This is a genomic window from Nostoc sp. CmiVER01, from assembly GCF_034531135.2.
GTDB lineage: Bacteria > Cyanobacteriota > Cyanobacteriia > Cyanobacteriales > Nostocaceae > Nostoc.
Genome location: NZ_JAVRBU020000003.1, coordinates 115,343 through 230,685, shown reverse-complemented (window position 1 = coordinate 230,685; position 115,343 = coordinate 115,343). Strand labels below are relative to the sequence as shown.

The following is a 115,343-nucleotide window of genomic DNA, read 5'->3' as shown; positions in this document are numbered from 1 at the left end:
GCACGATCTGAATTCTTCTCGATGTCTGGCAGTTTTCACCAGAGATTCCTATACAGCTTCTGATCTTCAACGGCAAGGTATAGCTAAAGCTCGATTTGGTGGGATTCCGGCCTTAGATCGCCTTGTTCCTGCTGGTAAAGACTTGCACCTGAAACAAGATATTCCGATGATCGCTCTTTTGCCAGGGTCACGGATGCCAGAAGCAGCGCGAAATTTCTGTTTGCAGTTACAACTGGTGGTAGAAATTGCCAAGGTGATGCCTGAGTCAGGATTCCAATTTCGCGCCGCCTTAGTACCAAATTTGATGGAGCAACTAGACTACATTGCTAAAAGTCAAGGTTGGCAACTGAGTGAAGGCGTACTCACATATTCTCCTCCAGGAAGTTCTGCTGAGAAATCACCGCTTGTAGAAGTCAGATGTTACTCAGATGCTTTCAATGATATTGTATATTACTCTAACCTCGTTATTGGCATGGCGGGGTTGGCAGTGGATTTAGCGGTAGCGATTGGTAAACCAATTATCCAAATTCCCGGAGAAGGGCCTCAATTTACTTATCAATTCGCAGAGGCGCAAACGCGGTTATTGGGCATTTCTGCCCAAACTATTGGAACTGGGCCAGCAACCCCAGAGACTCTGAAACAAGCTGCCCCACGCGTGGTCGAGACTTTACAAGATGCAGACTATCTCGCTAAGTGCCAACAAAATGGCCCTGAGCGATTTGGGCCGCCCGGTGCATCTGAGAGAATAGCCCACTTTCTGCTAACCTCTTTAGGAGAAACTTAGTACAGCATTGGGCATGGGAAAGAGGACTTGGGGACAAGGAGAATTGGGGACAAGGGGAAAGACTTGTTGGAAGTTCTAAACTTTTGTCACCTTGTCCCCTCTGCTCCCCTGCCTCCCCTGCTCCCCCTGCCTTTTTTCGGTAAGGATAATAATAAATAATTGAACTATGAAAGTCCGCTCTGGCTACTGGCAACTGTTACCTTATCTATGGCCTCAATGGCCTCTGTTAGTTCGGGGATTCGCTTGTATCTTAGGATTTGTGTTGCTCACTTTAGCAATACCCTACCTAGCAGGTCAGGTCGCTTTTTTTCTTGGTCAGGGAAATGTTAATCAAATTGCCTACTGGCTTGGAGTAGCTACTTTAGTATTTTTAGTTCGAGGGCTTTGTCAATACGGGCAGAATGTCTTTATGATCGCTGCCGCTCTGAATATGGTTTTAAATTTGCGTAAGCGGGTTTATGCTCACCTACACAAACTCGGATTGGATTACTTTGAAACCACACAGACGGGTGATCTCACTTATAGACTGACTGAAGATATCGATCGCGTAGGCGAGATTGTAGACAAGTTATCCCATCAGTTTCTTTCCAATCTCTTGCAGTTAATTGCGATTCCCATTTACATGCTCTATCTGAATTGGCCACTTACCCTTGCGGGTTTAATTTTGGCTCCTTTAATGGCTTGGTTGATCGGGGTATTTGGTCAGCGATTACTTTTGCTATCTCGCCAGAGTCAAAATCAAGTTTCCAATTTGTCGGCTCTGTTAACTGAAGTATTTAGTGGAATTCGCGTCGTTCAAGCTTTTGCAGCACAAGGGTATGAGGTCAAGCGATTCAATCAGGAAGCAGAACATAATCGCCAAACGAAGTATCGCGCTCAACAACTCAAATCTCTTCAATTTCCCGTTGTTGGTTTTTTGGAAGCAGTTAGCATTATGCTGCTGTTTCTTTTGGGAGGATGGCAGATTTCTCAGAATCAGCTGACATCTCAAGGCTTTATCAGTTTCTTAGCTGCTGTGGCATTACTGATTCAGCCAATCGACTTGATGATTAGCAATTACAACGAGTATAAACAGACCGAAGCTTCCGTCGAACGCATCTTTGAATTGATGGCAAAGCAGCCTAGTTTAATTGAAAAATCGAATGCTAAGGAACTGCCACGAATTGCTGGCAAGGTAGAATATCGTCATGTCAATTTCGCTTACAATCCTGGCGAGCCAGTCCTCAAGGATCTTTGTCTACACGCTTCTCCTGGTAGTGTCATTGCCTTGGTTGGTTCTTCTGGAGCGGGCAAATCAACTTTAATTAACCTTTTACTTCGTTTCTACGATCCCCAAGTTGGTGAAATTCTAATTGATGATATTGATATCCGCGATGTCACACTTACAAGTTTGCGCCATCAAATTGGCATTGTTCCTCAAGATATTACTCTTTTTTCGGGAACGATCGCCCAAAATATTGGTTATGGTCAAGAAGAATTAAACTTACCAGCAATTGAGGCAGCAGCAAAGATTGCCAACGCTCACTCGTTCATTACCCAGTTTTCCCAAGGTTATCATAGCTGGGTTGGCGAACGCGGAGTTAACCTATCTGGAGGACAGCGCCAAAGATTAGCCATTGCTAGAGCGATCGTCAACGATCCGCGAATTCTGATCTTGGATGAAGCTACTTCTGCTTTAGATTCGGAGTCAGAAGCACTAGTTCAAGAAGCGATCAAGCGAGTGATGCAAAACCGTACCGTGTTTATTATCGCTCATCGCTTAAGCACCGTTCGTAGGGCTGACTGCATTCTCGTACTAGAACAAGGACAATTGGTTGAAGCTGGTACTCATACCTCCCTCCTGTCTCAGGAAGGACGCTATGCCCGTTTTTATGCCCAACAGTTTTACTCTACAGATGAGGATTAAGCTTACGAATTAACCTTACTTTTAATTAAACGGTGGAAAAGGCGGCAAGGCCACCAAAAAGCTCCACATATACTTACCGAGGCGATCGCAGCCACAACTCGCCAAGTCGAACTGGATTCAGTGGCAGAATCTGAAGGATGAGCTTGTGTGTTTTTAGCTAATTCTGGCACTGAATGAGATAGCTGACTGGCTGTAGTCACCCCTTCAATCGCTGCTCCAATTAGATAAGCTACTAGGGCAATTACTAGCCAGTTATTCATAATATTCAACTGTTTGAACTCTGAGCGTATGCTTGGCTGTGAGGAATCAAATGATTTCTCGTATTAATGATTGCCACCTTGCCCGAAGGATAATCGACCTTCAGCTGTATCACGAATCAGGGGCAGTTTAGATGTTATGTAAGTATTAAGGCTGCTATCTGCCTGAGGATCAATAGCCTGCTTCGCTTTTAATTGTTGCAGAAGTACTTGTACTAAAGCAGCATCGTCAAACTGGAGCAGGGTGCTGACCTGGGTAGACTCAATTACAGCCCAAAGCTGTTGCATCATTTTTGCTGTCACCATGAGTCTGTAACCTCTTAAGCTTTTCTTTATATTTACACAGATTTGGAATTTGTAGTTAGTTTTTATCTGAAGATTTATAAAGTTATAGGCTAAAAATGCCTGAGTCGGTTAATTGGTTGAGTCATAGCGTTTTTCCAATTGATTGAACTACAGTAGTGCTTAAGCCTTAGCGTAACCTTGCTTTATAAAGAAAGAAAACTGCCCAAAGAGTTAGATATTCTCTAACCCAATACGGTCAGTTAAGAAATTTATCCGTTGAGGCAGGCAGGGGGAGCAGGGGGATGTAAGTGAAGCAGGGGGGAGAAAAAAGTTTATCTGAACTGTATTGGAACCCAATCCACGCAATTTATGGTTTTTGAGGCTAACCCAAGCATATTGCTCTAATTCCTTCCTTATTTATAAAAACGAAGGGAATTAGAGCAAGCCTTTTAAAAAGCCACAATGCAGACATACTTAAGCTTCAGCGTTTTTTGTGGAGAGAAACTTCAGTTGTCTTCGCTGTCGGGTGATTTTGCTAAAAATTTATTGTGGAACTCTAGCACAAGCTCCTTCTTGACCAGAAGGATCGGCAAAAACTGCTAAAGTGTGATATTCAGGGTTATCTGTTTTATACATCACTTTAAAAGTATATAACTTATTTCTACCTTGTCCTTCGGTAACAACTGTTAAAAGTGTATTGCTAGTGGGAGGAAGCCCAGGAATATCCAGTTTTTGAATTCGTCTGAGTTGAATTACATTCGCTGAGGAGTTTTTACAATCTCCTCCACCACTATTAGAGTCTTGACCAAACTGCATACATACTGGGCCATCAAAGTCTATAGTTACTTGTGATGGATCGTTTAACCAAACTTTTTTAATTACTTCTCCAGCCTGAATAAAACTTAAGTTTGTTCCTTGTTGATACCAAACGTCGATCGTAGGTATTGCTCCCCCTAAACCCTGTGCTTGACAGGAAAATATGGAACGCAGAACAGCGTTATTAGCAACAGCGCGGCCTACCAACAAGAACATAGCAACCGAGAAAATTAAGGAAGCTATAGGTAGGAAATAAGAATGATTTGGGGTATTTCCTGACAAGTTAATATTATTTTTCATGGTTGCAAATGGGAAGATTGGTAGATAGAACAAGAGAATATAGAAAAGATAAAAAGAAAACTAATTACCAATTACCATTACTCAATCCAAAATCTAAAATTGGTATAAATCCTATCTCCTAAAACTAGATTGGTTGATTAACGTATAGTTCAACATTTGTACCGGCTTTCATAAACCAAACATTAGTTGGTTGCGACATTTGGGCGATCGCTTGTTGATTACGTTGGGCTATTTGGGGTACTACAGAGTTCATACCACCTTCCAGAACCGCAGCTGCAAGGTTGCGTCTGTTCTCCGTGACAGTAGTAATGCCAGTACTAGTGGTGTTGTTGCCGTTCGTCGTCGGTTCGCCGTTCTCACCTGTGGTGCTAGATGTTATAGTATATGGCACGAGTTTAGTATCAGGGCGATTTACTAATTCTGCTGCTTTGCCAATTCCGCCCAAAACGAATAGTCCTGCATCCATTGATGCTACGGACGAACTTTGACCGGGATATTTATTTGCTATTAAAGGTTTACCTTGAGTACCACGAATAATAATTGCATTGCTGGGTAAGCTTTGCTCAGTAGGGTTGCCATCATTTTGTGAGATAAATTTAGTTACGTTCATCTGCATAAGACCTTGTTCGTTGATGGAACTAATTTCAGCTAGAAATTCGGTGTTTGCAGGTATGACAGTACTACCATCCTTAGATTTTAGTGCTTCTCGCGATTTGATCACGAATACATTTTTCGCTGCGCCTCCTTCATCACCACCGCCTGATCTAGTAGTGGTTTCCCCAAATATCGCTGTTGCTAACACAGCTTTGGCACTAGTCCCTATTGCTAAGGATTTCTGTCCCACGGGTTGCGCTTGACTCACCTCAGGGGCAGGAGTTTCGGGTTGTGCTGTCTGTTGTTGCTGCTGCGGCTGCGGATTGTTTGCAGGTTCAGGAGCTGCTGCTATGTTATTAGATTGATTCGTACCATCTAGTTGACCGTAGCTACCTAACTTTGCTAACCTTTTCCACTCTTGTAATGGGCTTGGTGGAGATGGTGGATTTATATTAACTACAGTCTGAGGTTGAGTGCTTGGCTTCACAACTGGGAGTTGGGGCGATCGCACAGGTTGAGATGCAGGTACTCTAACAATGCGCTCAACTGTCACTGTCCGAGGGACGTAAGCTGTTGGTGGGGGTGTTGGGATCACTCTTTCTGTACCTCTAGAAGAAACTGACGGTTGTTGTAAAGCTACTGTAGGCGTTGATTTGGCAGTTCTGAGCTGTTGTTGGGCGGCTTTCACCATCTCTGCTTGTTCAGTCAGGGCTAATTTCGTTTTTAGAGTATCTACTTCGCCTGCTAGCTGTTGAGAGGTAGATTCATCAGTTGGCTGCTCAGGTACTTGTGGAGCAACAATAGTTTTTGGCTTGGGATTACTACTCATTAACTGCGACAAAAACACACCACCCACCAAAACGATCGCAAAGGTAGCGGCTCCTACCAAGCCTAACTTTGCAAAGGGATTAGATGAGAGGGGTTGCTTTGTCTGAACTTCTTGTGGTTGAGAGAGCGATTCTTGTGGAGTTGCAGAGTCTTCTGAACCTTGGGTATCGAAAGATTCTTCTTCAAAGCCGACTAATCTTGACATCCGCGATTCCCAATCAAAAGATTCTACATCTTGTTGTTGAGCATCGGGAGGTAGAGTAAATTCATTTTGAGCAGGTGTTTCCGCAGGAGTTGAGTATTTAGTCATGGTAAAACTTGGTTAGGATTTCCAGAACAATTTTTATCTTTGATATCACATACATTATAAATTTCTAGTCTGGCTTCACCAAGGCGGTAAGCTGCGAACTGCAATGGTAGTGCTGCATTTGGCAGGGAAGTTGCGGGTTCATCTATTGCTCTAACTAAAATTTGTTTATTAAACGAAGTTGATTTTCCCAACCTATCATAACCGCTAAATACCAGTTGATTAGCAAACATCTCCACTTTCCACTGTCCATTACCTATTTCTGTAGGTTGAGAGATTTTTTGGATTACTAATACATTCTCTGTTCCTCTATTAACATTTTCAAATTGGCTATCTGGATTTAAATTAGTAATTTCTGACTGAAGTTTTTGTTTAAAATTATCAGCTACCAATTGGGAAGTTATTTCCCAGACTTGCGTTGGCGGCTGTTGATCTGACCAAGTAAGCATTAAGCTCATAGTTTCACCCACAAACCGCCGAATCGCCTCTGGCTGTCGCTGTAAATTTGGTTCGGGGTCTACGGTTATAGCGCGACCATCAACAAGCTGCACTAAGCTTTGAGGTGTGAGCTGACGACCTAACTGCTGTAACATCGACCCGTGAAATAGTAATAAAAGCAAGGTCAATACATGTAACCCAAATGTTCCTACTGCTAACAGTGGCAATGGGTTATTTTTTCTATTTTCTGGTTTGAGTAATTGCATTTATTTATATTTATATAAAGTTACTGAATTAGAAATCTATAGGTCTTATTTGATTTTTAAAAAAAGCCCTCAACTCAAAAAAGCTGATTCCCTACTCCCCAGTACAGACGCGATTAATCGCGTCTCTCCTTAATCATCTAATAAAACTATCAGATGTTTGTCCAGCCCCGCATTGGGTTAATTTATCATTGTTAAGGGTGTTGTTGCCATCAAGCAAACATAAGTTACGAACTTCATAAATTTCTAATCTATCAGCGCGGACACTATAAATTGCTTTTTGCAGGTCTGTGCCATTGTCGCCTTGGGGATTACCAAAATAATCTGCTGCACGTACAAGTAAATCTTTGTTAAAAGGAGTTATGAGTCTTGCACCACCAACTCGGTTTTTTTGAATTAAGTCGGCTACCATACCCACTCGCCACTTGCCTGGTGCAATTTGTCTTGGCGGATAAACCCGCTTAATAACTAATTGTGATGTCATAGCTAGGCTGGGATTTTCAGAGAAAACTTCTGCTGGTGTCATTTCTGCAACTGTGCTTAAGAAACCTTTGCGAAAGTCTTCGGATAAGGCAAAACTAGCTATCCAACTGCTGGTACTAACTTTTTGGCTACCCCCTTGAGGTGTTTGAATAAGAACTCCTAAATCTGGTTTGGGGTTTGCAACTTCTTCGATATTTTGTACTGGTAAAGTTCCAGACCAGCTAAACATTGATATCATCGTTTTGCTGACGAATTGGCGAATTGCTTCGGGATCTCTTGCTAAATCATCAATATTACCTACTGGTTTACCGTCTATTAATTGCACAAAGTTGGGAGGTTTTCTCACACTGAGTTGGCGAATATTTAGCCCTTGTAATAAGAATAAAAATAAAACTAATATATGTAAACTGAAGGTTGCGATCGCAAAAATTGTCAAAACACTTGCCGTCGTTCTTTGTCTTTTTTCTAGTAAACGCACCATTTACTCACCTTCTCCTGCAAAAAAATTCAGCTATTCTATAACTCTCAAATAGTTTACTCACCTGTTTTTTCGCGTCAGTTTTACCCCACCCTAACCCTCCCCTTATAAAGGGGAGGGAACTAGATTCCGATTCCTATTTCCCCCCTTTATAAGGGGGGATTAAGGGGGGTAATTCGACTTGTGTGTACAGCGAGGGGTGCTAGGGACTTTTGCAACAGGTCTTATATTAATTACGATTTGCATATATAATTCAGCAGTTACAATACTTATCAAAATTTTATTCATTTTTAATTTTTAATTGTTATATCCTCTCCCTTACTAAAGAAGCTGTATTACTGATACCACTGAAGAGTGCAAAACCGCCAGCAGCAGCCACAAGTAGGGATAAAATTGGTGCTAAAATTCCCAGAAAAATTATGAACCACATTAAGTCTGGATCAGCATTAAAATTTTGACCTGGGCCATTTACAATAACTGCGGCAGTCAGCACAGCAATAATATTAAATGAAATCTTGGCAATTCCAATAGATAAAAATCCGGTAAGCCATGCAAAGATTGGTTTCCCAGCTACAGGTAGTAAAGAGCCACCTACAGCTATTGGCCCTAAAAGTGCTATCAGCAACATAGTAGCTTCTATCAGATTTTGAAACGCATATTGTAAGGAAACTAAAAAGCTTTTAATGCTTGTTTGCACTGTAGAACCTAATAAAGAATTAAATGATGTTTCTGAGACAATGCCACGGACAGAACTAACATTATTTATCTCATTGACTTTATCTTGTAGTCTAATTATCCAGCCTTGATTATTGTATGTATTTCTATATTCCTGTAAGAGAATATTAATTCTATCGGTAGCTCTTTTAAAGCATTCACTTTGTTGTTCACCAGTTAGCGATTGGCAAGGCCGCAGAAAAGAACCAGTTACTTCTTCAGCAACACTCATATTCAGTGCTTGTTGGTACATTTTATTCGCATCTGCTGATACCACTACTTGGTGATTCACAGTGTTTAAAAAACCTCGTAATCCCAGTGTCAGACTAGAAAGTATACTTCCTTTACCTGAATTACTCAAGAGGATCACCACCACAAAAGGCCAAATTAAAGCTGATATTGGACGGCTATATTCGTAGGATATTAAGTCTTTGAGGAATTGTATCATAAAAAATAACAGTGTTCCTACCGCAAAAAAAATACCCAGATTTGTTAGCGCTCCATACAAGTTATTACTAGTATTATTTTGTAATAAATCTAGCCATTGACTATTCCAACCGTCGGCAATACTTTGGGAAGTTACAGCACCCTTAGTGAGAACCTCATCAATGCCTAATTGGGGTTCTAATTGGGCAAAAATTAGTTGAATAGCAAGTTGCATTTTGAGTTAATTGACTGTTTTTTTTAATTTCGTAGAGTGCGTTAAGAACGTAACGCATCATTCCGGATGCTTTCGGTGCATTAGCAATAGCGTAACGCAACCTACCAAACTTTTTTTTAGACTTATTGTTGGCTTGTAAGAAGTTTAAGTATTTTAAAAATTTATTTTTGTACGGATAGTTATACTTTTTTTTGTCCTAATATCCTCATTTCCAACTTTTTCTCTGCCAAACAAATCTAGTTGAGATGTAGCTCGTAAAAGTCGCGCAGCTTCTGTAGATGTATCTACTCTTCGAGCGCGATTTGCCTCTTCTGCCTGCTGAGAAATGTTTGCTAAATTTAAATTAGAATATTGTAAAGACTGATTCGTTTGTATTGACTGGGCAAATGTTTCAGCTACGATTCTTGATTGTAATTTTTGGAGTTGAATAATTTCAGTGTTGGGATTTAGCAATTGAGTTACCAATTGTTCTATAAGCTGACAAGTTCTGGCTTGTACGTCTGTCCCACCAGGAGGACAACTAACATTTGGCCCTGAGGGAGTTCCCCCAGAACTAGAATTGTCAAAAAGTTCCTGCTGAATATTTTCTAACTTTCCTTTTAGCCGACTTTGTGCATTTTTACCAAGAACACCTACCGTTATTCCACGGGTAATTAAACGATTGACTTCATTACTAGCTAAATTTCCTCGTACTGCTGCATTATTTTCAAAACGGCTTGCTCTAGACTGTGAACGATAAGAGTAGTAATTCACATTATCACGAACCTTTTGTCCCGCAGCGACGGGGTTAGGTATTTTCAGTTCTCCCTCGTTACTAGTAGCACTAATAGCATTTTGACCATCTGACTCAGGGTTTAAGTTTTCGTTCACATTCTTATATTGAAAGTAATCTTGCAAATCTCTGGAATATGATTGAAAATCACTCCAAACCTGGCCTACTAGCGTTTGATCTTGTTGTGCCATTACTGGTAGGATTGCCAGCGATAGCAACGTCAAAGTAAAAATGGTAGTTTTTCGCATACATTTGTGCCTGAAAAAGGTAATTTAGCTTTTTAACTATGATTTATAACTTTTTGAATCACTGTTAACTGCTTACAGAACCCAATTAACTACTACGCAGATTAGCCACTAACTGACGTGCAAATGCAGAAATTGCTTCATATTTATCGGTATGAACTTGCATCATTTTGCTACGTGCAGATTGTTCAGCAGGGTTATTAGCAACTGCTGCCAATTGTTCGTAACCTGGATAATAACGACAGAATGTATAAATACCGTTATCATCTAACAGCCATTGGCTATAAACGCTTTCTTTGCGGGGAAAAAAGCTTTCTGAGGCATTACGAGCAATAATGTTGCGGGGATATTTTAAGATATCTGCAAAACTATCGACTGCAACCGGCTGAATGCGTCCAATCAATCGTGTTGTCAAGTTTTGTAAAATCTTAGATGCAGCTTTAGACTTGGCAATTGTATCAGGATCTTGTCCTGATAAGATGACTCTGATCCCGGCTTTAGCACCGTTTGCACAAACTCTGCCAACTAAGTCAGATATTTGCTCGAATTCAAATAGAATTGGTGCTTCGTCAATGAAGAATATAGAAGCTGGACTACTTAATGCGCGTCGTAATGCTGCTGAATAGGCGCTCAGAGATAGTACGGCTGCATCTTCACTATCTGATAGGTTTCTCAGAGCAAAAACTAATAGTTGTGCATCGGTAGGAAAGCTCGATGGTGAAGAAATGGCTTGTCCTACGCGACTAGAAAGCCAAAATCGCAAGCGCAGCTGAATTTGACTCAGAGCGTCTTCTACTCTGCCGGTTAAAGTATTTAGCTGCAAGTGTTCTGATGAACAGAAATAGAGAAAATCTTTTAAAGTAGGAGTTTTCAGCCAAGCCTGAGTGCCAAATCCTCCCGCCATCGCCTGTATATATCGCTGTTTTATACCCTCATCAGCAAAGAAGGCTTCTAAAGCTAAGTTGAGGAGCGATCGCACGGTTTGCGATAAAATTTGACTTTCAGTGGATGATCCTAAAACCATTGTCATTAAAGCTGATTCTAGGAAGGCGGTATAATCGTTAAAGCGATCGCGCTGTTGTTCTGGATCTAGCGATCGTAAGTCTGGCTGTTCAAATAAGTTATTTGATTGTTTGGAGATATCAAAGTACGCTCCATTCACCCCCATAAACTCTGTGTAATCAGTGAAAGTAGATGTCCCATCAGGTTTAGGGAAATCTAACGCCACAACCGGAATACCATGCGCCAAAGCCTGAGTTAAAATCCCTGATACCAACACCGATTTACCAGCACGAGTTGTCGCAAACAAAGCTAAATTTTTGTGTTGATTAAACAAATCTAAATGTATAGGTGTTCCACCTTCTTCAGCAATCAACTCAAAGCCTTGTTTATCACCCTGTTTAGTTAAAACTAAAGGCATTAACCCGGGAACTTCACTGGTTAAATATAGTTGGCGACGATTGAAAGGTGTTGCTAATAAACCTTCCCAAACTATTGGGAGAGTTTGCAGCCAAATTTTCCAGGCGTATTCAGTTTCCCTAATTAATTTTGCTGGACGTTGAAAACAGTTTTCAATATATCTTGTTGCCTCATCTAATTTATCGACAGTTGGACGATGTACCAAAATAACGATACTCGTATAAATCGGGACTGCACCTTCAAATAATTGTTCTTGTGCTGCTACCGATTTCTTCAACTTTAATTGCGCGTTGACATCAATAGTTTTACTTTTTTCTTGAGCCATGATTGTCGTCATGTTTGACTGCTTCAAAACTCGTTGCAATGTAGTTTTCACCATTGCTGGATTTGCCGCAGTCAACTCACAAAAAATCTCTGTATCTACTACTGTTTCTCTAGCCAACAGTTCCCATAAATATCGCAGTTGAGTAGATTTATTTGCCCAACCTCCGGGTTTTTCCAGAAATGACAGTGCGCCAATATAACGATTGTTAACATTAACCCAACGGCGATCAGCACAAGGTACGCTAGACTCCATCAGCAAAGTTGTGCCGTGGATATTATCTAGAAGCAATTTAGTACTAGCTAAATCTGAATTAACTTGCTCGTGAAGCCCTTGTTCATCTAAAGTCATCAATTGGGGAATCGGTATTGGCTGCGTATCATTAAACCTTTTCCAGATGCCCTCCCAGAGTTCATCAGCTTTCAAAGGTTTGACATCCAATCCCATTTGGTTAGATAAAATTTGTTCCCAGCGTAGAAAACCCTGCTTATAAGCGTTTGTTATCAGCGTTTCTATGCGCTGGTTTTCTACATCTGAGAGATCCCCTTTAAATTTTAACCACCATGATTCAGCTCTAACTAAAAGCTTCTCTATCCAATCATCTGCATTTCTGGAGTTGGATTCAATGGTGTAAGTGACATAAATTCGCAAAAATTTCGGCTTACGAACACCAGAAATAGTCAATTCTTTGATTCTGGCTCTTTCTGCCATCAACAAATATTTGATATCTCGTGATGGCGCATTTCTGATTAGCGATACTAATTCTTTTTGACGCTCTTTATCGGAACTAAAAGATCCTAAATGCAGTGTCATTCTTTCACCGCTAGGAATATCTTTTAATCCGGCTTCAATGTTATTAAAGAGTGTATCGATTTGTTCGGCTCTTAAAGTAGTATGAATTCCCTTACAGTCAAAACCAAAAACAAAGCAAAACCGATCTCTTTGAGTGCCTTTTGTCAAAAGGTAAGCGCCAATATCACGTCCATTGATTGCGACACGTAGCATTGTCGCCAAGTGCAAGGCATCTTCAAATGGTGTTAATCTACCTTCATTTCCGGCGACGCCGACGCTTTGTTTTCCGATTTTTTGCTTCATGATTAACTTCCAATAAGCTTTGATAACGAGCAAAGCCTCTTGTCCAAGCGGGAACGCCTATAAATTTACTTAAAAAACTCCAACTCCTACCACCAGTTAAAATCCACCAAGTTCCAATTCCCCAACCTGTCATTAGTACTGTCCACAACCACTTTTGAAACTCTTCTTGGAAAAGACCGCCAAAAATTCCATTGATAATAAAGTAGGAGGCTAAAGCAATTACCGTCCAAGGAAGAATTTGATCGGCAGGGATTGGCCCTAATGAGGGTTGGCTTCCTAAAACCTGATTGACTGGACGAAAATCTTGTTCCCGCTCTTGAGACATTTGAAATATGAAATATCTAAATTATTTACTACCCTTGTGGGCCAATTACAAAGCGTGTGAGTACATCAGCAATGGTAACAGCAACAACGACTAATAGGGGAGTTCTGGCAATACTTTGCCAATCTTCATCCTTACGTACTGCGTTAATCACACCAACTAGAGAAATTGCAATATAGAGTAAGTAAATCGCCCGCAACACACTAAATATCAAAGTTATTGGGACGTTAGCATCACTATTTCCTGTTGAACCACCTAATCTAGTTTTGAAGAACTTTTCAGCTTCTCCAAAAAACTGTGCTTGTGCAGGGGCTGCAAACCAGTCTAACCAATACAAACTCAGAATTACGGCTGCTGCTAAAATTTGTAATATTATTAGCGATCGCCTTGGTAAATTCACCTGTTGCCCAATTTGCTGGGTGATGACTGCAATTAAACTACCAACTAGTAAACAAAAAAGCAAAATAGGACTATTTAGGCTGATAACGCTTACAAGTACAGCACAAGCAATCAAAAAGGGTACAGATTCCCCCAGAATAATCAAGCTAGATTTTAGTCCCAGTCTTAACTTCTGAGATCCTTTGAGTGCGCTACCAGTTAAAGCTTTGAAAAAGTTTCTCTTGTGAGAACTTTGTCTAGACATTGCTAATTTTCCTATGGTGTACTTGAGTGTTTATTGTCTAAAAATTTACAATATTTCAGTTAATTTAACATGAATTAACATTTATTTTTAATAAAATTATAAATTTCTCATTAGAATGTTACGTTGGATACAAATTATTATTCATTTAAGTTAATTAAATATTAATTTTGCTTTAAAAGGGAAGTATGCATGGTTTGAGAAACTAGGTTTCGAGCTTTAAACCAGAACTGCTACAGTCCACCTAAGCTCTTTCTATGCCAACGTTGCCTTAACCAGAGGTTGGTAAAGTCGGTAGAAACACATAACAATACTTGGGAGCATAGTTATAAGTTCTATAGTAAACATTTTATTACTTCAAACTACTGTTTTGTTTTGTATGGATCAGACCTTACAAAATATACTACATTAATGGCTACAAGTTTGGGGGAGTTCACAGCGTTGTAGCTAAAGTCTCCCATCTGCAAAGCCCTTTAGGAATAATTCTGGAGATTTATTATCTTAACATTACCATTCGGATGTAGTTAATTTCAGTCTACCGTCACTAGCAGTAAATAGATCACGCTTTATTTTTTTCCTAAATTTTATCGCAAGCCTAATTGATTTATGAAAAAGCACTTAAAAATATAAGTTCTGTTTGCGACTAAGTAGCATAGAGTCATGTGGATAGAATTAATAAGGTGAATTCTAGTAATAAAATTACCATAGCCGTTAGTTTAGACTTACTCGGTTTACTTCGACTAAGCGGTTCCTAAGCCTAGTCGAAGGGCAGTACAAGTTGCTAGCTACGCAAATAGACTTAACCCTTAATCCCCAACTCGTCGCGGTAAGTGAGGTCAAAATTGTATGTCACGCTTGTCGATAACCACTACACAAAGCGAAAGCTTCTGATTTTTCTCTGGCGAAAATTAATAAAAACGCTACAAAAACCACTTTTAAAACATCTCTGAATTCCAGGAATATCTTTAATTTTCTTAATCATTTCATAATGGAATCATGACTTGGAGTTTACCTTAACACTATACTGTTGATTTTGTTGGCACAATTTAAAAGCTATTAGCTAATAAGAATCCTAAAAGATTCGTACAACAATTACTTTCTTTACTTAGCACCTTAGTAGTAGCTTATAGCAAGCTGCTGTGCATCTACATTAAAGAAAGTAATTTTCGGAATTCAGATAAAATTGCCATCCTAAATTAAGTAAGTGGGTAAAATTAAACATGGCTTTTTCACAAGGGAATAAGAGACTGATAATGTGAATTTGATCATGATTCATATTACATAGTAATCACTCCTTTAATGCAAAAGCAATGAATGTTTATTTATACAAACTTACTTGAAGTGTAGAGCTTTTGACTAGCAAAGAATATGTAATAAAGTCGATTAGCAATAGCTAAATGAACTTTATACATTTAAGTATTTGCTTTTTAATTGTTCTGCATGTGTTAATTGTTTGTGCAAGCTTTTTATTTATAAATAACCTTTTTAATGACAATTGTTTCTGCTTCAAGAAGGTTATTTATAATTGCCAGTTTGACACTTGATTTGGATTTGTTGGTGTGTTGAACCCTAAAATTAACTTGAAGGAAATGTAACATGGTTTTCTACAGCGATCGCAAATTGACCCAGTTGGCAAGTTCAGTTTCTCTATTTGCCATCACAATTGGTTTAGTAGTAAGTCAATCTGCTACTCATAAATCTCTAGCTCAGACCTCTAAAAATATAGGTAATGGTGCAGGTGCAAGTACTGTAAATACCTTATTTACAGGTCTTAAAGGCTTCACATTCACATATTCTCCAGTTGGTAGTGGCGCAGGGTTAACAGCTTTTTTCACTCAAAAACCACCAGCTGGTACTCCTAGCCCAATCACTTTTGCAGCTAGTGACGACCCCGTAGCAGGAACAGAAACAGTTACTGGTGGTCGTGGTTACGTCCAAGTGCCTGTGACCGGTGTCGGAATCACATTAACTTATAACGCTAGTGGTCTGACTGTACCAGCAGGACTTAAGCTTTCACAAGCTAGTTACTGTGGTATTTTGAACGGTAGCATCACAAATTGGAACGATAAGAGCATTAGTGCAGATAACGGTGGCCAAATAGCAGTCAATGTACCCATCAAAGTTGTACGTCGTGCTGACTCAAGTGGTTCCACTTTCATTTTAAGCAGTCATCTCAATACTGTATGTAAGACTCCAAATGTTCCAGCAGCTAATGTATGGAAAAATGGAGCCGGTACAACTGTTAATTGGCCAAACACTTTCCTTAGCGCTACTGGTGGCGGAAAGCTAGCCGATACGGTCGCAAGTACTAAAGGTGCAATTGGTTATGTGGATAATGCTACCCGTGTAAGTAAAACTCTACCTGCCGCAATCTTACGTAACAAAGCAGGTAATTATGTTCCTGTCTCACCAGCTGCAATTACAGCAGCTATTAAAGACGGTACTGTTGTAACATACGGTACTGGTAAGAAGCTGACTAGAATTGATAATTTGACCAATCCCAGCAGTGCAAGTGCTTATCCCATTTCCGGAGTAACTTATTTGTTGTATTACTCAGATGAAACCGGATTTCAAGACTTCATTAAGGCTGCAAATGCTTTAGCTCCATCTCTCGGATATGGTTCTCTACCATAGGTTTATAAATTAACCTAGTAGACTACCAGAGAATAGCTGTTAATTCTGTTGAGAGACTTTAACAGCTACCAAGGGCGTTGCTGAATTTAAGTATGAAATTTCAAAGTTAAACGCTTGGAACCTTTGTTTTTGCTCCTGTGGGCGAAACAAAATTCACACACTTAATCAGCAACGCTCTATTTTAGAGTTTGCTAAAAGATGTTGCCAAGGATAGCCGGAAAAATTTTGGCTCTGGTACTGAAGGCCAATTAACGTCTCTACTTGATGAGATGATGCGATCGCAATGACTATTTATCCTTTAGCTATGAGTCTGCTTAGTAAAAATTAAAATTACTTAAATATATTTCCTAATTTAAAAAATCGCAATTTAATATAACCCTACCGTTCTTGGATACCGAATATGTATCGGTCAAAGTTAAAAAAAGTTCAACGGTCAACTATGTTATGATTATATATGTTGAGAAATATTTTCGGTCATGTGACTGAGTATAGGGACGCCTCTCCGAATCTAAATCTCTACACCATTTGATTCTAGAGGTGTTTTATGTCAGTTTATATTGCTGTATTGGAATACATTGGGTGAAAGTAGTACATCTAACTGTCAAAAAATGACTTAAAAAGAAAAGACAGTAAACTGGAATCCTAATTACTTAAGCTAGATTTATATCTCCGACTTATTGAAGAAGTCGGGAATGTGGGTAGCAACTTTTGCCTAAGTAAGTGGGATTGTACAGTAAAATGTGTCACAAACCCAGACAACATACGGATACTACTTGAACTTATGCCAACGGATATAATTACCCGTCCTGAATCCCTCACAGAAGATTGTTTCTTTACTTACGCCCTTGGGACTGATTTGCACGATACAAATTCTACTGCTCAATATTTACGCAGAATCAGGAAAGAAGATAAACCCTATATCGATATAGCTGTTTCTCCCAGACCTGGCTATCGATTTGAAGTCTGCCTTATCCCTGTTGAAGGGTTCGCTCAAGAAACAATATTGACAAAAGATGGGTTCGCCAAAGCTTTAGCGATTATTTGTGCTGTATCTAACAAAGCCAGGAAGCGGTTCCCGTCAGGAAATGGACAAGAAATTGTCCGGTGTCAATTTAGCAACTTAGCTGATGCAGTCGTTGTAGCGAACAGATTGTCTGCATTACCATCTAATATGTATGAAACTCTCGGCAAGGTATCAAATGCCTTGTGAGATCGCGTCCGTTTGAAGATTTATTATTAGGACTGATGCGAAGGCATTTTAATGGTAAGTAATTAGACGGACAAGAGAATAAAAAACTCAATGGTTCATATTTCGTCTTTTGAAAAAAGACTTGTAATACAAGGCTTTTAACCCTATTAAACGATTTTCCTGTTTTTACACACTGACCCATAATTCAAAGTAAGTTTTTTTATGCCTACAAGTCCTTTGCGTGAAGAACCTCGTAATCAGCGAGCGCCTGTAATTCGTACAAGTAATGAATTTATTCTTTTAGAATGGTTAAAATCAACTGGTCGTCTGATCGAACGGGAACATCAAGAGTCTGAGTATTTAAATGAAGTAGAAGAAATTTCAGAAATGATCGATCTTGACGATATCCCTTACGATCATGACGATGATGATGGTGATATGGACATAGAAGCGTAATTCGTAATTCGTACTGCTTATAAATCCCGACTTTTTAAAGAAGTCGGGATTTTTAGTATTAAACTGTGAGTGTATTCAATTTTTGGACTTGAGTAATAGATAAAATAATTGTCCATTGCTGACTGTGACACCAGCGCGATCGCCTGCTAATTTCCCAGTACCTAAAAAGTAATCTACCCTACCTGCACCTTTAATTGCACCTCCGGTATCTTGGTCAAGAACATAGCGGCTAACGATGCGCTCCTCCATTTTTCCGGTAGGATTGGCAAAAGGAATGGAAGCACGAATCAACGCTAAAGCACCAGGAGGCATGAGGGATTTATCTGTAGCGATCGAACGCTCTGCTGTTAGTGGTACGTTGATAGAACCTTGAGCTGGTTCACCGTGATTTTCTTGAAAAAAAACAAAACTGCGATCGCGCGGAATATAAATATTTAATTCTTGGGGATGCTTTTGGAAATAGTCGAGAATAATTGGTAGGGTTATACCTTCTAGAGGTAATTTGTGATCATTCACTAATTCTCGCCCAATGCTTTTGTAATTATAAGCAGTATGACCAGCATAACCTATTGTTGTTTGAGTACCATCAGGAAGTTGAAGTCTCGCTGAACCTTCAATTTGAGCTAAATATGGTTCGAGGCGTGAGCGAAACCAAAACAACTCTAATCCTCGTAATTTTCCTTTTGCAGCCTGTAAACCATCTACTCCTTCTAAGTCTTCGCGGGTAGGATGAGGCTTAGGCCAAGAGTTTAAATCAGCAGGTAATCGATAAACAGGATAACGATATTCTGCTGTGGGGACACGACTGGCTGCGTAAAGCGGTTCATAATAGGCGGTGAACAAAACGGAACCTTTGGTGTCTTTACCGACTGACTGGTAAAGAACAAATTCTCGCTCTATGGCTTGATGTAATTCTGTTGCAGAATTAGTTGTTAGTAGGAGTTCGCGGAATCTTTTCAAGCTTTTGATAACGCGATCGCGCCTAATCTGTGCCACCGGATAGTTTTGATAAGCAGCCGCAGCATTAGCTGTTTGCAGGTATTGAAGACTGCGAGCGATCGCACTCAACAGCGCCTTTTTGCCTGGTATTTCTCCATAGAGAACTTCATCAAAACAAGAGGTATCACCTTGACAACAAGTTATTGGTAGCCTCTGAATTAATGGTGATTTTTGATTTTCAGCAGTCAAGGAAACTGGTATATCCCACTTTTTCACCTGACATTCAGGTGGAATAAGTTCCTGATACGTTAAAGATTGCATCCGTACCAGGAACATTGACAAAATTACAGGGAAGCTGATGGTGATAACTTTGTTAAACTTTCCTAACCCAGTAAGTATTTTTTTCATCAAAATTCAAATCTCTGAGATTATCCCACTTACCTCAAATTCAAAAATAATCTAATTATTTAACAACACCAAAATCTTCCCCCACTCCCCATTCGCTATTCCCTACTCCCCACTTCTTATTCATTCATATTCCGGTAAGTTGCAACTGCTGAAGGTGATATCCGATTCAAATATCGGAATATCCAATATTTGAAAATGGTATCTAAAATCACTGGAAATGTAGCAATAAATAAGAAGATAAAATCTCGATTTGCTGGTAATCCCCAATGACGCGATACACCTTCTAGAAGTACTTCCCAACCATGAGGAGAGTGGAAACCTACAAATATATCAGTAAATAAAATGATGATAAATGCTTTAGCACTATCACTAAGTCCATAGACAATTCTATCAAAGAAATCTTTAATCACAGCAATAGAAGATTTGCTGACGAGTAAAAGCCAGATAAAAGCACCTACCGAAAAAATATCTGCAAAAACATTTTTGATAGCATTAGAGCTTTCGTGACGAAATTCTTCAGCAAGTTCAACCGCCCTCTTTTTCATTTCAACTTCTATCTGTTCAGGCAATAGTGGTGGGGCATTTTTAATGAAATTTTCAAAATGAAGTTTTTCTTCAAATCTTTGTAATTCTTCAAAGGCTTCCTCTTCCATTTCGGAATTGAGGAATATTTGCATTTGCTCCGTGTCTCTAAACTTCTCAATAGCGGGCCCAACTACAAAAGCTTTTGCTATTTGATGCGTCAAAAGTGGTACGATAATTAATAATAAAATAAACCTAATAGAGATTATTGTTCTTCTTTGAGCTTGACGAAAACTTTGGATTACTTCTTGTTCGGAATTAGGATCTAATTCAACTTGCAAACGAGTGATAGTACTTAAAATAGAGCGGGGTAAAACGCCTGTTGTATCAACTTTACCCTTTGGTCTTGCTTTTGTCTCCCAGTCTTGAGTTGGTATTTTGGGTGGTAACGTTGGATTATTGACGAGCAGCGATTTTTCGTCAGGTATCACAGGGTTAACTGCTATATTTGGAGGTTGAACTACTAAAGCTTTGGAACTTGTTTGATCGGAAAGTATTTTGTATTTAGATATAACTTGATCGATAAAGTTTAGCTTTTCCAAAACCAAAGAAGGACTGAGAAACTCTATACCTGCTTTCGCGGCAGCTTTTTGATTCTCTTCATTTAAAAACCAACGGCTTGCTTTCAACTCTGTAAGCCGCATCCTCACAGTTTTTAATAGCTTTTTTAGGTCTGACTCAAAATAATCCATCACGCTGTTACTGTACATGGCTGAGTCAATGTCTATTTTATTACCATTAAAATGCTTGTCTTCTATTTCTTTAATCTTTAATGCTGCATCGTAAGCTTGATTTAAAGAACGTTCAGGAGTTTGTAAGTACCATCGGTAAGTATCAAGTAAGAAAGAATAGATTTTTTGGCTAAAAGCAGAGTTTTTCATTGGAGACAATCATCCAGCATTATTTAGTAACTATTAACCTTAAGTTAACGCACGAGGTATACTAGCAAATCTACAAGGAGAAAGTTTGTGGTTTCTCATTCGGTTTGGATTGTTGGCACTAGCCGCAGTGGTAAGACGGCTCGCTTGGTAGAGCAATTTTGTAGTTGGGTACAACCTGAGAAACAGTATGTTGAATCATTTTATACTAAAAAACCAGGACGTAAAAAAGGCGTTTATACACCCGAATTTTTATATCTTAAACAAACAGAGCCAGGAGTTTTAGTCTTAGCTGCCAATGATGATAATCGGCGAGAATTGGGAGATAAAATTGTTACATCTACATTAGGAAAATATCCGGTGCGTGCCAAAACGCCGCTAGGTTTTTTCCAGGATGAAGTTATTTTATTTTGGCCATTGCTAATTAACTCTTTGAGCCTGAAGGCACAGTTTCCGGTAAGATTGCGCCCAGAAACGGAGCAAGAGTTAGCAACCAAACTCTGGCGTCCCCAATTAGACGAAGAAATTTTACGTGTTGCGGGAGTGAATGAATCTCGCCTAGTGCGTCGCATTCTAGACTTATTGCAATTAGCAGCTTATAGTGGTGTACCTTGCGTAGATATTGCCCAGATTTTGACAAGGGGTCTGGGGGAAAATCCTACAACTTTAGAGCCGGAATTTCTCGCCTCTTTGCTTCTAGATTGGCATAACTGGTGTTTAGAGAGGGGGTTATTAACTTATGGCATTATTACCGAACTGTATAGTCAGCATTTATTAAGCGATCGCAATTACCAGCAGCACCTAACTAAACGCTATCAGGCAGTACTGGCAGATGATGTAGATGATTATCCAAGCGTAGCGCGTCTTTTATTTGAGTTGCTATTAGATCAAGGTGCAGTCGGGGCCTTTAGCTATAATCCCGATGGTGCAGTGCGATTGGGATTGGGAGCAGATCCCAACTATCTAGAAGGGTTAGCAGAACGTTGTCGGGTAGAAATCTTGACCGGGCCGCCTCCAGAGTCCCTTGGTGAGCAAGCTAAACAGATGGTGGAATTACTTACAGAACCGATGGTACTGTTGAGTTTACCAAAAACGGTGCATTCAATTCAAACTACCTCCCGTGCCCAACTATTGCGGCAAACAGCAGAAGTAATTGCTGATGCCATTCAATCACAGCAAGTGCAACCAGAAGAAGTAGCGATTATTGCACCAGGTTTAGATGCGATCGCTCGCTATACTCTAGTAGAAATCCTGGTCAAACAAAATATCCAAGTAGAATCGCTCAATGATCAACGTCCCCTAATTAGTTCACCCGTCATTCGCGCATTACTCACCATGCTGGCACTAGTTTATCCCGGCTTAGGACGCCTAGTAGATCGGGATGCCGTTGCAGAAATGCTAGTTGTGTTGAGTAGAAAACAACCATCAGAAAACTCCCCACTCCCCACTCCCCATTCCCCATTGAACACTGATATTGATCCGGTTCGCGCTGGTTTGATTGCAGATTACTGCTTTGTACCCCATCCCGATCGCCCCAACTTGCTACCAGTGTCAGCCTTCGAGCGCTGGGATAGAATTGGTTATGCAGCGACTACAGCCTATAGTGAGATATTACAGTGGTTAGAACAACAGCGATCGCAACAAGAATTGCGGTTAATTCCTAGTCCTATTTCTCTCTTAGACAGAGCAATTCAACGTTTTTTGTGGAATGGTAGTAATCTCCCCTATGAACAACTAGCAGCACTGCGGGAATTACTAGAAACCGCCCAACACTACTGGGAAATTGACACCAGATTACGACAAATTGGCCCAGTTGAGACAACGCCTCACACAACTATTATTGAATTCATTCAACTACTGCGACGTGGTACAATCACCGCCAACCCTTACCCTGTGCGTCCCATTGGTGGAGCGAGAAAAGCTGTCACCTTAGCAACTATATTTCAATATCGGTCTAGTAGGCGATCGCACCGTTGGCATTTTTGGCTGGATGCTGGTTCACCTCTATGGGCCAAAGGTGGTGCAGCAACTTTGTTCGGTGCGCCGTTTTTCCTGCGAGACAGGTTAGGCGAACCTTGGACAGCAGAAGATGAGAAATTAGCAGAAGAACAAAGGCTGCAAAGGATTTTGACAGATTTATTGTCTCGTGTATCCAAGAGAGTTTATTTGTGTCACAGCGATTTAGCCGTGAATGGACAAGAACAATTAGGGCCGCTGTTACCCTTAGTGAATGCTTGTGTAACCGTTATTTCTGAGGCTACTGTTAATTAAAGGCTCAGATCCTCGACTTCTTTAAGAAGTTGGGGATCTTGTAATATATTTGTTTGTATTTAGTAGTAATCGTCCCCTTTTTTATATAGAAGTTTGGGGTTGATCTTTGCAAATTTCGAGACTGTGGTTGAATTTGAGAAGGAGAGCGAAGAAAAACTTTATCACGTCTTAAGAGCAAAGGAATACTGAAAAGTGCCAAAATAATTACTACTCCGGTCATTATCCAAATCATTAACCTATTTGGTCTATAATCTGCTCGTTCAATTTGCCAAAAAACTTGATTGTATCGCCACGCGGCTAAGACAACAGTTATAATTCCACAAATTACCAAAGCCAAACCCAAATTTTCCGAGTTGGATAATGGATTTACCGGAAGTTCTTGTTGAGTAATAGCAATATTCAACTGGCGCAAAAATATACCAAATCGCGCGATCGCAAAACCAAAGCTAATCAATGCAATAGAAGTGCGAAGCCAAGCCAGAAATGTGCGTTCGTTCGCTTGATGCTCCCTTTGACGATCAATTTTTGGTATTTTATCCATGAGTATCTTCTGACGCTAATTTATCCTTGAAAAGTATTTATTACATTGATAAATAGCACAGACTAGCGCCAGAACAAAAATCAAGACGTATATGTAAAAGTCAAAACAATCAGATTCAAACAAATTCAAACTCTGTTTTCTACCACCGTTTTCCCTGTTTTTCTTTGTACAAATACTCTTTTAGCTTACTTTTATGGAACTGCTGATATTCATTTAAATTATATTGATGGATGGAAATTCCAGGACTTGATAGCTTTCCTTCAAGAACTTGTGCTATTTGATTATTCACATCTGGATAGTAATGACTACCATCATAAGTATTATATGTGACTGTGGTCATCTCTGAAGGATATGAGAAATCGTATGTTATATCATAACTGTTGCTAGCTTCATAAATTGCTTGTAATTCGCAGTCTAGCAAACCACGAGCATAGCTTTCATTGAAAAGCTTCCAAACTGATATTGGTGGCACATATCCAATAATTTTAGCATTTGGGAATGTATGTCGTATTTGTTTGTAATAGGCAATGCGAGAAAAGTCGCATTTCTCTTGAGTTTTTTTATCTACAAACTCAGGTTTGTATTTAGGAGCATTATCAAAAACTTTACCTTGAAAATCTTGATCGTAAAATCTAATCTCTGTATTTAGCCTAAAAATTGTTTTTAAGGATAACTGCAAAGTGTCTAGTGAGAATAGATAAGACTGATAGGCAGGTTTTGGTTCTGCTACCTCAACTTTATTTTTAAATGCCGTTTTTTTATCAAAAGTGAAATTGTAACCGTCTATCCCCACATATATTGTTTGAGGATTAACTCCTTTATCTTTAACATATTCTGCATATTTGGTAAATTCCTCAGCTGTTCCAGCACTGAAAGAATAGTTGAAACAAACATTATTCTTCAGTGCCTTACTATTTAACAGAGTTACACGAGAGCTACCAAAAATCAGGCAATCATACTTTTGCTTATCACTATGCAACAATAGATTAGTTTTGGTCAACCTTTCATTATAGGGAATATTTACTGAATTTAACTTGTTCCCTTGAGTGTACCAGAGTGGATCAACAGCTACATTTACTACTCCAATAAACGAGATAAGTGTACTTACCATCGTCAAGTAGGTTTTCAAATAAGCAAACATCAGGTTGATTCTCCCTAAAACTGAAAATATAAAAACTCACTAACTTTAGTAAGGTGTAACAGTGCGATTACAGTTAAAACTGAAATGACTAAGGCATAGGTTTGATTCGGTTGCCACTGTAATTTAGACCAAAAAAGGCTATTAGATGAAAGTTTTTTTATTTTTTCATAATTTAATACTGGTTCATACTTGCCCATCCATTCTTGAACATTAGGTGTCAACCAAACGATCGCAAGTAAAATAGAAATATCAATGATTGCTTTTTTTAATCCTGATTCAATAATTTGAGTACTCAATAATAAGCCATTTAATCCAATCATGCCTTTGACAATTATAAATGCCGTAGCCATGTTTTCTGCTCTGAAGAAAACCCATCCGAAGACAACCGCGAGAAATGTTATAAACCAACCAAGTTTTAGACTCAGCCAGTTATTTATTTTCAAATCATACTTTTTTTGGAAAACATTCCATTCATGATTAATAGTTAGATAAGCTCCATGCAATCCACCCCAAAAGACAAATTGCCAACCTTCTCCGTGCCAAATTCCTCCCAGCAGCATGGTTATCATTAAATTCAAGCTACGTCTAATCTCACCTTTACGATTACCACCTAAAGGAATGTATAAATAATCTCGAAGAAAGTTAGAAAGAGTGATGTGCCACCTACGCCAGAAGTCGCTAATACTGGTAGCTTTATAAGGTGAGAAAAAGTTAACTGGTAACTTAATCCCGAACATCCTAGCTATCCCAATTGCCATATCAGAATAACCAGAAAAATCAAAGTACAGTTGCAACGTGTAAGCTAACGCACCAATCCAAGATTCTAAAAATGTGGGAAAGATACCAGCAGCAGCACTATTAAATACTGGGCTTGCATAAGCAGCAATATTATCTGCAAAGACAACTTTCTTAAATAATCCCAAACTGAAAATCGTAATACCTACTGCTATATTCTCTAAGTTAAACTGACACACAGTTTTGTTAGCAAACTGTGGCATGATCTCTGAATGATGAACAATAGGGCCAGAAATTAGTTTAGGAAAAAAGGTGATAAATAGGCAGTAATCTACAAATTTAGTGTCTTTCGCTTCCCCACGGAAAGAATCAACCAAGTAGGTAATTTGCTGGAAAGTAAAGAAGGATATCCCTAATGGCAAGATAATATTTTGTAAATTAAAGTTTAAATCTAATATATCGGCTGCACTTGAAACAAAAAAGTTAGCGTACTTGAAGCAACAAAGGATAATTAAATTAGCTGTTATTCCTAAAACAAGCAGTGTTTTTTTTATGACTGGTGAGTTTAATTGGTTAAGTGTATAGCCTATAAAAAAATTTAAGCCAATTGAAACTAGAAGTAATAGTAAGTATCTTGGGTTCCACCAAGCATAAAAAAATAAAGAAGCAGTCACTAACCAGGTGATTGCTAAACGGTAATAACCATATTTACCACAAAAGAAAAATATGAAAAGAGTAATTGGCAAAAAGAGAAATATAAACTCTAAGCTGTTAAATAACATACATATTTTTTTGTGACCGAAGAAAATTATATGATTACATGTATTATCGGCACACAATCTATTTATCTAGATATATTAAAATTAATAAAACTTAATATAAAAGCTACCGAACTGTTGGCCGATGAGAATGGCTGTACTAAGAATCCTGAGACAACCCCAAGCGATCGCTAGAATCTTTACAATAGTAAATAAGGTAAAGATATATATCATCAAAATCAATGGCACTATTCGGATTTGGCAAAAAGGCAGTTATGCCCACACCTGAGGAAGCTTTGCCAGGAAGGGCACAATCTATTTCAGTACCTGCGGCTCATTATGTCAACAAGAATCCCTTACAACCTCCTTATCCCGATGGATTAGAAAAGGCAATTTTTGGCTTGGGCTGTTTTTGGGGTGCAGAACGCAAATTCTGGCAACTTAAAGGAGTCTATACCACCGCAGTGGGTTACGCTGCTGGGTTCACACCCAACCCCACTTATGAAGAGGTATGTAGTGGGCGAACCGGTCACAATGAAGTGGTGTTAGTTGTGTTTGATCCCAAAGTAATTAGTTATTCTGAACTACTCAAAGTCTTTTGGGAAAGCCACAATCCCACCCAAGGGATGCGCCAAGGTAATGATACTGGCACTCAATACCGTTCGGGAATTTATGTATATTCCGAAAGTCAAAAGCAGCTAGCAGAAGCATCGCGGGAAGCTTATCAGCAAGCCCTCAACGATGCAGGTTATGGCAAGATTACTACAGAAATCTTGGATGCGCCGGAATTCTACTACGCCGAAGCTTACCATCAGCAATACTTGGCTAAAAATCCCAACGGGTATTGTGGTTTGGGAGGGACAAATGTTTCTTGTCCTGTGGGTGTAGTTGAATCGCAAGTTAGTAGTTAGAAGGAGCTAGGGGGAGTGGGGAGTAGGGAGTAGTGAGTAGGGGGGAGTGAGGACATAAGGCGGCTTTGGGCATAAGTCAATAATCAGTTCTTCTTCCCCCATTTCCCATTCCCCATTCCCCACTCCCCACTAAAATGCAGCTTGGAGTAAAGCGATCGCTCGAACCCATAACATAATACTTATCGGTCCTCCAATTACAATACCAGCGATCGCCCAGCCTCTTTGATGCGCTTTGAATTGTTCAATACTGTTCCACCGTCTACTTTTCCAAGCCCATTCGTTGCCTTTTGCACCGAATGCGATCGCCAGAAACAACGAAAATTTTGGTATAAAACAGAATACACCACACCACACTTGATTCGGCCACATCCACAACCAAGGCATGAGAAATGCGCCCCAATTCCAACCGAGAATTTCCTCTGGGACTGTTTCATTGTGATTATTTATCCCACATCCAGAATTGTTGATTATTTCTTTTAGCGGCAAAAGCTGATTCTTGTTTGCAGATTTAATAGCCAAACGAGATTTGAGAACATTCAGCGCTTCCCGGGCATTAGTAAATCGTTGTTCTGGAGCAGGTTCTATCAACTTTTGTAGCCAACTGACAAAACTGGGACTCAACTTAACTCGGTCTGCAAATTGCAACCGCAAATCCTGCTGGGGCAAATCACAGGGGGAAGTTCCTGTTAACAAATGAATCAGAGTCGCACCCAGTGCATAGAGGTCTGAAGCCGCAACAGCTCGACCACCAAATTGTTCCATTGGGGCATAACCATAAGTACCGACAACGGTAAAAGTAACGCCCTCTCTTGCTGCTTTATCCTGAACTGAACCAAAATCAACTAAATAAATCCGATTATCTTCGCCCCAGATTAAATTACTCGGTTTAATATCTCTATGCAACACCCCTGGATTTAACTCATGTAGATAGATGAGAATATTTAAAACCTCAACAGCAATTTTTCTAGCTCGCTTTTCACTAAACCTTTCGCCAATAGCAAGTTTTTCCTTGAGCGACTCACCAGGAATATATTCTTGTATTAAAGCAAACCAAAGCGTGCGATCGTCGATACAAAAATAATCTATATATCGAGGGATGCGGGGATGATTTAGCTGTTTAAGTATTTGCGCTTCCCTCTCAAAAAGTTTCAAATCATCCCACTGGACAGTACCGCCAAAGGCTAAAAGCTTGACTACAACAGTCGAATTTTCACCATCAGAGGCTTGTAAATCCAATGCTTGCCAAGTTTGACGAATTCCATTGTTGCCAAGTTGGCGTTGAATTTGATAACGGTCTTGTAATATCTGTTCTGGTTGCAGCATCTGACACCTGCTGGCAATTTACTCTGATTCCCTTACTATTCAAGGATAGTCATTATCTAGAAAACCCGCTTGGCAGAGGGTAAAAAATATATTTTCTTCCTCCTGCCCTTCGGGTTCGGCAGTCCCCCAGACGCTCGAGGACTCGCTAACGCTGCGCTATCGACGGGAACCGCCAAGACGGGGGCTGCCTTACCTCCTGCCCTCTGCCTTTCTTCAGTAAAAATAGACATAAAAAAATCCCCGGTTTTAGGATGCCGAGGAATAGTTAGCAAGGTTAATTAGGGTTTAGAGCATTCCCAGTATCTCTAGTGCTGTATCCAAATGCCATTTAACCCAATAGAGTCCAAATAACTTCTCTTGACTGTACCGTGCTGGGTACTCTAGCTTCCTTCCATCGTCACCTTAAGCAAGGCTGACTGCTCCGGTGTAGGTGTTCCCATAGCTTCTAGTGTCACTTCTAGGGCTTCTACTTGAGAGAATATAGGAGACTTTAATCCTTTATTCTCTGATACTTGCTTGCAGGCTACAACAGGGAAGGTCAGGAGCGCGTTAATGTAGGATGCTTTATCAGCAGGGTTTCCTATTGCTTGGATGCCATACTGTATCAGACATAAATCGCGTAACGCTCTCAAGCTTTTAACTTCTAATTCTGTGCGTGTAAACATAAAATAGAGTTACCTCTTGTAAAAGTGGAAATCGGTGGTGAACTAGTTTGCAAGACACAATCGCCACCGATCTAAAACTCTATTCGCTTGCTATCATGCAGTTCAAGTCTTATTCATATTTCTCAACAATGCCTAATCCTAAAGGTAATCCAGAAAATTTAAAAAACTTCACCACAGACAGAGAAAAACCACTAACCGAGCAAGTCAATCTGAGAGTTACGAAAGAAATGAAGGAAGAGATACAGAAACAAGATAACCCTCCTGAATTTTGTAGAGAAGCAATTCAAGAGAAATTAGATAGGAATAAAGAGAAATAGTGAGAGCCAGATAATTTTTAGAGCAGTTGAAAATTTAGACTTTGGGATTCCCTAAAAACCTGGTGCGAATTATTATTCGCATATGTTATGAATAACATTAAAGATTGAAGGTGTCCAAAGAAGCACAACCAAAACAGATTATCATCTATGCCAATCAAGACGGCTATGAGCCGTTTACAGAGTGAATAAATAATTTACGGGATCAACAAGGAAAACGAGGCATACTGCAACGCCTACGCCGCCTTGAACAAGGCAATTACGGCGATGTTGCGCCAATAGGAGATGGTTTAAGCGAGTTGCGAATGTTTTTTGGTTCTGGTTATCGCGTCTATTTTGGTGAAGATGCTGAAAATATTGTTGTCGTACTGTGTGGAGGCGACAAAAGCACACAGAATCAGGACATCGAAGATGCAAAAGCTTACTGGAAGGAGTACTTAAGCCGTGAGAAAATTTAGAACACTTGATGAATTTGAAGAAGAGTACTTGCGTAAGCACCCGGAAGAAATCGACGATTATTTGACCGAGATATTTCAGGAATATGCAGAAGACAACGATTCCGGCGCGTTGTTAGCATCCTTGCGCGTCGTTGCCCGTGTACGGGGAATTAGTGAGATAGCCGAGCAAACCGGCATGACACGCCGGGGATTACAAAAAGCCTTATCCAGCAATGGCAACCCGCGCCTTGAAAACGTCAATTCCATCATGAAGGCGCTGGGATATTCTCTCACGCCGCAAAAAATCATGCCTCCAGCCGCAGAGTGAATCACATCAGTAGTTATCGATTGTGACACTATTGTGTGCAGATTACGAACACTAACTAGCAACTTACGTTAAAAAAATATAACTCATTGATTTATGCAAATAAAAGTAGATGCAAAGACTTTAAATTATAGATGAAATTTCATAAGATTGAAGTGTGATTAGACAATATACAGCTTTTGATTTAGTATTGGCTCTATACCTATTCTTTAATTACGAATCACAAATTAGTAATTATTTCGTCAACCATTATTTGCAGATTGTAGATAATTTTTGCGATAGTAAGCTTGATATTCCGCAGACAGCAGAGGTTCCCACCAATCACGATGATTGAGATACCACTCAACTGTTAAACGTAAACCCTCAGCAATTGTTACTGAAGGTGTCCAACCAAGCTGAGTTTTAATCTTGTTCGCATTAATTGCATATCTCCGATCATGCCCAGGTCTATCCTTGACAAAAGTAATCAACTGCTTTGCTGGACGTACTGGTAAATCAGGTGCTAATTCATCCATCATCTGACACAAAAGTTGCACCAGGTTGAGATTTTCCACTTCATTGCTACCACCAATATTGTATGTTTCTCCTGGTTGACCATGATTGATTACCACATCCAAAGCACGACAATGATCGCCTACATAAAGCCAATCACGTACATTTTTACCATCACCATAAACAGGTAATGGTTTCCCTATCAAAGTGTTGATGCACATCAGGGGAATTAGCTTTTCAGGAAACTGATAATGGCCGTAATTATTAGAGCAATTTGTGATAATTGTCGGGAGGTTGTAAGTATGGTAATAAGCACGCACTAAGTGATCGCTACCGGCTTTTGAGGCTGAATAGGGACTATTGGGAGCGTAAGGTGTCGTTTCACAAAAAGCTGGATCATCTGGGGCTAAACTACCGTAAACTTCATCAGTAGAAACGTGTAGAAAACGATAATTAGATGGCTGTGCTTTTGCTTCCCAATGTTTCCGAAAAGCTTCTAGCAGTGTGAAAGTTCCTACCACATTAGTTTGTACAAAAGCAGCCGGCCCAAGAATCGAACGATCAACATGAGATTCAGCAGCAAAATGGGCGATGGTATCTATATTTTTGGTTGATAATAACTCATCTATGATGGTGCGATCGCAAATATCCCCCTGCACAAACCGAAAATTCTCTCTTCCCTCAACCAGCGCCAAATTCAGACGATTTCCCGCGTAGGTAAGCGCATCCAACACCACCACTCGGTCATCTGGATAAACCTGACACCAATGATGCACAAAATTCGCCCCAATAAACCCCGCACCTCCAGTAACTAATAACCGCCGACTCATTCCATTTCCTCTCTTCTCTCTGTGATCTGTGCGCCTCTGCGGTTTTTTCTATTACTGAAAATATTTTTTCCTCACCTTCCCATATATTTTCTGAGCAAGTAATTTTGCCACACGTATTCTCGTTAAACTCTTAATATTAGATGGCTGCTGTATCTTATGGTCAAAAAACTCATTTAACTCATTCAGAATAACTTGGAAACGCTTAATAATATTTTCAGTCCGATATTCAGCCAAAAACTCTTCACTCAAACTAAACGCTACTGAAGAATCAATCACCTTCAGAATACGTTGGACATCATATTCTTGAGAATATCCAGCAATTTTATAGCAATTAAATCCAGGGTCTAAGTAATCAGCCAGTCCACCGTTGACACTAGAAAATACTTGACAACCACAAGCAAGAGCTTCCATTGGTTGTAGACCAAATCCTTCGCTTACACGCTGTTGCGCCCAATACTCAGCCGAATCATATAGGTAAACCTTAGCTCGGTTGAATAATCCAGGTAAATCCTCTATGTATGAATCAAGAACTAATACTTTACAACGTTTTTGTAACGCTGGAATCAATTCTTTAATTAAATACTCAGAAGATTTCCGAGTTTGAACTAAAACATCAATATCCCGTTCCAGCCCTAAATTTTGAAACTCATCAGAAATTTGATTGGGCAAATAATAAATTAGAGAATTGGGTGATTTTTCTCCCCAATATCCCATTGTATAGCGGCTAACAGTAATGATCGGAATACTTGCGGGTAGTTTAAATGGATAACCTGCACTATGTGCATGGTAAACAACATTGTATTGCTTAAGTTTAGCCACGAGTTGAGCTATATCAAATCCCCAATTGATGACAAAAATTACATCATTTAAATTTTTCTCTTTTAGCAAATCATCAATAAAAAGCTTACCTTTTTCTCGTTGGCGGTAAGTTACGATATCAGCACTACAGAATTGCTGAACCAAATTAAGGGCTTTTAACTCAGCCCAAAGACCACCACAGGCAAATTTACCATCTGTACCAGGAAGTAAAAAGTAAAGTTTTCTCATAATTTTTTTAGGGGAGTACCGCAAGGCGGAAGTCAAAAGTCAAAAGTCAAAAGGTTTTAATTTTAGTCTTTATGGCTGTAATAAAACAGTAGGTTTATTTCCGCCGACCTGTTACTAAATGGAGAAAACTATGGAGAAAAATTGTTTTGTCTCCCTCATCCCCCTCATCTCTATTCTTGCCAGCCCACTTTAACAAAATGTGCATGACGCCCCCAAACGTCGCGTGTACGGATAATATTGTCAATTGTTAAGTTAAAAGGAATGGCTGTTGTTAGGTAACGCTGTGCCATAGAACCTAAATCAGGTGCAAGTTCGGCGGCTGTCGTTGCTGCTAACCCCAAACCGATAAGTTGCTCAATTGGTCGAAACGGTAGTAACAGATGCACACCTACAGCTAGTCCAGCAGTTAAGAGCATTGCTACAGATAAATTTGTCCCGCAACGGGGATGTACAGCCAAATCCCATTCTCCACTGGTGAGGCGATGTCGAGCAAGTATGACCGCACGCCGCAAATCACTAATATTCACCTCACCATAGAGATAGAATCCCTGTTCAGTAGACAAACCGCTTAGTAGTTCGTTATCTAGTTGAACGTTACTAGGTTCACCTTGGGCAGGATAGGCACTTTTTGATTCACTAAGAACCCAAACAGTAGCATGTTCTAAGGCGTGAACCTGCCGTATCATCAGAATTTCTTTCAAACCCGGAATAAACGATAGCTGTCTGAGTAAGTCGGCATCTTGTGTGGGTTGCGGAAACTCTGAAAATCGGTCTTCAAGACGCGGAATTTTCTCAGATACAGGTGTCGTAAAATCAAAGTTCAAAAATTTAAAGGGAGACAAGCTACCCTCAAAAGAAGCGGAAGTATTCATTGGAACACTGCTCCCAAAGCCGATGGGGCAACATAGATTTCTTTCAAATGTAACGCTTGCACCACTGAATTGTTGCTAATTTTTGTGGATGATTTTTGAGTTTGGGCATTGGGCATGGGTTATTCCCCTTGTCCCCTTGTCCCCTTGTCTCCCTCATCCCCCTGCTCCCTCATCTCCCCATTCCTACATCTGTTCCGCTTAATAAGAAATTCTGATTTTTTATAGTTTCCGAGTCCGAAGGTCAGCTGGCTCCACTAACATAAACTCCGGCTGAGTCAAGGACTCGGAACTTTTGGTAGAGTGTTCACACTGAAAACTTAGGCGTGAAGAAGGAAATAATCAGTAAACTTCAAGATTGGCTTGCAATTATACCAGACCAGAGCAATTACCTTGCTACTAAATAAATCGTTTATTCGACCTGCTTAGGCAGAGTACAGCAATTGACATCATTCAAGCAGACTTTGCCCCACTGTAAAGCCCAGCGAACAAGAGCTACTCGATTTTCTGTCTCGGTCTTGGTAAGAATATTACTGATATGGTTATCAACTGTACGCTTGCTAATCTCCAGTTTTCCTGCAATCTCTTGGTTAGTTAAGCCAGCGGCTACTAAGTCGATAATTTGCAGTTCTCTGTCTGACAGACTAACGGGGGTCTCAGACTTGCCACCAGCCATGACTATTTCTATCCTCCCTTGGTATATGTACTTAATCACTCTTTCTAATTCTAGAAGATTCTTTTGTTGGGAGGGGTTTCAAGTGTTAGCAGTAATCCGATTGTCAATATTTTCTTTGGATTTAAAATTGGCAAAAATATAAATCATCAAACAATGATGTATTTTATTATACTAAACTAGTTTAAAGATAATAGTGTAAACTCTTAGAGCAATTAGATGATACTCAGAAGCATATAGATGTTATGTAGTAATAAAAAATGCTATTTAATTCTATGAAGGGCTGGCGACAGATTAGCGAAAATTGTTGTAGATTTTATACTGTAAATTACTAATCCAAAATCGAAATCTAAAATCTAAAATAAAATGAGCAATCCCCGTGTTTTGTGCCTCGGTGAAGTTTTGTTTGATTGTTTAGCCGATCAATTAGGGCTAAAGCTAGAAGAAGTAAAATCTTGGACTCCGTATCCTGGAGGAGCGCCAGCTAACGTAGCTTGTGCTTTAGTCAAGCTGGGGACGCCAGCAGGATTTATTGGAGCCGTTGGTGAAGATGAACCAGGGAATGCACTAGTCAAGTTATTACAAGATGTAGGTGTAGAGACGACGGGGGTACAATGCCATCCTACAGCACCAACGCGGCAAGTTTATGTTACACGGGATCTAGCAGGCGATCGCACTTTCGCCGGATTTGGTGAGTATGATACCGCAGAATTTGCTGATACTCGCCTACAAGCTAAACAATTGCCAAATTCCCTGTTTGAAGACGCAGATTTTCTGGTTTTAGGTACTTTAGAATTAGCCTATCCTGAAAGTGAAGTGGCAATTCACCGCGCCCTAGAGTTAGCAGAACATTACGATTTGAAAATTGTGTTGGATGTGAACTGGCGTCCCGTATTTTGGGACGAGCCAAACATCGCTCATCAAAAAATTCCAGAATTATTTAAGCGAGTCGATTTTCTGAAACTCTCCAAAGAAGAAGCTGAATGGCTATTTGAAACCGCAGATCCCGGAGCCATCACTTACCGTCTAGCTTCAATTGAAGGAGTGCTAGTAACAGATGGCGAAAACGGTTGTAGCTACTGTTTGGGTGAGAACGAAGGCAAATTACCTTCCTTTTCCATACCTGTAGTTGACACGACTGGCGCAGGGGATAGTTTTTTAGCAGGATTCATCCACCAATTGAGTCAGCATGGCATCCACAGCTTGCGGGATGCCGAAACCGCAAAACGCATCGTCACTTATGCCAGTGCTGTTGGGGCACTAACTACCATTAAACCAGGTGCGATCGCTTCTCAACCAACAGATGCTGAAGTCCAAGCTTTTCTAGCCTCTCATCAACTTTAGGAACTAGCATAAGCCATTGGGATATCAGCCACCAAAGGCTGATACTCCCGACTAGAAAATGGACGAAAATCCTCGTCCCATTCTGCGGTCATATTGCACAATAAACGTAGTTGAAGAGGTGTCGGTGCTGGATTAACGCGCTCAACTTTTACTTTTACAAGTTCAGGATTTTTGCTCTTGAGTTTAAAAACATCATTCACAATATACCGAGGACAATAACCTACAATGTGATGATCCTCAGTACATAAAAGCAATGCACGCGGGTCATAGGGATTTTGAAATTCGTTAGCTAAATATAAGAGTTCACCCGTTTGTAATTGATTAATCCGTTCTATTGCACAAGCGGGAAAGTGCCGTACTCCGTGTACAAAAAAATGGATATGGTATAAACCATTTTTATCTGGCTCTGGGCAGGGGAAAACTTCAAAATTATCCGTAGTTTTGCGTCCACCACTACGAGCAAGAATAGTAATTGGCTCGTCCTCATGCTGAGGAATATTTAGCCACTCAATATAATTTTTATAATCTGGGCGAGAACGTCGCATCAATCGATTGGAGAACAAGGGAAACAATTCAACCGATGTGTATACTTCCTTTAAGTCTGGAAAAGAGATCAATGGTTGAAACCCGCACTTTACTTGAGCTTCTGTAGCACCATACGTGTAAACAAACTGGTATTTAATATCATCAAAGGTTAATCGGCCAATGGGAAACCAAGCACGACTTTTTGGATCTTGCCAAGCTAAAAAAAGTGTTTTCATAGTAGGGTGTCTTGCAGTTTCAGTAGCCTGCTTTGATTGAATTCTAATATTTTCTGTGCAAATTCAATTGCTGTTTGCGATATGCGTTCTGATGGGATACGCCTAAAAATATCTAACGTATCATTACTTGACACCCTTGCTAAGTTATCTAACCATACTCTAGCTGCATTTGGATGGCGCTGTTGAGCTTCACGAAACGCATCAACCGCCTTGAGAGGTCTTATATCATTAACATTAGCATAAAGTACAGAATTACATTTTTCCGCATACCCCGTGACAGATTTATTGTTAGTTTTAAGTGTCGTTTTTCATCTAGCAATTCCCTACCCATGCTAGAGGCATGGTCATAAGTTGGTGCTAAATAAATTTTCTCTTCCAAACTGATGACAGCCCAGTTTTCATGGTGTCGATCAGAGTTGCCTATCCAAGCATCTAACAATAAGTATCCAACAAAAGTATGCACGGCAGTCACAATGCCATGCGGTGGTGTCCAATTGAGAGGCAGATTTACTGAAGAATCTCCAATGGCATTAAATACAATATCGATTGTGTGTTGAGATGGGTTTTTTGAGTATCTTGGATAGTCAGACACTACTCCGATTAGAATCTCGTTGCCAAGGGTAAGCCTACTCAGGGGAACCCTTTCCTCTTCAGGTATACTTTCATCTTCAGGTAAAAATGATGGTGAAATAGTCCCTCTCTCGCTATTAAATGTAGCTAGTTCATAATTAGCATGAGGTAGCTCTAATAAATCGGATAACTCAGATGCAATCTTCTCTGACCAATCTTCTCCTGTATTTGGTCTAGCTTTCTTGTAGAGACAAAGACCTAAATCTTGATGATGGAACCAGAACTTTTCTTTTGTTCCCAAATCCTCAGTATCCTCAGGAGCATCTGGGGGAACCTCAATAATAGGAAAATGCTTTGCCATAATTTATCTTGAAATCCTCCCAACAAGTTGCCGAAATCCCTATTTAGTTAGCTTTAGCTTGCTGCCATAGAGTATCAACAGTCACAAACTTATAGCCTTGTTGTAGCAGTTTCGGAATAAGAATTTGGATTGTGGCAGCAACATCTTGTCCACCGCAAGCACCATCATGTAAAACAATCAGCGAACCATTTTTGACTTGCTGCATAATTCGCTCTACCACGGTGGTTACACCTGGTCGCACCCAGTCTTCTGGTACAACACTCCACATAACCGGACGATAATTCCACTGAGAGAACAGTTTTAAAGTGGCAGGTGTAAATAAACCATTGGGGGGGCGGACATCTCGCACTTGTTGAGGTTGCAGGTTGCAGGCATTGTAGATGGCAGCTTGGGTTTTTTCTAAACTATCCTTCAGATCATTTGGAGAAAGCATGGCAAAAGAGCGATGATCGTAGCCATGCAATCCGATCCAGTGTTCGCGATCGCTAACGGTTTTGGCAATGGCTGGTGAACGGTTGACGCAAACGCCCAACCAAAAAAAACTCGCTGTAATCTTGTAACGATCTAATACTGCCAATACTTCCGGTGTGTATTGAGGATGCGGCCCATCATCGAATGTGAGGGCGATCGCTTTAGTATGTGGATTTCCAGTCCAAAGGCAGTTGGGAAAACTCGGCTGAAGAATGCGGTAAAAAATTGGGAACAGGGGAGCTAGTTGCATAAAGTTTTTTGTTTTTTTTGCGTAATCTTGCATAAATACACTGATTACTTAATGTTGATAACTGTTAAACGTGGGAACCATAGCTTAATTCGCTTATATCTAGAACTTACTGGACAAACAGATAGTTCCAGGTATAAGCCCTCCTTATAGTTTCAACCATCGGAGCGATCGCAAGAGGGAAGGCAATCACTACTCCAAAATCATATTTTGTAAAAAATCTCTAAGAGCAATACTTTTTGACCTGATACTCGTCAAAATTCAGGAAAAATCTACGAATAAACACTGGATGAAAAGTTAATGTTGTTCAAAGATATACGAGATTATCAAATTTCATTTCTGGGCTTGTTCCTAGTCGTGGGAATCAGTACACGAGACTGGACATTGCGACCAGATTTGATTGGGGTATTGATTGCTACTTGTTTATTAACTCAATCGATATTGTCATTTGTCATTAGTCATTGGTCATTGGCAAACAACATAGACGCCCGAGCCGCTTCCCGCAAGGTAGGACAAGTTACAAATCTTCGCAGTGCTTTAATTACCTCATTGGGACTCAGTTTATTGTTGCGGGCCGATCACTGGACGACAATGGTTTTAGCTGCAACAAGTGCGATCGCTAGTAAATTTCTCTTCAAATTTGGTGATAAGCATTTTTTCAACCCTGGTAATTTTGGCATCATTTCCGCCTTAGTTCTCACCTCCGATGCTTGGGTTTCGCCGGGACAGTGGGGTGAAGAGTGGTGGTATGCGCTGTTATTTGCCGGGACTGGCGGCATGATTTTGCAGCGCATAGGTCGCTGGGACACCACAGCCGCTTTTTTGGGTAGCTATTCCTTGCTAGAAGCAATTCGTAATCTCTGGTTAGGTTGGACTTGGGATGTTTACTGGCATCGGTTGATGAGCGGCTCGTTGTTGTTATTCGCTCTATTTATGATTACAGATCCGCGATCAATTCCCAATTCAAGAATTGGACGGGTAGTTTGGGCAGCTTGCATCGCTGGATTAACTTTCATCTTGCGAAATTATTTCTTTATTCCCACCGCAGTCTTTTGGGCGCTGTTCATCCTTGCGCCGTTGAGCATTCTGCTAGATGTTCTCTGGTTAGCCCCACGATTTTCTTGGCAAGAGAGGAAAACAGGTGTAGAAACGTTGCAATGCAAAGTCTCTACAGACATTATCGATCTCAAGATTAAAAATATAGAGGTATAAAAAATGAAGATTTTTCGACTTTTAACGCCATTACTGTTGACAATTGTCGCAGTATTTTGTTTTGCACCCGCAGCTTGGGCATTTTGTGGATTTTATGTAGCTAAAGCTGATACGAAGCTGTATAACAAAGCTTCTCAGGTAGTGATAGCACGAAATGGCGATCGCACCGTTTTAACGATGGCAAATGACTACCAAGGGGAAGTCAAAGATTTTGCGATCGTAGTACCAGTGCCAACGGTATTGCAAAAAGACCAAGTTCGCGTTGCTCTACCCAGCATTATCGAGCGCCTAGATGCTTTTAGTGCGCCGCGATTGGTAGAATATTTTGACCCAGATCCTTGTGCCCCTCTACCACGATTTTTTGATAGATTATCTTTGGCAGCAGCACCAGCAGTAAGTAATGCAGAAGTTCAAAGAAGCGATCGCAGTTTGGGTGTGACGGTAGAAGCGCGTTTCAATGTGGGCGAATACGACATCGTGATCCTGAGTGCGAAAGAATCTGGCGGGCTGGAAACTTGGCTGACACAAAATGGCTACAAAATTCCTCAAGGGGCGAAACAGTTACTTCAGCCCTATATCCGTTCCTCAATGAAATTCTTTGTTGCCAAAGTTAACTTGGAGAAATTCGAGGAATCTGGTTATCAGTTCTTGCGTCCGCTACAGATTTCTTATCAATCACCCAAATTCATGCTGCCAATTCGTTTAGGCATGATTAACGCTACGACAGAGCAGGATTTAATTGTCTATATCCTCTCACCTCAAGGAGAGGCACAAATCACTAACTATCGGACGGTGAAAATCCCCTCCAACGTTAATATTCCCGTATTTATCAAAGATGAATTTGGTGAATTCTACAAATTCCTATTCCAAACCGCTTACACCAAAGAAGGCAAGAGAGTCGGCTTTTTGGAATACGCTTGGGACATGGGTAGTTGCGATCCTTGTTCAGCCGATCCCCTTACCCAAGAGGAACTCAAGGAAGCAGGTGTATTTTGGCTAAATGATAATTCTCTAACTAAGCAAACTAAGTTTACACCAATCCTCAAGTTTCCTCCTCCCGCTTTTAACAGTAACGTCTTCATCTCCCGTTTGCATGTCCGCTACACCCGCGACACATTCCCTGAAGACTTGATGTTCCTATCAACTGCTAACCGTGAATTATTCCAAGGGCGTTATGTTTTGCAATATCCATTTGAAGGAGAACTGAAGTGTGAGGCAGGTAAAAAGTACAAACAGTCTTTGCCCAAGCGTTTTGAAGAAGAAGCACAGACTCTAGCTAGATTAACCAACGGGAATATCCAAGATATTCGCAAAAAAATGAAGCTGAGTGTCGGAAATTTCACATCTTCCTTGTGGGAAACTTTCTTGTATAACATTGGATTAGATTGAGGAGAGTAGGGAGTAAGGGGAAAGTTAAAAGCTTAATGCAGTTTCTTTTTCCCCTTTTTCTCCCTGCCCCCTGCCTCCTGCCCCATGCCCCTTTTCCTCTTCCCCAATGACTAAAAATCTTGACGAAAATTTTTTAGACTGTTGTTATACGCAATACTAAGATATTCTTGCTTTCTTCGCCAAGATTCTCATGGTTCAATTTGATGAACAGCTACGCTACTTAGTTAGCGAAGCCTGTGAACACCCGTCTGGAAGTCCTCAGCGTCAAAAGCTGCTCACGCAAATTATTCGCTTGAGTGCAAGTAGACTCTGGAGAGAAAGTACCCCTTATTATCAAGATGCACTACAACAAACTTGGTTGTATTTTTGCCGCAATGTTTGTGAAGGTTTGACAGGTCAAACCTATGACCCCACTTATGGCAGTGTCATTACCTGGCTAAATGCTTACTTAAAACGGAGACTACAAGACTTTTACATTAACCAGAACCGGGAACAAGCCATAACAGTCCCTCTTTGGATTCGTCAGTCTACATCGGGTGGAACAAGTGAAACCATTGATCCTGTAGATAACCTTCCTGCTACCCCCCAACCACCTCCCATTCTGGAAGACTTGGAGATATGGGCTAAGACAGATTCTGAAGGAGAACTGTGCGATACTTACATTAAAGGGCGTCCAGATGTGAATTGTCAGGTATTAATTCTCAAACGCCTACCCCCAGAAGTTAGCTGGAAAGAATTATCTGAAGAATTTGGGCTGTCAATTCCGACATTAAGCAGTTTTTATCAGCGCCAGTGTTTACCACGTTTGCGTAAATTCGCCGAATTACAAGGATTGTTATAAAAATACGTTGTTTCAGGCTTTTCTTATTCTTTTGCGATGCCTACGGCGGTAAACTACGCAAATAGACCATGCTATAGGGGCACAGCATTGCTGCACCCTTACGAAGGATGTGGTCACTTACTTATAGACAAAACCCAATCGCCTAAAAGTTGGTTTACTTTATCGGGTATTTCATCATGGGGACAATGACCGGCTGTTAGGAAATGTTCTCTAAGTTCAGGATAATATTGACGAAACTTCTGAGAACGTTCTCTAGCATTCATCCAAGGGTCAGCTTCTCCCCACAACATCAACAATGGACAAGTTAATTGCTTTAGTAACACATCAACTTTTTCCCCTTGAGGAGTGCTAAAGACTGACACAAATACTTCCATTGCACCAGGATCGTAAGCAGGACGAGCAATTTCTTCTACTAACTGATCTGTAATTGCACTTTTGTCAAGATAAACTTTTTCTAAAGTTTGGCGAATTACCCAACCTTGGCGCACATATTGAAATAACAAAAACTGGGCTAAAGGTTGTTGAAAGATCCATTTAGTGCCGTCACCAAGAAGTTTCTGCAAAGTAGCGGGTTGTTTGGGAGGCTCAATTTCTGATTGTAAAGCTTCCGGCTCAGATGTCGGCTGGCTTTCGCTAAAAGGCCCTGCACTATTGAGCAAAACTAAACCAGCCGCACTGTCGGGACGTTGGGCTGCGACACATAAGCTAGCGTAGCCACCAAGGGAATTACCTGCTAATACTGCTTTTTGACCAATTACTTCACTGATAAAATCATGGAGTTGGTCGCGCCACAAGTCGGCACTATACTGCAATTTCGGTTTTGCCGATCGCCCGAATCCTAAAAGGTCGATCGCAAATACTTCAAAATCTTGACACAATCCTATGATATTCTTGCGCCAATGGTCTGTGGAAGCACCAAATCCATGTACTAAAAGCAAAGGCGGACGTTGCGCTTGCTTCTCTCCCGCACGCACGTAGTAAACGTTGTGCCCGCGCCACTGCCAATATTTACCAGGAATTGGGGTTGTAGAGGGGGCTGTAGTTGCCTGCATGATTCAAAGAATTGTTAAGTAGCTTTTAATAATTGTAGGCTAGTCCAAGGAGTGGGGGAGCAGGGGAGATTGGGGGGAAATCACTAATGATTAATAACTAATAACTAATGACTAAAGAAAGATTAATTACAGGCAAAACTAAGCTATTAGGGGTAATTGGATATCCGGTTGAGCATTCGCTCTCGCCGGTAATGCATAATGCTGCACTTGCTCATTTAGGATTAGATTATGTTTATCTTCCTTTTCCTATAGCACCACAGAATTTAGAAGTAGCGATCGCAGGTTTCGCAGCTATTGATATTGTCGGTTTTAATGTGACAATACCTCATAAACAGGCAATCATGCCTCTGCTTTCAGAAATTACTCCTATTGCTCAAGCTATAGGCGCAGTGAATACTGTTAGTCGCCAAAATAATCAATGGGTAGGGACAAACACAGATATAGAAGGATTTATCGCTCCTTTGCAGACTACGTATAAGCAAGATTGGAGTCAGAAAGTAGCAGTAATTTTAGGTAATGGTGGCGCAGCTAGAGCAGTTGTCGCAGGTTGTCACCAACTAGGTTTTGCGAAAATTCATGTTGTTGGACAGAATGTGCAGAGATTACAGGAATTTGGTAACAGTTGGAATAGTTCACCCATAAGTGAAAATCTACAAGTTCATCAATGGGAAGAATTGCCAAAGCTAATTCCCGAAGCTAATCTGCTGGTAAACACAACCCCCATAGGTATGTATCCCAAGGTTAATGAGTCGCCTTTGAGTGTAGAAGAAATAGCAAATTTACCAAAAGGTGCGATCGCTTACGATTTAATATATATTCCGAAACCGACGCAATTTTTAGAGCAGGCAAAAAAACAAGGCGCAATTGCGATCGATGGATTAGAAATGCTAGTTCAACAAGGAGTAGGAGCATTAAAAATTTGGTGGCAGCAGGAAAGTGTACCTGTAGAAGTGATGCGCCAAGCATTGCAAAAGCATTTAGGTTTAGGTTGATGGAGAAATAATTTGATCGCCCTGCATCGCGGCAGGGTAAACTCAATGCGCGAACACTGACGTTTACCCCATTAATATTGCTAACTAGACTTGATTGTTAGTGGATATTCTTCATGCCGCACCAGTCTAAAAACGCTCAAATCTTGCAACCTTCCCTTTGCTGTGTGATTGTTGGAGGATGCGTTGCGAATTGGGCAGAACGGCAGATGTTAGATTAGACTTACTAAAAAGTACTTTTAATATAGACAATCTAATGAATAAAGATTTTTTAATTGACCAGATAAGGAAGAGAGAAGTTTTTGAAAAAGCTTATGTATATGCCATATCGTACAGAATTACTCATGATTATTACTGTAACTTTATTGAGATAGATTACTATAGGCAAAATAAAGAGAAGTTGTTTAAAGAGATTAAATCATCTCTTGAAAATCCAAATTTATATGATGTAGAAACTGCATTTTCTTACTATCTACCAAAATCAGATATGTTCTTCAGGAGAATGATCTACACTCCATTTAAAGACTTAGTAATTAAATTTATTTTTGTATCTGTATTAGCTGAATTATTGGACTTTACGTTTGTTCAAAATTGCTTTTCATATCGGCTTGAGAGAAATATTGAAAAAAAGAAAAAATCCAAGGGACATTTATATAGGTATTACTATGAAGGTGTTAAAGAATTTATCGCTTGGCAATTAGCACAAGTTGAGAACAGCAGTTGTATGCTGAAAACAGATATATCGTCTTTTTACGATTCTATATCCCACGAATACTTGCTATTAGCGATTTCAAAACAAATTAATATAGGAAAAGACACACCTTTCTTGATTCTTTTTGCTAAAACTTTAAAGTTCAAAATTTGTTACTACTCAATTGTGGATGAGAAACTAAGTGAAACATATAATAGTCAAGGTATACCGATAGGAAATGAAGCAGAGGGATTTATAGCCAATATATTTCTGAAGGAAGCTGATGAAGCATTATTTAATTCGGGTATAAACTTTGGAAGATATGTAGATGATTTCCGTATTTTTACGAAAAGTAAAACTGATGCGGTTAAAGCCTCAATAATATTACAAGAATTTCTTTTAAAGATAGGGGTAAATTTGAACGTTTCTAAAACCAAGGTTATAGAAGCTGAAGAAGAAATAATTAATTTTATTGAAGAGTCAAAGGAAAGTGGAGTTTCTGCAATGCCATTTCAAGAAGAGGAATATGATGAAAGCAAGCAAGAAAAAAAGCTAAATAAAACAGACATAATAAAAGAAATTGATTCAGGCAAAGTAAGTATGTATAAAGAATCATACTATTTAGAACATCAAATAGGATTTTTAAAAATAGAAGATATTAATAATGAAGATAAAGCAAAACAGTTTGGTAAGTTTTTAAATGAAATTCCATTAGGTATAGAGCTAGAAACTCAAATATTTGGTGAGCATATAGAATGGCTTTACCAATTATCTAAAATATATCCAAAACATGGAAAATTATACTCTTGGTTATTTGTAAAGTTTTTATCTCAAGATTATAGTGATGATGTCCAAAGGATTAGCCTTAAATATCTTTTCGCTGTATTTGATGATCAGCTTGTCAATACATTTATCAAGACTAGAATCATTCATCATCTAGTTAAGCCACGAAAGGGGGCATTAACGTATATAGAAAGAATATCAGCAAGAAAAAATTTAAGAGAGAGGATTATTGAACATATAACTAAGTTAATGAGAATCACCTGTATTGCATTGCAATTAAATTGTATATATGCTTACTATTTGCTTTTCAAAGATCATCGATATGTGGAAGATTTTGTATCGAAAAGCTTAAAACGTCCAATACCAGAACCAATTCAAAATGCTGTTTATCAAATTGGAACTTTATGTTTCCAAGGCTCTTCAAGGTTAGTTTATTTTGAAGAAATTTTGGAAGAGAGTGAAATAGAATATGAATCTAAAAGTATTATTTTTCAGTGAAATAGACACGTTAAAAGTCAATTTCTGGATCAGGAGATTCATAAATAATAAGAAAGCTTTTTGCTCTTGTTGCTCCGATATATTTATTTGCAATATCCCACCTACTTGGAATTAATGTTTTCGCCTTCTCAAAGAATAGGATTATCACATCACTTTCTAACCCTTTATACATCCCTACATTTGACCACTGAAGAGTATTTGGCTCTTTATTAGAAAATGAATACTGCTTGAGATGAAAACGATTGATATGCGAATAATCTGAAAGTATGGACTTAGCCAGTGGATACATATCAGTTAATATAACAATTTGGCTAGGAATAAGATTCTCTTTATCAATTAAATTTAGAATATCTTCTTCTAACATCCTAAATATTTTATTCGTATCTTGGTATAGTCGTTCTATAACATTCCTTCCTTCAATAGACGAACTCTTTATTGGATGATTACAGGATACAAATGGCTTCGCATACTTGAATATTTTGTCAGTATTTCGACAGTTCTTATCCAAAACATTTGGGATTACCTCAAGTGCAAACTTATTTGCATTCTTTGAAATATTTTGATTACTGTCTTGAAAAATATAGAATATTCCATCATTTGGAATAAACTTGCTTAAGTCATTAATTTCCTGATGCTCAAAGTCTTGTCCTTCATCAACAATAATTGCTGTAAATTCAAATTTTACCTTATAATTTTTTGCCTTTACTTCTTCATAGCTATAAACTACGCAGTACCCTGATTGGATTTCATGTTGTAATGATGCTATAAGATATAGTGAAAGATTATTAGATTTACAAATTACTAGTGTTTTTATCTTATGTTGACACAACCTTCTAGCTTTTTCTATTGCTAATTGAGTCTTCCCTGAACCAGCGCATCCTAGAATTATGCATTTAGAATGATGATACAAGTGATCCAAAATATTGAATTGTTGCTCGGTTAATTGAAATATCTGTTGATGTATTTCACCAATATCATTGGCGATATATTTTTTAAACTGACTACTTGGAGATATGAGGTCAACAATTTTTTCTGTCCGATTATTTCCAATTTTTGTAACTTTTCCCTTCGCGTAGTAACTGAAAACAGACGAAATCCAGCTATTAACATTTTTTATTTGAGGACGTAAGAGTAATATTTCTTGTGGTGCTTCAGAAGGGAGTCCATTTATAACCTCATCGACATCAGGGAAAACAACACATTGTCCAATACAAAAATCTTGCAATAAAAATTCGCTGTGCTTACTAAGAAAATCCCGAAATTTGTACCTAATCTGTCTAGCTTGCTCAAAGGGAGATATTTTCATCCTATTTTCATTTTGATGCCAAGCCTTATCAACAGAATCATATCTTATCTGTCCTCCTTTAGCTTCTACTATGAGTATTCCTTTATCAGGATGAATAATTATAAAGTCAGCTTCTCTATCTTGAACAACATATTTGATATGCTGCCACCATGCTCCATGAAAAACAATATAATCATCACCAAGTTCTTTTGCAAAAATTTGAAATAGCTTCTTTTTAGCATTGCTTTTTGTTGTTGGCGATAACTTTTCAGGAATCATTCTTGCCATAATTATTCACTTACGATTTAGGAAAATTGCCTCCTTCGCTATATTAGTCTGTACATTATCATTTAGTCATTATTTGTGTTACATTACGACAACAATCTAATAGAATCCTAATCAAGCTTTATCATAGTATTGCGAGTGCAGAAAAAATAAAGTAAAAATATAAAGCTGTATGACAATGAACTGAAGGATCATCGAATGCAACCAGCAAAACTGGCGTGATCATAGTATGTTTTAACCTTATGTAGCATCCTTACAGAATAGATCATGTCATTTATTTCGTCTATGTTCTCCAAACCAAAAACATTTTTATCATGGCTTGCATTATTACTAAGTTTTACAAGCCTATTTCTTAGTTCTTGGATTCTTCTTCCGGCTCCAAATATGTTTTTACTCACCCTCGCAGTAGGAGCGCCAGAAGTCAGCCCTTGGTTATTGTTATTAAATTTACTCTCTTTATTGCTTGCTTTTTTCTACATCCGTCGCCGTAAATTACAACGTTTAGCTTGTATTTTCAGCTTAATAGGATTGCTAATTTCTGCATGGGTGCTAGTGAATATCCCACAAACTCAAATGCAGATGTCTAAAGCGATGAAGCAAGGTTTAGGAGCAAATTATCTAGAGCAAATTCCAGCCCAAGTAAGGGCAAGGATGCAAACCCATCCCTTTGATTTAGTTAATTCCTTCCGGGGTATTGCACTAGCTAAAACGCGTCATCAAAAAGATATTGTTTTTGCTTCTCCTGCGGGAGTGCCTTTAAAAATGGAAGTCTACCAACCCTCAGAGGTAGGTAAATATCCAGCAGTGGTAGTAATTTATGGTGGAGCTTGGCAATATGGCAACCCTCATGCAAACTCCGAGTTTAATCAATATATCGCTCATCAGGGATATACGGTATTTGCGATCGCTTATCGACATGCACCTAAATATCAGTTTCCATCTCAGTTAGATGATGTGCGTACAGCCTTAAATTTTATTCGCAAACATGCAGCAGAATATGAAGCTGATCCAGAACGTATGGTACTTTTAGGGCGTTCTGCGGGAGCGCACTTAGCAATGTTAGCGGCTTATCAACCAGATGCACCACCTATTCGTGGTGTGGTGAACTATTACGGGCCTGTTAATTTAACGGAGGGATACAAAACACCACCAAATCCCGATCCTATTAACACCCGCGCTGTTTTAAAAGCATTTCTCGGTGGTTCTTTAGAAGAATTGCCTAATCAATATGAAATTGCTTCACCGATAAATTATCTGACGCACCCTCTACCACCAACTTTATTAATTTACGGCAGTCGTGACCATTTAGTAGAAGCACGATTTGGTAGACAAATGTATGAACGTTTACATGATTCTGGTAATACTGCGGTTTTTCTAGAGATTCCTTGGGCAGAACACGCTTTTGATGCTGTCTTCAACGGTGTGAGCAATCAATTAGCGTTATATTATACTGAAAGATTTTTGGCTTGGGCGTTGTTTAAGCAATAAGACTTGTCGAAGTTCATCAAACGTTTTAATCACATCTCATCCTTGCAAAACTTTAGCAGCAGTTAACTGGAGATTAGCAAAAATTGAAGAGACAATCGCACTTTCTCCCTGATAAACTCGCTCATCATAAAATCCCTCTACCCATTCTAAAACCGTCACCTTCTGGGCGATAGGATCAACAATCCAATACTCAGCAATTCCCCGCGCCGCATACTCCGAACGCTTATAACGATAATCCCGATTTTCCTGATTTGGACTCACCCTTACGGGTTCGTCAGTTGCTTCAACGCGGGGAACCCGCGCAACGCACTGACTCACCACCTCAACCACCAACAACGGCGGCGGCATATCCATCAAAATTATAGATCGTGTAGCTCCTTGCATTACCTTGGCTAACTCCTCAGAATACACCACCAAATCAGGCACACGTACCCCTACCTGTCGGCTATGCACAGCTACCTCTGCCTTCATCCGCAACTGATAAGATGGAATTCCCAGTTGCAAGAAACAAGTAACTAAAAACATCGCTATCCGTTGATTAATATCACTTTCTGAAGGCATGGGTGTTAGTTCACCATTTTCTAATTCATATAAAGTATCCGTCCCATCGTCATAAGAAAGGAATTCTTCAAAGGTCATCTTTTTAGGGGCTGCAACTGTCATTGCTTTTTCTCCCATAGTTAGCTTGTATTGATTATTTTAACAATGCCTCTAATTTCTCCATCCCCTGTTAAATCTCAGCGTCGAATGCTTTAACAGTGACATGAGCAAGCAGGGGGAGAGGAATAGTTAAGTGTGTTTACGGACATTTTAATAGTAAAAAATACTAGATTTTCTCTTTACTCCTCCTGCTCCGCCTTTAGTAGCTTGACGAGAAGTGGAACGTTCGGTTGGCAACGACGTAACATAAACCTTTGAACTTTACAAGCGTGCCATTCGGCTCATTAATGGAGTTCAAAGCCTCCTAACTCCTAATTTCTAACTATTTCTGCGGCCACCGCCAGTTATAGCGATTCCATTCATAGATGCCTTGAATTTCATACTCAGAGCCGTTGAAGAACCGGACGATGCAGTTAGTAGAGGTATCATCACCGTTGCTAATTTCCTCGACCTTGATCACCATACAGGGAAACCATTCGCGCTTACAAGGGCCATCTTCTTGCACCCATTCCCATAGTGCATTGGAAACTTCAATGCGATCGCCTACTCTTAGTTTTAGTGCATCCTCAAAATAAGAATACTTATCAAAATGATATGACTCTACACGATTGAGCCACTGTAAACCATAACGTTGCCGAATAAATTGTACTGTTCCAGAGTCATTTTGCAGTAGCCAGTCGTTGAGTAATTGCACTTTCCAAGTGCGGTTGCGTTGTTCTTCATCCTTAACAAATTGTAAAAATGCTTCTAACTCCTCTGGGGTAAGTTCATCTAAGGGATTAGCAATAGCTGATGCTTTAGAGTTAGAATTTCCCTGAATTTGCTCCACGACTTGCAGTAATATCTCTTTTTGCGTGTCAGTGAGAGGACAGCTTGCTGCATCACAATCATTAAAGGCTGCGAGCATAGATGCTTCAATCTCATCTGGAGTCATAAGTTAATAGCAATTGAGGGTTATTTCCCTAATTATTACAAACCTTAAATTAAAGTCTTCAATCCCTTGTAGTGAAATTCAGGTAAGCTGAGATTATAAGTTACATATTGTAAGATTAAGCCACGGAGTCTTTTATGCGCTTGCGCTCACTCACGGTCGTTTTTATTTCCTGTTTCATCACCTTTCTATCGTGGGTGAGCATTCCCCCTGCTGTAGCATTGACACAGATTAGATTATTTGATGTTTCTTATAAAGATTGTCCACCAGAACTAGCACAAGGGGCTGTTATCAGTAGTGGTAGTGCGGCTGCTAATTGTTTCCTTGTCTTTGGCAAAGCAGAAAATGGCACTTATAAAACAGTCTACGACGCAGATATTTTTGGACGCATCTATGATGCTAACAATGACTCGGTAATGCAAAACCGCACTCGCTTAGGTTCTATTGCTGAGGTTCCACCAGGTATTAGCGATTTTGAATTGAGAATTTCTGTACCTGCGAATCAGCCTACTCCATTGAAGCTGAAGCAGTTTAAAGCAGCCGGATTTAGCGGCCAAGTGCGTAAGTAATACCAATCTTGGATTTGAGATTGACTTATTTACCATTGTGCCGAAAATCTAACTTACCCAGATTTCCACAAAGCAATCAACTAAACAACAAGCGCAGATTTCTTATCTTCCTTTGCGTACCTCTGCGCTTCCCTCCGCGTCCCTCTGCGTTAAAAAACAATCTCCTCCCTCATCCTCTCTTCCAGCACATCCAACAACCCATCCACATCCTTCCCAACTTCCTCAAAGCAAATCGGTGGCGCTGGTTCCGGTGCAAACTGAATTAACTTAATTTCCCCCTTCCCAATCCCAATCATCACAACTTCCACTTCCGGCTTGTGATTCTCCACAATTCCCAAAATTTCCTGAAGCCGATTTTCAACTCTAATATTTAAATTCTCTATCTGCTCTTTCGGACAATAAACAAAATGCGGCGTTGGTTGCAAATCAATACCAATAGTACCCTGACTGTCACCATTTGCTAACCACAATCCCCAAAACAGCGCCGCCAATTCCTGCTGATTTGCTTTCACAAATTTATCCAACTGGCGACGCCACTTAGTATCACCTGATTCTGGTTGACTATTACCAAAAAACATAAATAATTCGTAATGAAGACACAGACAATAGGCGCAACTTATCTCAAACCTGACTGTACACGCCAGAGGCCGGAATAAATACCGTCTTTCTCCAGCAGTTGCTCATGGGTTCCCGACTCTACTAATTTCCCATGTTCCATGACATAAATGCAATCGGCATTGCGGATAGTGGAAAGACGATGAGCGATCGCAATTGTAGTTCTATCTACTGTAATCCGTTCGAGCGATCGCTGGATTGCTGCTTCTGTCTCATTATCAACTGCTGAGGTAGCTTCATCTAAAATTAGAATGGGTGGATTTTTTAATACTGCACGAGCGATCGCAATCCGTTGTCTTTGTCCACCAGATAACTTTTGTCCTCTTTCCCCCACAATTGTCTCATAACCTTGGGGCAGATCAATAATAAAATCATGCGCCTCGGCTATCTTCGCCGCCGTGATAATTTCTTGCTCTGTATTCTCAAAGCTACCATAAGCAATATTCTCTGCTACAGTGCCATGAAATAGAAAGACATCTTGACTCACCAAACCAATACAACGGCGTAAATCTTTTAAATTCAAACTTTGCAAGTCAATGCCATCAAGAGTAATGCTTCCTGTTTGCACCTCGTATAACCGTAACAAAAGTTTAACTAAAGTGCTTTTACCAGAACCAGTTGAACCGACAATTGCAATGGTTTTTCCCGCCGGAATATCCAAAGACAGATTTTTAATTACTGGAAATCTATCTTTATAGGCAAAATAAACATTTTTAAATTGCACTTCACCGCGCACTTCATTTACAGGTAACGATACATTACCTGTATGAATAGCGATAGGAGTATCCAACAAATTCATGACTCGATTAGTAGAAGCCATTGCTCGTTGATATTGGTCAAATGTTTCGCCTAATCTAGTTAAAGGCCACAGCAATCGCTGGATTAAAAACACTAATACGCTGTAAGTACCTACAGACATTTTTCCAGAAACTGCTGCCATCCCGCCATATAAAAGTAATGCTGTGAAACCCACTAAAATTAGCATCCGAATTAATGGCACAAAAGCAGCAGAAAGAGTAATTGCTTTCGAGTTACTCCGGCGATAAGCTTCACTATCTAATTCCAGACGATAAGCTTCATAAGCTTCGGCGGTGAAACTTTTAATAGTAGTAATTCCGCTAATATTGTTTGACAAACGCGAATTGAGGAAACCTACTTTTTCGCGCACATCAGCGTAACGAGGTACAAGTAGTCGTTGATAAGCAAAGGAACCCCAGAGGATAAATGGCATCGGTGATAAAGCCATCCATGCTACACTAGGAGCCAAAATAAAGAAAGCAGCACCAATAATTAAAACAGTTGCAGAAACTTGGATAATATCATTCGCTCCTCCATCCAAAAACCGCTCTAATTGATTAATATCATCGCTGAGGATAGACATTAAACCGCCAGTACTGCGTTCTTCAAAATAAGCTAATTCCAACTCTTGCAAATGTTTGTATGCATCCAAACGCAAGTCATGCTGAATATTTTGAGCCAAATTCCGCCAAAGTCGAGCGTAGGCGTACTCAAAAATAGATTCTAGTATCCAAATGATGACGGTGAGGAAGGAAATAATCAAAAATTGTTGAAAGACATCGCGTACCCCTAACTGGGCAATTATGGAATCCTGCTTCTTGACTACCACATCCACTGCGACGCCAATTAAGCCGGGTGGTGCCAAGTCGAAAAATTTATTGAGGGTAGAATAAGTAGTCGCCAGCCAAATTTGTTTACGATACTGGTGTCCATACTCAAGCAAGCGCTGGAGAGGATGCGTTGAATGTTTACGCTTTCTTGATGCCCGGAGAGATTTTAATACAGTAGCCACAGGTTTTTGCGGTTTATTTTAATATAACGAGAATTACTTTCACTATTAGGACTTTCCAACAAATTAGAAGGAATTGCTCTACTATTACCAGCGAATCTACTGTAATTTATTGGTGCGATCGCTCGATTGCCGCTTCTATTTTATTATCTACCGTGAAGGTCTTTACCAATGCCCCAAGTATTCCCAAGCGTATTCATCCTACTCGCCCAAAGGTTGATGTTTATTTTATAGGATTATGAAAAGAATATGAGCATATTTTATGGCAAGGTAAATGACTCCACCAGAAAACAAACCTAGTTTACCAGAGGTTCACCGCAGTATTAGAATCCCTAATAGCAAAGGCTTTTGGCGCAAGATGATGGCTTATACAGGGCCAGGATATCTGGTTTCAGTCGGATATATTGATCCTGGAAATTGGGCAACAGACATCGCTGGGGGGTCAAAATTTGGGTACACTCTGTTAACAGTGATCCTGTTGTCGAACCTGATGGCGGTATTACTCCAATCATTATGTGTACGTTTAGGAGTTGCTACAGGACGAGATTTGGCACAGGCTTGTCGGGACTATTTTAGCCGAAGGGTAAGCTTTTGTTTATGGGTACTGTGTGAAATTGCGATCGCAGCTTGCGATTTAGCAGAACTACTAGGAAGTGCGATCGCGCTACAACTTTTATTTGGTATTCCCTTAGTGTGGGGTGTTTGCATCACAGCACTGGATGTTCTGGTATTGTTATTCTTGCAACATAAAGGCTTTCGCTATACAGAAGCCCTGGTAATAATGCTGGTAGCAACAGTAGGCATCTGTTTTACAACAGAAATTCTGTTTTCCCGCCCTGATATGGGGGGAATTTTATTAGGATATCTGCCTAAAAAAGATATTTTACAGAATTCAGAAATGCTCTACATAGCTATCGGCATTTTAGGGGCAACAGTAATGCCTCACAACTTATATTTACATTCCTCAATTGTCCAAACTCGTAATTGGCAACCTAACACTCAAAAAAGATGGGAAGCAATTAAATTTGGGACAATTGATTCAACTTTTGCTTTATCACTAGCACTGTTTATAAATTCAGCAATTTTAATTGTGTCTGCTGCCACATTTCATTTTTCTGGTAATCAGAATGTGGCAGAAATTCAAGATGCTTATAAATTACTTACACCATTGTTAGGAGTTAGTGCTGCTAGTGCTGTTTTTGGCATTGCCTTACTTGCTTCTGGGCAAAGTTCAACGCTAACTGCAACTCTAGCAGGACAAATTGTTATGGAAGGCTTTTTGCAATTTCGCTTTCCGTCTTGGTTACGCCGTTTAATAACCCGTTTGCTTGCTATTATTCCAGCGTTAATTACAATCATTGTTTTTGGTGAAAATAGTACAAGTAAGCTCATAGTTTTTAGTCAAGTTATCCTTAGCTTACAGCTACCCTTTGCAGTGATCCCATTGGTGATGTTTACGAGTAATCGCCATTTGATGGGTGAGTTTGTGAATCCTTTGTGGTTAAAATCTTTAGCCTGGTTAGTTACTATTATTATCGTTGGCTTAAATGTTTGGTTGCTATTACAAAGTATCTTGGGATCTGGAGTTTAGGTTAAGTAATGTAAAATAACCCAGCACTGCTGAGTTAATAAAAGATTGCTGAAAATATGAAAAACTTCACCTACACGGTTGCGATCGCTTGCTGTAGTATTAGCCTAAATGACTTTAAAGATCAACAAAAATGAGCATTATCGTCTTCGGCAGCATAAATATAGATTTGGTAGCAACAGCACCCCGCTTGCCAGTCGCCGGAGAAACATTGTTAGGAGAAGAATTTTTTAAGGTTTCAGGAGGCAAAGGAGCCAATCAAGCTGTAGCATTAGCAAAATTGGGAATTCCTACTCAAATGGTGGGGCGTGTAGGTGCAGACGATTTTGGTGGGGAACTTATTAACAATTTACAAGCATCTGGTGTGCAGATTGAGAATATTTTCGTGGATGAGACTGTTAGTTCTGGAGTCGCCATCATCGCCGTGAATCATGCTGGTGAAAATCAAATTATTGTAATTCCTGGCGCAAATGGTTGTATCAATCAAGAAGATGTAGAACGATTGTCTCATTTATTACCAGAAGCGACAGCACTGCTTTTACAATTAGAAATTCCGATTAATGCTGTGGTTGCAGCAGCTAAAGCCGCAAGAAAAACTAAAATAACGGTAATTCTCGACCCTGCACCCGCACAATCTAATTTGCCAGATGAACTTTACCCATTAGTGGACATTATTACACCAAATGAAGTTGAAGCAGCGCAATTAGTGGGTTTTGCTGTGGATGGAGAAGAACTTGCAGCCAAAGCAGCTGAAGTTTTATTACAACGAGGTGTGAAATGTGCGATCGTTAAACTGGGTGCTAAAGGTGTTTTTTGTGCCACTGCTGAGGAAAAGTTTTTTGTACCAGCGTTTCCAGTTCATGCAGTTGACACAGTAGCTGCTGGCGATGCTTTTAACGGCGGTTTGACGGCGGCACTTTTTGGAGGACTTTCTTTACATCAAGCAGTTGTTTGGGGTGCAGCAGCCGGTGCTTTGGCAACAACAAAACCAGGCGCACAAACTTCGTTACCCGATAGATTTACATTTGATACGTTTCTTAGGGAAACAGTTGGGAGTAGCTAAAGATAAGGGAGATGCATCTGTGAGGGATTAATAAGAAGCCCTCAATGTCAGATGAGGGCTTGGCATTTTGGAAGCATCCACTTTTAGCAAATCAGCTTTTTTAGACCAACCATATAGTAAGGTTTTTGGCATCAAACAATTATGTTTCTTCCAAAAGTGGATACTCGCAGCATTTTTTGCTATGGGACTCCGATTTGATTTTTGAAATCCATGTAAGGTGTGTTAGCGCAGAAAGTATAATACGATTTTGGGGTTTTGGCGCGTTATGCTCCACTAACACACTCTACAAGAATAGTTAAATTTATACATCGGCTCAATCCCTTCTAGCTACGAGCAAGGGTAATTTGGGCAGCGTCAAAGTCTTGTAGCCGAGTCATGTTTCCACTATTCTTATCTATGCTATATACAGCATTTGGTGTCTCATACCTCTGCGCTCCAAATGCTAGAAGTTGACCTGCTCTGGAGCAAACCAAGCTTTGTAAGCCATTATTCCATGCTCTACCATTAAGTTTCAATTGTGCCAATCGGATCGGGCTTTTTTGATTTGAGTCTAGCTGCACCAAAGTTGTATCGCCATTTAATCCAACTAAAGATGTATAGAGTTTTCCATCTGGACACTGTGCTAGATTACTGGCTCGCTCATCCTTCGGAAATTTAACCCTACTAATAGTACTGATTTCTCCTGTTTGAATGTCAATATCTACTAATATAATCGGCGGTGTACCGTTCTTTTTATTTACTAAACCGATGAGTCGCCCATCATTAGTCCCTAGCAAGCTTCCAAGCTGTTGATTTGGTTTAAGTCCTGAGATTGTCAAAGTTTTTACAGGCGTACTCAAAAATGTAATGCGAGTAGGTGTCGCCTGTTTCCTAGCAATGGTAACAGGAGTAGCGGCTACAACAAGTGTGCCATCGCTTAAAGAAGTGAAGCCACTCAATGTCTCATTAGTCTCTACTAAAGGTTTAACCTGATTGGAAGCTTGATTGGGAGACTGATTGACAACTACGCCATTCGTTAAAGAACCGAGGTTACTCAATATATCATCGACCTTTCCTAAAGCTGTATCAATCTGGGCAATTGTGCCATCGCTTAAAACAGAGAAGCTGGTCAATGTGTCATTAGACTGTACTAAAGCTGTACCGCTCTCGGCAAGTATTTGAGTAACTACTGGACTTAGAAGCTGAACCTTTCCTGTATTTAAGGCTTGCAAAATAAAGGAGTCTAAAACAAGTCCTAGCCCTAAAGGCTTAATATCTGTGGGTACAACGTTTGCGGTAATGCTATTTAATTCAGTGGTATCTACTTCTGGACTAACCGTTTGGTCTGTGCTGATGATAGAGCCAGAACCTATACCTACAATTTTGTAACTTGGTGTTTGCGCCAAGGTTTTGTTGCTTAGATAACTAAACCCCGATACTATAGTTCCACCAAGTACCAACTGGCCAAACTGCCGACGTGATAGCTTGAAGCTCATATTTCCCTTCCTAGAATTAATGACTTTTATTAAGTAGCAGTGTATTGAACGTAAACGGGTAAAGTTATGAGATTCGCGTCCAGGTTGCTACTGAGGGTGTTCCATTGTTGTCGCTAATAAAAAGCATGTACCAGCCTGGTACTGCTATGTTTCGATTAGTTGCTAGCGTGACATTTAGAGAAGTAGAGTTCCTAGAATTAATCCGCACATCCACTAACCTTTGTTCTGTATCGCAGGAATGAGTGGTTGCCATTGGTTTAATTAGACTAACCCATTTAATATTGCCAGCCTGAGGTGTTTGAATTGTAAATTGTTGTCCGTAGGTCAATTTTTCAGGAGCGCTCTGAATAATTGGGCGCGATCGCGACATATACGCAGGACTGTAGATTTCTAATCGCAGTTCATTGATCCTTCGGTTAGGATTACCTCCTGCTGTGACGACTCTACCATCTGGTAGGAGCAAGGCCACTGAGTGATATACACGAGGGACATTTTGTTTAGCTACTACTGTCCAGGTATTTGTAGCTGGATTGTAGATTTCTGCTGGCAGCATTGATTGTCTTATGTCCTCCTCCATTTTGCTACCATTGCAAACAAATACTGTGCGATCAGGTAACAAAACTGCACTCAGATGCATTCGAGCATAGTTTAGAGGTTTTGCTGCTACATAAGTTGGGTTAGTAGCTTTTAAATCTACAATATTTACCCGGTTTGTTGCCGTATTACCACTACCCCCACCGAGAATCATCACTTTTTGGTCTTGTGCAGGTGGTAAAAGCACACTAGTAGCTTGATTTCCGAAGGCTGGGTCTTGCAGCCCTGGCACCACTTTTTCTGTAATGGATTCTGTGAATGTCCCTGGCAGGGTTAGTATAGTTGGCGCTACTCCATTGTTACCGCCCATCTGGGCACCTGAATAAAAAAGCTTTCCACCATCGAGTAGAAACAGATTTGCGTATGCCGGATAGGGACGAGTTGTTGGAAAAGCGTTCCAACCATTTGGAAAGTAATATGAATAAATTTCTGGTTGTTTGTTGAGCTTGCCATCTTTATCTGGCCCAGATATTGCAAAGACCCGACCGCTACCTAGTGTTAACAAAGTAGGATACCAGCGACCATTATTCATTGGTAGTATCTTGAACCATCTCTCGTTAATAGGATCAAATATCAGAGCAGCAGGTGAACCATAAAATGGGTCATAGCGCAAAGTTCCACCCGCAACCAATAACCCACCATCAGGTCGGAAGGAATGACCAGCGCAAAAAAGATCAATAGGCTGATTATTACTATCTAATGGAGCCTTTTGACTGGTAAAGGTTCCTTCGTTCACATCCCAAACTACACTGTCATAGGGAGTATTTAACCGACTGGGATCATTACCTGAACCGCAGAAAAAGAATATTTTACCAGTACGAAGTAAAGCGGCATGTATAGGCAGGATTGGAGCACTATACGGCAATACTTGCCATTTGTCTGTGGTAGTAGCCTGAGCGATGAAAGTCCCTAAATCCGTTTCCTCTAGAAGGTTAGGGTTGTTATGAGATTGAGTCACTTTATTTACAATTCTTCCTACGTAAGTTTTATGTTTTTGTTCTTCGTCTTAGTAACTGATTCCTAAAATTATATCTATACTTTGTAGGTTTTTCTAATGTTAAGATGTTATGTTTTTTATAACAAGATTAAGTAAATACCGATTTTTTATTAGTAATTACGCTGTCAATTTTACCTGCTAATGAGTATCTAATTAAGCCTTGCACTGTGTTTTTTCGGAAAGGATGAACCACACTTTTGAATTTGATGTGGATACCTTTCAGGGCTTGGCATTGAGCATCACTAGTTCAAAAATTGTGTTTTTGACCTTCGATTTGTAACTAGTTTTGAAAACTCAGGTGTTGTACATTTAATTTGCACAACTAAAGGGACAAAATGTTTACCCTACAAGAGATTGGTTTTTTAGAGGATGCAAATAAAAAAAATTTTAGGTTATTTTGTATTCAAAGAAAAAGAATAAGATAGAATTTAAATTACAAGTATAATACAACACTTAATACATAATTAATAAAATTTAGAGGATTGCAAGCGATCGCTAGGCTTTGCCTACGCAAATTTGAGACAATTAGCTGAGAGATTTTAGCCATGAGCATGATACAAAGTACAGCCAAAGCGTAGTAAAGTAAAGTAGTAAAGCTCAAAGTGGGTTGTAAAAGTCGAAACCTACTTAGTAGAAACAGTGGTAACGTCAATCGCTCTCAAAGCAAGATTGTCGTCATGAGCAACTCAACTCCAATGAATAACGAGAAAAATCTTTCTAAGAAAAAAGGCAGGACACTACCTCCCAAGCTGATCATCTGGCTGGGAAAGTTTGTCTGGACGACTATGTGGCGGATCATGATGTCAAAGCTGGCTCCTAGCAATCAGTCGGGAGCTTATGTTCGTCCTAATAGCCAGTTTCGGAAGTTCATTGGTACAGAAGCAGGTAATCCACACCCACCAGCAGCAGGGCGCTACAAACTCTATGTTGGGCTGGGGTGTCCTTGGGCGCACCGAACCCTAGTCGTGCGATCGCTCAAAAAACTCGAAGCGGTAATATCAGTATGTATCGTCTCTCCTTCTCCTCTTGAAGGCGGTTGGATATTCAGCGAGGAAGAAGAAGGTTGTCGCACACTAGCTGAATTTTATCAGATGGCAGAACCTGGTTACAGTGGACGCTCTACAGTTCCAATATTATGGGATAACCAAACAAAAACCATCGTTAACAATGAAAGTTCAGAAATTATCGTCATGCTGAACTCTGAATTTAACGAGTTCGCCAACAATCCCACGCTTGATCTTTATCCAGAAGCACTCAAAGAAAAGATTGATTGGTGGAATGAAAAGATTTATCACGCGGTAAATAATGGTGTGTATCGCTGCGGCTTTGCCCAAAGCCAAGAAGCATACAATCAAGCCTGTAATGAACTGTTTACAACTCTCGATGAGATTGACATTGCATTACAAACTAGTCGATATCTGTGTGGGGATAATCTCACCCTAGCAGATGTTCGTTTATTTACGACGTTATTTCGGTTTGATAGTGCCTACTATGGATTGTTTAAGTGCAATAGGCAGCGAATTCGAGACTATCAGAACTTGGGAGCTTATTTGCGTGATTTATATCAGCTTCCAGGTGTTGCTGACACCTGCGATGTAGAAAGTGTGAAGCGGGACTACTACGGGAACCTATTCCCACTCAACCCGGGCGGGATAATACCCGATGGGCCTGATATGTCTTATCTTTATCAACCATCTGGGCGCGATCGCATTGGTAAAATCAATGCTCCATAAGGTAGATTGAGAACTGATACCTCGATAGCTGCATTCTGGAGTTGATGAATCGTGAACCAGATTAATCGAGTTGCAATTGTCGGTGGAACTCATGGCAATGAATTTACAGGAGCCTACCTGATCCAAAAATTTTCTCAGTTTCCCGACTTGATTACTAGACAAAGTTTTGAGACAGTGACTCTGTTAGCAAATCCTAACGCTTTTGCGGCAAGGAGGCGATATGTAGAGAAAGATTTAAATCGTTCTTTTCTCAAGCAAGATTTACAAGATCCAACTCTGAGCAGTTACGAAGAATTGCAAGCCAAATCAATCCAGCAGACTCTAGCATCAAACAAAGATAAGCAAGCAGATTTTATTTTAGACTTACACAGCAGTACAGCTAATATGGGTTTGACAATTATTTTGGTAAACAGTCATCCCTTAAACTTGAAATTGGCTGCTTACCTGAGCCAGATTAATCCTTTAGTTAGGGTTTATCGCTGCTCTTTTAAATCAATTGAAGAAAACCCATTTGTAATTTCTCTGTGTGAATTAGGCTTTGCGATCGAGGTTGGCCCTATTGCCCAAGGGCTTTTAAAAGCGACGTTATTCCAACAAACAGAAGAACTTGTTTATGCAGTTCTGGACTATCTAGAACGGTTTAACCAGGGGGAAATTCCATCAACTAACGAAACGTTGATTCTATATGACCATTTATCAGTTGTGGACTATCCAAAACAACAGGATGGCACAATCTTTGGAATGATTCATCCAGACCTTCAGGATAAGGATTATCAAGCCTTAAACCCAGGAGAACCAATTTTTATAACCTTTGACGATAAGACAATTCTTTATGAGGGAGCATCTACCGTTTGGCCAATTTTTATTAATGAGGCAGCTTATTACGAAAAGGGAATTGCAATGTGTTTCACCCAGAAGCAGCAAATAAATATCTAGATGTGCAGAGGATTTGTAGTACGCTCGCTTTTTCTTAAAAGTGATGATAAAAATTGAGCATCCAAATCATCAATTATTTATATATATAAAGCATTGCTAAAACTTACTTATATATATGTTTACATATTTCCTGGTTATGATATATTGATGACCAGCAATTATATATCAGGGTAAAAAATTGTCCGAAAGGCTGATCAAGGCGAGATTAAAGGGGCGCTGAGTCGAAGTAGAAAACTTGATCGGTAAAACCCAAATATAACATTATATTTACGCTTAAAAATAATGAATATCAAGCGGCAAGGAAACAAACCAATAGCCAGTCTTTCTTTAGACTTGGATAATGTTTGGTCTTTTCTAAAAAATCAGGGCGCTCCAGGTTGGGAGACTTTTCCATCTTACTTGGATATTGCAGTCCCTCGTTTCTTAGATATTTTTCAGCAATGGGATTTGACAATCACAGTCTTCATTGTCGGTCAAGATGCAGCGCTAGAAAAGAACACCAAGGCATTACAAGCGATCGCTACTGCCGGTCACGAAATAGGAAATCATTCATTTTACCACGATCCTTGGCTACATCTCTATTCAGAGGATGAGATTGAAGAAGAGGTGGCCTTAGCCGAACAACATATCAAACGCGTCACTCATCACCATCCTATTGGCTTCCGGGGGCCTGGATACAGTTTTTCTCCTGCGGTATTGAAAGTCTTAGCACGACGAGGATATGAGTATGATGCTTCGACTTTTCCCACATTTTTGGGGCCTATCGCCCGAGCATATTATTTGATGACTTGTAAACTGAGCAAAGAAGAACGCAAGAAACGGGAAGCCCTTTTTGGTGGTTTCAAAGAGGGTTTACAGCCTCTAAAACCTTACCAGTGGAAGATGGGTAAGGATAGACTCACAGAAATTCCTGTTACCACCATGCCAATTTTTAAGGTGCCAATTCACTTTAGTTACATAATGTATCTGAGTACATTTTCTTCGGAAGTGGCATTACTCTACCTGCGAATTGCCCTGTGGCTGTGTAAACTTACCCGTGTACAGCCTTCTTTGCTATTCCATCCTACAGACTTTGTAAGTCAAGAAGATGTGCCAGAGCTATCATTCTTCCCTGGAATGAGCCTTCCCACCTATAAAAAGCTGGCAATAGTCAACAAAAGTTTAGAACTTATATCCAGTCAGTTTAATGTTTTGACTGTTGGACAACACGCCAAATCCTTAGCCAGCGCTCGTCAACTGCCTGTATTAGTGCCTCAAAAAAGGTAAAAATATGAGCTATGGGATTGATAAGTTCAATTTGTATCCTTCATTACAAATAAAATTAACCTCGATCTATTTTTGAAAAGGAGAAAATAATGTTGGCAAAAAGATAAATTTATTTTTATAATAGTTCCCTATTCCAATGTCTTTATTAAAAACTTCTGGTGATATCCCTTCCCCAGAGGTTATTTTTTATTCGATGTTTAATCAGATTTTTTAATCGTTATCTAAGTTTGAATATCAGTAAATTATCTTAAACTAGCTGACATTTGCTAGCAAGTATGTGTAAAGTAATTGAGAGTGAATCACTATATCTAATTTTTGACACATCTATCTATGGTTAGAAAAACCCAACGTCTTTTGCTGCTAGTTGTTTGCTGTAGTATAACTGGTGTAATTTTAGGAGGTACTGCTGCTTGGGCAGAAAGCAGTCTCTGCTTGGAAGACAGTAAGCTTACAAGTGAGTGTCTAACGCAAGATCCAATCCAAAAAACTATCCAAGGAATGAGTACCGGATTGTTAGCTGGGGCTGGGGCCGCTTGCGGTGCAGCATGGCAGTTACGGCATGAAGATTGAGTTAGGAGTTAGGAATAGCTCTGTCAAGTTAGTTGTAACCATACCAAAATTCTTAATTAAGTAGTCATTGGTCATTGGTCACTTGTACTGAGCGACTAATGAGTAATGACTAATCACTCTCGCGTTGCGGTTTGATTTTTCCAAACGACCATTGGATTATCAATTGCATTGTTGATGGCTTATAGAGAATAATCAGAGATAAAGCAGCTCTGGCCTCTTCATGCGAGAGAATAAATATAAAATATGGCGATCGCAATCGATTTTGGTACTAGCAACACAGTCATTGCTCGTTGGAACCCTGTAACCCAACAGCCAGAAACCCTGGCTTTACCAGGTTTATCAATTAAACAAAGTCTTAATCCGCCACTGATTCCCAGCTTGGTTTATGTTGAAGACGCCACAAAAAATCAAGTCTTAATAGGGCAACAAGTACGCGATCGCGGTCTTGACCTCAAAGGCGAAACTCGATTTTTCCGCAGCTTCAAGCGGGGTATCGGTGCAGATATCCAAGGTTTCTTACCCGAACTAGATGGACAAATTGTCACCTTTGAGCAAGTAGGGCAATGGTTCCTCACCAAAGTAATTGAAGAACTAGCCCCCTTGGAAGGGGGGTTAGATTCTCTAGTATTAACTGTACCTGTAGACAGTTTTGAAGCTTATCGTCACTGGTTAGGGACAGTTTGTCAAGCCCTCCCTGTTGAACAAGTGCGGATGTTAGATGAACCCACAGCAGCCGCCTTGGGTTATGGCTTGGCAGATCAAGAAATTCTCTTGGTGATTGACTTTGGTGGGGGGACTTTGGATTTATCCCTTGTCCGGTTAGATCAAAGCGTGCAAGCAACCACAAAGCCGCTCGGATTTCTCCTCAAATGGGGTAATAAGTCCCTGGCTGAAGATTCAAAACAAAAAGTTAAAACTGCCCGTGTCTTAGCGAAAGCTGGGCAAAATTTGGGCGGTACTGATATTGATAATTGGTTGGTAGATTACTTTGCCAAAACTCAAGAATTGGCCATAAGTCCGTTGACAACAAGATTAGCAGAACGGGTAAAAATTCAGCTATCAACCCAAAACCAAGCTAGTGAAGTTTATTTTGATGATGAGACATTTGAAAGTTATGAACTGGAATTAAATCGCGATACTTTTGAGGATATTCTCAAAGAACATGCATTTTTTGAGTTACTAGATGAGTCGATGACAACACTGTTGCAGCAAGCAAGACGGCAAGGAATAGAACTTCCAGATATTAATGCAGTTTTGTTAGTTGGTGGGACAGTCCAATTACCAGCAGTGCAGACATGGATTAAACAGTATTTTGAGCCAGAAAAAATCCGTTGCGAACGTCCCTTTGAAGCGATCGCTCAAGGTGCATTACAGTTAGCACAAGGGATACAAATCAAAGACTTTCTGTATCATAGTTATGGTATCCGCTACTGGGATCGTCGCAATCAGCGTCACAAATGGCATTCTCTGATTAAAGCAGGACAAGCATACCCGATGAGCCAGCCAGTGGAATTAGTCTTAGGCGCTTCAGTGGAAAATCAGCCCAGCATTGAACTAATTATGGGAGAATTGGGAGCAGATACGGGTAGTACTGAAGTTTATTTTGATGGCGATCGCTTGATTACTCGCCGGATGGACAATAGTGAAACCAGTGTCAAACCTCTCAACGATCAAGAAGGCGCGAGGACAATTGCTCAACTCACACCAGCCGGATATCCTGGAAGCGATCGCATAAAAATTCTCTTTCAAGTTGATGAACAACGCTTTTTGCGAATTACCGTTGAAGACTTGTTAACGAATGATACGCTGTTGGAAAATCAACTTGTGGCACAGTTGAGTTAATTAATTAAAAGGATTTAAAAGTGGGATACCGCAACCGTCGAAATCCCGAATGTTGCGCGTTACTAAAGTCAATTGATGAATTTGAGCAGTAGCAGCAATCATCATATCTGCTTGGGTGTGTGTTTTCCCACTTAATCTTAGTTGACCTCGTAATTCCCCGGAACGCTTAGCAATTTCAATAGTGATAGGCAATACTTGACAGTTATTTTCCAAAAAGTTCTCGAACCATATTTGAATTCTAGGGTTAGGCTTGGATGTCAGTCCGTAAAATATTTCTTCAACAGTGATTGCACTCAGAACTATTGAAGAAACTCTTTCTGCCCATTTCAGTACACCAGAGTTAGGTTGCAGTCTTATTAATTCGCTGATAATGTTAGTGTCACAGAGAAAAGTCATCGATGGCATCAGCGAAAGGGTTTGGACGGTCTTGGCGGCAGGGTATTTCGAGGATATAATTTTCCTCAGTCGCTATCTGGCGTAATTCTTTGAAAGCATCAGCTAAAGAAATCTTTTCGCGTTGATTGCGCCACGTCAAAAATTCTTTAAACATCTCAGCTTCGACAACAACAGCCACCAGTTGATTGCGGTTGTAGATGAGTTGCGGTTCTTTAGTTACAGCATGAATCAGTTCGGAGAACCTCTGTTTCGCTTCTGCAATTCTCCAGTTCATTCTCCTACCTCTTTTATTCATAATCATGTCTATTATAGACATGATTTATATCTATAATTTATTTTTCGCCAGAGTAGTGATGTCTACGATGGGCTATTTCTAACCACTCATCTTTAACCATCCAAAAACTTGATTGACGGTTAATCCAAGTTGAATTTCTGGTAATACAGGCAAAAAATCTTCTCCCTGGAGTAACACTGGCTGCTGCTCTGGCAAAAATACTAAAATACTGAAATCATCAGGATCAAGAAACCATCCAAGGCGGCTACCATACTTTAGACAGTAGAGAATGTTGCCAATTACTTTGTTAGGTTTTTGTTCTGGCGAAAGAATCTCAATCGTCCAGTCTGGTGGAAGTTCAAAATTATCAGGTACTTCATTATCAACGGTGAACGGTATGCGTCCCCATTGAAATACAGCTACATCAGGTACAATTGAGCGATCGCCAAAACTACACCGTAATTCGGGAAATGCATAGGCAATTTTCTGATTCTCCGTGACTTCATTAATAACAGCACTGAGTTTGCCTTGCAAGCGGCTGTGTCTCCCTTTTGGCATTGGCTTAGGAATAATCTCACCGTTAATATATTCACTCGCAGGCTTTGTTTCTGGAAGCTTCAGAAATTCCTCCAGGGTTAGAGATTGAGTAGTTGAGTAGCTCATAGCTCCTAAATCCTAATGGAATGTGCTGTCACTTTAGCAAAACGATCGCTTTTATTGCCGCAGACGAAACTAATTCTTTTACTAGCTATTTTCCATCTTTAGCCAACTAAAAACTTGTTCTACTGTTATTTCTAGGTTAATTTCTTCTAAAACTTCTAAGCGATCGCTCTTTTGTAACAGCTTTGGTTGTTCACCCGCACGGAAAACCAAAATTGAGCGATCCGTTGGATCAATTAACCATCCTAATCGGCAACCATGCTGTAAGCAGTAAAGGATGTTGCCAATTACTCGGTTTGAACTCTGTTCTGGGGAGAGGATTTCAATTGTCCAATCTGGCCACAGCAAAAAATCGTTGGGAACTTCCCCATCAGCATCAAATGGAATTCGTGACCAGTTAAAAACCGATACATCAGGCACAATTGAGCGGATACCAAAGCTACAGCGCAACTCTGGGAATGCATAAGCAATTTTTTGGCTTTCTGCCACTTCGTTAATGGTATTGCAGAGTCTTAGCTGCAATCGACTATGCTTCCCTTTTGGCATTGGCTTAGGAATAATCTCGCCATTAATATATTCACTTGCAGGCTTTGTTTCTGGGAACTTTAGAAATTCCTCCAAGGTAAGTAGTTGAGTAGTTGAGTAGCTCATCGCTCCTAAATCCCTCGAAGATGTGTTTTTAGTCTAGCAGTATGTATAGACAGGTGCTTAACTCCGTGAACGCACCCATCCATACATTAAAGGCAGAATTGCAACTCTTAATTACAAATTATTTCCGTACTACTACTAAAGTTCCTGTTGAAGCCCATCTGTAAAGATTGCGAGCTTGCTTAACAGGTAAATTTACGCAACCGTGGCTAACTGGAGTCCCAAATCGGTTATGCCAGTAAGCACCGTGAATAGCATAACCTCTGTAGAAATACATTGTGTAAGGAACATCAGGAATATTGTAGTCCCTGCCTCGCATCCGGTGAGTACGATACTTAGAATTAATCCGAAATCTACCTATGGGTGTGGGGGTCGATCGCTTGCCTCCAGAAATGCGGTATGAATAAACAAGTCTTTTACCTTCCCATGCACGTAAGCGTTGCTCTGACAAGTCAATTTCAATCCAGCGAGGTTGGGATGTTTGCCCAATATTAGATGCAGTGATGCTGTTTTCATCCACTGACGCGGCTGTTGCTGTAGTAAAGTTGGGTGTACCTGCTAAAGGTGATGACCAAGAAAATAGAGTTGCCACCATCAGCGCCACGCCTGTACAAAAAGTTCCTGAAGAACGAATCCTATCACTGCGAATCCAAGATTGCATTATGCCTCACCTTCTAAACTACGCAAAAATTATGAAGTGAAGTAATTTTCTGGAAAACTACAAATTTCCAGATAAACTACTCGCTTACTGTTGAGGATTTACGCAATTCATCCGCTAATGCTTTTTCAAAACAAGTCCTAAGCTAATCTACATCCAATTTGCACATTTACCATTTGTCCTTAATTAAATGATGAGTTCTAATTAATGACTAATGACTAATTACAAAGGATTCCTTTACAAACAATCTGTCATTCAAATGCCTAAATACAAACTTTCCCACAATTTATATTTGCATTTTTAATTTCACACCACAATTGTCAGGATTTACGCTTATTTCCTTGGGCAAATCCTTAAATGCCCTCTTATATATTTTATTCCAAATTCAGTAATTTCGACTCCGAAGATTCCCAGCATAAAATATTGCTGGGAATCACTCAATTGTCTTGATTTGTTGTTATTAATTATTTTCTCTAAATTGCCTTTTGATTGCTTCACCTACTATTTCTGGATAACTACTGGTGTGCCTACGGATGCCCACTCAAATAACCATTTAGCATGTTTAGGTGCGACATTTACACAGCCGTGGCTGACTGGAGTGCCAAACTTTTTATGCCAGTAAGCTCCGTGAATACCGTAATTACCCTGGTAAAACATTGCATAAGGAACGTTGGGAACATCGTAGTTTTCTCCCTGCATCCGTGTTTTTTTGAACTTGGATTGAATTTTAAAAGTACCAACAAGAGTAGGAGTACCTTTTTTGCCAGAAGAAATAGCACTTCCATAAACTACTCTGTCACCTTCCCAAGCTATTAATCGTTGCTTTGAAAGATCAATTTGAATCCAACGTTTATCTGATTGTTGTAATGTCTGGATTGTTTGGGCAATCACTTGATCTTTGGTATTCGCCCAAACTTCACTCGTTCCAGTAGTAGTAAAAACACTTAAAGACAATGCTGTACCAGTAAGCAGTATTTTTAAGTGACGCACCCAGTCAGGATAAATTAGCTTTTTCATTTTAGATACACTCACACTCAAATCATGGGGTCTTGAGAAACTTATCAGTTTTCACTTTTGTCTCCCTATCTATTACTTTAATAGACGTGAATTTTTGATATTTGATTCTAAGTTAACTTAACTGTTGTATCAACTTTCTTGCCCCAGATGCGATCGCCTCCCAATTTCCCTCTGTGACAAGCTTTTTGGGAAATAATTCCCCACTTAAACCGACAGCGATCGCTCCAGCTTGCAAAAATTCTTTGGCATTTTCTAAAGTCACGCCGCCAGTAGGAATTAAGGGAATCTGACCTAGTGGCCCTTGCAAACTTTTAATATAATCTACCCCTCCCACTGCTTGTACGGGAAATACTTTTACACAACTAGCGCCCTGACTCCAAGCGGTAACAATTTCTGTAGGAGTCATAGCTCCTGGGATGATCGGCACATTTTTTTCTTGTGCTGCTTGAATCATTGCAGAGTCAACGTGGGGTGTGAAGAGGAATTGCGCCCCAGATGCGATCGCTTCTTCTAGCTGTTGCACATTGAATAGCGTACCAGTGCCAATAGTACAAGCTGGTAATTCTGAACGTAGTTGAGTGATTAATTCCCCAGCCTGTGAGCTATTCCAGGTAATCTCAATTAACTGCATTCCTCCAGACGCCACAGCTATTGCCATTTGCTGTCCCACTTCGATTTTAGGGGCGCGGATAACTGCGATCGCCCGATGTTTTTGCAATTGTGATAACCAAATTTGATTAGGCATTTTAACTGGAAATTAGGAATGGGGGATTAAGGATTATGGATTGGGCTAATACAAGCAAATTTTCCCATTCCCCAATACAAGCGTGACATAGTAACCGCGATCGGCTCTCAAACTTGCTTCTTGTATCAAGTTATGAGATATTAAAAACATCATTAAGTCTATCGAATTGCCGTAGTTTAAAATAAATACCTCAGCTTTTGGGGCTAAAGGAGTAATTAAAATGACAATTGCACGACAAAACCCAGCAGAATATTTACCAATTACCATTCATGATTCCAAAAGCATGGAAATAGTCAGCTTGTGGAAGCTTGTCCGGTTAGGTGCAGTACAAATAAACGGATTTTGGTGGCGGACTAAGGCATACGGAACGATACTAGGGGTTATTTTGCTAACCTTAGTGAGCCTGATTTTCCTAAGTATGCATTGGTCTTATCGCAGACTTTTCCCATTTTTCAGCCATCGAGTCATTGAAAATGAGGCAAGGGAGCAGGGAGCAGGGAGCAGAGGAGAAGGTTCCGATGCAATACCGTTCGGTTAAGGAATTTCTTGGTTGAGGCAGGCAGAAGGAGCAGGGGGAGAAAAGAATGGCTGAACAATACCCTCTTGCCTTAAGAGCCTCCCCTGCTTCCCCTGCTTATCCGAACCGTATTGGGTTGCGATGGGGATTTGACCTCTCCCTGTTCGAGAACCATTTAACAGAAGTGAGGGACGCAAAAATATGTTCCTCCTTCATTCCAAGGGACGGGGAAGGGTCATTTCCGCCTGCCCCCTTTCCCCTGCCTCCTCATTGAATAGGCTCGTCCTCTACATCGCCTAATTTTGTTTCCTTTACATTACTTTAGAAACAGTCTTTAAAAACTCAGCTTAATTCTTCTAGTAGAGGAGAGGCTAATTAAAAATGCATATACTGCAATTACCAAGCAATAGTTTGATAAGCCCCTAGTTGAAGACCTACTAGGAGCTTTTTTTTAATGAACTTTGGGAGTTTAAGTCCCCAGCAAGACAGTCAGCCCGTTTTGGAACGTGGATTTAGACCCCGACTCAAAACGTAATTGCTCTCTTCGTAGCGGGGCGTTCGCTTTTAGCGTCTCCAAGAGTTGCCCATTGCGTTAGCGTAGCGGGGCGTAGCCTATTGCGAATTGTTTTAATTGATTATCTAGCTCAATGGTGGTACATAGTAATAAAAATAGTTGTGATTAAACTCTTCCTTACGGTTATTAATGATTAATTCTGATGGTAGATGGAAGAAGAGATTAAAATTAATAATATGTATTTGTGAGTGAAAAACGTTTACCGAATTAATAACAATGAATATTCTTGCTTGGATTGTTTTAGGTCTAATTGCTGGTGCGATCGCTAAGGCTATCTACCCCGGTCATCAAGGTGGCGGTATTCTGGGAACAATCTTACTAGGAATCATCGGTGCTTTTGTTGGCGGTAGCTTAGGCGTATTCTTCAGTACAGGAACGTTAACTTTAGCAGCACCTACTCTTAGTATTCCTGGTATTGCCTTAGCAGTTCTTGGTGCAATTGTTGCAGTTTTCCTGTGGAACTTAATTACACGTAGCAGTGCTGTATAAGAGCAAGTTACGTAGAAGCAATGAGGGGAATTTAGGAAATTTATTTAACTATTGTCAATTAAATCCAGAAAATAGCGCCAGCCTGTAATCAAGGTGGTGCTATTTTTTGCATTATTGATAAATAAAATAAGAACATTGCAATCATAAAACCACTTGTATAATCTAATATCGTTTGGTTAAGCCGAAAAAATAACTCCATCCCGCAAGTAGCGTGGAGTTTTTCATGTAATCATGAAAGCTGAAATTTGCGTTGATGCTCGTTGTCCACTGCGAATGGCTCCTTCCATATAGCCACAATATTCAACAGGAGCGGTATGTTCTCCTGCAAAAAGGACTCGTCCAGCAGAGTACGGTAAGTTAGAGCGCCAGGTTGTTAACTCTCTAGGAGCGAAATAGCAGTAAGATCCTCGTGACCAGGGATCAGCACTCCAGTCATGAGTTGCAGTTGCGATCGTCGCAGGAGCATTTGGGTTAAGGGCGGATACAGTTTGTTGTGCTAATTCAACGGCATGTCCAACAATATTTCGGCTAGGTGGCCCACTGCTTGTACAAGCAAGAATTCCCATTTCACCTGCCTGAGTTAAAGTAGATTCCCAGACCGTTTGATAAGGTGTTTCTCCTACGAATAATCCTAAACTGGATTGCTGCCAGAAACGGTTGGAGTATTGAAGTAAAGTCTTAACGGATGCCCCATAAGACAAGTGGGCGATCGCTTCTCGTTGTGCATCTGTAAGCGGAACTTCAATAGACAAATGGCGCAAAACACTCCAGGGAATTGTAACAACAATCCAGTCAGCAAATACTTCAACCTGTCCCTGAAGGGTTTCTAAACTCACTGCAACGGTTTGTTCTTGCTGGCGAATCCGCCGAACTGGGGTGTTAAGATGGACACGATCGCCCAAAAAATTAGCAAATGCAGTTGCAAGTTGAGTACTGCCACCTCGAATTCGCAAATTGCGATCGCCCGAAGTTCCACTGTAAGCAAAAAAGCCAACTCCAATCGCCTCCGGCTCGACAGCATCTAGACCGTAGGATTGCTGACGAATAACTTTACAGGCAAAGGGATCAGTAGAGTGTGCGGTGAGCCACTCGGCTAAGGTTTGGGCAGGATCGGCTTGCTGTTTCAATAATTGATCTAACTGCTGATACAAATCATTTAAGGAAGCTTGCTGTTGAGCAGTCAGCGTTTTTTGAGTATATAAATTACCATCAATGTAATAGCAGAGGTCATCTGGGAACTTAAAAGCAGGCTCAAGCATGAGGTTGAATTGGGTAGTATAAGATATCAATGCTGTGTGGTTATCATCGACAAACTCTGCACCCAATTCGCCATGCTGTTCTGCTCCAAGAGATACCGTATGGACTCGTCCTCCAACTCGTTCGCGGGCTTCAAACACTTGCACATCAAAGCCAGCACGAACCAGTTCATAAGCAGCCGTTAGTCCCGCCAACCCAGCCCCAACTATAATTACTCGTTTACTCATAGGTTGTCCTTGAAAATTATTTACGCTGACCTACTTGTATTTCACTGGCGATCACTATACGTTTTTTCGGTCAAAATTCATTCTTAATTCTGACTTCTGACTCCTGAATTCTGTACTATCAAAATTTGATGCGAGTAGAGACGGTGCAATGCAACGTCTCTACAAAAGTGTGTTTAGTTTACAGCAGCACTGACTAAACCATTGTGCCTGAGTAAAGCGATCGTACTCGGTTCACGACCCCGGAAAGTTTTAAACACCTCCATTGGATGCTGACCACCACCAAGTGCCAGTACCGTATCTCGATAACGCTGACCTGTAGTTTTTATAGCCTCTTCATCTTCTAACCCCGCTTCTTCAAAAGCGGCAAAAGCATCAGCACTCAGTACCTCAGCCCACTTGTAACTGTAATATCCTGCTGCGTAACCACCTTCAAAAATGTGTCCAAAAGCACATAAAATTGAATCTTCTGGAAGTGGCGGTAAAACAGTAGTAGTCTTGGCTATGCGACGACGCACATCAGAGGGAGTTTCATTACTACCAGGTTGATAGCGGTAGTGTAGTTCTAAATCAAGACTACTCAGGTGGATCTGCCGCAACGTGGCAGTACCACTCATATAATTACGTGCCGCTAGCAGCTTTTGATAATAATGCTCTGGTAAGGCTTCACCAGTTTCGTAATGCTTCGCCATTCCAAAGAAAGTGGGTCGCTCATAACACCAGTTTTCCATAAACTGACTAGGTAGTTCCACTGCATCCCATTCCACATTATTGATGCCTGCGGCTCCGGTATAGTCAACTTTAGTGAGCATGTGGTGTAATCCATGACCAAATTCGTGGAACAAAGTCTCTACTTCATAGAAAGTCATTAAACTAGGTTTACCATCTACGGGAGGACTTTGATTACACACCAAATAAGCTACAGGTAAGCGGATGGTAGTAACACCATTTTCAGTGATTTTGGCTCGATTGATGCATACATCCATCCAAGCACCACCGCGTTTCTCGGCTGGACGGCTGTAAGGGTCTAAGTAGAAGTAGGCTATGGGAGAACCAGTTTCGTCAGCAATTTGGAAATAACGGACATCTTCATGCCATACTGGCGCTTGACCATCGGCAGAGGTGACAGTAACGCCAAACAGCCGCTTGACTAGTCCAAATAAGCCGTCTAACACTTGGGGAAGAGGGAAGTAGGGACGCAATTCTTCAGAGGTAAAGGCAAATTTTGCTTCTCGTTGGCGTTCTGCCCAAAAGCTGATATCCCAGTGTTTTAAATCCTCAGCCTCTGCTGCTCCCTGTGATGCTGCAAAAGCTTTGAGTTCTGCCAAGTCTTTGACAGCAGCATCATAACTAGCGCGGCGTAGTTCTTCTAATAGGGCGTTGACTGCCTCAACATTGGGAGCCATTTTACTAGCTAGGCTCAATTGGGCAAAACTTTTAAAGCCGAGTATATCTGCGAGTTCTTGGCGCAACTTCAAAATGCGCTTAATTAAGGGGTTGTTATCCAAATCCCCACTAGAAGCGCGGGTGATATGAGCTTTGTAGAGTTTTTCACGCAAATCTCTACGGGTACTGTGCTGCATGAAAGGGCCATAGCTGGGGAAGTCCAAAGTAATCCGCCAGGGGCCATTTTCTGGTGTGGCATTGCTTTCGCCAGCTGCACGAGCCGCTTGAGCTGCTAAACTTACTAAGCTTGGTGGTAAACCGTCAATTTCAGCTTGTGTTGTTAGGGTTAAGCTGAAGGCTTTAGTAGCATCAAGTACATGGTTAGAGAATTTGGTAGAAAGTTCTGCTAACTCCATTTGGATAGCGTTAAAACGCTCTCTTGCCTCTCCTTCTAAGCCAACACCAGAAAGTTCTGCATCTCGAATAGCCGCTTCTACAATGCGCTGTTGGGCTAATTCTAAGGTTGCCCAACTTTCACTAGTGCGGAGTGCCTTAAAAGCATTATAGATAGGTTTACTTTGACCAAGCTTGTTGATAAACTGTACAACTAGTGGCTGTACGATTTCATGAGCTTCGCGCAGTTCTGGGCTATTTTTAACACCCATTAAATGATTCACCACGCCCCAACTCCAAGTAAGCCGTTCTGTCAGCTTTTCTAAGGGTTCTACTAAACCACTCCAAGTAGGCTGTACATTAGATTCTAAGGTGGCAAGCTGCTGCTCAAGTTCTGCCAGCAACTCATTGAAGGCTGGTACTACTCGTTCTGGTTTAATCTCTGCAAAGGGAGGTAAACCACTGCCTTGAAGTAGGGGATTGTCGGAAATAATGGTACTTGCACTCATGGTTTTGTGTGAACTGCGAGGGAATAAAAATCAACAATGATTTTGATTTATATATTTCTAATGTAGCGATCGCAGCGCGAGTTAGTCTGGCCATTATGACAAAAAGGCGAAAAAAGCGAGAATTCCTCACAAAAATATCCCGATACAGCAATTTTGTTTAGTTTGTGAACAATATCTGACGGCGCAACAGTTCCAGAAATATCAAAGCGATCGCCCGCAGAGTGCATTCATCTACCTCAACTTTACCAAAGGCGATGCCTATGGCGGGCTACGCCTACCCTAAAAGACATCATTAATGTACTATGTCAAACAGGTAGCGCGTCCGCCAGCATGGGCGTTATCCCAAAAGCGCAGTTTTAGCCCAAGAATCCCACATTTTCAAGGCGTGGGAGTGTCAAATTAACTTAATGCCATCGAGCATCCTTGCCGAACCGAAAAGGTAGGCTGTATATTTATGATTTTATTTGGCAACTCATCTTTTTACTCGTAAAATCGAAAACAAGATCAAGGTAAGTAGAAAATAGTCCCTAAATTAATGAATACGTTAATCAGTCAGGGTGGAAGAGCTATCACTAAATTTCAGGTGGTAGACCGGATAAATGATATCGTTTGGCAAGCTCACCAAGGTAGCGTTGCTGCGATTATTCAACTATTGAACGAAAAGCTAGCCAAGTCTGGTGTCAGAACTAGAGCCATATTTTCTGATGGTGTCTTACAACTTTTGTGCGAGGCGGCTAGCATAGAGCAACTTGACCAATCTCCCCTCGTAGAACAAATCCAGCAAATTCTTGATTCCATCACGCCGCGTCACATTCGGCGAGTCAATATCAACAGTCGGATTGTTCGGGAACAACAATTACTGTGGTTAAAAGAAATAGATAGCGATCGCGACAACCAATTGCTTTGGTCACAGGAAATTACCTTAATTCAGCCTAATCTTGTAAAGCAATTGATTGCAGATTTCACAGAAGCTAAAGCTGAACTAGGAAAGCCAAATTTTCCTAGAACTCAAGTCTCTCGTCCTTTAGTACTTATTAACAAAGAAAAATACAAAAATAAGCCTAAAGCCAAGATATTAGCCGCAGCTGGTTTATGCTCACTGTTGTTGCTTATTTGGGTTGTTTATGCCCAGTTAGGTAATAATCTGATAAACCTAATGCAATTACAAACTTCTAAATCTATAACTCCAGAAAATACGAGCAAGAGAAAAGTTAAAACACTACTTAGTCCTGCTAAGAATAGCCTTTCTGACCCGTCTGATGATCAATTTGCCACAGCCGTGCGAATTGCTAACCAAGCTTCTGCATCTGGTAAAACAGCCACAGTCTCAACTCAGTGGTTAGAGATAGCTGCTAAGTGGCAACGGGCTTCAGATTTAATGAGTAAGGTGCCACAAAAACACAGCCGTTATCAGGAAGCCAAGATTCGTACTCAACTTTATAAAAAATATAGTGAGGCGGCGCAGAAAGAAGCAGGTAAGAGTAAATCTTAGTTTTTTTATTATAAAACTTCGATTACTGAGCAGGCACAATTCAGTAGACAATGATTTTTACTTAAAATCTATTATCACATATTGTATACATCATGACTGGTGGCTCAGAATTTCGATTTTTGTACCAAATACTGTTGGGGACAATTGGAAAAAAATCGACCTTATTGTGTTTTTAATAAAGTCGATTTAATTAAGCAGATTGATTCGTGAAGTCAATCTAAAATCCAAAATCCGTATGTCCCCTAACTCAGGAGTTCTCCTGTTTCTTGCAGGGAGTGCAAGCGGCGATATATCCCCTCGTGACGCAAGAGTTCATCATGGCTACCCACTTCTACAATCTTTCCTTGCTCAAGAACCACAATTTTATCGGCTTCTCGCACTGTACTTAGACGGTGAGCAATCACGATGGTGGTGCAAGTACCTTGAATTGATCGCATCGCTAGCTGAATTGAACGCTCAGATTCATAATCTAAACTAGAGGTGGCTTCGTCAAAAATCAGTACATCTGGTTCTACTAACAACGCCCTAGCAATTCCCAAGCGTTGTCTTTGTCCTCCAGATAGTCTGACACCTCGTTCTCCCACGATGGTGTAATAACCTTTGGGTAAGTGCTGCACTACTTCATCAACTCTGGCAATTCTACAGGCTTTTTGAACCTGCTCCAAACTAGCATTTGGTCTACCATAGGTGAGATTATCCAATATAGTACCGTTAAAAACGTCTACTTCTTGGTGAACGATCGCTAACCTTCGTCTATACTTACCCACATCCAAAGTGCGAATATCTTGACCATCAATCAGAATTTGACCTTCTTGAGGCTCAAAATATCGCAACAGCAATTTCACTAAAGTAGACTTACCAGAACCGGAACGCCCCACTAATGCCACTGTTTGGTATGGCTCAATCAACAAGTTAATATCTTGCAAAACTTGACGGTTGGCATCATATCCAAAAGTGAGGTGCGACAACTCAACTTTTCCAGTAAATTTATAAGGAGATTCTGTCTGGTTACTCTCTTCTAAAAGACTAGCTGAATCAGATGGAGTTGGCTCTTGGAGAAATTCGTGAAACCGCAGCATAGGAGAATAACGACGGGCAAAAACTTCTGCCAAAGCACTAATTGGTTCTAATTCGGCATAAGCCATGCTAGAAAGAGTTAAGGTCATGACAAAGTGACCAAGAGAAATTCTCCCATCTAATGTTGCTGCTAAAGTCAAACCCAGAATTGTAAATACACAAAACTGAATTACAGTTCTTTGCCAAGTAGTCAGTATCGTATAGCCTTTGTGGATGCGACTCTCAACCACCGTTAGTTCACGATCTAAACGTTGCTTTTGCCGTTTCAGTTCCCTAGCTTCTCTAGCAAATGCTTTCACCGTTTTGATATTAGTAATCAATTCAGAAGTACGGCTTTCGGTGTCTTCACCGTATTTATCTAGAATAGTTTCGTGCCCGATCAACCTCTGTAAATCTTTTAAAGTTAAGCCAAGGATAACTACAAAGGAGATTAGATATAGAACTGCAATTCGCCATTCAATCACCAAAATAAACAAGAAAATTCCTAGTACACGAGCTAGTTTAGGAATCAACTGTCCGGCAATTTCAGGGTAACTAAAAGTGTGATTAGAAATACCTCTTGCTATTCTTCCAGCAATACGTCCGGGGTTATTTTCATCATAAAATTCGAGTGGGAGAGTCAGAATTTTTTCTATCGCTGTTTGGGCTTTCTCCCGACGCACCCTTAAAGCTATATCCCAATGAAACCAATTGGTTAACCAGGGTTGTGTTGGCGCTCTCACTACAGTGACAACGAAAATTAAACTCAGTAATACACCCAAAGATAGAGTTTTATTAACTGGGTAATTGGTGATATCCGAAAAAGTTGCGATCGCACTTTGAAGTGGTTTATCCAAAGGTTGATTAGACAAAATGTTTAAAATCTGCCCGATCGCGTAAGGGACAACCAAATCAATAACTTCGTAAATGCTAGATGCTGTAATACTGAAAACACTCTGCTTCCAGTAAGAGTGAAAATAATTGACAATATCTTGAAATTTGGCCATGATGCACACCGTCCAAGAGCGCGATCGTAAACTTGGAATTTATATACTACATTTGTATTACAAGCTAGTCAAGTGCTATAGATTTAAATCACTCCTTTGGAGTAGTGGGCATTTGTGCGGGGACAAATTCTAGGCGATAGCGATAGAGAGCAACTGGTCGAAAACCAGCTTTAAAGTAATCTGGATCTTGGGGTGAAAGATAAACAGCAGTAACTTGATCTGCCTCAATTGCCGGATTAGCTGTTGGAAGTTTATGATAAGCGGTGGTAGATTCTACAGAGTTTAAATAAGGGCGTGAACCGCCTTTGAAAATTTGTTGAAACACTTCTGTAGTGATGAATTTGTCATCAGGGCTAGTTTCTGTAGCCCGTGCAGTCACAATAGAAACTAGTTGCCGACTGCTACGTAAGAACGTAATCTGACGATTAGGTGAATCTGGATCTACTTTGACTAATAACACAGCTTCATCCCCTAAATAAGCTCTTGCCAAATTCAAGCTATTAAACGCTCTATCTGCTACTAAGATCGGGGACTTTCTATTTAGCTGAGGTAATATTTTTAACCCAGTAATAGATGGTTGCTCTTTGACAAATCTTACTACAAAACTCACAGGCTGATTTAATTGTCGGCGATTACCTTCAAATCCTGGGGTTACGATTTCTGGTGCTAAAGGTGCAGCTAAATCTACTAAAGTACTTGTAACTTGCCAAGTACCAGCCATCCATTCAGGGTAAACCAAATCACCCGAAGCAGGTTGTACGGAAGTTAATTTTTCCCATTGGGGAAAATTTGCTAACCGTTGAGATAACTCTCCTGCAATAGCATCGCCACTCCAAAAAAGGAATAAAAGCAGCAAGCAAAAATTCCAAATCGCCTTTATTGTAAGCATTAGTAGTTTTATATTGAATGTTTATTATTTACCAATTAAAAATTAAGTCGGTTTGTGTAAAAAATTAAAACTTTATAGTAGTATATTTGACCTTACAATCCCAAATTATGGTTATAACATGACATTGGCACTAGGCATGATTGAAGTTTATGGCGTTCCCACAGCAGTAGAAGTGGGAGATGCTATGTGTAAAGCTGCCCGTGTAACCCTTGTTGGTTATGAAAATACTGATTTGGGACAAATTACCGTGTTAATTAGGGGTGTTGTGGGCGAGGTAAATGTAGCGGTGACAGCAGGACTAAAGGCGGTGCTGCGAGTTAACGGCGGTGAGGTGATTTCTTATCATATTATTCCTCGCCCTCACGAAAATTTAGAATATGTTTTACCGATTCATCGCAGCGTTAATGTGGAGCAATTCGGTGCAGATATCCGATTTCCTCCACCCCTATCAGTTTAGCTTTAAATTTCTGCTGGTAAAGGCTGCCAAAGTTCACCATACTTCTCTTTTAAAGTCTGCCAAGCTTCCACCTGTCCGGGTTCATATTCGCCAGGTTTACCCCATTGCAAAAACAGGCTTAAAGCAGGCTCTTGTTTATCATCTAAAAACCGGATAGCATAGGTTGTAAAATTCCCCCTCTTTGCTTCACCTGTTTCAAATTTCACCTGAGTGATTTTGTCCATATTCAAGTGAAATTCAAACCCTTCAGTATGCATATTCGCGTACTTTCCTTTAGGCAATTCTGCATAAAATAACTTTTCTATTTTGCCTCGCGCTTCCAATACAGCAGCGCTGCTAGTAACAATTAAACGCAAAGTTCCTAGAGTTTCACAAGCTTCTAAAAATTCTTTCAAAGTAGTACTCATAAATCGCTATCCTTTCTCAGTTTTTTGACCAATGACTAATGACTATTTTTCGTATTGTTCATAAGCAGCAACAATGCGCTGAACTAGAGGATGGCGCACGACATCTTTTTGAGAAAATTCGCAAAAAGCAATGCCTTCAACGTGTTTTAAAATTTGTAAAGCCACTCCTAAACCCGATTGTTGATGAAGTGGTAAATCAGTTTGTGTCATGTCGCCTGTAATTACCATCCGAGAACGGAAACCCAAACGAGTCAAAACCATTTTCATTTGAGCGGGTGTAGTATTTTGCGCTTCATCCACAATTACAAAGGCATTATTGAGGGTGCGTCCCCGCATATAAGCGAGTGGTGCAACTTCAATTACGCCGCGTTCCATTAAACTGGGTACTTTTTCAGGGTCGATAAATTCATAAATAGCATCATAAAGTGGACGAAGATAAGGATTAACTTTCTGTTGTAAGTCCCCAGGCAAAAAACCAAGTTTTTCACCAGCTTCGACGGCAGGGCGAGTTAAAATTAGCTTTTCAAACTGGTTAGCAAGGAGTGCTTGCACAGCGACAACAACAGCGAGATAAGTCTTACCAGTACCAGCAGGCCCAATACCAAAGGTGAGATCGCGTCTACGGAGTGCATCGATATATTGACGCTGGCGGAAGGTTTTGGCACGGACTTCTTCGCCCCGGCGACTTTTGGCGAGGACATTTCGCTGTAAATCTTGCAGTTCCCCTTGCCGATCGCTATCTATGGCTTGACGAGCTGTTAAAATATCGGCACTGGAAATAGTATTGCCTTTAATCCAGAGGTCTTCAAGCGATCGCACTAACCGAGAAGCCAGATCAATTTGCCCTTCGGTACCAGAAATCAATAATTCCTGTCCGCGTAGCACTAAAGTGGCTCCTGTTTGCCGAGATAGCATTTTGAGATTTTCTTCTCCATCTCCGGCTAGAGCGATGGCACTAGGAATATTGGGCAGCTGAATTGTTAAAGCACCTGCCATAGTATTTCTTAATTGGTGAGGATCTGTGTTTGACAAAGGTTAATCTTTTTTCGCCCTTAGCGAAATTACGCTTTTACTATTTATATTGTGGAAAAATCTTTGTAACAAATGAATCTTCATAGGGGCATAAAGCTGTACGCCCAGTTAAAAAGAGGAAAAGGGGCAGGGAGCAGGGAGCAAGGGGGGAATCCCCATACATGAATGGATTAGCTCTAAAGTAAGGACGTATTATTTCTCGTGTTACACATCAAATAAATACTTTTACTTTTGGGCATAAATAAATTTAGTTACTCTCTAACCCTTGTGACAGGTTAATTCTAGTATCTTTTCCCCTGCTCCCCTGCCTCTTCGGTGAAGAGTTCAAAAAAATATCCAAAAATCTTTTTGCTACTTTCAATCTTTACAAAAATTCTGAGCGGCTGTGATTACCTCCGCTCAGACTTGCTCTCTAGTTTGAAACTAGCGGAGGCGGGGCTTAACAATGGGTTTAGGCCCATCATTTCCACGCGGTTCTCTCCTAGTAGGCGGTGGCGATCGCTCTTCTGTCTCTTCATCAAAAGACATACCCTCGCGGCCTGGCGTGGTGCTGCCGTAGATATCCAGGTATACTGATTGCCCAGCGGCGGCGGCGGCAGCGGCAATTACTGTACGAATCGCTTGAATATTGCGTCCCCCTCGACCAAACACTTTCCCTTTATCTGTGCTTTCAAAGGCGATGCGAATCCAAGCCCGGTTGAGGGCCTGAGAAATTTCACAATCGACGCTTAAAGTCTCTGGAGATTCCAAAAACGGCTGCACTAAAAATCGAACCAGCCCAACATAGTTGGGACTAGCTGTTGGGGATATTGTTCCCGAATTATGATGCGGCTGTAGGTGTGGCACTGACCTGTTCAAAAACATTGGCTTTTACTAAAATGCGACGGACGGTGTCAGTAGGTTGAGCGCCTTGTTGTAGTCGCTTGACGATGCCGGGAACGTCTAGTCGCACTTCATCGGTTCTAGGATTGTAGAATCCCAACTCTTCTAGGGGACGACCATCGCGGCGAGCGAGGTTGTTAATGGCGATAATGCGGTAACTTGCTTCCCGCTTTTTACCGTATCGCTTCAAGCGCAGTTTGATCATGGTTAAAGAATCATTCTCCTAATTGGTAAGTATGCCGAAATGCTAATTTTAGCACTGGTCTAGCATTTGGTGCTATTTGTCATTAGTCATTAGTCATTTGTCAATTATTCTTTCCATGCCCCATGCCCAATGCCCAATAACTAAAGATTACCAAAGCCTTTTTTCTTTTTATCTTTAGGTTTCTTCTTTTTCGTGGCTGAGGCACCGCCATCATAACCTCGCCATCCGGGGGCTGGGGGACGATTGCCTGCACCTGCGAAGGCGTTGCCCATGCCGCCACCGCCGAACATTCCAGGCATTCCAGGGAAGCCACCTTGACCCATTTGCTGCATGAGCGATCGCATTTTTTGGAAATCACCTACTAGTTTAGTCACATCTGACTCTCTATAGCCGGAGCCAGCAGCAATCCGCCGCCGCCGACTAGGAGAACTGGCTAATAAATCAGGGTCATGGCGTTCTTGGCGAGTCATGGAGTTAATCATCGCCTCACAGCGTTTGAGCTGGGTTTCTCCCTGCTTAAGCTGATCGTCTGAGAGCTTGTTCATCCCTGGAATCATCTTGATGAAGCCTCCCAGAGAACCCATGTTCTTTAGCATCCGCAACTGCTTGAGAAAGTCAGTAAAGTCAAACTTCGCTGACAAAATTTTCTCTTGCATTTTCTCAGCGTCTGCTAAGTCAAACTCTTCCTGGGCTTTTTCTACCAGGGTCAGCACATCGCCCATTCCCAGAATTCGGGATGCCATGCGATCGGGATAAAACGGTTGCAGTGCCTCTACTTTCTCACCCACGCCTACAAATTTAATCGGCGCACCCGAAATCTTTCGCACCGAAAGCGCTGCACCACCACGGCTATCACCATCCATCTTGGTGAGAATCGCCCCAGTAATTCCGATCTGCTCATGGAAAGTGCGGGTAAGATTGGCTGCCTCTTGACCAGTCATCGCGTCCACCACCAACAGAGTTTCATGGGGTTGGACAGTTGCTTTGATGCGGGCTAATTCCGCCATCATGTCTTCATCAATTTGTAGGCGTCCAGCAGTATCAATAATTACTGTATTTACACCTTCTGCCCTAGCGCGTTCTACACCTTGCCTTGCAATTTCTACGGGATCGGCGTCGCTTCCTAGTTCAAATACTGGTACGTCAATTTGCTTACCCAACGTCACCAACTGGTCGATCGCTGCTGGGCGATATACGTCTGTCGCCACCAACAAGCAGCTACGATCTAATTTTCTTAAATGTAATGCTAACTTAGCGGTCGCTGTGGTTTTACCAGTACCTTGCAACCCAGCCATTAACACAATAGTAGGCTGTTCCTGAGCTTCTGCGATGGGAACATTTTCTTCTCCCATCACCTGCACCAATTCATCGTGAACAATTTTGATGAACTGTTGGTCAGGTCGCACGCCAGTAATCACCTCGGCTCCCTGTGCCTTGGCTTCGACTTCGCTAATAAAATCTTTGACTACCTGGAGATTAACATCTGCTTCCAACAAGGCGCGGCGCACTTCGCGCAATGCATCTTGAATGTTGGATTGAGAAATTTTGTCCTGTCCCCGCAGTTTTTTCCAGGCGGCTTCTAAACGGTCAGATAGAGCATCAAACATAATGTAATTACAGGTAGTTCGCCAATAGGGAATTTTGAACCGCCGATGAATGCGATTCCGAATTTCCGTTAAAGTTTAAACGTGCTATCTACCAGCTTAGTATTTTTCACCCCGACTGTAGCAACCAGATACTTACCTTTATTGAAGTGGCAAACTGTCCTTTGAGATGAATCTTGATTTTTTCAAAGAGAGAAATCCCAGCACTATAGATGAAGTAAGGATTTTAGTGGGAATAGTTGAGAAAGCGCAGGAGAGCGAAAATATATGAAAGAATATAGAGCATATATGTGTGACTTTGGGCATCAGTGGTCACTTTTCAAGGATAAACAAGACCCTGAAGATGAAACATTATGCAATAACTCTCTGAAACTCTTATTCCTTTGCGTCCTTTGCGGTTCGTTTTATCATGATTTTTTTACGTAAGTCCTGTAAAAGAGAGCTTTACACATAGCTTATTCATTTGAAAACTATTGTAATCGCCATTTTATGATTGAGTTGCTCCTGGTTTTGAACGCTGTTGTTGATAAAAACGGACAACTTTTTGCACATACTCAGCAGTGAAACCTTTATTACAACCTGTATAGCTACCAGTCATCCACCAACAAGCTGCACCACGCACAGATGCAATTTCATTATTGTTGGTGGCGCGAAACTGATTAGTTAACTCACGGCGCGTGATACAGGATACAACTTGGCGAGCGATCGCAGGGTTATTTTCAAACTGCGTCGGTGTCAGTTCTCGTTTGAGACAAGTTCTTGTCCAGCCTTTGAGGGTTTCTGGTTTAACTTGCCATTCGCTGTAATATCCATCGTTGGGGTTTTTTGTCTGCGGTGCAGCTTGTCGCAACGCCTCTACCATCGCCGCAACTTGGGTATCAGAAACCGGCTGCTGTGCTTGAGCTAATAGTGGCAATAGTCCGGAGGTGACAATAACTCCGTTGAGTAGTAATCCTATGGGTTTTTTGATCATAAGATAACATTCTATGTGTTTACGCTATCAATTAGATTAGAAACCTACTAAATTTTCTATCGTATCGGCATCATTTGGTAATGCGGCTGTTAAAACTTCGCTACCTTCTGCGGTAACTAAAACATCATCCTCGATGCGGATTCCGCGCACATCAGCAAATTCAGATAAACGTTGCCAATTTACTACATTCTGATATTTTGAGCGAATATTGGTATCATTTAAAATTGCTGGTACTTGATAAAAACCAGGTTCAATTGTAACTAACATTCCTGGACGCAAAGGACGATTTAAACGGAGGTAGCCTAAGCCAAAGCGATCGCTTCGAGAACGTCCCTCTTCATACCCAGCTAAATCACCCAAATCTTCCATATCATGAACATCTAAACCCAGCAGATGACCGATACCATGAGGAAAAAATAGCGCGTGGGCATCCATCTCGACTAAATCTTCAGGGTTTCCTTGTAAAATGCCTAACTCTACTAAACCTTCGGCTATAACCGTGGCAGCTAACAAATGAATGTCCCCATACTCTACACCAGGGTGGATTTTGGCAATGCAAGCATCATGGGCTGCCAGCACAACATTATAAATATCTCTCTGGGTAGATGAAAACTTACCGGAAACTGGCCATGTGCGAGTTACATCACCTGCCCAACCCGTCTCAGTTTCAGCGCCGACATCGGCAAGCAGTAAGTCACCTGGTTGTAGGGCGTGGTGATACTGCTCGTTATGTAAAACTTCACCGTGGACGGTGACAATACTGTTGTAAGAAGTTGTCATATTGTGGGCAATAATTACCCCTTCCATCGCTGCCCGAACTTCTGCTTCCAGCTTCGCTTTAGGTGTTGCTGCCATCCCAGCTTTGTGTGCCTCAACAGTAACAGCAGTAGCTTTTCGTAACTGGGTTAATGCAGCTTCATCGTGAGTGAGGCGGAGAGAAATGATCGCTTTAGCTAACTCCAAGTCAATTCCTTGGGGAGGACTTTGTGGTAAAACCCATCTATTTAATAGCTGCGATTGTTGCGTCCAAGTAGCTGCATCTTGTACAGCAAGTGTGGCAGCATCTTCTACCCTAGACTCTAATTCTGCCATTGGTCTAGCCACATCCGCCCCAATCTTTTGAGCTATTTCTTCACGCGTTGGCATTTCTCCATGCCAAAGAGCGCTGCTAGGTGATGGATCGTCTATAAATAGTTCTAGTTTGCCGCCTTCTAAACGAATTGCTGCATTTGATAATGGCAGTCCAGCAAAATAGAGGAAATGACTGCTAGCGCGAAACAGAAAGAGATTTGCAGGAAAGTTGCGCGGACTGTTGCTACCTGACCACAGAATTGCTGGAAAATCAATGAGGTTGGCTAATTGTTGGCGTCGGTGGCGTAAAGTATCGACGAGAAAAGTAGAAGTTTGTTGGATCAGCATAAATAGAAACTCAAAGAGAAGGATAAAGGTTATAGCTTTGCCTTTATTTAGTCGTTATCATCTTTATCGTTTTTATCGTCATCGTGTTTATCATTCTTGCGATCGCCATCTTTGTCGTCATCTTTGTCGTTCTGCTTTACCTGGTTAGGTTGTACGACTGGTTTTTGTTGCTCAGTTGGAGCAGATGGCTGCGGTACCTCAACAACACAACTAACTAATCCTCCAGATATTAGCGCTAAGTTGACAGCAGCAAAGATGCTTTTGAGAATTTTTATGGTCATGTTTCCGTTTTGCTTTGACATTGACCCCAGTTGTTGGAGATTGTACTCCTAATTTATCAGGGGTTGGGGGATCTAAAACTACATACAAATGGGTGAAGTTCATAATGGTAAGTAGTGGCATAAATATAATGCTGTCTAATTTTCAAGGTGACTCTAATGGGACAAACCATTACTCAGGTTGATGCTTTTACCAATAAACCTTTCGCAGGAAATCCTGCTGCTGTCTGTGTTCTGTCCACTCGCCAAAATGAACGTTGGATGCAAAACGTGGCGCAGGAGATGAATTTATCTGAAACAGCTTTTTTAGTTAGACAGGATGATGGCTTCAATCTGCGTTGGTTTACGCCCACAGTGGAAGTGCCGCTTTGTGGTCATGCAACTTTAGCTAGCGCCCATGTACTCTGGTCAGAGGAGCATTTATCACCTAATGAAGTTGCGCGTTTTTACACCAAAAGCGGAGTGCTGATTGCGAAGTTGCAAGGTGAGTGGATTGAGTTAGATTTTCCTGTGAATCATTCACAAGAAACAGTTGCCCCACAAGAACTCAAGGCTGCTTTGGGTGTCCCATACAAATCTGTTTTCTTGAATTCTTTGGGCTATTTAGTAGAATTAGAATCTGAAGATTTAGTACGACAAATACAGCCAAATTTCCAAATACTGAAAACATTGCCTAATTCTGAGATCGTTGTCACCAGCCTTACCGACTCTGATTCTGAATATGATTTCGTCTCTCGCTTCTTTGCGCCGGGTTTAGGGATTGATGAAGACCCTGTAACTGGGGCGGCTCATTGCTGTCTTGCTCCCTTCTGGCGCGATCGCTTGCACAAAGATGAGTTATTGGCTTATCAAGCATCAAGTCGTGGTGGCGTGGTAAAAGTGTATTATGACGGAGGCGATCGCGTCTTTTTAAGCGGACAAGCGGTAACTGTTATGCGAGGCGAGTTAATTACCGCATAAACCTAATATTACAAATCAATAGCATCTGGTAAAAACTCAGCATCAAGAATTTAGGCAATGGAATAAGGACACTCGACTGGAAACGTATTTATTAGTAAAGCAAAACTCCGTCGTAGCTGTTGTGAACTTGCTACGGCGGAGAAAGGAAAAATTAAAACGCTAAGAGCGAGCAGGCCAAATGCTTGCATCACAAGGATAGAAAGAAAGCAAAAATGAAGAAGTAAATTTACCTTTTACTTTTTACCTTGTACATTTTACCTAGTCTCTCCCTCGGCGTTTCCTACTGTGCTAGATGTGCAAAATATATAGTTTTTACTTCAACAGAAAAGTATTCTAAGGATCATTTTTGATGTATTATCTTAAAGGCTAAATACAAACAATTCACCAAAAAAGGTTGATGTGCGACCATTTAGGCGATCGCGACGAAAATTCCAAGAAAAAATAAATAAAAAATTAAATTTAGTAGAATTACTCTGGTGAATCCCCAGTCACTATCGCTTTAATCATGACTTGATCGAGCAAAAATGGCTAATAACTATAAAATTTGCAGAACAACTAGTGTCATATCATCAGTGTTTTGCTTATCAGCACCAATGAATTGCTCAACTTGGTCAAATAGGTAATCAACAATCTCCTCTGGGCCATTGCAGTACTTACAAGCCGTATTGAAGCCAGCAACGAAGTTATCTTCATCGAAGCGATCGCCACTAGCACCAGCAGCATCGGTCAAGCCATCTGTATAGTAAATAATTGTATCCCCAGGCTCTAACTGTGCCTGGGCATCTTCATATTGGCTGTTAGCATCCAAACCGATTAACATTCCTAGAGTATCTAAACGGCTGACAGTTTTCGTGGCTGCGTGCCACCACAAGGGAGGATTGTGTGCTGCATTGCTATAAGACAAAATTCGGCTGTGGGGATTATATTCTGAATAAAATAGCGTTATAAAGCGGTGGGAATTTTCCAAATCCGCATACATAACTCTATTTAAGTTTTGTAGAATTCCGGCTGGGGAGTTACCGTGTAGCACTTCTCCTCGTAACATTCCCCGCATCATCGTCATAATCAGCCCAGCCGGAACACCTTTGCCCATGACATCTCCAATAACCAAACCCCAGCGACTATTTTCTGTGCTGCTTTTAGTTTTGGGCTGAATTTTATTGTGATTAGTAGCAATAAAGTCATAGTAGTCCCCACCGACGCGATTGGCAGGTTTACAACGTGCCGCCAGGACTGCACCAGGGATTGTGGGACATTGACGTGGCAAAAGTCGCCGTTGAATTTCTGCGCCAATTTCTAATTCTTGGTCTAAGCGTTCTTTTTTTCTTAGTTCTACAGCTAGTTCATCGTTTTCGATCGCAACAGCTGTTTGGTCTGCTACTAACCTAACTAACTTTTGCCTGGTTTCTGTCCAACTATATTCTGGGTCGCGGCTCAAGACATAGAGCCATCCCCGTTCTGTATGCTTCACCAGAATCGCCGTCCCAAAGATTTGCACATCTGGCCCCAGATAGCGATGCATCTGATCATCTAAAATCCCCGTGGCATTGGCTAAAGGTGCAGCATTGGGCAGAAGCGTGATTTGACTGCTGGCTATTTCTAGCGCTTTGCGGATATTTTTTCGCTGGCCACTATCTTGCCAATGTAACTGCTCTAATCTTACTTGACCATTAGGTTTGTAGAGAAACAGGGCGCTGCCGTCTGCATCTGTCACTCTAGTTGCCATCAGAGGGATCAGTTCCAAAAACTGATTTAAATTATTGAAACTTCTTAGGGCAAATCCTAAAGAACTGAGCAAATCTTGAATTTTGTTCTGTTCCCGGTGCAACCTTGCCACGAGTTCTTTTAGTGCTACGACTGGTGTGACATCTGTCGCGGCACTACTATTGTTGTCAATGGGTTGAGAGGGCAGTTGAGACACAGGCACAGGTACTATTGCACTTTATATTGGCAGATTTTAGATTACTTATAAATCTTTTGGCTTTGGCATTGCTAAACCATATTTAGATAAGACTTGTCACTTTAGCAAGAGTATAAAGACGTAACAAGCAACTTTTATCAGTATTTTATTTGCTTATTGTATTTCTGATGGAATATTTGTGATTTCAAATCATGTATTTTTAGCCAAAAACCAATCCGTAAAAATTACTAGTTTCATTGAGAGTTAAGAAAGCTTTTCATTTTTTCATAACTTAATTATCAAAGCATATCTCTAAAGTCATAAAAATACTTTATTCAAAGAATAATTCATAACGCTTTCAGAGTAATTGTTTGGGCAGAGGCAACTAGGAAAGGAGAATTTTTTTGAGTGAAAACTCGGATTACTAGAGAAAATATTTGTAGATACTTTCGCAAGTAAGAGATGAGAATACACCTGGAAGTGTTGAACCAGCTTACTTACAGCAATTCGCTTTTTGAGTCCATAGTAGACGGTTTTGCGAAGTTCTGATAGCCGGAAGGCGTAGTTTTCCTGATGTTGGCTGGCGCTGGGCAAACAGATGACGCTCTTAAGTAAGTTACGTTTAGTATGCAGTTCTGCCAATTTGCTAAGGCAGTTTCTTCGATCTAAGAATGCAAGTCGCCATAGCCAATACTAGTTACCTAGAAAGGCAAACCCTTCTACAGTGCTGAACTGATCTGGACTGGCTCCCCAACGCACTGCTCACTACTCAGACTGCTGTCCATCTTGCAATGTTGTATTTGCAGGGGTGAGCGTCTTGCTTGCCCTTTAAATTGCTGCAAGATGGGAGCTTCCGAGGTTTTGTGTGTTGCGTCTAAATGCCCATTCAGAGAGTGAAAAAAGGCACTAGCTTGAGATTTTAGCAAAAGTTATCCATTTATTGCGACAAACTTATGATTTACAAGAATTGATCTGTTTCTAATGAGTTCAAGTGATAATACCAGATCAGTAATCCCTAAATTTATCAGTTGTCAAGAAAAATATTTAACTCCAAATTTTTCAGTTAGCCGCTCAAGAGAGCTTCGACAAACTCATAGCTAGAAAAGGGGCGTAGGTCTTCAATTCCTTCGCCAGCACCAATAAAGCGAATGGGCAAACCTAGCTGTTGCACAACAGCTAGGGCAACGCCGCCTTTGGCAGTGCCATCAAGCTTAGTTAAGACAACGCCACTTAATTGGGCAGCTTGGGAGAAAACTTCAGCTTGCCGCAGTCCATTTTGCCCTAAAGTGGCATCTAGAACTAAAAGAGATTCTACTTTGGCATTTGGAGCTTTTTTGTCGATAATTCGCCGAATTTTGCTAAGTTCGTCCATTAAATTTTTCTTATTTTGCAGTCGCCCAGCTGTATCAACTAGAAGTAATTCGGTTTGACGTGCTTGGGCGGCTGCGATCGCATCAAACACAACTGCTGCCGGATCTGTATTCTTTCCTGGATTGGAAATTACTTCTACACCGCTTCTACTACCCCAAACCTTCACCTGTTCCACGGCTGCGGCGCGGAAGGTGTCTGCTGCCCCAATTAAGCATTTATAACCAGATTTTTGTCCCAGATGGGCAATTTTACCGATGGTAGTAGTTTTACCGGCACCATTTACCCCAGTGATTAACCAAATATTTAAGGTTTCTTTTTCTGGAGTAAAGATAGTTTTTTGGGATGCAATGCTTGGCGCATCCAGCATATCCCGGAGAATTTTTTTCAGGTAAGCGATCGCTTCTTCAGGTGCAGTAACTTCTTCTCGAAGTTTTGTCTGTAGGGCATTGATAATAAAGTCTGTCGCTTCTACACCCACATCAGCTTGCAGGAGCAATGCCTCAATTTCTGTTACAGCAGCTTGGTTTAGCGGCCCTTGACCAACGATCGCCTTGAGTTGGTTAAGAATGCTACGACGAGTTTTATCTAACCCTTGCCGGAGCTTTTTCAGCCAGGTAATTTCTTCAATAGAAACGTCTTCTGGACTTCTACCTTGAGCTGCTAAAACTTTCGCCGACCAGACAAACCCATCATCAAATACCAGCCCAGGAATTTCCTCTCCTGTCTCTGAAGTTGTAGCTACTGGCTGTACTACTTCTGGTTCTGGAACTTCGATAGCGGTGGCCATTAGTTGTTCTAGCTTGGCTTGCCGTTCTGCCGCCGCCCGTTCTAAGAAAGATAGTGCTGTTGGCTGTGTTGCCTCTGGTGTAGATACTGGTTCGGTGGGCGTTGGTTCAGCCTCATTTGCCGTCAGTTCTGGGCTGGAGACATCTGGCTCTTTGTCAATTGCTGCTACTGAGGAATTTTCTGTAATTTCTTCTTCAGTAGCAGCTTGGATAACTTCTGGCTGTGCTGTTTCTACGGCTGTACTAACAGGTTCCTCAATTGCTTCTGGTTCGGTAATTTCCGCAATTGCCGTTTCTGCGGTTTCAGGTTGTGTTGATGCTGATGAGGCTTCTGTTGAATCAGCCGGGGTTTCTACTACCTCAACTTGTTGTTTTTGCTGAATATTTTTGTAAGCAGCTTTAGCAAACGCTAACAAGTCTGTTGTTGTGTCTGGAGCAGTTTCAGCAGTTGGTGTTAATGTTTCGGCTGGCTCTGGCTGAGGTTCTTGTGCAGGAGGAGTTTCTTCCTGTTTTTTATCAGAGGGAGTGTCAGAGGAATCGTTATATTTACGACGGAACCAATTAAAAACCATTGCAGCAGTATTGGTTATATGAGTTTAATAGTTATAAGTTATGAGTTTAATTTAACTTGGGGCATTGGGCATCGGGCATTGGGAAACAGGAGGCAGGACGCAAAAGTTCTTTAATTTTTAATTTTTAATTTTTAATTGATTTCTTCCCCTGCTTCCTCACTTTGGCGAATAAAAAAGGCTATGCTGTCTTTTTCTGCTCAATGACTCGGCGCAAAACACCGTTAATAAACCGATGACCATCGTCTCCACTGTAACGTTTGGCTAGCTCCACAGCTTCGTTGATGGCGATACTGTCTGGAACTCCTAAGAATTTCATTTCAGCCACAGCGATTTGCAAGATATCGCGGTCAATTTGGGCGAGGCGAGTTACTTGCCAATCTACTAAGGCAGTAGAAAGGAGTTCATCTATAATTTGTCGATTTTCGTTGACGGTAATTACAAGCTCTTTAGCGTAATTACGGACTCCCTTATCCTGATTAGCTAACTGAATCAATACTGGGAAATCAACTGCCGTACCCAACTGATTGATTGCTGTCTGGGTGCAGGCGATCGCTTCTTGAAGCATTGTTCTAGCACTATTGAGGTCAGAGGCCCGAGTTTGGCTACTTAAAAGGCGATCATTACTGCGTTGCAGTTCACCTGCGGCATTATCAAGGGTATCTTGCACTTCTGAGGTCAAAGTACGTACTGCTCCTAGCACCAACTTGGATACTAGTTGATCGTCTTCCAATTTCTCTAATTTCTTTGGGTTGACTGGCAATTGGCTAAGGCTTAAAAGCGCCAATTCACGAGCAATTTGCTGGGGTTTACGAGGTTGCATAAAACTGAGGGGTGATTAAGTAAGAACTGATTAACTAGACGAGGCAAACTCACAATCATATCAACTTTGGTACAGTTAAACAACAAAATTACGCTAAGAAGGTACTGAATACTGGGTACTAGGAAAGAAATTATTTTAAGATTTGCTTAGGGTATGAATCCACATACTCATCTTCCCCAGTCCCTAATCCCCAATTTAACTTTCTTCAACGGGAATAACCTGCTGTTTGATTTCGTCGTGTTTCACTTCCAGCGTGGACTCTTTGGGGAAAACCAAGGGCGTATTGGGGGCGACAATGCCACCTGATACAACTATTTTAAAAGCGTCTTCAATGGACATGGAGAGGTTTACCACCTCATCTTCAGGAACTACTGCGTACCATCCGGTAGTCGGATTGGGGGTGGTAGGTATAAAAACACTTAGCACAGGGCGAGGCATCTGGGCTTGGATATCACTGCTGATTACACCAGTCACAAAGGCGATCGCCCAAATTCCTCGGCGGGGATACTCTACCAAAATTACCCGGCGAAACTTGCCATTAGAATCTTTTAATATTGTTTCTAAAAGCTGCTTAAGTGTTTTGTATACCTGTCCTGCTAAAGGAATTGCCTGTAATAATCGTTCGCCAAAATCTAACAACCACCTGCCAGCAATATTGCGAGCCATTAAGCCCATCAATAGAATACTTAGTAGTGGTACAGCCAACCCTACTAATAAATTCAGTAAATTTACTAAAATGGGGTTTAATCCATCAAAAGGATTCAGTTGTTTGGGAATTTGGGTGAGGAAGTTAATTACCCAAGTAGCAATGGTAATAGTTAGCCAGATAGTAGTTGCTAGGGGAATTACTACCAACAAACCAGCGATCAGGTCGTTTTTTAAGTCCTGTTTTAGGCGATCGATTACCAAGCCCCGATTCTCCTGTTTTAAGCTAGAGGAACTTTTGTTATTGGTATTCATACCAGCAGATTTGTCAAATTCCGAAGACTTTAACTTTAGGCACTTTCTACCGCAAGTAACTGTCCAAAACGCTAGCAGCTTGGCTGCTGACGCAAAAACATGTACTTGTTGCTGGAAATCAGCTATTTTCCTACAAGCATACACATAGACATTAACCAATCTGATGCCGACTGGTTATTTTAAAAGGATGTTACTTTTCTTTGTAAGACTTGTAAACGATTGTTGCAAGTCCTTAGGTATTACTAATCTACCGCGCTCAATCAAAAGCTGCTCATGATTGTGAAAGTACAAGCGGGTAAACAAAGGAATTATTTGATCTGGTCAGTTGAGCAGGAGAGCGCTTTTATGAAAATGTATTGGTAATATTAATTTATTATGGAAGTTTTTATTTAGATATAACACGGTGTAGGTAGCACAGCTGTGCTAACCTGCTTTTGAAATTTTGAATATTGCGATCGCGTACCCGTCCGTCGTTGGCGATCGCTGCTTCAAATTTTACGCTACATCAGCCTGTGTCGTTTCAGAATCTACGCACTGTAACTGTTGTGTATTCTCCTGTACCTGAATTGCTGTTGCGTCTAAATTAGGTTTTGGTAAATACTTCATTTCCCAGACTTTGAGCAAAATCAGATATTCGTAGAATGCCTGCAATGTACACCAAGCAAATCCGGCGCGTCCATCTAAACAGCCGCCTAAGATAAAATACATATATACAAAGCGTAGCAATGGTCTGGCGGGTAAACGCAAAGATAAATCTTTCAAGGCGCGGCGTTTTTCGACTTCCGATTTGCCAAAGAATAAATCTTGCCAGTTGACCTTTCCTTGTTCTAGTTGATATAGCGTTTCTTGAGCTTCGTCTGTAGAATAACGGTTATGCTTGTCAATCCAGCGACTCAAGCCTTTACTACAAGTGTAATGTGGGTATGTCTCTTTTAAAAAGCTAGTTGCACCCTCACAAACTTCCCGTTCAGTATGACCATAATCTGTAAACCAGACCCTACCGTGGCAAAAGAGGCGCATTTGGTAACGGGGATACTGTGTGCTGTAGCGAATCCAACGATTCATGAACATGACACGTTCAGCCACGTAGTAACCGATATAGTCAAGACTCTTACTTGCCTTTTCGCATTCAGCGAATAGTTCTGGTGTCATGCGCTCGTCAGCTTCAAGAATGTAAACCCATTCGTGCTTCGGAGGGATAGACTCTAACATCCAGGTGCGTTGGCGGCCGTGGCTTTCAAAAGCGTGTTGAATGACGCGGATGGGATAGCGACTAGCGATTTCTACAGTGCGATCGCTACTGCATGAATCCACAACAATAATGTCATCCGATAGCATCGCCGATTCGATACAAGCAGCAATATCTAACTCTTCGTTATATGTCAGTATGTAAATTGAGAACATTACCCAAGTTTTATAGCGATTTTACTGAGTGATAATTGTCTTTTTATTGTTATTAGATATTAGGCGTATGGCAGTATCAGCCGTTAAACGTCCTACTGCCATACCGATAATAGATTAGCGTGCAGCTGCTCTAGGTTTACCACCTTGTAAAGCACCGCTACCTTTTAAGCCTGTCCAGCCGATGATAATGTAACCAATGGACAACAGCAAACTGCTAATTCCAATCCGTAGTCCAGACTTCCAAGCAGTATCTTTAGCTTGTTTCTCTGCTTCGTCTCTGCGCTGGCGAACTTGGCTTAATTGTTGAGTTCGCAACGTCTGAATATCTGTTTGTTGTTCAATAGCTTTATCAAGTATTTGGGGATTTGTTTTAGCCTTCGTTAGTAACTCTTTAATATTTGCAGGAATTTGAGGGCTTTCAAGCGCTTGCTTATATTTTTGGTCATCTTTGAGGATTTCACTAAACTGAGCTTTGGTTTGGGTTCGCAGTTGATCTAGTTGAGCTTTTCCTTGCTCAGTATTCAGTTGTGCTTGCAATTGCGAGAACCGATTGTTCAGTTGAGTTTCTGCCTGATCTCCTTCTTGGGCAATACGGTTAAGTGTTTGAGCTTTAGCTTGATTGACGTTATTGAGGTGCAGGGGAAAAATCAGCAAGAACATTAACCCTAAAATACTTGAAAGGATCACAGCAGGAAATCTTAAATCGATACCTTGAGGGCGATCGCTTGCTGCATCAGCACTATCAATCCAATAGGCAGCAAACAGCAGCCCCAAACCAACTAGAGGCACAATTCCCCGATCAACTAACGCTGTTGCCAAGTTAATTTGCCATACTCGATCAGTCGGTTGAAAGGGTAACAACAGAATCAAAAAGTCAACAAAAAAAGACAAAATGCAAATTATTCCAACTACCTTAAGTGTGAGGGCAGTACTCACGGAAGTAAAACGGTTAACCATAGTTTTTTGAACTGGCGGTGAATACGAGTGATTTTCATATTTCAAGCTACTTGAATATTGTGCCTATGACCGTGACTATTGTATAGAAACACAAAGCAGATTCAATATTGGTAAAGGCTATCTGCCTCTTGGTTTTCAACTAGGCCAGAGTAACATTTGTTATGTCCAGTGTCTTCAGGAAAATCTTAGTGTTTTAAGATACGAACATGATGCGGGGCTGTAAGAAAAGACTCATTAATTACCCAATTTCCCTTATTACAGTTCTCAATCGGTCGTAATATAAGTATTTTGTAGGGACATATACATGTGCATTTTTGTCAACTTAACGTAAAAATTACGTTCTGCATAGAACCGACCTTCTTTGCTAATAGCAAAAGTCATCTCTTAATAACTAAAATATACCCAAAAGTCTAAAGTCTACTTAAGTAGACTTTAGCTATTAGCCTTGGAATTTATTCCCAGGCGGGTGAGGAAGCCAACAGTTAAGCTATTTCTAGCTTCAGTTGATACCAATGACAAATGTGCGCCCCTTGTGAGTTTTGCATCAATATAAAAATCGCAATATTTCCCTTATTTTTCCATCTCCCTTGCAAGGGCTTGTTCCCAAATTGGCAGATCCTCCGGTCGGTCAACATCAGCTAAAGGCGGCAAGTTCACGTATGATAAATTAAGTTTCTGAGCAATTTCCACGGTTTTCTGGAATACTTGAGCAGTTCCCCACTCGATGTTAACGAATAACTCCGGGGTCGGTTGGCGCAACCCAATTAAGTAATATCCACCATCGATCGCAGGGCCAAGTACTAAGTCAAAGGTGTGTAACTTCTCAAAGGCTGTCTCTAAAATCTGAGCATTGACTCCAGGGCAATCTGTACCGATGATAATTATTTTTGTGGCATTAGATTCAAAAGCCTCGAAAAGCGATCGCGCCATCCGCGAACCTAAATCCCCTTCACCTTGAGACTGGTAAATCAAATCTAACCCCAGCCAATCTTGCATAAGTTGCGAATCCCCACCTGCAAATCTCACTTCTACAGATATGGCAATGGCTTTTTGCAATTGTTGAACCTGAAATATTGTATGTTCAGTCATTTCTCGTTGAAGATTGGCAGCACCAACAGTTCCTAAAGCAGGTATCAGTCTGGTTTTAGTCTTCCCTGGTTCTGGATAGCGAGTGAAAATAATCAGGTGCTGTTTTGAGATTGCTGGTAAGTTCAGCACACAATACCTTATTTAATAAACTAAAAATATCTTAATAGCAATACTTATCGTTTTCGGCTGTGGTATGTTCTTTTTCCATTCGCATTGCTCCTAAAATCGTAGAAACAACAACACAACGCTTAACTTTACCACCATACTTGCTTGATAGTGTTATCCGCCCTAGTGGTGGTTGACTGACATTACCTCTGTAATCAAATTGAATTTGTCTAATACCATTTGACTCTTGTAAAGTTGTTTCCGCATCTAAGCGCACATTGGAATTTAGATTATTCCAGTTAGCGTTAGATGGGTTTACTGTAGCAGGATGAACTGCCCATTGAATAATGCCGTTTTGTTCACGAAAGCTGGCTTTCCAAGTCAATTTTTCTTTACTAGCTTGGCTTTGGGCTTGGCGTATAGCATAATAAACCTCGCTTTGAGCAGTATTGAGGTACCGAGTCTGCACAAAACCTAGCCAGTTGGGTATTGCCATAGTGGCTAATATACCAATTAATAAAACAACTACTAAAGTTTCTAATAGTGTAAAACCACTACTAGAGTCCTTATTCAAGAGCTTTTTAGAATTAACTAGAAACAGTAACTGCACCCGCATATCCATTTTTGTCTTCTGCTCGTTTTTCAACTACCCAGACCTTGAGCAATGTTTCAGCTTCTTGCCTTCTTACTTCGCGCTGGTTAGTAATATTGTTTAGTAAGCTAGGTATTATAAGGATTATGAATATTTTCAGTAATAGTTTTAAGGTAAAATTTATATTCTGAAGTCTTGACGAGTCATGAAGAAAATACTTCCACAAAAACATAGCAGCTGCTAGACCTTTTTTTTTGTTAAAGGGCTTTTGTAGCGCTTTACAAGTTAAGTATTTGTATAAATTTGCTAGGCTTGTATTCCAATTATGCTTTAGTGTCGAACCCGCAGAAGCTTTTCGTAGATAGGAGCTTTCCTTGTACGCTCTTTCAAGCACTTGCAGGCAGGCTTTTTCCTGTCTGACAAGATTAGAAGAAACTGAATTAGCACTTATGCGATATAAAATTTGTACAGATGGCACACATACAAAATCAAACTGAGAAGCTAATCGGAGCCACATATCCCAATCCTGAGCCGCGCTTAGAGATTCGTCAAAGCTACCTAATTGAATTAAAGATTTTCTACAAATTAAAGGATTAGAACCATTCTCTAGAAAGTTATTTAATAATAAACTTTCATAAACATTTCCATTTAAATTAACACGCTTACCTGAAAGTATAAATTCACCATTTTCATCAATATAATCAGTCCAACTGTAAGCAACTTTCGCGGTAATGTGTTCTTCTAGAGCCTTTACCTGAGAATAAAGTTTATCAGGTGTCCAAAGATCATCTGCATCTAAAAAACTAACAAATTCCCCAACTGCAAGGTTTAGCCCTCGGTTACGGCTGACGTTTCCACCAGCATTGGGGTAAGAAAATACTTTTATTCGTGAATCTTCAATTTCTGCAATAACTTCTATTGTTGAGTCTTGCGAACCATCATTAATTATAATTAATTCTAGATCAGAAAAAGTTTGATTTAAAACTGATTGAATTGTATACTTAATAGTCTTTTCAGAATTGTAAGCAGGGATAATTACAGAAACTTTTGGCAATTTTCTGCTAGTAGATTTAATCATTTTTATAAAGATATTTATTTTTTAATACTCTGCCTAAATTACATTTAAAGTAATAAAAAGGACTCATCATACTAGACAAATAAAATTCCATTTCAAAACTTGGAATTAGATTATTTTTAAATTGCCCTTTATACTGAATTAGATGTTGTAATACTCGGCGTAAATTCCCTAAAACAGTTTTAACAAAGACTATCGGTTTTTGCCACTTTTTAGTATTTATTAAGCGTAGCTGGAAAATACACAATCCACAGCCGCGTGCCAAACTTAAAAGGTAATCTCTCTCAAGTCGCCAATGTGGTATTTGATGATAAGTATGCATGGTAGGGTTATACCAAATTTGCCAGCCTGCATAATGGATATAAAGTAATGGTTCATAGTCATCACCCTGGACTAAAATACCAGGTAACTTACCACTTAAATTAGGTCGTTGTGGTACATTTTCAAGCCATGCTTTTTTTCTAACAACAAGCGCTGCACCAGGAGGAAGCCTTAAATTGTCTGCATCAAATAAATGTGCATTTGAGCCATGTTCTCTAATAGCTAAAAAAGCTCGAATTCTTTCAAAATTTTCTGGCGGCTTGACTTCAAAATCACCATGAATTTGTCCACTCCAAGCACCTGCTTGAGGATGTTCCAATCCAAAGCTATATGCTTCTGATAACCAATCAGGTGCAGGTAAGTTATCATCATCTAGAAATGCGATTAGCTTCCCTCTGGCTTCACGTACTGCTCGTAGTCGGGCAAAAGCCGCTCCCTGTTCGGTTTCTAAAAAATATCTTAAATTACAGCTTCCATTAAATATTTTTTGGTAATTCTGGATGATTTCAGATGTGTTATCAGAACTATTGTTATCTACAACAATAATTTCCCAGTTAAATTGTTCTACTCCTGTCTGGCTTAATAGTTTATCTAAAATTTTAGGTAAGCGAGTTGCTCCATTATATGCAGGAATAGCTACACTAATGTCTAAACTTTCAACTGTTAATTCATTCATAATACCTAATACTTAATTTACTCTTTAAAATATCCATTTTTCCAAAGATAAAAAGGGCTGATAAAACTACTTAAAAAAAGTTCCATTTCGCAAGCAACTACCAAATCTTGCTTTAGCTTAAATCGATATTTGAGTAAATGTAAAATGATTTTACGCAAATCATTTATCATATAAACTAAAAGAGCAACTGGTCTATATACATGTTTTATAGTTACCATTCTAGTTACATATCGGCTAAGTCCAATACCTCGAAAAAATGGGATTAAATAGTCTTTTTGCAACCGGAAGCTTGGTATTTTATGAAAAACTTCCATTTCCGGGTTATACCAAATCTCCCATCCTGTTTTTTGGATATAAGACAACATTTCTAAGTCTTCACTGGTAAGCATATTGCCTTTAACTCTGCCAGTTAAAATAGACTTATCTGGTACACTTTCTAACCAGGCTTGTTTACGGACAACAAGTCCGGCACATGGGGGTAATAATTTTTTACTTGCTTCATATAATAGCGGTAAATTACCTCGTTCTGTAATTGCCAAGAATGGAGCAATGCGCTGAAAGTTTTCTGGTGGTTCTATTTCCCAATCAGGATGAATTTGGCTCCCATAAGCTCCCGCCTTCGGATATTTTTCACCAAAAGCATAAGCTGCGGATACCCAATTTGATATTGGGTAATTGTCATCATCTAGAAAACCTATGAATTTACCTTTAGCTTCTGCAACTGCCCTTTTTCGAGCATAAGCTGCTCCTTGTAGTGCTTCAAAGCAATACTGCAAAGGATAAGGACACTGCCAATTTTGTTGATAGGCTTGAACAACTTTAGCTGTGTTATCAGTGCTGTTGTTGTCCACAACTATAATTTCCCAAGATAAATTTTCGGTGTGAAGTTGGTTTTTTAGCCGTTCTAGTAGTTCAGGCAAACGACTTTCACCGTTGTAAGTTGGGATAGCTACAGTAAAGTCAAGGTTTTCAGTCATTTGACAAAAGGAATATTTTGATTAGGACGCTTTTTATGCGTTTAGCCAATAGCTAATTTATCAGCGACTCTTAAATAAATCTATCAAACATTAAAACTGCACCTGATATTTTAATTTTGCAATCAATGTGCCGTTTTATATACAGTATTATCACGTATCTTTAAATAAAATTACTACATAAATTATTTAGTTGCATTGATTATCTTTTGCTGTGAGCATTGAGCCTAAGAGAGTTTTTACAATAACGCATCGCTTTATGCTACTAGGCGATGTAGAGTTTGCAGAACTTGGTACAGCTACCACTATTTTTAACCCAGGTGGCTCTGTACCTGCTGCTACTGTTCCAAAGTTAGGAGTTGGTAAAGTTGGTAAAGCCCCCATATAGTCAAAGGTAATTTTTGTTGGTGTACTTGAAGGAGGGTAGGATACAGGAGAATTAGTAGTAGAATTGGCAGCGTTTTCGTCACTGAGATTTGCACCTAGCAGTAATTTATCAGAGCTAACGCCTACATCCGCCCCTAAAGGTTTCCATGTAGGGCTTCCAGCACTTGTACTATAAACAGCAACCTCTATATTTTGGGTTGTGGTATTTTTCTGAAAACTGACACTGTAGCTAAGTTTTTTGTTTTTAGCTTCGCGCTGTGCTTCTTGGAGTGCAGCTAAAACGGCATTGTTAGCCTTATTTACCTTCTGTCGATTTACAAAGGCAACCCAACTAGGAGCTGCGATCGCAGATAAAATTCCTATTATTACCATCACCACGATTAATTCCAGCAAGGTAAAGCCAGCATCTTGTTGGGTGTTTCTAGAAGCATAGCGTAGTCTATTAATTAAAAATCGCTGTTTACTGGTTTCATTTCTACTGTTTAGATTAAATAACTTCAAACTTAACTTTTCCATAATTTGCTGCCATTAATTCCTTAAATTTTCAGCACTTATTTAGTAAATAAGTATCCGCGTCCTTGCACCCGTATACTTGCACTTGGAAAATAAGTTTTGTTGGTATCTATGTAATTAAAGTTATTGCTTTGTAAACGTGCAAGTGCATTGCCTCGTAAAAAGACCTGGGCTGTTGTGTTAACTCTATCGATACACGCATAGAAACCAGTCATTTTGCCTGTATTACGTGTATTAAAGCTAGCAGTATCTGGTGATACTTTCTGCCATGTGTTGTTATCAGTAGGACATGTTGCCGCAGGTGCTGGTGTTGTATCATCAGTTTTGGTTTGATCAATAAAGTCAACAAGCACTGTAGTATCGGCAGTATAATCTGGTGTGGCTTTTACCCAAGCATTCATCTTGTCTTTGAGAGTGCCTACTCCATCAAGTTTAAATAGAGTAAAACCTGGACTGGGACAATTACCACTAATATATTTGCCAGTATAGCCAGTACAATCAACACCAGTACTAGCTGGTACACCATCTTTAATTTGCCATCTCGCAATACGAGCAGCATTAGACCAAGTAGAACTAGAAGTAGCGTCTTTAATTAAATAGTAAGCAACCAATGAGTATACAAACGTATCATCTTTTTCAGTTCCTGTAATTGTAAGCGCTTGGTTAACTAATTCTCGCTTCCAAAAGACAAGAACAGGGACTCTATCTGTTGCGCTCGAATTAGGTAATTGATTTTTGATAGCTTCAATTCCGTCAGCATCATAAAGATAAATTGCCTGTTGTAAATCACGGGCAATATAATCTAGCGCAGTTTGAATTTCTTGCTCAGAATTTGCCTTTGCTTGCTCCTTCCGGTCGGTGTCCATAATGTTAACCATGAATCCTAGCAACGGAGTAATGATTAGGAATGCCATGATCATGGCAATCAACAATTCAATCATGGTAAAACCGTTAACTTGCTGAACTAGCCTAGAGCGTTTTAGCTGGCTTTTGAGTAAAAATTTTAGTGTACTCACCATATTGTGGTATTTTTTTTAGTGATAAATGCACAGTGAGCATCGCAATAATGTGAAACTGCCTAGTTTTTTACTGGCAAGTTTGATTTGTTGCAGTACCCAGTCGTCGGCACAAAGCCTGAAAAGTCGTGTTACTATTGCCAATATCAGTTGTCATTTCGATTAATGGTGCTTGGCGATCGCCTAATCCACCGGTGAAAGTTTTTTGTCTATTCTTAGTAGTATCTGTGCTAGCTTTGAGGGTTTGGTTAAAGTCAACATCTACCCGATAAATCCGAATTCCCAGACGATAGCCATCGTTTATCCCAGTACTTTGGACAATTCGACCAGCTTGAATGTAAAACAGATTGTTTGTATTGCTTGAACAATCTGGATTACTAATAGTCCCATTCTTATTGAAACAATATAGACCAGTTGCCGATGTGGGAGCAGGCATATCTGTAATATTGTTAATTAAATAATCTTGTGGTCTACCTGTTATAGATGGTGTCCCTGCTACATCTGAAATTCTTCTAGGTGCAGCCGCAGTTGGAGTTGCAAGTGTAACTACTGTACTTGGCACTGTAGTAATAGCTCCAGTTCTGATGCCATCAATGAATGCTTTTGTTGCTTGGGTTGCAAGTTCCACACGCCGAGACTGAACGCGGGTTGCTGTTGAGATGACGATCACAGGTGCGATCGCTGCTAATAAAATAGCAACCACAACTATTGCTACCAATGACTCAATAATCGTAAAACCAGACTCATCAGCAGGGATGATTTGTTGCTGTAGTTTGTGCTTAATCATTAACTTATCACCAGCTTCTGATACCAATTTGCATTCAAAAACGTAATTGAAAAACCTTACTCCCCTAAAGTGAAAGTTACAGTTTAGGAGAGTAGTATGAAATTTTAAGATGGGCAGTTACTAGGAAGTTGATCGGAATCTATTGCAGGAGTATATACAGGAGGAGTACTAGTATCGGGTTTTTTCGCACACAACAAACTTTGCACCCATGCATCATCTCGACCAACTTCCCGGAAGTACTCATCTGGCAAATCATCTGGTATGGTTGCCAGTTTTTGGGCTAATAAGTCAGGCGACTGAGATAGTAGTGCTACATCATAACCCCATTGCCGTGTAGGAGCCAGATAGAAAGGAGTTCTGCTGTCATTACCTTGAATCTTATATTTAAAATCATCAGATTGAGTTGATATGGATGTGCTGAATGATCCAGTCGCATAAGCACTTCGTTTAGTTTGGACGAAAGTGCCACTAATCCTAGCTTTAATAGCATCGGTTGTTTGTGTACCAGTTGGGTTCCAGTTCTCTAAAAAGCGCACAAAGTTGTGTAAACCACCGTTATCTTCCGTAGGACGCGCTGGGGTATCTCCAGCCACAGCAATTAAATTAAAGGTAGTTTCAATAGCTGTTTGCAACCAATTATTGTGGGTTCCAGAGACAATCTTATTATTGTTATCTGGGTCTTGAGGAGTAGCAAAGGGTTGGTTAATTTGTAGAACTGGTTGAAAGCTAGTAACAACACCACCAACTATAACTGGCTTCAGCCAGGGCATGAATACATCGGGTGATGGCTGTAATAGTCTTTCTCCCGTAGTGGATGTTGCTGACCCTAAAGGAAATATTCGTACCCTACCAGGATTGCTATCATCAACTCCTAAGACTTGAAGAGGAGTAACTAACTGACCAGTTGTTGCATCACGTACAAAAGCAATTCTCCGAGGAGCGGTTGCAGGAAAGCATCCTCCTGAATAATCCGTCGCTGGATCATCAAAAATGTATCCTGTTTTTAATCGACTATTGTTTGGATTTCCATTTTTACCAACAATTTGACCATTATAAAATGTATTACCTCCTCCATTTCCACAGGCTGTCTGGATTGTCCATGCTGTTGTCGCTTTTGTAGGATCACTACAATCTGCTTGGTTACTTGCAGAGCAAACTTCTGTCAAATACGTCCCTGGTGGTATTTGTAGCGCAATTGGTGTCACAAAGTTGTTGAGGTAGGAACTACCTTGAAACCCTGTTGTAGTTGAGTCAAGGTCTTTGGGTATGCCTGTAGTAGTATCACGCCATCGAGCTACGGGAACAAAGCTATTGTATTGTGAGAATTGTGAGAAACCAGATGGTATTGGGAATGGAGCATTATAGCTATTACTCCAGTCATAATCTCCCTCATCGCGGTAGCCCAATCTAAAGTTATTAGAAAGTAAAGTAACAGCATCTGCCAACATAGATGCAGGACGCCATTCATCCCCAGTTGTACAGTTTGGTAGCCTTGTATCATTTGGACGACAAGCGAAATTCGGATTGCGCTGTGCTTTGGCACGAGTATAGAAATTGCTCCAATCATCTGCCAATGCCGTTGTGAACTCTTCTTGGGTGTGAAGATTAAAGTTCCCCTTAACATAAACAGGCAAATTGGTAGCTAAAATCAACCCTTTCTCTACGTCTCGATAGTCATTACTTGTGCCGCGACCGATTTTTGAACCGTTAATGAGCATAATGGCATTAGGACGGCGCGTTGGGTCAAGCGTATAATCCACTGGGCTTTCAAGTTTTCGCGCCTCTGAATCTGTCTTTGTTGAACTCAAATCTAGCAGTCCATCATCGCGTGTAGCATAGATAATACCGCTATTTGGCAGTAAGTATTCTTGCGCTGGAGTTGCTGCACCATACGTAGTAGTGCGAAGCGAGTTGATGTCTAATACTGTGGCGCGAATTTCTAGAGGTTGTCTGTCTTTTATTGGAAGATCGTAATCAGTACTTGTAGTGGTTGTTTGATTTGCCTTAACCTGTCTTGCATCTAAAAAGGCAGTTTCTCGAATTGCGCCGTGAGGAATAGGAGGTGTAGTGGTTACTGGAGAAATACTGCCGTCTAAAATTTGTAGGGCGCAAATTGCAGCATGAATTGTAGATTGTTCCGAAAGAGTACGATTTGCTGCTGTTTTTGCTAAAGCTTGTGCCAGCAGTCCATCATCTATAGAACGTCCAGCTAAATAATTTGCATTAGCTGTATCAGTTATTGGAAGTTTTAAATCTCCTTTTGGATATTTTAATTGAGATTGATAAGTCAGTAAGGCCTGATAATCACTGACTGCCTTCGTTGGAGGCCCATAAACTATGCCGTTGTTAGATAGACCATTAGTATTTGAACTATTAGCATCTGAGGCCCAAGCTGGAAGTCCTGTTTGATTTTTAGCAGTAGTGCTATTAGTAGGGACGTAAAAGCTGCTTACACAAGCTATAGGTTGTGGACTTTGCTGGTTGTAACTACTAGCTTTGTAGTGATAAACAGCCGTAGCTCGCATCCGCAGATATGGTGTCTTAGTTGGATCGGCAATTTCGGGCCATTTATACTGTATTGAAGAGTAATTAGTTGCGCCTACAGCAGAGTAATCATACATCCAATATGGCTTAATAATCTTTTGTGTGGGTGCTGGAGACTGAGGCACTGGCATCAGATCAGACCAAATTTCTTTGGCAACTGAAGTGAAAGTAGTACTTGCAGCTGTGTAACCATTAGGCAAATAAATCCCAGCACCAGTTACCACTCGTAAACCACCAACAGGGTCTTGTATGCTAGTCGGTACTTGAGCTGCTGCTAGTTCCCAATCTTTATCTCGGTCTGTAGAGCCTAAATCAGCTAGTATTTGTACGCGAGAGCGGCGAGTGCGAGGTATGGAAGGTGTGGCTGGTAGATCCCAGTTAATACCACTAATATTTTGGGTATCTTGAGGATTTGGCCCGACAAATAGGCTTTGATTGCTGTCCCACCACATTTGAGGTAGATTGTTACCAATTACAACTCTGTCACCTAAGGATCGTTCTGTTCCGTTATAGTCTTTTTGTAGTTTAGTAGGTTCTGTTGCAGCAGGGGTCAGTTTGCCACTGCTTATACTTAGTGTCAAACTAGTGTAACCAGTACCCGTTTTACCATCGGTCGGATCGGTAGGATACATCCAAGCATTTACAGGGCGTAGGGTATCGCCACTGCCTTGAAGCGGAGTAGTTATGGCGTATGTACCTAATGCAACTAATTCACTGCTTCCAGCAGCAACTTCTTTGTAAGGTACGCGACGGGTACGCTTTTTAAAGTATATCTGTAGCTGTTGTTTGCGTAGTGCGTCGTTTTCTGCTGTGGTATAACTTGCTAAACCAAGCTTATCCTTTTGTTGTTGAATACCTTTGGTAACTTCTGTAGGATCAGGATCTGTGGTAGCTATTTGGGCGCTAACTAGGCGAGTGATGCGCTGTGTGTAGGCAAGGCTGTTATAAGCCATCAAATTCGCTTCGTTTGATACTGGAGTAGTTGATTTTGCAAAATCGACTACAACAGGATCGGTAGCTTCTCCTTTTCTAAATAAATCCACTTGGGTGATCTTGGATGAGTCACTTGTATCTGTGGAGCCACCAGCACCCAAATTTCCACCAATTACTATTTTGGCATTGTCATCATCGTAGAAGCACGAGTCCTTACTGCTAACTTGATATAGCCTGACATTATTTCCGTCTGAACCAGTGAGCAAATTACTATTGGTAAAAATTCGTCCATTTAATCTGAAGATGGGGCCTGGGCTAATATCTATGTCATCTTCATAAAGAACAGCATTATTAACTACAGGAATTTGGACACGCTCTTGTTGATACTCTAAAGCAGAAAAGCTTTTGTTACCCTTGTAAAGTTCGTACTTAGTATTAGAAGCTGGTGTAGTAGTAATAGGAACAGTTGCTGTGTAGACAAAAAAGGCTTTTTTCAACTTATTACCCACCTTAAACCAGCCAGTATTACCTACTAAGCTAGCGCTTGTGCCTAGTGTATCTCCACAATCTCCACTGACATTACCAGCAGTCATTGGTAGAGTTCTTGCCTCTAGAGAATTTCTCGCATGAGTATATGCACCACTACTTGTCGGAGGATTTGTAAAGTAAATGCCATAAAGGGTGTAGCTATCAAACTTGCCATTATTGTCGGTATCGACAGGGTACGACCATGCAGTTTTAAGTTCGGTTCGTTCACCTGTATATTGTGAATTTTTAGTTAGCTTCAGTTGAGTTTCATCGCCAAAGGTATATTCGTTGAGATTGGTTACCAGCGTATCGTATAGGGCGTTATCTGTTGGTGTGGCTCGTGGTAGTCGCCCGTCTTGGAACAGCTTATTTATTTTAGCTCTAGCTCGATCAATTGCCGGAGTTGCAGCATTGAGTGCGGCCTCATTTACTCGAACATTACTAGCATTTTTGGAACGCTCAAAAGAGCGAAATAAAATTGCAGTTGTTAATAGGACAACAACTAAAGATACCATCGCTACCGTTGGCAATACAAACCCAGCATTTCCCGCTCCACGTCTTCTATTTGTGGTAAAAAGGGTTCTTAGTAACCAAACTATTTGCTTTTTTATTGTAGATAAAAACTGGCTAATAATTTTTTTAAAACAAAGTATTCCTACCTTGATAAGTTTGCGTCTTATAGACATATAAGCTTCCCTGTCAAATGTTTTTTACAGATTTGAAGATATTGATTTTATAGGTAAATCAGCCTATTTTGTAGGTTTTAATTAAAAGTGAGACTTTTGATTTTTATGAAAATTAGCCTTTTCAAACATTGTTAAAAATGCAATAGCAAATTAATAGATGTGATTTATTAAATTTATATCATGGGTTCATTTTTTGGTTAATACCGAAAAATACTGAATTTTTAAAATTCTTTAATTTATCCTTATCTAAAATACTTATGTAACAGAAAAATCTGCATTACTAGACTACTTCAGCTCTCTTTAATAGAGAAATAGTATGATTTAAACTAACTTTGTAGAAATCTATTTCATCCAAAGCTAGCTTTATGAAGATGTTGCCAGCATACTAAAGTTATAGTACCCACCTGTTAAAGTAAAAACATCAGTTGTAGGCAAAATAATATAAAAAATTTTAAAATCTCTCTGTAGTGGGGAGACGGCAGAAGAAATATTCTTAATCTCAAGCAAATACGCAGTAATTAAGTTTAATAGTCAATAGCTGAATTACACTGTCGTTTGTACAGACCATCTATTAGAATATTGATTTTACAACATAGAATTTGGCTTGAAAAAAATTTCATACGGTACGAGAAATCGCCGTAGGAAACCAGGCTTTAGTACAGCAGAAGTTTCAGTATCAATAGGTAGGCATTGGGAGCGGTAAGCTTCAAGCGCCTCTATCTTCTTACTTTGAACAGAATGGATAGATATACGGTGAGCAGATGCTAATTCACCTAGTTTTAAGTCACGGAAGAGTAAAGATTTCCAGAGAATCCAAATAGGGTACTGTAAAACGTCAACCTCAATTTCAGAGTATTGAATTGCCGCTAGCAGTAATTCGTAAGTTACTTCGTGGTCTTTAATACGGTCTTGGCGGTGAGTCACATAAACCTCTCCAGGCTGGAAGGATTTTAAGAGTTGAGCAAGTTGTTCAATTGTTTGTTGGCGCTTGCTTGCATCTAGATATTGAAGCTGACTATCTGGTTTGTCAAGAAAATAAATTTGGCTCTTGTCTATGCCTAAGATGCTTAAAGCACAAAGCGCTTCCTGCTTACGAATTGGAACTATTTCACCAGATTGAAACTTGGGATGTTTGCCATGACTTGCTGCTCCATCTGTGACAAAAACAATCTGGACTGGCACATTCTGTTCCCGCTTGAGTCTAATTAAACCACCACACCCCAAAACTTCATCATCCTGGTGCGGTGCAATTATCATCGCAGATTTCTGATTAACTTTCATTGGCTTACTACCAATATGCAATAGCCAAAGAAACTGCACGCTACTTAGAAATTCTGGCAATTTATAATTGTATAGTCGCCAAATTTTGTTTTGTACTCGATGAAGAAAGTGTTTGACGTTCAGCATTTTTTTCAGTCCTATAGCTCATCTCTGAATATCGGTTTCATCATCTCTACAATTTTGACTGGTGAGTTATATTTTATTCGGATTTATCTACCCAGAAAGGGAAACTATCGTTGTAGATTTTTATATATGGCGGCTATTTCTGCCGCCTGCATACTTACTGTACGAACAGATTTAATACCTTGGCGTAATTTATTAAGTAAATTAGTATCTGTTGCTAATCGCTCGAAAGCTTGAGTCCAAGCCTTAGTATCGTTAGCAGTCACTAACCAACCATCAATGCCATGTCTAACAAGTTCAGCAATACCCCCCAAGTTAGAGCCGATGACAGGTACAGATAGAGAGTGGGCTTCTAATACAACCAAAGGCCCAGTTTCTAGACATTGGGAAGGTACAGCCAGTAAGTCATAGTTAGCTAAAGTTTGAGGGAGTTCAACTCTAGTTAGTTGTTTATTCACACGAATCCGAGGATCATTTGCTATCAAATTAAAGATTTTTTGGCGATATCGTTCATCCTGTGTTATTCCATAAATGGCCAACTCAATCTTGATAAAAGGGGGTAAATCTTTAACTGCCTGTACTAAAATCTCGATACCCTTATATATATCCCAGCGTCCTAAAAAGATTACTTTTAAAGGGTCTGATTCCTGTTTTGTCTGTGGTAATTTTTTTTGTTCAGTATAAGAAATTCCATGTCGAGAGAGAATGAGTTTTTCTTCAGGTATCCCGTTGATGAGTAGAGCTTTATAAAGCCAATCACACACTGTCACAATGCGGTCGGCATATTTTGCCATTTTGAGCAAACTTTTTTGGCGTGCAGCAACATAGCTAGGCACGACAAAAGGACGTACAAATCTTCCCAGATTGCCATCGTCTACTGAGGCTGGAAGATATGCACTCACAGGCATTGGTACGCGACCAAGGATAGCTTGGGGCAAATGGCTCAAACTTTTGACCATTTCAGCAGGTAACTTTTTGCTCAAAGTATCAGCACATTGAGAACATCGCACCACATCAATTTTGCCATCGCAAACTTTCTGTCCATCGAACATCAAAGTAATTCGCTGGCAAACGGGTAGAGCATAGTGTACTGTCAACACTGTTGCCATGCCTAATTCTTTAGCTAATCGCAAATGAGGTAAGCCACAAGATACTTCCCAATGGTGCTGATGATATATGTCTGCTTTTTGGTTGGTTAACCAATTAGCGAAATATTCAAATTTCCCATGCGGGAATTGTCCATGATTCGGTTCTGTTTTAGGCGTAGGAAATACAGGATATCGATAAACTTCTACGCCGTTATATTTATAAGTCTCTTCTTTTTGGGAACCGTTACTAGCTGCTGCTATCTGGATGTCAATTTCATGTGTAGGTTCCGCCAGTGCTAAGAGCGATGCATGCGGCTGTAAACTACGCAATTCTGGCAGTAAATCGTTGAGGTTTACTTGAATACCACCACATTTATCTGGAAAATAGCGAGCAAGAGCTTGAATTACTTTCATTAGGAGGAATCTCCAAGACAGGAAATCTGCTTTTGCTATTTTATTCGCTGTATTGTAAATTACCCAGTAATATCTGTACTCCAGTTAGGGAGACGCGATAAATCGCCGTCTCTACAGGGAATTCTTTATTGACATACTACTAGATCGCCCATTCTCACCTGACGAATCAGAAAAATAGAACGATCTAGTTTTATTTACATCTTATTTGACAGTGTATTAAGTTTTACGATTCTGGTGCTGACTCAACCAGCTTGACGGTAGTTTGTGGCACTGATATTTTTACCAGCACTTTTTTGCTAAAAGATAGACCGTTTTCGTTTTTATCAATGATAATCGTGTCTCCAGAGATAAAAGTATTCTCCAATAATTTGGTAGCGAGGGGGTTTTCTACTTCTCGCTGAATTGCCCGTTTGAGTGGACGAGCGCCATAAACTGGGTCGTAGCCTGCTTCTACAAGGTAATCACAGGCTGCTTGGGATATTTCAAAGAAGATTTTTTGCTCGCGCAGGAGATTTTCGACCCGTTTGAGTTGAATACGGATGATTTGCCGCATTTCCGTGCGATTTAAGGTATGGAAGAGAATAATGTCATCGACGCGGTTGAGAAATTCAGGGCGGAAATGCGATCGCAAAGCATCCATTACCCGCTTCCGCATCGTTTCATACTTGGAATCATCACCAGATATATCCAAGATATGTTCGCTACCAATGTTACTGGTCATGACAATAACGCTGTTACGAAAATCTACCGTTCTTCCCTGAGAGTCAGTAATTCTTCCATCATCTAACACTTGCAATAAAATATTGAACACATCGGGGTGTGCCTTTTCGACTTCATCCAACAGCACCACTGAGTAAGGACGACGACGAACCGCTTCGGAAAGCTGACCACCTTCTTCATAGCCTACATATCCTGGAGGCGCTCCGACTAACCGAGAAACTGAGTGTTTTTCCATATACTCAGACATATCTAAGCGCACCAATGCATCATCAGAATCAAAGAGAAACTGAGCTAAAGCACGGGCGAGTTCGGTTTTACCTACGCCTGTAGGGCCCATGAACAAAAATGAACCAATGGGACGAGAGGGATCTTTCATCCCTGCACGAGCGCGGCGAATTGCGGCGGCTACCGCTTCTACAGCCTCTTCTTGCCCAATGACTCGTTGATGTAAATGACTTTCTAATTGGAGCAACTTTTGCCGTTCTGATTCCAATAGGCGATTTACGGGAATTCCTGTCCATTTGGCGACGATTTCGGCAATATCGGCTTCGGTGACTTGTTCTCGCAGTAAGGTGGAACCTTGGTTCTGAATTTCTAAAAGGCTCGCTTCTTTGGCTTCGCGCTCGTGCTGCACTCCCTCCAATTTGCCATACTTCAGTTGGGCAGCTTTATTTAGGTCATAAGCGCGTTCCGCCTGTTCAATTTGCACTCGCAGCGCATCTTCTTCTTTCTTTAAGGCGCTTATCGCCTCCAATATCTGCTTTTCACCTTGCCATTGCTCATTAAATATTTGCTGCTTTTGGGTTAAATCGGCAATTTCTTGCTCAATGCGCTGCAAACGTTCTTTAGTTTGGGGAATACCCTTTTCTTCGCCAGCTAATGAGAGCTTTTCCATTTCTAACTGCATGAGGCGGCGATCAATAGTTTCCAATTCTGCTGGTTTGGAGGTAATTTCCATTTTCAACTGTGCTGCTGCTTCATCCACCAAATCAATGGCTTTATCTGGTAGGAAGCGATCGCTAATATAACGCGCTGACAGTGTTGCTGCTGCTACCAACGCCGAATCAGAAATTTTGACGTTGTGATGTACTTCATAGCGTTCTTTCAATCCCCGCAGAATGGAAATAGTATTTTCCACACTTGGCTGATCGACAAATACTTGCTGAAAGCGGCGTTCTAGGGCAGCGTCTTTCTCAATATGTTTGCGGAATTCGTCGAGGGTAGTAGCACCAATACAACGCAGTTCTCCCCTTGCCAGCATTGGTTTGAGCAGATTTCCGGCATCCATTGCCCCTTGTTGATTGGAACCTGTGCCGACTACGGTATGTAATTCGTCAATAAACAGGACAATTTGACCATTAGATTCCGTAACTTCCCGGAGAACAGATTTTAGACGGTCTTCAAATTCACCCCTGTATTTTGCCCCAGCAATCAAACTACCCATATCTAAAGAGATGAGCTGGCGGTTTTTTAAAGATTCGGGAACGTCACCGTTGACCATTCGCTGCGCTAAAGCTTCGGCGATCGCAGTTTTTCCTACCCCAGGTTCACCAATCAATACAGGGTTATTTTTGCTACGACGAGATAATACTTGAATTACCCGCCGAATTTCGTCATCGCGCCCAATCACCGGGTCGAGTTTTCCAGATTTTGCCTGTTCTGTCAAATCTCGACCAAATTTTTGTAAGGCTTCATAACGCGATTCTGGGCTTTGATCTGTTACCTTTTGGCTACCGCGAATGGTTTTGATAGCAGCCTCTAGTTTAGCTGCATCTGCACCAAAGCCTTTGAGTATCTTTCTGCCAACGCGATCGTCTTCAGCAAAGGCCAAAAGTATGTGTTCCACGGAAATGTAGGAATCTTTCATCCTGGCTCTAGCTTCCTCGGCTCGGTCTAGTAAAATATCTAAATTGCGGCTGAGGTAAAGCTGATCGCTTTTACCAACTTTAGGCTGACGTTGGGTAAAGGCTTCTAGCTGCTGTTGCAAGCGGATTGGATCGACCTCAGATCGAGCCAGGATACGTATGGCTAGACTAGTGGGTTCTTCTAACAGGGCGATAATTAAATGTTCAACATCTAGTTGCTGTTGTTGATAAGCACGAACTATATCCTGAGATTTAACAATTCCTTCCCAGGCTTTATCAGTAAATTTATTTGGATCTGTAGGTTGCATCTTTAAAATTTCGGAATTTTGATTTTTAGTTTAGGGATTGGTAGTGGGATTGGGACTGGGTATTAGAATACTCTTCCCTAGTCCCTAATTATCCAAACATTCTTAGCGGATGTCCGCGTGTATCTCCAGTGGCAATTTTGGATTGGTAATTGGCGATCGTTATAATCGATTACCCATATTTCTAATTTAAAACGAAAACACTGTTCTGAACGGACTTTACCAAATGGTAATATTGGAACAATAGCTATTAGTGTTGCTCATTAACGACAGTATGCGGGTAATACTAATAGGATTTACGCAGACAAGATACCCCAACCCGCCTAAAATAGTGAGGCAAAAAGCCAAAAGTCTTACGCCTCTGGCTTTACCTGCATAAAATGACAGTGTGTAACAAGAATTAATCTCCCCAGATATAGCTCAACTTTTTAAGACATCGGTGTAGATTTTCCTACAGCTTTATTGGCTTTGATAGGGTTTTACTGGGTGGCTTAATTTGCTCCTTTTTAAGGCTTATCATTACCAACATCAAAGAAATCTTCCGCTTCGTTATTAACTCGCCTGGGAATTTGTTCCCAGGCGAATAGCTAAAGTCCTCTCAAGAGGACTAAATATAAGATTTTAAGCGATGTCGATGGTTAAGCTCTTTGGGTTAGCAAGAAAGGCAGAGGGCAGGAGGCAGAAGGCAGAAGAGAATTCTGATAGCGTAGCGGTAGCGAGTCATCGAGCGTCTTCCTGCCCTCTGCCACGACCGAAGTCCGTAAGGGTTGAGAGCAACAATCCAAAATCTCTGCCACAGGTGTCTTGCAATCAGTGTAGGTCTGTTCGCGGAGCGTCTCCCCTTGGGAGAAGCCTACACTGCAAGAGCAAACCTTCTGCCCTCT

101 protein-coding genes and 2 pseudogenes (1 of these 103 cut by a window edge) are annotated in these 115,343 nt (G+C 40.6%); 32 read left to right on the top strand and 71 right to left on the bottom strand.

Annotated features, from left to right (window positions below; translation table 11 throughout):
• Positions 1-784 carry the 3' portion of a lipid-A-disaccharide synthase-related protein gene (locus tag RMZ43_RS05920; protein ID WP_322646241.1) on the top strand. Its footprint begins 431 nt before the window's first position, so 784 of the gene's 1,215 nt are visible here — the last part of the coding sequence; its start codon lies beyond the left edge, outside the window; it ends in the stop codon at positions 782-784.
• A gap of 166 nt (positions 785-950) precedes the next feature.
• A complete protein-coding gene (locus RMZ43_RS05915; RefSeq protein WP_322646242.1) occupies positions 951-2,690 on the top strand; it encodes an ABC transporter ATP-binding protein in 1,740 nt (579 codons plus the stop codon).
• A gap of 2 nt (positions 2,691-2,692) precedes the next feature.
• Here RMZ43_RS05915 and RMZ43_RS05910 read toward each other — a convergent pair whose 3' ends face one another.
• From RMZ43_RS05910 to RMZ43_RS05860, 11 genes are all read right to left on the bottom strand, one after another.
• The gene (locus RMZ43_RS05910) at positions 2,693-2,950 is read right to left on the bottom strand and encodes a hypothetical protein (protein ID WP_322646243.1); all 258 of its coding nucleotides are present in this window, start codon (positions 2,948-2,950) and stop codon (positions 2,693-2,695) included.
• 63 nt (positions 2,951-3,013) lie between these two features.
• Positions 3,014-3,253, bottom strand: coding sequence for a hypothetical protein (locus RMZ43_RS05905; protein ID WP_322646244.1), 240 nt, complete (start codon positions 3,251-3,253; stop codon positions 3,014-3,016).
• Positions 3,254-3,775: 522 nt separating this feature from the next.
• Positions 3,776-4,348: a hypothetical protein gene (locus tag RMZ43_RS05900; protein ID WP_322646245.1), complete on the bottom strand. Its 573-nt coding sequence runs from the start codon at positions 4,346-4,348 to the stop codon at positions 3,776-3,778.
• A 124-nt stretch (positions 4,349-4,472) separates the two neighbouring features.
• Complete coding sequence (locus tag RMZ43_RS05895; protein WP_322655137.1) at positions 4,473-6,080, bottom strand: TrbI/VirB10 family protein; 1,608 nt, start codon at positions 6,078-6,080, stop codon at positions 4,473-4,475.
• Positions 6,077-6,781 (bottom strand): hypothetical protein, encoded by a 705-nt coding sequence (locus RMZ43_RS05890; protein WP_322646247.1) that lies wholly within the window; start codon positions 6,779-6,781, stop codon positions 6,077-6,079. The genes RMZ43_RS05895 and RMZ43_RS05890 overlap by 4 nt, the downstream gene beginning before the upstream one ends.
• A 133-nt stretch (positions 6,782-6,914) precedes the next feature.
• Positions 6,915-7,742, bottom strand: coding sequence for a hypothetical protein (locus tag RMZ43_RS05885; protein WP_322646248.1), 828 nt, complete (start codon positions 7,740-7,742; stop codon positions 6,915-6,917).
• 301 nt (positions 7,743-8,043) lie between these two features.
• On the bottom strand, positions 8,044-9,114 hold the full coding sequence (locus RMZ43_RS05880; protein WP_322655136.1) for a hypothetical protein: 1,071 nt from the start codon (positions 9,112-9,114) through the stop codon (positions 8,044-8,046).
• 153 nt (positions 9,115-9,267) lie between these two features.
• Entirely contained in the window at positions 9,268-10,134 is an 867-nt protein-coding gene (locus tag RMZ43_RS05875; protein WP_322655135.1) for a hypothetical protein, read from the bottom strand.
• 85 nt (positions 10,135-10,219) lie between these two features.
• Positions 10,220-12,967, bottom strand: a complete 2,748-nt coding sequence (locus tag RMZ43_RS05870; protein ID WP_322655134.1) for a hypothetical protein — start codon at positions 12,965-12,967, stop codon at positions 10,220-10,222.
• A complete protein-coding gene (locus tag RMZ43_RS05865; RefSeq protein ID WP_322646252.1) occupies positions 12,921-13,292 on the bottom strand; it encodes a hypothetical protein in 372 nt (123 codons plus the stop codon). The genes RMZ43_RS05870 and RMZ43_RS05865 overlap by 47 nt, the downstream gene beginning before the upstream one ends.
• A 28-nt stretch (positions 13,293-13,320) precedes the next feature.
• Positions 13,321-13,932 carry a hypothetical protein gene (locus RMZ43_RS05860; RefSeq protein WP_322646253.1) on the bottom strand — a complete coding sequence of 204 codons (612 nt, stop codon included), beginning with the start codon at positions 13,930-13,932 and terminating at the stop codon, positions 13,321-13,323.
• A 1,593-nt stretch (positions 13,933-15,525) separates the two neighbouring features.
• Here RMZ43_RS05860 and RMZ43_RS05855 point away from each other — a divergent pair.
• From RMZ43_RS05855 to RMZ43_RS05845, 3 genes are all read left to right on the top strand, one after another.
• Positions 15,526-16,563 carry a substrate-binding domain-containing protein gene (locus RMZ43_RS05855; protein ID WP_322655133.1) on the top strand — a complete coding sequence of 346 codons (1,038 nt, stop codon included), beginning with the start codon at positions 15,526-15,528 and terminating at the stop codon, positions 16,561-16,563.
• A 781-nt stretch (positions 16,564-17,344) separates the two neighbouring features.
• Complete coding sequence (locus RMZ43_RS05850) at positions 17,345-17,773, top strand: hypothetical protein (RefSeq protein ID WP_322646255.1); 429 nt, start codon at positions 17,345-17,347, stop codon at positions 17,771-17,773.
• Positions 17,774-17,974: 201 nt separating this feature from the next.
• Entirely contained in the window at positions 17,975-18,208 is a 234-nt protein-coding gene (locus RMZ43_RS05845) for a DUF3134 domain-containing protein (RefSeq protein WP_109011723.1), read from the top strand.
• A gap of 75 nt (positions 18,209-18,283) precedes the next feature.
• On the opposite strand, the gene mltA is transcribed toward RMZ43_RS05845, so the two are convergent.
• Together mltA and RMZ43_RS05835 are read right to left on the bottom strand one after the other, a co-directional pair.
• Positions 18,284-19,555 carry a murein transglycosylase A gene (gene mltA, locus RMZ43_RS05840; RefSeq protein WP_322655132.1) on the bottom strand — a complete coding sequence of 424 codons (1,272 nt, stop codon included), beginning with the start codon at positions 19,553-19,555 and terminating at the stop codon, positions 18,284-18,286.
• Positions 19,556-19,671: 116 nt separating this feature from the next.
• Positions 19,672-21,027 carry a proton extrusion protein PcxA gene (locus tag RMZ43_RS05835; protein WP_322655131.1) on the bottom strand — a complete coding sequence of 452 codons (1,356 nt, stop codon included), beginning with the start codon at positions 21,025-21,027 and terminating at the stop codon, positions 19,672-19,674.
• Between the two features lie 78 nt (positions 21,028-21,105).
• Here RMZ43_RS05835 and RMZ43_RS05830 point away from each other — a divergent pair, with 78 nt between their 5' ends.
• A complete protein-coding gene (locus RMZ43_RS05830; RefSeq protein ID WP_322655130.1) occupies positions 21,106-23,286 on the top strand; it encodes a recombinase family protein in 2,181 nt (726 codons plus the stop codon).
• 106 nt (positions 23,287-23,392) lie between these two features.
• Here RMZ43_RS05830 and RMZ43_RS05825 read toward each other — a convergent pair.
• The 3 genes and pseudogenes from RMZ43_RS05825 to RMZ43_RS05815 all read right to left on the bottom strand — a co-directional run.
• Positions 23,393-23,827, bottom strand: a pseudogene (locus tag RMZ43_RS05825) (YidH family protein); the annotation flags it as partial.
• A gap of 139 nt (positions 23,828-23,966) precedes the next feature.
• On the bottom strand, positions 23,967-24,968 hold the full coding sequence (locus RMZ43_RS05820) for a hypothetical protein (protein ID WP_322655129.1): 1,002 nt from the start codon (positions 24,966-24,968) through the stop codon (positions 23,967-23,969).
• A 14-nt stretch (positions 24,969-24,982) separates the two neighbouring features.
• Entirely contained in the window at positions 24,983-26,485 is a 1,503-nt protein-coding gene (locus RMZ43_RS05815) for an MBOAT family O-acyltransferase (protein ID WP_322655128.1), read from the bottom strand.
• A gap of 30 nt (positions 26,486-26,515) precedes the next feature.
• On the opposite strand from RMZ43_RS05815, the gene RMZ43_RS05810 reads away from it, so the two are divergent.
• Together RMZ43_RS05810 and msrA are read left to right on the top strand one after the other, a co-directional pair.
• A complete protein-coding gene (locus RMZ43_RS05810; protein ID WP_322655127.1) occupies positions 26,516-26,656 on the top strand; it encodes a hypothetical protein in 141 nt (46 codons plus the stop codon).
• Between the two features lie 47 nt (positions 26,657-26,703).
• Positions 26,704-27,372: a peptide-methionine (S)-S-oxide reductase MsrA gene (gene msrA, locus RMZ43_RS05805; RefSeq protein WP_322646262.1), complete on the top strand. Its 669-nt coding sequence runs from the start codon at positions 26,704-26,706 to the stop codon at positions 27,370-27,372.
• 129 nt (positions 27,373-27,501) lie between these two features.
• Here the strand turns inward: msrA and RMZ43_RS05800 are convergent, their stop codons facing one another.
• A complete protein-coding gene (locus tag RMZ43_RS05800) occupies positions 27,502-28,695 on the bottom strand; it encodes a serine/threonine protein kinase (RefSeq protein WP_322655126.1) in 1,194 nt (397 codons plus the stop codon).
• 380 nt (positions 28,696-29,075) lie between these two features.
• Complete coding sequence (locus RMZ43_RS05795; RefSeq protein WP_322655125.1) at positions 29,076-29,360, bottom strand: hypothetical protein; 285 nt, start codon at positions 29,358-29,360, stop codon at positions 29,076-29,078.
• Positions 29,361-29,488: 128 nt separating this feature from the next.
• Here RMZ43_RS05795 and RMZ43_RS05790 point away from each other — a divergent pair, with 128 nt between their 5' ends.
• The 3 genes from RMZ43_RS05790 (at position 29,489) to RMZ43_RS05780 (ending at position 30,439) form a co-directional block, all read left to right on the top strand.
• Positions 29,489-29,677: a hypothetical protein gene (locus RMZ43_RS05790; RefSeq protein ID WP_229458644.1), complete on the top strand. Its 189-nt coding sequence runs from the start codon at positions 29,489-29,491 to the stop codon at positions 29,675-29,677.
• 185 nt (positions 29,678-29,862) lie between these two features.
• Positions 29,863-30,132, top strand: a complete 270-nt coding sequence (locus RMZ43_RS05785) for a type II toxin-antitoxin system RelE/ParE family toxin (RefSeq protein ID WP_322655273.1) — start codon at positions 29,863-29,865, stop codon at positions 30,130-30,132.
• Entirely contained in the window at positions 30,119-30,439 is a 321-nt protein-coding gene (locus tag RMZ43_RS05780; protein WP_322655124.1) for an addiction module antidote protein, read from the top strand. The genes RMZ43_RS05785 and RMZ43_RS05780 overlap by 14 nt, the downstream gene beginning before the upstream one ends.
• A gap of 239 nt (positions 30,440-30,678) precedes the next feature.
• Here the strand turns inward: RMZ43_RS05780 and rfbB are convergent, their stop codons facing one another.
• From rfbB to RMZ43_RS05760, 4 genes are all read right to left on the bottom strand, one after another.
• The gene (gene rfbB / locus RMZ43_RS05775; protein WP_322655123.1) at positions 30,679-31,758 is read right to left on the bottom strand and encodes a dTDP-glucose 4,6-dehydratase; all 1,080 of its coding nucleotides are present in this window, start codon (positions 31,756-31,758) and stop codon (positions 30,679-30,681) included.
• 51 nt (positions 31,759-31,809) lie between these two features.
• The gene (locus RMZ43_RS05770) at positions 31,810-32,805 is read right to left on the bottom strand and encodes a glycosyltransferase (protein ID WP_322655122.1); all 996 of its coding nucleotides are present in this window, start codon (positions 32,803-32,805) and stop codon (positions 31,810-31,812) included.
• A gap of 170 nt (positions 32,806-32,975) precedes the next feature.
• Entirely contained in the window at positions 32,976-33,677 is a 702-nt protein-coding gene (locus RMZ43_RS05765; RefSeq protein ID WP_322646266.1) for a DUF6391 domain-containing protein, read from the bottom strand.
• 409 nt (positions 33,678-34,086) lie between these two features.
• The gene (locus RMZ43_RS05760; protein WP_322655272.1) at positions 34,087-34,350 is read right to left on the bottom strand and encodes a helix-turn-helix domain-containing protein; all 264 of its coding nucleotides are present in this window, start codon (positions 34,348-34,350) and stop codon (positions 34,087-34,089) included.
• A 363-nt stretch (positions 34,351-34,713) separates the two neighbouring features.
• Here RMZ43_RS05760 and RMZ43_RS05755 point away from each other — a divergent pair, with 363 nt between their 5' ends.
• Positions 34,714-35,691 (top strand): carbohydrate kinase family protein, encoded by a 978-nt coding sequence (locus tag RMZ43_RS05755; protein WP_322655121.1) that lies wholly within the window; start codon positions 34,714-34,716, stop codon positions 35,689-35,691.
• On the opposite strand, the gene RMZ43_RS05750 is transcribed toward RMZ43_RS05755, so the two are convergent.
• The 3 genes from RMZ43_RS05750 to RMZ43_RS05740 all read right to left on the bottom strand — a co-directional run bounded on the left by RMZ43_RS05750 (position 35,688) and on the right by RMZ43_RS05740 (position 38,104).
• Positions 35,688-36,452 (bottom strand): HIRAN domain-containing protein, encoded by a 765-nt coding sequence (locus RMZ43_RS05750; protein WP_322655120.1) that lies wholly within the window; start codon positions 36,450-36,452, stop codon positions 35,688-35,690. The genes RMZ43_RS05755 and RMZ43_RS05750 overlap by 4 nt on opposite strands.
• Positions 36,453-36,672: 220 nt before the next feature.
• Entirely contained in the window at positions 36,673-37,383 is a 711-nt protein-coding gene (locus tag RMZ43_RS05745) for a hypothetical protein (RefSeq protein ID WP_322655119.1), read from the bottom strand.
• A 43-nt stretch (positions 37,384-37,426) separates the two neighbouring features.
• A complete protein-coding gene (locus RMZ43_RS05740) occupies positions 37,427-38,104 on the bottom strand; it encodes a polysaccharide deacetylase family protein (protein WP_322655118.1) in 678 nt (225 codons plus the stop codon).
• Between the two features lie 297 nt (positions 38,105-38,401).
• On the opposite strand from RMZ43_RS05740, the gene RMZ43_RS05735 reads away from it, so the two are divergent.
• From RMZ43_RS05735 to RMZ43_RS05725, 3 genes are all read left to right on the top strand, one after another.
• Positions 38,402-39,313 (top strand): RnfABCDGE type electron transport complex subunit D, encoded by a 912-nt coding sequence (locus tag RMZ43_RS05735; RefSeq protein ID WP_322655117.1) that lies wholly within the window; start codon positions 38,402-38,404, stop codon positions 39,311-39,313.
• A 3-nt stretch (positions 39,314-39,316) separates the two neighbouring features.
• Complete coding sequence (locus RMZ43_RS05730; RefSeq protein WP_322655116.1) at positions 39,317-40,702, top strand: DUF2330 domain-containing protein; 1,386 nt, start codon at positions 39,317-39,319, stop codon at positions 40,700-40,702.
• Positions 40,703-40,892: 190 nt separating this feature from the next.
• The gene (locus RMZ43_RS05725) at positions 40,893-41,543 is read left to right on the top strand and encodes a sigma-70 family RNA polymerase sigma factor (RefSeq protein ID WP_322655115.1); all 651 of its coding nucleotides are present in this window, start codon (positions 40,893-40,895) and stop codon (positions 41,541-41,543) included.
• 113 nt (positions 41,544-41,656) lie between these two features.
• Here the strand turns inward: RMZ43_RS05725 and RMZ43_RS05720 are convergent, their stop codons facing one another.
• On the bottom strand, positions 41,657-42,595 hold the full coding sequence (locus tag RMZ43_RS05720) for an alpha/beta fold hydrolase (RefSeq protein WP_322655114.1): 939 nt from the start codon (positions 42,593-42,595) through the stop codon (positions 41,657-41,659).
• Positions 42,596-42,702: 107 nt separating this feature from the next.
• On the opposite strand from RMZ43_RS05720, the gene RMZ43_RS05715 reads away from it, so the two are divergent.
• Positions 42,703-43,587, top strand: a complete 885-nt coding sequence (locus RMZ43_RS05715) for a shikimate dehydrogenase (RefSeq protein ID WP_322655113.1) — start codon at positions 42,703-42,705, stop codon at positions 43,585-43,587.
• A gap of 253 nt (positions 43,588-43,840) precedes the next feature.
• Positions 43,841-45,556 (top strand): RNA-directed DNA polymerase, encoded by a 1,716-nt coding sequence (locus tag RMZ43_RS05710; RefSeq protein WP_322655112.1) that lies wholly within the window; start codon positions 43,841-43,843, stop codon positions 45,554-45,556.
• 10 nt (positions 45,557-45,566) lie between these two features.
• On the opposite strand, the gene RMZ43_RS05705 is transcribed toward RMZ43_RS05710, so the two are convergent.
• Positions 45,567-47,129: an NERD domain-containing protein gene (locus RMZ43_RS05705; protein ID WP_322655111.1), complete on the bottom strand. Its 1,563-nt coding sequence runs from the start codon at positions 47,127-47,129 to the stop codon at positions 45,567-45,569.
• 282 nt (positions 47,130-47,411) lie between these two features.
• Here RMZ43_RS05705 and RMZ43_RS05700 point away from each other — a divergent pair, with 282 nt between their 5' ends.
• Entirely contained in the window at positions 47,412-48,614 is a 1,203-nt protein-coding gene (locus RMZ43_RS05700) for an alpha/beta hydrolase (RefSeq protein ID WP_322655271.1), read from the top strand.
• Positions 48,615-48,650: 36 nt separating this feature from the next.
• On the opposite strand, the gene RMZ43_RS05695 is transcribed toward RMZ43_RS05700, so the two are convergent.
• Both RMZ43_RS05695 and RMZ43_RS05690 read right to left on the bottom strand, forming a co-directional pair.
• The gene (locus RMZ43_RS05695) at positions 48,651-49,277 is read right to left on the bottom strand and encodes a Uma2 family endonuclease (protein WP_322655110.1); all 627 of its coding nucleotides are present in this window, start codon (positions 49,275-49,277) and stop codon (positions 48,651-48,653) included.
• A gap of 319 nt (positions 49,278-49,596) precedes the next feature.
• A complete protein-coding gene (locus RMZ43_RS05690) occupies positions 49,597-50,208 on the bottom strand; it encodes a hypothetical protein (RefSeq protein WP_322655109.1) in 612 nt (203 codons plus the stop codon).
• Between the two features lie 134 nt (positions 50,209-50,342).
• On the opposite strand from RMZ43_RS05690, the gene RMZ43_RS05685 reads away from it, so the two are divergent.
• Together RMZ43_RS05685 and RMZ43_RS05680 are read left to right on the top strand one after the other, a co-directional pair.
• Positions 50,343-50,774 (top strand): biotin carboxylase, encoded by a 432-nt coding sequence (locus RMZ43_RS05685; protein WP_322655108.1) that lies wholly within the window; start codon positions 50,343-50,345, stop codon positions 50,772-50,774.
• 24 nt (positions 50,775-50,798) lie between these two features.
• Positions 50,799-50,858: pseudogene (locus RMZ43_RS05680) on the top strand (hypothetical protein); the annotation flags it as partial.
• A gap of 65 nt (positions 50,859-50,923) precedes the next feature.
• On the opposite strand, the gene ccmS reads toward RMZ43_RS05680, so the two are convergent.
• On the bottom strand, positions 50,924-51,352 hold the full coding sequence (ccmS, locus tag RMZ43_RS05675) for a beta-carboxysome assembly chaperone CcmS (RefSeq protein WP_229456942.1): 429 nt from the start codon (positions 51,350-51,352) through the stop codon (positions 50,924-50,926).
• Positions 51,353-51,390: 38 nt separating this feature from the next.
• Entirely contained in the window at positions 51,391-53,199 is a 1,809-nt protein-coding gene (locus tag RMZ43_RS05670; protein WP_322655107.1) for an ABC transporter ATP-binding protein, read from the bottom strand.
• A gap of 271 nt (positions 53,200-53,470) precedes the next feature.
• On the opposite strand from RMZ43_RS05670, the gene RMZ43_RS05665 reads away from it, so the two are divergent.
• Together RMZ43_RS05665 and rbsK are read left to right on the top strand one after the other, a co-directional pair.
• Positions 53,471-54,787 (top strand): Nramp family divalent metal transporter, encoded by a 1,317-nt coding sequence (locus tag RMZ43_RS05665; protein ID WP_322655106.1) that lies wholly within the window; start codon positions 53,471-53,473, stop codon positions 54,785-54,787.
• Positions 54,788-54,917: 130 nt separating this feature from the next.
• Positions 54,918-55,847, top strand: a complete 930-nt coding sequence (gene rbsK, locus RMZ43_RS05660; protein WP_322646281.1) for a ribokinase — start codon at positions 54,918-54,920, stop codon at positions 55,845-55,847.
• 323 nt (positions 55,848-56,170) lie between these two features.
• Here rbsK and RMZ43_RS05655 read toward each other — a convergent pair whose 3' ends face one another.
• Positions 56,171-57,322 (bottom strand): hypothetical protein, encoded by a 1,152-nt coding sequence (locus RMZ43_RS05655; RefSeq protein WP_322646282.1) that lies wholly within the window; start codon positions 57,320-57,322, stop codon positions 56,171-56,173.
• Between the two features lie 64 nt (positions 57,323-57,386).
• The gene (locus RMZ43_RS05650; RefSeq protein WP_322646283.1) at positions 57,387-58,874 is read right to left on the bottom strand and encodes a galactose oxidase-like domain-containing protein; all 1,488 of its coding nucleotides are present in this window, start codon (positions 58,872-58,874) and stop codon (positions 57,387-57,389) included.
• 716 nt (positions 58,875-59,590) lie between these two features.
• Between RMZ43_RS05650 and RMZ43_RS05645 the strand changes: the two genes are divergently transcribed.
• The 5 genes from RMZ43_RS05645 (at position 59,591) to RMZ43_RS05625 (ending at position 65,260) form a co-directional block, all read left to right on the top strand.
• Positions 59,591-60,646 carry a glutathione S-transferase family protein gene (locus RMZ43_RS05645; protein ID WP_322655105.1) on the top strand — a complete coding sequence of 352 codons (1,056 nt, stop codon included), beginning with the start codon at positions 59,591-59,593 and terminating at the stop codon, positions 60,644-60,646.
• A gap of 51 nt (positions 60,647-60,697) precedes the next feature.
• A complete protein-coding gene (locus RMZ43_RS05640) occupies positions 60,698-61,582 on the top strand; it encodes an aspartoacylase (protein ID WP_322655104.1) in 885 nt (294 codons plus the stop codon).
• A 282-nt stretch (positions 61,583-61,864) separates the two neighbouring features.
• Positions 61,865-62,848, top strand: a complete 984-nt coding sequence (locus tag RMZ43_RS05635; protein ID WP_322646286.1) for a polysaccharide deacetylase family protein — start codon at positions 61,865-61,867, stop codon at positions 62,846-62,848.
• A gap of 330 nt (positions 62,849-63,178) precedes the next feature.
• Positions 63,179-63,418: a hypothetical protein gene (locus tag RMZ43_RS05630; protein ID WP_109011689.1), complete on the top strand. Its 240-nt coding sequence runs from the start codon at positions 63,179-63,181 to the stop codon at positions 63,416-63,418.
• Positions 63,419-63,661: 243 nt separating this feature from the next.
• Positions 63,662-65,260, top strand: coding sequence for an Hsp70 family protein (locus tag RMZ43_RS05625; RefSeq protein WP_322646287.1), 1,599 nt, complete (start codon positions 63,662-63,664; stop codon positions 65,258-65,260).
• On the opposite strand, the gene RMZ43_RS05620 is transcribed toward RMZ43_RS05625, so the two are convergent.
• From RMZ43_RS05620 to RMZ43_RS05590, 7 genes are all read right to left on the bottom strand, one after another.
• A complete protein-coding gene (locus RMZ43_RS05620; RefSeq protein ID WP_322655103.1) occupies positions 65,261-65,656 on the bottom strand; it encodes a type II toxin-antitoxin system VapC family toxin in 396 nt (131 codons plus the stop codon).
• The gene (locus RMZ43_RS05615; RefSeq protein ID WP_322646289.1) at positions 65,640-65,930 is read right to left on the bottom strand and encodes a type II toxin-antitoxin system prevent-host-death family antitoxin; all 291 of its coding nucleotides are present in this window, start codon (positions 65,928-65,930) and stop codon (positions 65,640-65,642) included. Before RMZ43_RS05615 ends, RMZ43_RS05620 begins: the two co-directional genes overlap by 17 nt.
• Positions 65,931-66,029: 99 nt before the next feature.
• On the bottom strand, positions 66,030-66,593 hold the full coding sequence (locus RMZ43_RS05610; RefSeq protein WP_322646290.1) for a Uma2 family endonuclease: 564 nt from the start codon (positions 66,591-66,593) through the stop codon (positions 66,030-66,032).
• An 81-nt stretch (positions 66,594-66,674) separates the two neighbouring features.
• Positions 66,675-67,241: a Uma2 family endonuclease gene (locus tag RMZ43_RS05605; RefSeq protein WP_322646291.1), complete on the bottom strand. Its 567-nt coding sequence runs from the start codon at positions 67,239-67,241 to the stop codon at positions 66,675-66,677.
• Between the two features lie 118 nt (positions 67,242-67,359).
• Positions 67,360-67,899, bottom strand: a complete 540-nt coding sequence (locus tag RMZ43_RS05600; RefSeq protein ID WP_322655102.1) for a L,D-transpeptidase — start codon at positions 67,897-67,899, stop codon at positions 67,360-67,362.
• A gap of 498 nt (positions 67,900-68,397) precedes the next feature.
• On the bottom strand, positions 68,398-68,913 hold the full coding sequence (locus RMZ43_RS05595; RefSeq protein ID WP_322646293.1) for a L,D-transpeptidase: 516 nt from the start codon (positions 68,911-68,913) through the stop codon (positions 68,398-68,400).
• A 112-nt stretch (positions 68,914-69,025) separates the two neighbouring features.
• Positions 69,026-69,658, bottom strand: a complete 633-nt coding sequence (locus tag RMZ43_RS05590; RefSeq protein ID WP_322655101.1) for a bifunctional 4-hydroxy-2-oxoglutarate aldolase/2-dehydro-3-deoxy-phosphogluconate aldolase — start codon at positions 69,656-69,658, stop codon at positions 69,026-69,028.
• 220 nt (positions 69,659-69,878) lie between these two features.
• Here RMZ43_RS05590 and RMZ43_RS05585 point away from each other — a divergent pair, with 220 nt between their 5' ends.
• Positions 69,879-70,196, top strand: a complete 318-nt coding sequence (locus RMZ43_RS05585; RefSeq protein ID WP_322646295.1) for a hypothetical protein — start codon at positions 69,879-69,881, stop codon at positions 70,194-70,196.
• Positions 70,197-70,965: 769 nt separating this feature from the next.
• A complete protein-coding gene (locus tag RMZ43_RS05580; RefSeq protein WP_322646297.1) occupies positions 70,966-71,238 on the top strand; it encodes a GlsB/YeaQ/YmgE family stress response membrane protein in 273 nt (90 codons plus the stop codon).
• Positions 71,239-71,459: 221 nt separating this feature from the next.
• On the opposite strand, the gene RMZ43_RS05575 is transcribed toward RMZ43_RS05580, so the two are convergent.
• From RMZ43_RS05575 to RMZ43_RS05565, 3 genes are all read right to left on the bottom strand, one after another.
• Positions 71,460-72,722 (bottom strand): flavin monoamine oxidase family protein, encoded by a 1,263-nt coding sequence (locus RMZ43_RS05575; protein ID WP_322655100.1) that lies wholly within the window; start codon positions 72,720-72,722, stop codon positions 71,460-71,462.
• Between the two features lie 173 nt (positions 72,723-72,895).
• Entirely contained in the window at positions 72,896-75,007 is a 2,112-nt protein-coding gene (locus RMZ43_RS05570; RefSeq protein ID WP_322655099.1) for a M3 family metallopeptidase, read from the bottom strand.
• Positions 75,008-75,054: 47 nt separating this feature from the next.
• The gene (locus RMZ43_RS05565; protein WP_322655098.1) at positions 75,055-75,234 is read right to left on the bottom strand and encodes a hypothetical protein; all 180 of its coding nucleotides are present in this window, start codon (positions 75,232-75,234) and stop codon (positions 75,055-75,057) included.
• Between the two features lie 308 nt (positions 75,235-75,542).
• On the opposite strand from RMZ43_RS05565, the gene RMZ43_RS05560 reads away from it, so the two are divergent.
• Positions 75,543-76,499, top strand: a complete 957-nt coding sequence (locus tag RMZ43_RS05560) for a hypothetical protein (RefSeq protein ID WP_322655097.1) — start codon at positions 75,543-75,545, stop codon at positions 76,497-76,499.
• A 242-nt stretch (positions 76,500-76,741) separates the two neighbouring features.
• Here RMZ43_RS05560 and RMZ43_RS05555 read toward each other — a convergent pair whose 3' ends face one another.
• Both RMZ43_RS05555 and RMZ43_RS05550 read right to left on the bottom strand, forming a co-directional pair.
• The gene (locus RMZ43_RS05555) at positions 76,742-78,562 is read right to left on the bottom strand and encodes an ABC transporter ATP-binding protein (RefSeq protein WP_322655096.1); all 1,821 of its coding nucleotides are present in this window, start codon (positions 78,560-78,562) and stop codon (positions 76,742-76,744) included.
• 88 nt (positions 78,563-78,650) lie between these two features.
• Entirely contained in the window at positions 78,651-79,451 is an 801-nt protein-coding gene (locus tag RMZ43_RS05550) for a DUF6816 family protein (protein WP_322655095.1), read from the bottom strand.
• A 118-nt stretch (positions 79,452-79,569) separates the two neighbouring features.
• On the opposite strand from RMZ43_RS05550, the gene RMZ43_RS05545 reads away from it, so the two are divergent.
• The gene (locus tag RMZ43_RS05545; RefSeq protein WP_322646304.1) at positions 79,570-79,908 is read left to right on the top strand and encodes a carbon dioxide-concentrating mechanism protein CcmK; all 339 of its coding nucleotides are present in this window, start codon (positions 79,570-79,572) and stop codon (positions 79,906-79,908) included.
• A gap of 2 nt (positions 79,909-79,910) precedes the next feature.
• Here the strand turns inward: RMZ43_RS05545 and RMZ43_RS05540 are convergent, their stop codons facing one another.
• The 8 genes from RMZ43_RS05540 to RMZ43_RS05505 all read right to left on the bottom strand — a co-directional run bounded on the left by RMZ43_RS05540 (position 79,911) and on the right by RMZ43_RS05505 (position 86,711).
• Positions 79,911-80,315, bottom strand: a complete 405-nt coding sequence (locus RMZ43_RS05540; protein WP_322646305.1) for a ChuX/HutX family heme-like substrate-binding protein — start codon at positions 80,313-80,315, stop codon at positions 79,911-79,913.
• A 42-nt stretch (positions 80,316-80,357) separates the two neighbouring features.
• On the bottom strand, positions 80,358-81,311 hold the full coding sequence (locus tag RMZ43_RS05535) for a PhoH family protein (protein ID WP_322646306.1): 954 nt from the start codon (positions 81,309-81,311) through the stop codon (positions 80,358-80,360).
• A 459-nt stretch (positions 81,312-81,770) separates the two neighbouring features.
• Positions 81,771-82,211, bottom strand: a complete 441-nt coding sequence (locus tag RMZ43_RS05530; RefSeq protein WP_322646307.1) for a KH domain-containing protein — start codon at positions 82,209-82,211, stop codon at positions 81,771-81,773.
• Positions 82,168-82,434, bottom strand: a complete 267-nt coding sequence (gene rpsP, locus RMZ43_RS05525; RefSeq protein ID WP_322646308.1) for a 30S ribosomal protein S16 — start codon at positions 82,432-82,434, stop codon at positions 82,168-82,170. The genes RMZ43_RS05530 and rpsP overlap by 44 nt, the downstream gene beginning before the upstream one ends.
• A gap of 140 nt (positions 82,435-82,574) precedes the next feature.
• Positions 82,575-84,041 carry a signal recognition particle protein gene (gene ffh / locus RMZ43_RS05520; RefSeq protein WP_322655094.1) on the bottom strand — a complete coding sequence of 489 codons (1,467 nt, stop codon included), beginning with the start codon at positions 84,039-84,041 and terminating at the stop codon, positions 82,575-82,577.
• Positions 84,042-84,525: 484 nt separating this feature from the next.
• Positions 84,526-85,011: a hypothetical protein gene (locus tag RMZ43_RS05515; protein WP_322655093.1), complete on the bottom strand. Its 486-nt coding sequence runs from the start codon at positions 85,009-85,011 to the stop codon at positions 84,526-84,528.
• A gap of 36 nt (positions 85,012-85,047) precedes the next feature.
• Positions 85,048-86,430: an aminopeptidase P family protein gene (locus tag RMZ43_RS05510; protein ID WP_322655092.1), complete on the bottom strand. Its 1,383-nt coding sequence runs from the start codon at positions 86,428-86,430 to the stop codon at positions 85,048-85,050.
• A 47-nt stretch (positions 86,431-86,477) separates the two neighbouring features.
• Positions 86,478-86,711 (bottom strand): hypothetical protein, encoded by a 234-nt coding sequence (locus RMZ43_RS05505; RefSeq protein ID WP_322655091.1) that lies wholly within the window; start codon positions 86,709-86,711, stop codon positions 86,478-86,480.
• 156 nt (positions 86,712-86,867) lie between these two features.
• Between RMZ43_RS05505 and RMZ43_RS05500 the strand changes: the two genes are divergently transcribed.
• Positions 86,868-87,668: a PhzF family phenazine biosynthesis protein gene (locus RMZ43_RS05500; protein WP_322655090.1), complete on the top strand. Its 801-nt coding sequence runs from the start codon at positions 86,868-86,870 to the stop codon at positions 87,666-87,668.
• 535 nt (positions 87,669-88,203) lie between these two features.
• Here RMZ43_RS05500 and RMZ43_RS05495 read toward each other — a convergent pair.
• From RMZ43_RS05495 to clpB, 18 genes are all read right to left on the bottom strand, one after another.
• Complete coding sequence (locus RMZ43_RS05495; RefSeq protein WP_322655089.1) at positions 88,204-89,595, bottom strand: PP2C family protein-serine/threonine phosphatase; 1,392 nt, start codon at positions 89,593-89,595, stop codon at positions 88,204-88,206.
• Positions 89,596-90,631: 1,036 nt separating this feature from the next.
• Positions 90,632-92,296: a signal recognition particle-docking protein FtsY gene (gene ftsY / locus RMZ43_RS05490; protein WP_322655088.1), complete on the bottom strand. Its 1,665-nt coding sequence runs from the start codon at positions 92,294-92,296 to the stop codon at positions 90,632-90,634.
• 178 nt (positions 92,297-92,474) lie between these two features.
• Positions 92,475-93,116, bottom strand: coding sequence for a transcription antitermination factor NusB (nusB, locus tag RMZ43_RS05485; RefSeq protein WP_322646317.1), 642 nt, complete (start codon positions 93,114-93,116; stop codon positions 92,475-92,477).
• Positions 93,117-93,311: 195 nt separating this feature from the next.
• A complete protein-coding gene (locus tag RMZ43_RS05480) occupies positions 93,312-94,076 on the bottom strand; it encodes a DUF502 domain-containing protein (protein ID WP_322646318.1) in 765 nt (254 codons plus the stop codon).
• Positions 94,077-94,571: 495 nt separating this feature from the next.
• Complete coding sequence (locus RMZ43_RS05475; protein WP_322655087.1) at positions 94,572-95,480, bottom strand: glycosyltransferase family 2 protein; 909 nt, start codon at positions 95,478-95,480, stop codon at positions 94,572-94,574.
• A gap of 114 nt (positions 95,481-95,594) precedes the next feature.
• Complete coding sequence (gene hpsJ-B / locus RMZ43_RS05470) at positions 95,595-96,437, bottom strand: hormogonium polysaccharide biosynthesis protein HpsJ (RefSeq protein ID WP_322646320.1); 843 nt, start codon at positions 96,435-96,437, stop codon at positions 95,595-95,597.
• A gap of 570 nt (positions 96,438-97,007) precedes the next feature.
• A complete protein-coding gene (locus tag RMZ43_RS05465; RefSeq protein WP_322655086.1) occupies positions 97,008-97,655 on the bottom strand; it encodes a TIGR04282 family arsenosugar biosynthesis glycosyltransferase in 648 nt (215 codons plus the stop codon).
• A 31-nt stretch (positions 97,656-97,686) separates the two neighbouring features.
• Entirely contained in the window at positions 97,687-98,253 is a 567-nt protein-coding gene (locus RMZ43_RS05460; protein ID WP_322655085.1) for a prepilin-type N-terminal cleavage/methylation domain-containing protein, read from the bottom strand.
• Entirely contained in the window at positions 98,219-99,301 is a 1,083-nt protein-coding gene (locus tag RMZ43_RS05455) for a glycosyltransferase (RefSeq protein ID WP_322646323.1), read from the bottom strand. The genes RMZ43_RS05460 and RMZ43_RS05455 overlap by 35 nt, the downstream gene beginning before the upstream one ends.
• Positions 99,294-100,295 carry a hormogonium polysaccharide biosynthesis glycosyltransferase HpsE gene (gene hpsE / locus RMZ43_RS05450; protein WP_322655084.1) on the bottom strand — a complete coding sequence of 334 codons (1,002 nt, stop codon included), beginning with the start codon at positions 100,293-100,295 and terminating at the stop codon, positions 99,294-99,296. Before hpsE (RMZ43_RS05450) ends, RMZ43_RS05455 begins: the two co-directional genes overlap by 8 nt.
• A 17-nt stretch (positions 100,296-100,312) precedes the next feature.
• The gene (gene hpsE / locus RMZ43_RS05445; protein ID WP_322655083.1) at positions 100,313-101,272 is read right to left on the bottom strand and encodes a hormogonium polysaccharide biosynthesis glycosyltransferase HpsE; all 960 of its coding nucleotides are present in this window, start codon (positions 101,270-101,272) and stop codon (positions 100,313-100,315) included.
• A 186-nt stretch (positions 101,273-101,458) separates the two neighbouring features.
• Positions 101,459-102,172: a pilus assembly FimT family protein gene (locus RMZ43_RS05440; protein ID WP_322655082.1), complete on the bottom strand. Its 714-nt coding sequence runs from the start codon at positions 102,170-102,172 to the stop codon at positions 101,459-101,461.
• A 35-nt stretch (positions 102,173-102,207) separates the two neighbouring features.
• Entirely contained in the window at positions 102,208-103,188 is a 981-nt protein-coding gene (gene hpsC, locus RMZ43_RS05435; RefSeq protein ID WP_322646327.1) for a hormogonium polysaccharide secretion pseudopilin HpsC, read from the bottom strand.
• A 67-nt stretch (positions 103,189-103,255) separates the two neighbouring features.
• Entirely contained in the window at positions 103,256-103,972 is a 717-nt protein-coding gene (gene hpsB, locus RMZ43_RS05430) for a hormogonium polysaccharide secretion pseudopilin HpsB (RefSeq protein WP_322655081.1), read from the bottom strand.
• A gap of 104 nt (positions 103,973-104,076) precedes the next feature.
• A complete protein-coding gene (hpsA, locus tag RMZ43_RS05425; RefSeq protein ID WP_322655080.1) occupies positions 104,077-108,663 on the bottom strand; it encodes a hormogonium polysaccharide biosynthesis protein HpsA in 4,587 nt (1,528 codons plus the stop codon).
• A gap of 585 nt (positions 108,664-109,248) precedes the next feature.
• Positions 109,249-110,070: a PIG-L deacetylase family protein gene (locus RMZ43_RS05420; protein ID WP_322646330.1), complete on the bottom strand. Its 822-nt coding sequence runs from the start codon at positions 110,068-110,070 to the stop codon at positions 109,249-109,251.
• A gap of 104 nt (positions 110,071-110,174) precedes the next feature.
• A complete protein-coding gene (locus RMZ43_RS05415) occupies positions 110,175-111,569 on the bottom strand; it encodes a glycosyltransferase (RefSeq protein ID WP_322655079.1) in 1,395 nt (464 codons plus the stop codon).
• A 223-nt stretch (positions 111,570-111,792) separates the two neighbouring features.
• Complete coding sequence (clpB, locus tag RMZ43_RS05410; RefSeq protein WP_322646332.1) at positions 111,793-114,462, bottom strand: ATP-dependent chaperone ClpB; 2,670 nt, start codon at positions 114,460-114,462, stop codon at positions 111,793-111,795.
• Positions 114,463-115,343 lie beyond the last annotated feature (881 nt).

Excerpts from the sequence above, each read along its gene's own strand:
- RMZ43_RS05915 (WP_322646242.1), top strand. The coding sequence starts at position 951 with ATGAAAGTCCGCTCTGGCTACTGGCAACTGTTACCTTATCTATGGCCT.
- RMZ43_RS05910 (WP_322646243.1), bottom strand. The coding sequence starts at position 2,950 with ATGAATAACTGGCTAGTAATTGCCCTAGTAGCTTATCTAATTGGAGCA.
- RMZ43_RS05905 (WP_322646244.1), bottom strand. The coding sequence starts at position 3,253 with ATGGTGACAGCAAAAATGATGCAACAGCTTTGGGCTGTAATTGAGTCT.
- RMZ43_RS05900 (WP_322646245.1), bottom strand. The coding sequence starts at position 4,348 with ATGAAAAATAATATTAACTTGTCAGGAAATACCCCAAATCATTCTTAT.
- RMZ43_RS05895 (WP_322655137.1), bottom strand. The coding sequence starts at position 6,080 with ATGACTAAATACTCAACTCCTGCGGAAACACCTGCTCAAAATGAATTT.
- RMZ43_RS05890 (WP_322646247.1), bottom strand. The coding sequence starts at position 6,781 with ATGCAATTACTCAAACCAGAAAATAGAAAAAATAACCCATTGCCACTG.
- RMZ43_RS05885 (WP_322646248.1), bottom strand. The coding sequence starts at position 7,742 with ATGGTGCGTTTACTAGAAAAAAGACAAAGAACGACGGCAAGTGTTTTG.
- RMZ43_RS05880 (WP_322655136.1), bottom strand. The coding sequence starts at position 9,114 with ATGCAACTTGCTATTCAACTAATTTTTGCCCAATTAGAACCCCAATTA.
- RMZ43_RS05875 (WP_322655135.1), bottom strand. The coding sequence starts at position 10,134 with ATGCGAAAAACTACCATTTTTACTTTGACGTTGCTATCGCTGGCAATC.
- RMZ43_RS05870 (WP_322655134.1), bottom strand. The coding sequence starts at position 12,967 with ATGAAGCAAAAAATCGGAAAACAAAGCGTCGGCGTCGCCGGAAATGAA.
- RMZ43_RS05865 (WP_322646252.1), bottom strand. The coding sequence starts at position 13,292 with ATGTCTCAAGAGCGGGAACAAGATTTTCGTCCAGTCAATCAGGTTTTA.
- RMZ43_RS05860 (WP_322646253.1), bottom strand. The coding sequence starts at position 13,932 with ATGTCTAGACAAAGTTCTCACAAGAGAAACTTTTTCAAAGCTTTAACT.
- RMZ43_RS05855 (WP_322655133.1), top strand. The coding sequence starts at position 15,526 with ATGGTTTTCTACAGCGATCGCAAATTGACCCAGTTGGCAAGTTCAGTT.
- RMZ43_RS05850 (WP_322646255.1), top strand. The coding sequence starts at position 17,345 with ATGCCAACGGATATAATTACCCGTCCTGAATCCCTCACAGAAGATTGT.
- RMZ43_RS05845 (WP_109011723.1), top strand. The coding sequence starts at position 17,975 with ATGCCTACAAGTCCTTTGCGTGAAGAACCTCGTAATCAGCGAGCGCCT.
- mltA (WP_322655132.1), bottom strand. The coding sequence starts at position 19,555 with ATGAAAAAAATACTTACTGGGTTAGGAAAGTTTAACAAAGTTATCACC.
- RMZ43_RS05820 (WP_322655129.1), bottom strand. The coding sequence starts at position 24,968 with ATGTTTGCTTATTTGAAAACCTACTTGACGATGGTAAGTACACTTATC.
- RMZ43_RS05815 (WP_322655128.1), bottom strand. The coding sequence starts at position 26,485 with ATGTTATTTAACAGCTTAGAGTTTATATTTCTCTTTTTGCCAATTACT.
- RMZ43_RS05810 (WP_322655127.1), top strand. The coding sequence starts at position 26,516 with ATGATTACATGTATTATCGGCACACAATCTATTTATCTAGATATATTA.
- msrA (WP_322646262.1), top strand. The coding sequence starts at position 26,704 with ATGGCACTATTCGGATTTGGCAAAAAGGCAGTTATGCCCACACCTGAG.
- RMZ43_RS05800 (WP_322655126.1), bottom strand. The coding sequence starts at position 28,695 with ATGCTGCAACCAGAACAGATATTACAAGACCGTTATCAAATTCAACGC.
- RMZ43_RS05795 (WP_322655125.1), bottom strand. The coding sequence starts at position 29,360 with ATGTTTACACGCACAGAATTAGAAGTTAAAAGCTTGAGAGCGTTACGC.
- RMZ43_RS05790 (WP_229458644.1), top strand. The coding sequence starts at position 29,489 with ATGCCTAATCCTAAAGGTAATCCAGAAAATTTAAAAAACTTCACCACA.
- rfbB (WP_322655123.1), bottom strand. The coding sequence starts at position 31,758 with ATGAGTCGGCGGTTATTAGTTACTGGAGGTGCGGGGTTTATTGGGGCG.
- RMZ43_RS05770 (WP_322655122.1), bottom strand. The coding sequence starts at position 32,805 with ATGAGAAAACTTTACTTTTTACTTCCTGGTACAGATGGTAAATTTGCC.
- RMZ43_RS05765 (WP_322646266.1), bottom strand. The coding sequence starts at position 33,677 with ATGAATACTTCCGCTTCTTTTGAGGGTAGCTTGTCTCCCTTTAAATTT.
- RMZ43_RS05760 (WP_322655272.1), bottom strand. The coding sequence starts at position 34,350 with ATGGCTGGTGGCAAGTCTGAGACCCCCGTTAGTCTGTCAGACAGAGAA.
- RMZ43_RS05755 (WP_322655121.1), top strand. The coding sequence starts at position 34,714 with ATGAGCAATCCCCGTGTTTTGTGCCTCGGTGAAGTTTTGTTTGATTGT.
- RMZ43_RS05750 (WP_322655120.1), bottom strand. The coding sequence starts at position 36,452 with ATGAAAACACTTTTTTTAGCTTGGCAAGATCCAAAAAGTCGTGCTTGG.
- RMZ43_RS05745 (WP_322655119.1), bottom strand. The coding sequence starts at position 37,383 with ATGGCAAAGCATTTTCCTATTATTGAGGTTCCCCCAGATGCTCCTGAG.
- RMZ43_RS05740 (WP_322655118.1), bottom strand. The coding sequence starts at position 38,104 with ATGCAACTAGCTCCCCTGTTCCCAATTTTTTACCGCATTCTTCAGCCG.
- RMZ43_RS05735 (WP_322655117.1), top strand. The coding sequence starts at position 38,402 with ATGTTGTTCAAAGATATACGAGATTATCAAATTTCATTTCTGGGCTTG.
- RMZ43_RS05730 (WP_322655116.1), top strand. The coding sequence starts at position 39,317 with ATGAAGATTTTTCGACTTTTAACGCCATTACTGTTGACAATTGTCGCA.
- RMZ43_RS05725 (WP_322655115.1), top strand. The coding sequence starts at position 40,893 with ATGGTTCAATTTGATGAACAGCTACGCTACTTAGTTAGCGAAGCCTGT.
- RMZ43_RS05720 (WP_322655114.1), bottom strand. The coding sequence starts at position 42,595 with ATGCAGGCAACTACAGCCCCCTCTACAACCCCAATTCCTGGTAAATAT.
- RMZ43_RS05715 (WP_322655113.1), top strand. The coding sequence starts at position 42,703 with ATGACTAAAGAAAGATTAATTACAGGCAAAACTAAGCTATTAGGGGTA.
- RMZ43_RS05710 (WP_322655112.1), top strand. The coding sequence starts at position 43,841 with ATGAATAAAGATTTTTTAATTGACCAGATAAGGAAGAGAGAAGTTTTT.
- RMZ43_RS05705 (WP_322655111.1), bottom strand. The coding sequence starts at position 47,129 with ATGGCAAGAATGATTCCTGAAAAGTTATCGCCAACAACAAAAAGCAAT.
- RMZ43_RS05700 (WP_322655271.1), top strand. The coding sequence starts at position 47,412 with ATGTTCTCCAAACCAAAAACATTTTTATCATGGCTTGCATTATTACTA.
- RMZ43_RS05695 (WP_322655110.1), bottom strand. The coding sequence starts at position 49,277 with ATGACAGTTGCAGCCCCTAAAAAGATGACCTTTGAAGAATTCCTTTCT.
- RMZ43_RS05690 (WP_322655109.1), bottom strand. The coding sequence starts at position 50,208 with ATGACTCCAGATGAGATTGAAGCATCTATGCTCGCAGCCTTTAATGAT.
- RMZ43_RS05685 (WP_322655108.1), top strand. The coding sequence starts at position 50,343 with ATGCGCTTGCGCTCACTCACGGTCGTTTTTATTTCCTGTTTCATCACC.
- ccmS (WP_229456942.1), bottom strand. The coding sequence starts at position 51,352 with ATGTTTTTTGGTAATAGTCAACCAGAATCAGGTGATACTAAGTGGCGT.
- RMZ43_RS05665 (WP_322655106.1), top strand. The coding sequence starts at position 53,471 with ATGACTCCACCAGAAAACAAACCTAGTTTACCAGAGGTTCACCGCAGT.
- rbsK (WP_322646281.1), top strand. The coding sequence starts at position 54,918 with ATGAGCATTATCGTCTTCGGCAGCATAAATATAGATTTGGTAGCAACA.
- RMZ43_RS05655 (WP_322646282.1), bottom strand. The coding sequence starts at position 57,322 with ATGAGCTTCAAGCTATCACGTCGGCAGTTTGGCCAGTTGGTACTTGGT.
- RMZ43_RS05645 (WP_322655105.1), top strand. The coding sequence starts at position 59,591 with ATGAGCAACTCAACTCCAATGAATAACGAGAAAAATCTTTCTAAGAAA.
- RMZ43_RS05635 (WP_322646286.1), top strand. The coding sequence starts at position 61,865 with ATGAATATCAAGCGGCAAGGAAACAAACCAATAGCCAGTCTTTCTTTA.
- RMZ43_RS05630 (WP_109011689.1), top strand. The coding sequence starts at position 63,179 with ATGGTTAGAAAAACCCAACGTCTTTTGCTGCTAGTTGTTTGCTGTAGT.
- RMZ43_RS05625 (WP_322646287.1), top strand. The coding sequence starts at position 63,662 with ATGGCGATCGCAATCGATTTTGGTACTAGCAACACAGTCATTGCTCGT.
- RMZ43_RS05620 (WP_322655103.1), bottom strand. The coding sequence starts at position 65,656 with ATGACTTTTCTCTGTGACACTAACATTATCAGCGAATTAATAAGACTG.
- RMZ43_RS05615 (WP_322646289.1), bottom strand. The coding sequence starts at position 65,930 with ATGAACTGGAGAATTGCAGAAGCGAAACAGAGGTTCTCCGAACTGATT.
- RMZ43_RS05610 (WP_322646290.1), bottom strand. The coding sequence starts at position 66,593 with ATGAGCTACTCAACTACTCAATCTCTAACCCTGGAGGAATTTCTGAAG.
- RMZ43_RS05605 (WP_322646291.1), bottom strand. The coding sequence starts at position 67,241 with ATGAGCTACTCAACTACTCAACTACTTACCTTGGAGGAATTTCTAAAG.
- RMZ43_RS05600 (WP_322655102.1), bottom strand. The coding sequence starts at position 67,899 with ATGCAATCTTGGATTCGCAGTGATAGGATTCGTTCTTCAGGAACTTTT.
- RMZ43_RS05595 (WP_322646293.1), bottom strand. The coding sequence starts at position 68,913 with ATGAAAAAGCTAATTTATCCTGACTGGGTGCGTCACTTAAAAATACTG.
- RMZ43_RS05590 (WP_322655101.1), bottom strand. The coding sequence starts at position 69,658 with ATGCCTAATCAAATTTGGTTATCACAATTGCAAAAACATCGGGCGATC.
- RMZ43_RS05585 (WP_322646295.1), top strand. The coding sequence starts at position 69,879 with ATGACAATTGCACGACAAAACCCAGCAGAATATTTACCAATTACCATT.
- RMZ43_RS05580 (WP_322646297.1), top strand. The coding sequence starts at position 70,966 with ATGAATATTCTTGCTTGGATTGTTTTAGGTCTAATTGCTGGTGCGATC.
- RMZ43_RS05575 (WP_322655100.1), bottom strand. The coding sequence starts at position 72,722 with ATGAGTAAACGAGTAATTATAGTTGGGGCTGGGTTGGCGGGACTAACG.
- RMZ43_RS05570 (WP_322655099.1), bottom strand. The coding sequence starts at position 75,007 with ATGAGTGCAAGTACCATTATTTCCGACAATCCCCTACTTCAAGGCAGT.
- RMZ43_RS05565 (WP_322655098.1), bottom strand. The coding sequence starts at position 75,234 with ATGCACTCTGCGGGCGATCGCTTTGATATTTCTGGAACTGTTGCGCCG.
- RMZ43_RS05560 (WP_322655097.1), top strand. The coding sequence starts at position 75,543 with ATGAATACGTTAATCAGTCAGGGTGGAAGAGCTATCACTAAATTTCAG.
- RMZ43_RS05555 (WP_322655096.1), bottom strand. The coding sequence starts at position 78,562 with ATGGCCAAATTTCAAGATATTGTCAATTATTTTCACTCTTACTGGAAG.
- RMZ43_RS05550 (WP_322655095.1), bottom strand. The coding sequence starts at position 79,451 with ATGCTTACAATAAAGGCGATTTGGAATTTTTGCTTGCTGCTTTTATTC.
- RMZ43_RS05545 (WP_322646304.1), top strand. The coding sequence starts at position 79,570 with ATGACATTGGCACTAGGCATGATTGAAGTTTATGGCGTTCCCACAGCA.
- RMZ43_RS05540 (WP_322646305.1), bottom strand. The coding sequence starts at position 80,315 with ATGAGTACTACTTTGAAAGAATTTTTAGAAGCTTGTGAAACTCTAGGA.
- RMZ43_RS05535 (WP_322646306.1), bottom strand. The coding sequence starts at position 81,311 with ATGGCAGGTGCTTTAACAATTCAGCTGCCCAATATTCCTAGTGCCATC.
- RMZ43_RS05530 (WP_322646307.1), bottom strand. The coding sequence starts at position 82,211 with ATGTTTTTGAACAGGTCAGTGCCACACCTACAGCCGCATCATAATTCG.
- rpsP (WP_322646308.1), bottom strand. The coding sequence starts at position 82,434 with ATGATCAAACTGCGCTTGAAGCGATACGGTAAAAAGCGGGAAGCAAGT.
- ffh (WP_322655094.1), bottom strand. The coding sequence starts at position 84,041 with ATGTTTGATGCTCTATCTGACCGTTTAGAAGCCGCCTGGAAAAAACTG.
- RMZ43_RS05515 (WP_322655093.1), bottom strand. The coding sequence starts at position 85,011 with ATGATCAAAAAACCCATAGGATTACTACTCAACGGAGTTATTGTCACC.
- RMZ43_RS05510 (WP_322655092.1), bottom strand. The coding sequence starts at position 86,430 with ATGCTGATCCAACAAACTTCTACTTTTCTCGTCGATACTTTACGCCAC.
- RMZ43_RS05505 (WP_322655091.1), bottom strand. The coding sequence starts at position 86,711 with ATGACCATAAAAATTCTCAAAAGCATCTTTGCTGCTGTCAACTTAGCG.
- RMZ43_RS05500 (WP_322655090.1), top strand. The coding sequence starts at position 86,868 with ATGGGACAAACCATTACTCAGGTTGATGCTTTTACCAATAAACCTTTC.
- ftsY (WP_322655088.1), bottom strand. The coding sequence starts at position 92,296 with ATGGTTTTTAATTGGTTCCGTCGTAAATATAACGATTCCTCTGACACT.
- nusB (WP_322646317.1), bottom strand. The coding sequence starts at position 93,116 with ATGCAACCTCGTAAACCCCAGCAAATTGCTCGTGAATTGGCGCTTTTA.
- RMZ43_RS05480 (WP_322646318.1), bottom strand. The coding sequence starts at position 94,076 with ATGAATACCAATAACAAAAGTTCCTCTAGCTTAAAACAGGAGAATCGG.
- RMZ43_RS05475 (WP_322655087.1), bottom strand. The coding sequence starts at position 95,480 with ATGTTCTCAATTTACATACTGACATATAACGAAGAGTTAGATATTGCT.
- hpsJ-B (WP_322646320.1), bottom strand. The coding sequence starts at position 96,437 with ATGGTTAACCGTTTTACTTCCGTGAGTACTGCCCTCACACTTAAGGTA.
- RMZ43_RS05460 (WP_322655085.1), bottom strand. The coding sequence starts at position 98,253 with ATGGATATGCGGGTGCAGTTACTGTTTCTAGTTAATTCTAAAAAGCTC.
- RMZ43_RS05455 (WP_322646323.1), bottom strand. The coding sequence starts at position 99,301 with ATGATTAAATCTACTAGCAGAAAATTGCCAAAAGTTTCTGTAATTATC.
- hpsE (WP_322655084.1), bottom strand. The coding sequence starts at position 100,295 with ATGAATGAATTAACAGTTGAAAGTTTAGACATTAGTGTAGCTATTCCT.
- hpsE (WP_322655083.1), bottom strand. The coding sequence starts at position 101,272 with ATGACTGAAAACCTTGACTTTACTGTAGCTATCCCAACTTACAACGGT.
- RMZ43_RS05440 (WP_322655082.1), bottom strand. The coding sequence starts at position 102,172 with ATGGAAAAGTTAAGTTTGAAGTTATTTAATCTAAACAGTAGAAATGAA.
- hpsC (WP_322646327.1), bottom strand. The coding sequence starts at position 103,188 with ATGGTGAGTACACTAAAATTTTTACTCAAAAGCCAGCTAAAACGCTCT.
- hpsB (WP_322655081.1), bottom strand. The coding sequence starts at position 103,972 with ATGATTAAGCACAAACTACAGCAACAAATCATCCCTGCTGATGAGTCT.
- hpsA (WP_322655080.1), bottom strand. The coding sequence starts at position 108,663 with ATGTCTATAAGACGCAAACTTATCAAGGTAGGAATACTTTGTTTTAAA.
- RMZ43_RS05420 (WP_322646330.1), bottom strand. The coding sequence starts at position 110,070 with ATGCTGAACGTCAAACACTTTCTTCATCGAGTACAAAACAAAATTTGG.
- RMZ43_RS05415 (WP_322655079.1), bottom strand. The coding sequence starts at position 111,569 with ATGAAAGTAATTCAAGCTCTTGCTCGCTATTTTCCAGATAAATGTGGT.
- clpB (WP_322646332.1), bottom strand. The coding sequence starts at position 114,462 with ATGCAACCTACAGATCCAAATAAATTTACTGATAAAGCCTGGGAAGGA.